Genomic DNA, 114,897 nt, shown 5'->3' with positions numbered 1-114,897 from the left:
CGACAGCTTCGTCGACCTGCACGGCAGCCACCTGGGAGAGGTCGACCTGGTACTGCGTGCAGGCCCCCTGGCCGACACCCGCCTGGTGGCCACACCCCTGGCGTACATGGTGCGCATTGCCTGTGCCAGCCCCGCCTACCTGGCCAGCCGCGGCGTACCGGCCTGCCCCAGCGAACTGCCGGAGCACCACGGCCTGGACTGGGACGGACTGGCTCCCCCCTTCGCCTGGCGCTTCACGGTAGATGGCCAGGCACGCCTGTACCGCCCCGCGCGCATGCGCATGGCAGCCAACAATGCCGAAACCCTGCTGTTCGGCGCCCTGGCCGGGCTCGGCATCGCGCACCTGCCCACGTGGTTGATCAGCGACTACCTGCTGCGGGGTGAACTGGTGCCGTTGTTCTGCGACAACGGCCTGCCGCCAGCAGAAAGCAGCGGCATCTATGCAATGCGCCTGGCACATGAAACGAACTCTCGCAGTCGCTTGCTGCTCGAATTCCTCAAGAGCCGATTCAGCCCGATACCACCATGGGACTTGGCCCTGCGCAGCGAACTGCGCGGGTAGTAAGCGCGCTAACCATCAGCGTGCTAGATTTTCACCTTGAACTCATTGAAGGACCTGCATGAACGCCACCACCAAAGCCCCCTGCGACGAGCTGCTGCTGGACAACCAGGTCTGTTTCGCCCTGCACTCCACCTCGTTGCTGATGACCAAGGTCTACAAGCCCCTGTTGCAAGCCTTGGGCCTGACTTATCCGCAGTACCTGGCCATGCTCGTGCTCTGGGAGCAGGACGGCCTGACCGTGGGCGAGATCAGCCAACGCCTGCTCACCGATCCCGGTTCTCTCACACCCTTGCTCAAACGCCTGGAAAGCGAAGGCCTGCTCAAGCGCACCCGCAGCCGTGAGGATGAACGGGTGGTACTGGTAGAACTGACCGACAAGGGCCGCGCCCTGCAGAACGAGGCCAAGCGCGTACCCCCGTGCATCCTGCAAGCCAGCGGGCGTAGCGTCGAACGTCTGCAACAACTGCAAGCCGACCTGTTGGAGTTGCGCGCCAGCCTGCAAAAAAACCTCTGAGGGCTATGCTGGTAGAGCCGTTCCGATGAGCGGTGGCAAATTTATCTTGCGCGCAAAATAATTGAGCGCTAATTTAAGTCCCGTACCCACCCCAGCGCCATGGCGCACAGCACACAAGCGAGGCTCAAGATGCAAAAGGTCACTCCCCTGTACATCGCTGAAGCAACCTCCACCGGCGGTCGCGATGGTAAATCCCGCTCCAGCGACGGCAAGCTCGAGGTCAAACTGAGCACTCCCAAGGAATTGGGCGGCGCAGGCGGCGAAGGCACCAACCCTGAGCAGATGTTCGCCGCCGGCTACTCGGCCTGCTTCATCGGCGCCTTGAAGTTCGTCGCAGGCCAGGCCAAGAAGCAACTGCCAGCAGACAGCTCGATCACGGCCAAGGTCGGCATCGGCCAGATCCCCGGCGGGTTCGGTCTGGACATCGATCTGCACATCAACCTGCCAGGCCTGGCCCAGGCCGAAGCCGAGGACCTGGTCGAGAAGGCGCACCACGTGTGCCCTTACTCCAACGCCACCCGCAACAATGTGGATGTCAGGCTGCATGTGACCGTCTGAGCCTCTTCGCGAGACACCCGCCCCTACAGGGCCACGGTGTCCTCCTGGGAGCGGGTTCATCCCCGTAAAAGGCACTGCCAGGCATCACATGAAGATTTTGCAGTGGCATAAAAAAACCCGGCCGAGGCCGGGTTTTTTGCGATCGCAAGAAGGATTACTTCTTGGAACGGCCCTTGAAGCTGCCGTCGCGAGTGTCGATGTCGATCCACTCGTCGATCTCGATGAAGTCGGCAACCTGAATTTCGGTGCCGTTGGCCAGTTTGGCCGGCTTCATGACCTTGCCCGAGGTGTCGCCACGGGCGGCGTTCTCGGTGTAGGTGACCTGACGGCTGATAGTGGTCGGCAGTTCGACCGATACGACTTTCTCTTCGTACATGGTCAGGGCGCAGACGTCCTGCATGCCTTCTTCGATGTACGGCAGAACGGCGTCGATGTCTTCGGCGTTCAGTTCGTACATGGTGTAGTCGGTGGTGTCCATGAAGGTGTAGGCATCACCGCTGATGAAGGACAGGGTGACTTCCTTGCGATCGAGGATCACGTCGTCCAGCTTGTCGTCGGCGAAGTAGACGGTTTCAGTCTTGTAGCCGGTCAGCAGGTTCTTGAGCTTGGTCTTCATGATCGCGCTGTTGCGACCGGACTTGGTGAATTCGGCTTTCTGTACCAGCCACGGGTCGTTGTCGATCCGCAGTACGGTACCGGGTTTCAGTTCTTTACCAGTTTTCATTACGAAGTATCCGAATCTGGATGGATTTATAAAAATCGAGGCCGCGTATCATAGCCAATTTCGGTAAAACTGTACCAGCGTCGTGGCAAGGTCCGGCCGAGCGGCCTGTGCGGCGCTCCATTGGCGGGCATGGGCCACGAGCTCCGGCCAGTGCCCAAGCGCCCCGCGCCAGGCGGCGCCCATGTCCTGATCCTTGTTCCAGGCACGCCAAAGATCGACCAGCGCATCCCCTGCTTTTTCTGATAGGCCTTGGCGATAAAGTGCGAGAAACGCCTCGAGTTTTTCCCAATGGGCGTTCTCTTCCTGGACATAGATGTGCCACAGCATGGGCCGGCCGGCCCACTGGGCGCGCACGAACGAATCTTCGCCACGCACGGCATTGAAGTCGCAAGCCCAGAGCAACCGGTCGTAGTCATCCTGGCTGACGAAAGGCAGGATCTGCACGGTCAACGCGCCTCTGCGCCGCACATCGCCAATGCCCAGGGTTGGCGCGTCGAGCCAACGACGCACATCGGCCAGGATGCGTCCCTCTGGCACCAGCAGGTGGCTGGGTTGGGCATCCTCGGCCAGCGCCTCGAGCCAGTTCCCCAGTTGCGCGTTCTCGTAGGCGAACAGCGAGATCAACCGAGTGCCATCCTCCACCTGCACACCCAGGCGCTGGAGAAACGCCCGGCGTGCCGCTGGATCCGCCTCGAAGGCCTCACGCCGAGCCAGCAGCGAGCCCTCGCGCAGCAAGCCGCCGGTCTTGTCGGTGAAGCCTGGGAAGAAAAACACCGTCCGCAGGCCATTGGCCTGTGGCGAAGGCAACCCGTGGCAGCCCTCCACCCAGTCTTCGGCGCTGAGGTATTCGAGGTTCAGCCACAACGCAGGCCGGGGGCGCAGCCGCAGGGCCTCGACGTAGTCCGCAGGCAGCCGGCAACCAAAGGCGCCGATCACCACATCGGCGGGCTCCACCGGCTGCCACGGAGCCGGCCAGTGCCGCACGTCGACACCTGCCTGCCATTGCTGCGAGGCACCGGCATCAGCTTGCGGACACAAGCGCACGAACGCGGTCAAATCATCCACCCACAGGCGTACGGCCAGGCCCTGTTCGGCCACCAGTTGCCGGGCCAGGCGCCAAGTCACGCCGATATCGCCGTAGTTGTCCACGACTGTGCAGAAGATGTCCCAGGTGGCTTTCATGCCCACTCCCCACACCGCGCGGAAAAACCGCGGATTCTGCGGATAAATTGTCGCAGACGAAAGCGCGAAGCTGAAAATATCGACCGCCGCCATGCGACAATGCAGGCCAAGAACTGCCTGCCAGGAGGCCCTCATGCCCCGTCACCGCGAACTGAAGATTACCCTCAAGCCTGCGCAGCTGATCCTCTGCGTGGCCTTTGGCCTATGGCTCGGCGCCGTGGCCATCGCCCTGAGCCTATGGCTGGCCTGGCGGTGGTGGCCGCAGCAGGTGCAACCGGTGGCCCAGACCGTTGCACCGGCCCTCTACCCCGCTGCGCCAGCACCCGCCCAGCCCGCCGATGCCCAGGCCGAGATGTTCGAACGCTACAAGGTGATCCTGCAGGAGCAACAGGCCCGCCAGGCCGCCGATGCCGCACAGGGCAACCCGCGCAACCTGAACAACCCCAAGTGCCAGTTCTGGCTGCAGCAGAACCGCACCGCCCCCACCGACAAGAGCCAGGCCAACGTGCTGGAATTCTGCTACTGACCATGGACAAGACTGCCCTGCTCGCCCGTATCGTCGAGACCCTCGCACGCGATGAGGATGTGCTCCGTCGTGCGGCCCAGACCGCCTACGAAGCGGCTACCGCTGAGGAGAACATCGCCGAGAACAAATACGACACCCTGAGTCTCGAGGCCTCGTACCTCGCCACCGGCCAGGCCCGACGCACAGCCGAGATCCGCCAGTCGCTGCTGGCGTACCAGCAGTTGCTGCTACGCGACTATGATCCGGCGCGCGGTATCCAGATCAGCAACCTTGTCACCCTGGAAGACGAAAGCGGTGAGCAACGTCTGCTGTTCCTAGGTCCCGAGGCCGCCGGGCTCAAGATCGAGGCAGGGGATGGACAGGTAACGGTCATCACCCCGCGCTCGCCCTTGGGGCAGCAGTTGCTGGGCAAGAAGGTCGATGACGAAGTGAGCTTGGTGGTGGCCGGCGTGGCTCAGGTTCAGGTGGTAGTCGAGGTGGTCTGAGCGGGCCCATCCGCGGGGTGAATCCACCCACGCCAAACCCGCAAATCTACAGCGTTTCCAGAGCATTGAACCGCCTCGCCAACCCCTGTTCGGCAAACCGCTGCACCACAAAATCGATGAACGCCCGGGTCTTGCCCGGCAGCAGCTTGTGCTCGGCGTAGTACAAGCTGATATGCCCATCGTCGACGTACCAATCCGGCAGCACTCTACGCAAACGCCCGGCCACCAGATAGGGCACTGCGAACGGCAGGCTGACCAAGGCAATGCCCAATCCCTGCTCGGCCACCACACAGGCGGCGTCCGAATCGCTCATGGTCATCGCCTGGTGCAGTTGCAAAGGCCGCTGTTCCTGCCAGCGGCTGGTCAGCGGCCAGGAACGCACGCGGCCGGTCTGGGGCGAACGGATGAGAATACCGGTATGGCGCGGCAACGCCTCAGGTGCCTCGATCGGCCCGTGGCGTTGCAAGTAGTCAGGTGCAGCCACCAGCACCCGATGCGCAGGCGTCAGTTTGCGCGCCACCACGCCCGGCGGCAGCTCGAAGCCGCCGCCGATGGCTGCATCGAAACCTTGACCTATGAGATCGACCTGGCGGTTGTCGAAGTGCCAATCCGGGATGATCGCCGGGTATCGCTGCAAAAACTCTCCCAGCAATGGCAATACGTACAGGCGCCCGAACACCGTGCCCATGCTCACCCGCAAGGCCCCGGCCGGCTGGCCTTCGGCGCTGGCCAGGTTAGCCATGGCGTACTGGATGGTGCGAAAGCTGTCGCTGACCTCGCCCAGAAACCGCTGCCCTGCTTCGGTCAGGGTGAGCTTGCGCGTGCTGCGCTGAAACAGCCGCACGCCCAATCGTGCTTCCAGTTGGGCGACGTTCTTGCCGACGGCCGCCGGGGTCAGGGACAGGCGTCGGGCCGCCTCGGCGAAACTGCCCACCTCGGCACTGCGAATGAAGCACTCCAGTGTGCTGAACGATTCCATGGCCATGATTATCAACCTAAGGTTTACTCTGCTAATCGTGATTGCCATCTTATCAGCAGGTAATCCAGGGTCGATACTGCGTCCATCCAAGGCATCGGGCCTTGCTTAGAAGCAGGAGATCAGCATGTCCAACACATTCAACCTCAACGGCAAGGTAGCTCTGGTCCAGGGCGGTTCTCGCGGCATCGGCGCGGCGATCGTCCGCCGCCTGGCCAAGGAAGGCGCCAAGGTCGCCTTCACCTATGTCAGCGCTACCGAGACCGCTGCCACGTTGGTTGCCGACATCCACGCCGAAGGCGGCCAGGCACTGGCGCTGCGCGCCGACAGCGCCGATGCCGCCGCCGTGCAGCAGGCCGTGCAGGCGACCGTCGAAGCCTTTGGCCGCCTCGACATCCTGGTGAACAACGCCGGCGTGCTCGCCGTGGCGCCGGTGACCGAGTTCGACCTGGCCGAGTTCGACCGTATGCTGGCCATCAACGTGCGCAGCGTGTTCGTCGCCAGCCAGGCGGCGGCACGTCATATGGGCCAAGGCGGACGGATCATCAACATCGGCAGCACCAACGCCGAGCGCATGCCGTTCGCAGGCGGCGCGCCCTATGCCATGAGCAAATCGGCACTGGTCGGCCTGACCCGGGGTATGGCTCGCGACCTGGGCCCACAGGGCATTACCGTGAACAACGTGCAGCCCGGGCCGGTGGACACCGACATGAACCCGGCGTCGGGCGAGTTCGCCGACAGCCTGATCCCACTGATGGCCATCGGGCGCTACGGGAAAGTCGAAGAGATCGCCAGCTTCGTTGCCTACCTGGCTGGCCCTGAAGCCGGTTATATCACCGGCGCAAGCCTGACGGCCGACGGCGGCTTTGCCGCCTGAGTCGTGTCGCCTCTTCTCGGATTTGCCCGCGAAGAGGCGACATCTCACAGTGGCTGCAGATGCGCCTGGAGCAACTCGAGGAACGCCCGCGCCGCCGGCGTCGGGCTGCTCGACCACACCGCGTACAAGTGACGCACAGGCGCCTCGTCCAGGTACGCCATGGCCACGCCTTGAAAACCCTGGGCGATGCGCTCGGGGACCAAGCCCACGGCCATGCCGCGCTGGACGAATTTTTCCACCAGGCGGATATGACCGATCTCAAACTGCACCCGACGCTGCACACCCGCTGCCAGGAACGCCTCATCGGTCTGCCGGCGCGCACCGGTCCCTTCGGGAAAGTCTACCAACACTTGGTCCGAGAGCGCTGCCAGGGCCAGTTGCCCACGATTTGCCAAAGGATGATCCGGATGCAGTACCGCCACCAAGGCCTCACGGGCCAGCAAACGATGCTGCACGCCCTGCAACGTCTCGCCCTGCCACAGGCCGATGAAGCCGACATCCAGGCGCCGCTCATTGACATCGGCCACCAGCCATTCGCTCTTGGCGGTCAACCAGCGGATGTCCACGTCTGGGTAGCGCTGGTGAAACACCGCCAGCAGATCAACCAGATCGAGCGCCGTGAGCGAACTGATTTCACCGATCGCCAAGCGTCCTCGCACCTGGCCGCAGGCCGCCGCGACGTCCTCTGGAATGCGCAGCGCCGCTTCCACCGCCGGCCGCGCACTGCGCACGAAGGCCTCACCGGCTGGCGTGAGCCGCACCCGCCGCGAACTTCGCTCGAACAGGTTCACCCCCAGTTGCGCCTCCAGCCGGGCCACCTGATGGCTGAGTGCCGACTGCACGACATGGCAGCGCTCGGCCGCGCGGGTGAAACTGCCGGTGTCGGCCACGGCCAAGGCATATTCGAGCTGCTTGAAGTTCATGATTGATCTGTTTTAGAGATAGATAAGTTGAAAACTATACATTGGCGTCATGCCGTGCACTTCCCGATACTTGCCTTCACCTCCGATTGCCCGCAATGAGAGCAACCATGAACACCCCCTCCCTGAGCCGCGCCTTGATCCTGCTGATGGCCACCGCCACCGGCCTGGCCGTGGCCAGCAACTACTACGCCCAACCGCTGCTACACAGCATCGCCGAACAATTTGGCCTGGACACTGCCAGCGCCGGGACCATCGTCATCGCCGCCCAGCTCAGCTACGGGGCTGGCCTGTTGCTGCTGGCGCCGCTCGGCGACCTGTTCGAACAGCGCCGCTTGATCGTGTGCATGGTCGCCATCGCCACCTTGGGCCTGGTGATCAGCGCCTGCGCGCCGAGCCTGCCCTGGCTGTTGCTCGGCACGGCGCTGACCGGACTGTTCTCAGTGGTGGCCCAAGTGCTGGTGCCCATGGCCGCCACCCTTAGCGCCCCAGAGCAACGCGGCCGCGCCGTGGGCACGCTGATGAGCGGGCTACTGCTGGGCATTCTTCTGGCACGTACTGCCGCAGGGTTCATGGCAGAGATCGGCGGCTGGCGCAGCATCTATGTACTGGCCGCGGTATTGATGGCGGTGACCGCCATCGCCCTGTATCGCAGCCTGCCGCAGCACCACTCCCACGCGGGACTCAAGTACCCGGCCCTGATCGGATCGGTGTTCCGCCTGTTCGTCGAAGAACCGGTACTGCGCCTGCGTTCGCTGCTGGGCCTGCTGGCGTTCAGTCTGTTCGCCTTGTTCTGGACCCCTTTGGCCTTCCTCCTGGCCCGTGAGCCTTACCAGTACTCCGATGCCGTGATCGGCCTGTTCGGTCTGGCGGGGGCGGCCGGTGCATTGTCGGCCAATTGGGCCGGACGCCTGGCCGACCGTGGCCAGGGCTCGCTGGGCACTACCGTCGGGCTGGTCGCCCTGCTGCTGTCGTGGGTGCCGCTGGGCTTTGCCCAGAGCTCGCTGATGGCGTTGCTGATCGGAGTGCTGGTACTGGACCTTGCGGTGCAGCTGATACACGTCAGCAACCAGAACGCGGTGATCGCTTTGCGCCCAGAAGCCCGCACACGGCTCAACGCCGGGTACATCACCTGCTACTTCATCGGTGGTGCGCTGGGCTCGTTGCTGGGCACCCAGTTGTTCCAACGCCAGGGCTGGATGGGGATCGTCGTGGCCGGCCTGGTCATCGGCACACTGGCCCTGGTGGTATGGGCGCTGGCCGAACGCAAGCGCAAGCTGGCCATGCAGTCGGCGTGACGGTCTGATCTTTCGCGGGTAAACCCGCTCCCATCGGGCCTACGCAAGCCTTGTGGGGGGTTAACCGCGAAAGAGCCGGCGCAGACGAACATCGTTGTACCTGCCCGTGGGCTACAGCAAAAATCCTGCGGCAGTGCGCCACCAACCCTCCGTCGCCTGCCCGTTGACTTGCCGAGCGCCACAGCGCTCAGTAGGCGCTGGTCAAAGCCCTTTCCCGGACAGGACGACACAATGACAAGACTCACGGTGCAATCCGGCGATTTCTTGCAAGGTGAAGGCGAGTATCGCAATGGATCGCTCACACTCAAGACCCCGCGCAGCCCATCCCCAGGCGAGCGGATTTCCCTCACACGCATCAAGGACCTCAGGCTCGCCAGCCTCGAGCCCAGTCGCAGCCTGGGCAGCGCCATCGGCTGGGGAGTGGCCGGTGCCTTGGTAGCAGGGCCCGTCGGCCTGCTTGCCGGGCTCTGGCTAGGCGGCAAGGATGAAGAGGCTACCTTCCTGGCCACCTTCAAGGACGGCCGCAAACTGATGGCCATTACCGACGGCAAGACCTGGTCGAAGATCGACGACAACTGGCGAAAACATCAGCGCTCCGCCGCTCGCTGATCTTTTTTCTTCACCCAATCGTTTCAGTCCCCAGGTGCCTGCGAAATGCTGGCGCCTGGGGCGTTCGCGCCTGCTACCATGGCGCCCTTTTGCCCGTCCGACGCAACGCCGACGGCGCCCATCCTGTCTGACATCCCGGCATCTGCGCCCCCCCCGCGCCCAGCCTTCAAGGAGCCCTGCATGACCCCGCTTCGCCCTCGTCTGCCCCTCAGCCTGCTTGGCCTGGGCCTTGCCCTGCACAGCGCCCAGGGGCTAGCCGATGACAGCGTGACCTTGGCGCCGCTGCGCGTATCGGAGGTTTACGGCGACGAGGGTTATCAGGCTCGCGAAGCCCAGGTCGGCGGCTTGCAACCAGGCCCGCTGCTCGACACACCAGCCTCGGTCAGCGTGTTCAGTCGCCAGTTGTTGGATGATCGCCAGGTCCGCACGCTCAGCGAAGTGCTGCAAAGCGATGCTTCGGTCGGTGAAAGCTACGCCCCGGTCGGCTATTACGAGAACTTCAATGTGCGGGGTTTCGAGCTCAACGCTGCCAGCAGCTACCGCATCAACGGTCAGACCATCGCTGGCGAGCAGAACGTGGCTCTGGAGAACAAGCAGCAAGTGGAACTGCTCAAGGGGTTGTCGGGCCTGCAGAGCGGTGTGTCGGCGCCTGGCGGCCTTATCAACTACGTGACCAAGCGCCCGGAGGACGTGCGCAGCGTCAGCGTATCGACCAACGAGCAAGGCGAGCGCTACCTGGCCACCGACCTCGGGGGCTGGTTCGGCAGCGAGCGCCAGTTTGGCCTGCGCGCCAACCTGGCCCATGAAGACATCCGCTCCTACGTGGAGCATGCCGACGGCAAGCGCGATTTCGCCTCCCTGGCGTTCGACTGGCAGATCAACCCCGATGCCATCTTGCAACTCGATGCCGAGTACCAACATCGCGAGCAACTGTCGGTTCCAGGGTATCAACTGCTGGGCGGTACCGAAGTGCCCCATGGCGTGGACCCTGACGACCATCTGGCCTATCAGCGTTGGGCCAAGCCTGTGCAGAACGACTCGCTGAACGTGGGTGGGCGGTTCGAGTACCGCTTCAGCGATGCCTGGAGCGGCACCCTGAGCGCCTCGCGCAGCAAGGTAGTGATCGATGATTACAGCGCATTCGCCTGGGGTTGCTACGGCGCAGCCAGTTGTGCAAGTGCCGCGGTACCCAATTATTTCAGCCCCGAAGGCGACTACGACATCTATGACTTCCGAAGCCCGGACGACACCCGTCGCATCGACGAAGCACAGGCCATGCTCAATGGCCGCTTCGACGCCCTGGGCGTGGGTCATGAGCTGACGGTGGGAACCAGTGCACAGCGTCGCACCTTGGATCAACGCCCTTACTACAACATTGGCGTCGGAAGCGGCAACATCAACGAAGATGTACCTGCAGTCCCTCCGGCCACCGCTCCCGTCGGTTCCAGCGAACGCCGCCTGGACAGCCGCCAATACGGTTTATTCATCAACGACACGATCACCTTCAACGAACGGTGGCAAAGCGTCATCGGTGCCCGCGAAGTGCGTCTGGACGAAAAAACCTGGAACGAGAACGGCGATGCCGGTCGCCATACCCAGCAATACCAGCTGCTGCCCAACGCCGCGCTCATCTACAAGCCGCAGCCGGACACCACGCTCTACGCGAGCTACTCGAAAGGCCTGTCCGCCGGCGGTACCGCGCCCTGGTTCGCCAGCAATGCCTCTGAAATCCTCGCCCCCACTCTGTCGCACCAGACGGAGCTGGGCATCAAGCATGACTGGCAGGGCATGAGCTTCAGCGCCGCGCTGTTCCAGATCCGCCAGGCCTATCAATACGCACGCCCGGAAAACGGCGGCTTCACCTATGTGCAGCAAGGCCAGCAGAAGAATACCGGCCTGGAACTGGGTGCCAGCGGCTGGGTGACCTCGCGCCTGCAAATCCAGGCCAGCGCTGCGGCGATTCATGCCCGGGTGCAGAACAGTGGCACCGATGACTACGAAGGGCACCAGGCGATCAACGTCCCGCGTCTGCGCGCCGCACTGCAGGCCGATTACAGCCTGCCGGTCCCAGGCCTGGCCCTGCTCGGCGGCGCCCGCTACAGCGCCAGCAAGTATGCAAGCCAGGCGGGGAACGTGGAGGTGGGTGGCTATACGGTGTTCGATCTCGGCAGCCGCTATCGCACTCGCATCGGCGGCTATGAGACTGTGCTGCGCCTGACGGTGGATAACGTCTTCGACAAACGCTACTGGCGGGATGTGGGGAACTACCTGGGCGACAACTACCTATTCCAGGGCGCACCACGCACAGCGCGACTGTCGGCTTCGGTCAGCTTCTGAGAGATCAGGGGCTGCCTGGCAGCCCCATTGCAGGACAGGACGGGTTGCACAGCAGCCCTGAGCCAAAAGACGAACAAACAAAAAGCCCCCGGCATTTCTGCGCGGGGGCTTCTTGTGGAATGTGGCGGTGAAGAAGGGATTTGAACCCTTGATACGATTTCTCGTATACACACTTTCCAGGCGTGCTCCTTCGACCACTCGGACACTTCACCGGATCTCTTCAAGCAGTTCAGCCTGTCGAGGCGCGCTAATTTAGTAGAAGCCTTTTCCTTTGGCAAGTATTTTTTTCAGAATTTTCATGCGCTTAAGCCAATTGGCCAAAACAACGGGCCTGCCAGGGCAATGCTGCCAATCTGGCCAGTGCTTTTACAGCCCATGTTGCCCCTGCCCCGTCGCGGCAAGGGGCGCGGCCCAGACGCTGACCGACCGGTCAGCCTTATCGCTTTACCTGACCGGCGTCGCTGGGTACCGTCGTCGCCACGTCACCCAAAGGACTCTGTCATGAGCGAGCTGATTACCTACCATGCCGAAGACGGCATCGCCACCCTGACCCTGAACAACGGCAAGGTCAATGCCATCTCGCCGGATCTCATCGCCGCCTTCAATGCCGCCTTGGACCGCGCCGTGCAAGAGCGCGCCGTGGTGATCATCACCGGCCAGCCGGGCATTCTCTCCGGCGGCTACGACCTCAAGGTGATGACCAGCGGCCCGAAGGAAGCCGTCGGCCTGGTCACCTTGGGCTCCACCCTGAGCCGTCGCCTGCTCAGCCACCCCTTCCCGGTGGTGGTCGCCTGCCCGGGCAACGCCGTGGCCAAGGGCGCGTTCCTGTTGTTGTCAGGGGACTACCGTATCGGTGTCGAAGGCCCCTACAAGATCTGCCTGAACGAAGTGCAGATCGGCATGACCATGCACCACGCCGGCATCGAGCTGGCCCGTGACCGTCTACGCCGTTCGGCCTTCCATCGTGCGGTGATCAATGCCGAAGTGTTCGACCCGCATGCCGCGGTGGATGCAGGCTTCCTCGACAAAGTGGTGCCCGCTGAACAACTGCAGGAGGCTGCCCTGGCTGCCGCCCGCGAGTTGAAGAAGATCAACATGCTGGCGCATAAAAACACCAAGCTGAAGGTGCGCAAAGACCTGCTCGAGACGTTGGACAACGCCATATTGCTGGACCAGCAACAAATGGGTTGAGTCGACAGCGCCTTTCACAAACGCGAGCCCGCGCGCCTCTAGCCGCGGGCTTTGCCATGACACAACACCCAAAGGTTTGCCCCAGGCAGTGCACACCCGTACACTGCGCCGCGACTGTCTGGTGTGTGAGTCGTCCCATGCTCTATATGCTCCGCATGCTCCTTCTGGCGCTGCATTTTCTGTTCGTCGGCGTGGCGGGTCTGGTCATCGGCCTGTGCCGGCCGTTCAACCCCGATAACAGCCGCCTGTTCGCCCGCCTCTACAGCCTGCCTGCCGCCTGGCTGATGCGGATCAAGGTCAAGGCCGAGGTCGGCCCGTTGTGGGACCAACCACCCGGCTGCGTCATCGTTGCCAATCATCAGTCCAACTTCGACCTGTTCATCCTCGGCCAAGTGGTACCGCAACGCACCGTGGCCATCGGCAAGAAGAGCCTGGGCTGGATCCCCCTGTTCGGCCAGCTGTTCTGGCTCGGCGGTAACGTGCTGGTGGATCGCAAGAATGCCTACCAGGCGCGCAAGGCCATGCAGGTGACCACCCGCATCTTGCGTAACGACACCTCGATCTGGATCTTCCCCGAGGGCACCCGCAACCCCGGCGAGCACTTGCTGGCCTTCAAGAAAGGCGCGTTCCACATGGCCGTCGAGGCCGGTGTGCCCATCGTGCCGGTATGCGTCAGTCGCTACTCCAAGCGCCTGGGCCTGAACAGCTGGCGCCAGCGCACAGTGATCGTGCGCTCGCTGCCACCGATCGCTACTGCCGGCCTGAGCCAGCAGGATCTGCCGGTACTGATCGAGCAATGCCGCACGCAGATGCAGCAGTGCATCGACCGCATGGAGGGCGAGCTGGCGCAAAGCTGATTCGCTCGGCAATGCGCTCGACGCCCTCAGCGACACAGGCGATGGTTGCTCTATGACGTGACTGAGCCCAAGCTGTATCGGGTGTTCAACCGAAGAAGCGGACAACCATGGGGCGAGTCGTGGCATCGGCGGTGTACAGCGCCGGCAGGAAGGTCACCAATATCAGTATCGACGAGGGCAGCGAGTGGGCCCGCAAGCCAGGGCACTTCGTCTGGATCGGCCTGGAAGAGCCCAATGCCGAAGAGCTGGCCAACCTGCAGCGCCAGTTCGGCCTGCATGAACTGGCCATCGAAGACGCCCTGGAAAAGCACAGCCGCCCCAAGCTCGAGACCTTTGGCGACGCCCTGTTCATCGTCACCTATTCCCCGGTGCGCCATGAAGGCAAGCTGGAGTTCATCGAGACGCACATCTTCGCCGGCAACGGCTACATCATTACCTGCCGCAACGGCCATTCCAAATCCTATGCCTTGGTGCGCCAACGCTGCGAGGCGCGCCCGCTGTTGCTCGAGCATGGCGAAGATTTCGTGCTCTACGCCTTGCTCGACTTCGTCACCGAGAACTACCAGCCGGTCAGCGAGGCCATCCACGGCGAGATCGAGGAGCTGGAACAGAGCGTGCTGAGCAATTCGCTCCAAGAAGAGGACATCCAGCGCCTGCACAGCCTGCGCCGGGACATCCTGCGCCTGCGCCGCTACGTGGCGCCGATGGTCGAGGTCAGCGAGGAGCTGCAGCGCCTGAACTTTCCCTTCATCGACAAGAACATGCGCCCGTACTTTAGGGACGTGCAGATCCACGTCACTCGGCAGATGGAAGATCTAGCCAGTATCCGCGACATCGCCAGTCAGACTATCGAGATCGGCATGCTGCTGGAGTCGTCACGCCAGAGCATCGTGCAGCGAAAGTTCGCTGCCTGGGCGGCGATCCTGGCGTTCCCCACCGCCATTGCAGGCATCTACGGGATGAACTTCCAGAACATGCCGGAGCTTGGCTGGCATTACGGGTACTTTGGGGTTCTAGGCGTGATTGGCGTGGGATGCAGTGCGCTGTACGCAAGCTTCAAGCGCTCGGGCTGGCTGTAGCCGTATGCCGCACGGGCCGATCTTCGAGCTGCTTTGAAGCCTGTGAGAGGCCGCAAAGCGGCCCCCACAGGGCTCTTTATGCCGCGTTTTCCTTGGCCTTGTCCGAATGCCCGATGAACCGCAGCATCCACTTGCCGACCAGATCGCCCTGGTGGTCTTGCTCCAGGCTGGCGATCGCTCGCCGGTAGACCTCTTCGCCCAACACATCCTGGCGCGCGTCGAGCAAGGCGCGTGAGTAGTCATGGACGAACTCCGGATGCCCTTGGAAGCACAGCACCTGGTCGCGGATGTGGTAGGCCGCATTGGGGCAGAAATCGCTGGAGGCGATGACCGTAGCGCCCTCAGGCAGCTCGGTAACCTGGTCTTGGTGACTGATCAGCAGGGTCAGTTCGGACACTTCAGGATCCATCCACGGCGCATGGGCCGCCAAGGAATAACGGTGGATACCCAGGCCCCAGCCCTGATCGGCCCGCGCGGTCTTGCCGCCGAGCACCAGCGCCAGCACCTGATGGCCGAAACACACACCCAGTAGCTTCTCGCCACGCTCGTAGAGCTTGAGCAGGTAGGCCTTGAGCGTCTGGATCCACGGATCGGAGCCGAACGAGTCCGCCTTGCTGCCGGTCACCAGGTACGCATCGAAGGTTTCGCCCTCGGGAGGGTACTCGCCGTTCATCACGTTATAGACGTGAAACTGCGCTGCGATCGGCTGACGCGAGAACAGCTGCTCGAACATCCTTCCGTAGCCCTGATACTGCGCGGTCAACTCCGGTCGCAGGACATCGGTTTCCAGGATGCAGATGCGTAACGACATAGGGATAGTCCTGAACGACGTGTGTGGGATTTTTGCTGTAGAGACTGACGCGAAACCTACCTACAAGCAAGTAGGATGCACTGACGAACGGTCACTAATTTCGCCGGGGCGCTCGTTCATGCCGCACCTGTCTAGCCAGAGGATGCCAGCGTGATAGCCCTTGGCCTCATAAACGAAAGAAATCAACGAATCTGCCAATAGAACAAAGGGTTCTCAAACATGGATAACGCACACCCTACTGTTGGTTGTATATCCAGACACACGAGGCATGCACGACCGGCGTCACCGAGCGCCGTTGCGATCGACCCGAAGCAAGACAAGGAAGCCAAGGGCTATTCAGGAATAACAACAAGAAGGCGGTCCGCCATGTTCAGACAATCGAAAGTACGCCAAGCCGGGCTCATTCTCTTCGCCACGACCTTGCTGCTCATCCTGCCGAACCTGACACGCTTGTTCGGATAAACGCAGCCGTGGCCATTGTTGGCATTGCACAGGTAATCTGCCGACCACTCAAGGTTGGAGATTACCCATGCGCAATTGCTTTGCCCTATTGACCTTGCTGTTCTGTCTGCCGCTATCGGCGGCGCAATTGCATCTGGAATTCGGTCATACCGCGCGCCAGTGGCAAAGCGAGGCATTGCTGGCACACCCACAGGCCCAGGACATCAGTATCGAGCAGGATGTCTCCTACAAGCGCCCCATGCACTACCGCGCTGTGCCATTGAGTGCACTGCTCGAGGGGGTGGGCCCCAACGATCATTTGCAAGCCGTCGCGCTGGATGGCTTCGCCGCCGAAATGCCTGCCGCGCCCTTGCTCCAGGCCGGCCCCGCACGGGCCTGGCTGGCCGTGGAAGACCCGGCCAAACCCTGGCCGGCGCTGGGCAACGGCAAACCGGGTGCCGGGCCGTTCTACCTGGTGTGGACCGACCCTCAAGCCGGGAACATCCGCCCAGAGCAATGGCCGTTCCAGATCACCACGATTCGTCGCCTGGCACCGGTGCAGGAGCGCTTCCCTGCCCTACTGCCCGACCCCACGCTCGCAGCGAACGATCCGGTACGCCACGGCTTTGCCCTCTTCCAGCAGAACTGCCTGGCGTGCCACCGCCTCAATGGCGCAGGCGATGCCCAGTTCGGACCAGACTTGAACGTGCCCCACAACCCCACCGAGTACTTCCAGCCGGGCTTTTTGCGCCGCTACATTCGTGATCCGCAAAGCCTACGGCAGTGGCCCCAGGCGAAAATGCCAGGGTTTGCCGAAAACGTGCTGAGCGAGCAAGAGCTCGACGCATTGATCGCCTACCTGGCGCACATGGCCAAGCGCAAGCCTTGAAAGGTTGTGCCGCCGGCGCAGCCTGCAAAGGGCCGCACAGCGGCCCCAGGCCCAGGGTATTCAGGCGACTGGCCGCTCCTGCTTCACGCCCCATCCCTCGACCTCGCCCCCAAAGGGCGAGACGACCTGCTCGAAGGCCTCCTCGAAGGCCCCGATCCCTCGGTAGGTGGCGTACATGATTTTGCTCAGCTCCAGGTGCCAAGCGCCGTCGTCCAGCTCACGTACCTGGGCATTGAGGGATTCACCGCGGAACTGTCCGGCCGCACGCCGGGCACCAGCCTCGTCAGGGAACACCGCATAGAACTCGATGGGATGGATTCGGGTGAAGTCGAAACCGCCAGCTTTCATCTGGCGAAGGACATTGCTGCTGATATCGTCGTTCTGGCTGCTCATGAAACGTCCTCCTACAAACGCAATGGATAGACTTTCCGTGCACAACGCACCTGCTTTGCACAATCGAGTGCCTGGCAGATCGAGCTAATGAGAGACGCGAATGGAGCCGACGCGGATCCGCAGAAAGATCCGGGCCTCGTCTGAGCGTAGTGCCTGCTGGCTCACAACGCCAGCGCAGCGCGTTCAGGGCCTTTCTTCGATGCGTGTGATGGAGACGCCGCTCTGCTCCTTGAGCCAGCGCACGGTGGGGAATGGACTGCGGTCCTGGAAGTCATTGAGGTCAAGTTCATCGATGACCGGGAACAAATGCGAGCGGATCAGGCGGGCGGCTTGCTCATCGCTTGGGCGTTGATCGCCGTTGTAGAGCAGTGAGCTCTGTACGCCATTCTGGTCGACGAAGGTGACTTCCCACTCTTTCATTGAATTGTCCTCTCAATCAAAGAATACCGGGTATGTGCTGCCAGTATCCTTGACCGTCGACGAGGGCGTTTGTTCAGTTCACCGCAGTGGTGGGAAAGCCCGCCCCACAAGTGAAGGCTTGGCCATCACCTGTGGGAGGGAGCGCGCGAGGGCGTCAGTCCTTGGGCACGCCATGGACGACACCGGCGGTGTTGTCCATCAGGCTCTTGGTCGCCGTCTGGATGTAGGACTCGAGGTTCTTCAGCAGCTCAGGCTGGTCGGGGCTCTCGATCAGCTCGGCCTTGAACTCGCGACCCAGCTGGTAGCGATACAGGCGCGGGGTCATGTCCTTGGACTCGATGAGGATGCGGTCACCCTTGACCAAGCCAACGATCTGCTCGCTGCCCGACGGCTTGATGATGCCCACGCCCGGGTCGCCCTCAGGCAGGTTCAGCAGGTCACGGCCCCAGCACTGGTGGCGGGTCTGGCCACCCAGGCGGCCCATGATGGTCGGCACGATGTCGACCTGGGTACCCACGGTGTGGTTGACCGCACCGAACTTCTCCTGGATCCCCGGGGCGATCAACAGCAACGGCACGTTGAAGCGGCCCAGGTCCAGCTCGGTGACCTGTTGCTGGTTGCCGAAGCCATGGTCGCCGACGATGACGAACAGGGTGTCCTTGAAGTACGGCTCCTTGCGCGCCTTCTCGAAGAACTGGCCAAGTGCCCAGTCGGAATAGCGCATGGCCGTGAGGTGTTCGTCCAGGCGGCCCTGGCCTGTGACCTTCTCGACCGGCAGGTCCTTGGGCAGTGCATACGGGGTGTGGTTGGAGAGCGTCTGCAGCAGCGCGTAGATCGGCTTTTTGCCATCGTGCTTGGCCAATTCCTCGTTGCCCCGGTCGAACATGTCCTGGTCGGACACGCCCCACGTCGGGTCGGAGAACACCGGATCGACGAAATCGTTACGGCCAATGAAAGTGGTCATACCCTGGTTGCCGAAGAAACCGGACTGGTTGTCCCAGGCGAAATCCCCGTTGTAGACGTAGACATCGTCGTAGTCACGAGCGCTCAGCAGCGCTGGCAGGCCAGACAGCTTGTGCCCCCCTTCCGGGGTCTGCATCAGGTATTCGAAACCAGGCAGGTTCGGGAAGCACGCCATGGTGGCGAACATGCCCTGGTGGGTGTGGGTGCCGTTTGAGAAGAAACGGTCGAACAGCAGGCCTTCCTTGGCCAGCTTGTCGAAGTACGGCGTGATGTTATTCGGGCTGCCGAGGGCGCCCACCGAATGACCGGCGAAGCTTTCCATGAGGATCACGACAACGTTCTTGACCGGCAGGGTGCGGTCAGCGGGCGGCTGGAAGTCACGGCGCACAGCCGCTTCGTCGGCATCGACCAAGGTGTCGTGAGGGGTCAGCAACAGATCACGCACGGTTTGCGTGGCCACGTCCTGCTCGACGGTGGGCTTCCAGATATTGGCACGGTCTTCACCGAAACGGCTCTTGGCCGCGTCGATCAGGGTCAAGGTGCCGTTCAGGCCAAGCTGGTTGACGAAGTTCGAGTCGGTGGTGAAGGCATCCCCCCAACGCATCGGCGGGCCCTGGCGCAGGGTGCCACGGGCAGCCACGACGGCTACCAGCAGTACCACCATGAACACTGCCAGGCGGTGGTACCAAGGGGCGATCCGACGTGGAGCCAGGCTCTGGGAGGCTCCGCCACTGCGGGTCAGGCGGTCGATACCCTTGAACAGCAGGCTCAGCAGCCAGGTCCCGAACAGCCAGGCCAGCAGGTAGCGCACGACTGGGAAACCGTACCACAGCATGCTCAGGACGGTCTTGGGGTCTTCCTTGATGTACTGGAACACCAGGCCGTTCAGGCGCTGGTGGAACTCGCGGTAGAAGTCCATTTCCATCAGGCCAAGGAACATCACCACGCTGGACGTCAAGGTCAGCCAAAGGCGGAAGAACCCGCGACGGGCCATCGCCCAAGGGCTGAGCAACGCCAGCAACAGCGGAATGCTCAGGTACACCACCACCCGCAGGTCGAAGCGCAGGCCGTTGAGGAATCCTTCGGCGACGGTGGAAGATGGGGTGTCGCCGATCATGTCGCTGTTGTAGACCAGCAACGCCAGGCGAACCAGGCTCAGCATCAGCATGATCACCAGGCCGCTGAGCAGCGTATAGGCCAGGTGCGATTTGAGGGTCGGCGCGAACGGAGCCGGCACGGCCCGTTGCTTCAAGGCATCCGTGTTAGCCATGAATGAGGGGATCCTAGGATTGCGGGTTTGCGGAAAGGCGAAATCGCCCTGCTACCTGAAGGGCCCGGCCATCAAAGCACGGCTATTGGGCCAACGCAGCATTGTGCGGCGCGGATTTTCGATAATCCAGTGTGAAAATTTCGTCACGAGCCGGCGTTTGCGGTGTCTAGCGGGCCCATTGGCGGATAAACCTGCCAATGGGCCGGATTGGTACCGCTGCCTTCAGAATTTCAGGTTGCCCCTGGGCCCGGCGATGGCCCAAATGATCAGCCCGATCACCGGCAGCAATACGATCAACAAGATCCAGAGCACCTTGATGCCCACCTCGGCGCCGCTCTTGAGCACGTGAAGAATCGCCCAGATGTCCAGGGCGAGAATGATGAGCCCGACAAGGCTGTTGAAGGTGGACCCCATGCGACTGCTCCTGGCAAAAGATTTGCTGCCAAGCATAGCCGGCTATTGCGTCGATAGAATGGAATGCTTGGCCGCTGGAATAGGTCAATGGCTAGACTGCGTTCATACATTGTCACGAGGTCCGCATGCCCCCTGCCCACGCCCCTGAAAGTCCTGCTCCCGCCTCGCTGTTCAACGCCTGGCGGCAACAAGCCGCGACCACCCCATGGCTCAGCGCCGGCCTGGGCCTGAGCCTGTTGGTCGTGCTCGGCCTGCTCGCGGCCAGCCTGTGGAATGCGATCCATGGCGACCATGCCGACAACCTGCACTTGGCGCTGCTGGGTGGGCTGTCAGGGTTCGGCGCCACAGCCCTGGGCGCGGTGCTGGCAGTGGTGCTGCGCGATGTCAGCACGCGCAGCCAGGACGTGATGCTCGGCTTTGCCGCCGGGATGATGCTCGCGGCCAGTTCCTTCTCGTTGATCCTGCCAGGCCTGGACGCTGCCCGGGAAATCACCGGCAATGGCCCGGCAGCGGCCTTCACCGTGGTGCTGGGGATGGGATTGGGTGTGCTGTTGATGCTTGGCCTTGATCGCTTCACCCCGCACGAACATGAAAGCACTGGTCCTTGCGGCCCAGAGGCGGAGCGCATCAACCGGGTGTGGTTGTTCGTGCTGGCGATCACCCTGCATAACCTGCCCGAAGGCATGGCCATTGGCGTGAGCTTCGCCAACGGCGACATGAACATCGGCCTGCCGCTGACCAGCGCGATTGCCATCCAGGACATCCCCGAAGGCCTGGCCGTGGCCCTGGCTCTGCGCGCGACAGGCCTGTCGAACCTCAAGGCGGCGCTGGTGGCGGTCGGCTCCGGCCTGATGGAGCCGCTGGGTGCGGTGATTGGCCTGGGTATCTCTACCGGCTTCGCACTGGCGTATCCGGTGAGCATGGGCTTGGCGGCGGGTGCGATGATCTTCGTGGTGTCCCATGAAGTGATTCCCGAAACCCACCGCAATGGGCACCAAACGTCGGCAACCCTGGGCCTGATGGGCGGATTCGCGGTGATGATGTTCCTCGATACCGCGTTGGGCTGACGCTACCGCCTCATCAGGGGTAAACCCGCTCCCGGCAGGTCCGCATCGATACCTGCGGAAGCGGGACCACCCGCGAACGAGCAGCCCATCAGACGTGAACAGCGACCTTCAATGCTTCCAACGCCGGCTCGACCTTGATCCCCACCTCAGCGCCCAACTCCAGCACTCGGGCCAGGTCGTTCTGCCCCACCATCACCATCTGCAACTCGTCATCGAGCAACTGGCTGAAGTTGACCAGCACATAACCGCCGGCCTCCTTGTTCAGGGCCCCCATCTGGACCTGGATGCGATTGAGCGCGGTCAGCGGCTCGGTGCGCGCCAGCTGCTTGGGCTTGAGGTTGAACGGCACACTCTTGTCGAATGAGTCGGTGATGCGTTCGAACAGCTCTTGGTAGCTATCGGCCTGGAACAGCACGGTGTCCGGCAGGCTGCCGACCACCACCCATTCACCCAGTGGGATGGGGAAGCTGTCGTCGTAGTTGATGTCTGGGTTGGCGGCCAGGAAGGCGGCGGGATCGGCGTAGGCCTGGGCTGCTTCGTCGGCGATGCGCTCGATGTCTTGCTCGCGCATGCAGCCGGCGCCGATGAGGCTGATGAGTTCGGACAACTGGTTTTTCATGGGGGGCCCCTGCGCTGGCGAAAAAGTCGCCAAGGATAGCCGCAAATGCCCCCTGAGGGTTAGCCGGCCAGCGTCTGCAGGCGCGCGGCAGTGTCCGGTGCGCCCATGGTCTGGGCGGCGACCAAGGCAGTGGCGCCACGGGCATCCTGGCGTGCAGGATCGGCACCTTGAGCCAACAAGAACTCGAGTATCTCGCTGCGGTTGAACATCGCCGCGAGCATCAGGGCGGTACGACCGTCCTCGGCGGCGGCATCCACTGGCACGCCATGTTCGATCAGCAAGCGGATCATGGCCAGGTCACCCTTGAATGCGGCTCCCGCGATGGGCAGTTGACCGTTGTCGTTGGCGATCAGCGGGTCGGCGCCATGGGCCAGCAGCACACGCACCGCGTCGATGTGGCCATGGTAGCTGGCCAGCATCAGCAAGGTGTCGCCCTTGTGATTGCGCAAGTTGGCGGGCAGACCGCTCTGCAGCAGGCGCTCGAGCATCGGCGCATCGCCGCGCCGGGCACGCTCGAAGACTTCTTCGGCAAATGCGGCCGTCTCTTCGTCAGTCATGGCGGTGGGCTGTTGGTCGGACATCTGGAACCTCCTGGCAAGAAAAGAGCCCAAGTCTTCGTCAGGCACTGCCAGGCGGTCAAAGGTTCAGATTCTATCGGCTCGAAAGACAAACCTTATGACTCTTGCAAATTGCACTGTGCAAAATGCACGACCATGCGAAATGCACGGTTGCCCAAATTTCATTTATTCATAACTCATTGATTTTAAAGGTATTTTTCAAATCGGCGAGGATGGCACGGTCACTGCAACACTCAACTCACGTCTGCCCATACAACAGTCAGGAGTTGAGATATGGACCTCATCCAGGAAAAGTTCGCCTCGGTATTCTGCGCCTATCAAGTCGAAACCCAGCCTCGCCCCGACGGCGGTATCCAGCTGACCCTGCGGGCAGCCGATGGCAAGGTGACTCGCCGTGCATTGACCTACGCACAGTTGCACAGCGCCGAGCAGTTGTCCTGGGCGATCAGCGCCATCCGCCGCGACTTGGCCGAACAGGCCAGTGAGCTTCCAGTGATCTCGATGTTGCAGAGCCAGCAGCGTTTTGCCCTGCCGACCTATCGCTGATGCGGCGCGACTTTCGCGGGTAAACCCGCTCCCACAGGTGTTCCATCGTTCCAAAGGCGGTGGAGTGGCTGTGGGGGCGGCTTATCCGTGAAAAACGTACCTCAAAGCTCATCCATGCCGGCAAACTGCCGGGCCGTCGAATCGCCGGTGAACTGCGGCTGCATCCCCAATTCGCTGCCAAACAGGCGCAACGCCAGGCAGAACGGGTTGTCCCCCAAGTCCACCCAACGGCGCACGCCGGCGGGAATCACCAACACGTCGCCCTTCTCGCACAACACCGCATACACGTAGTCGCCCAGGCGCAAGCTGACCTGTCCGCGTCCGCCAATCACGGCAAACACTTCAACCGCTTCGTGCACATGCTCATCGCGAAGGTCAGCCTGGCTCGGGTCAAGGCCATCGCGGTTGAGCAGCCCGAACGCGACGCTGCCATGTGTGGTCATCAGCTGGTCCAACAGCCCATGACATTCGGCCAACACTTGCTCATGAGCTGTGCCCGGGCGGATGCGCAGCTCATCGGTACGGCGCTCCAGGCGCACACCCTGCTCGGCGAGGGTGGCGGCGATATCGTCGTGGTGGGTCAGCACCTTGTTCGGCAACTCGGGGGTGTAGAGATGGAAAACGCTGAGAATGCTCATCAGGGGCTGGTCCTGGTCTGTTTCGAACAAAGGGCAATGATAACGGCTGCCGCGAGCGCCGCGACGCTGGCCATACCAAAGGTGAAGGACGGGCCCAGCAGTTTCCAGCTGTAGCCCGAATAGAGTGCGCCCAGGGCACCGCCGGTGCCAGACAAGGCCGCATACAACGCCTGCCCCTGCCCTTGCTGACGCGCGCCGAAGCTACCTTGGACGAAGGCAATGGCTGCGGCATGGAAACAGCCGAAGGTCGCCGCATGCAGCAGCTGGGCAAACACCAGCACCGCTGGAATATCCGCAAGATTCCCCAGCAACAGCCAACGCAGCGCTGCCAGCAGGAAGCTCGCCAATAGCACATGGCGCACTGAAACCCGGGCGAAGATTCGACTCATGGCCATGAATACCAGCACTTCGGCCACCACCCCCAGCGCCCACAGCAAACCAATGGCGCCACGGGTGTAGCCCAGATGTTCCAGGTGCAGGGTGAGGAAGGTGTAGTAAGGGCCGTGGCTGAGCTGCATCAGCGCCACGCACACATAGAACGCCATTACACCCGGCGCCGCCAGTTGCCGCAGGAAGCCCCCTGCCCCCTTGCGCTCGGCATGCTCCACCGGCTGGGCATTGGGCACCCAGAGGCTCGCGATGAAAATCCCGGCCATGATGGTCACCAACGCCACCGGGTAGATATCCAGGCTTAGCCACTCGAACAGCCGTCCCAGGCCGACCACGGTGAGGATGAAACCGATCGAGCCCCACAGGCGCACCTGGCTGTAGCGCGAGGTTTGCCCGTGCAGGTGCGCCAGGGTGATCACCTCGAACTGCGGAAGCACCGCATGCCAGAAGAACGCATGGAGCGCCATCACCAGTGCCAGCCAGGCGTAGCTTTTGTCGATGAAGATCAGCGAGAAGGTGGCCAGAGTCGACAAAGCGCCCAGGCGCACGATCAGCAACCGTTGGCCGCTGCGATCCCCCAGCCAGCCCCACAGGTTGGGTGCGATGCAGCGCATCAGCATGGGAATGGCCACCAGTTCGCCGATGCGTGCCGGCGAAAAGCCCAAATGGTCGAAGTACAACGCCAGGAACGGCGCGGTGGAGCCGAGCAAGGCGAAGTAAAAGAGGTAGAAGCTGGACAGGCGCCAGTAGGGAATCGGGGGCATGGGCGGGGCCTTTGGTTGCCTGTGCCGGCTCCTTCACGGGGGACCGCTCCCACAGGACCTGCGGTAGTCCTCTAGGAGCGGGTTTACTCGCGAAGTGACCCGTGCGGACGAATCAGCGCTGGCCCAGCACCGGGGTATTCACCTTCACATCGGCGTTCTGCGCACGGTGGCGCAGCAGGTGATCCATCAGCACGATAGCCATCATCGCCTCGGCGATCGGCGTGGCACGGATGCCCACGCACGGGTCGTGACGGCCCTTGGTGATGACCTCGACCGGGTTGCCGTCGACATCGATGGAGCGGCCCGGGGTGGTAATGCTCGACGTCGGTTTGAGCGCCAGGTGGGCGACGATCGGCTGCCCGGAAGAGATTCCGCCCAGGATGCCGCCTGCGTTGTTGCTCAGGAAGCCCTCAGGCGTCAGCTCATCGCGGTGCTCGGTGCCACGCTGGGCGACACTGGCGAAACCGGCGCCGATCTCCACGCCCTTGACGGCGTTGATGCTCATCAAAGCATGGGCAAGCTCCGCGTCCAGGCGGTCGAAGATCGGCTCGCCCAGGCCAGGCATCACGCCCTCGGCGACCACGGTGATCTTCGCGCCGACCGAATCCTGGTCACGGCGCAACTGGTCCATGTAGGCCTCCAGCTCCGGCACTTTGTCAGGATCAGGGCTGAAGAAGGCGTTGTGCTCGACCGACTCCCAGGTCTTGAACGGGATTTCGATCGGGCCCAGCTGGCTCATGTAGCCACGCACGCGGATGCCTTGGGTGGCCAGGTACTTCTTGGCGATGGCGCCGGCAGCCACGCGCATGGCGGTCTCGCGGGCCGAACTGCGGCCGCCGCCGCGGTAGTCGCGGATGCCGTATTTATGGTGGTAGGTGTAGTCGGCGTGGGCTGGGCGGAACAGGTCCTTGATCGCCGAATAGTCCTTGGATTTTTGGTCGGTGTTGCGGATCAGCAGACCGATGGAACAGCCGGTGGTACGACCTTCGAACACACCCGAGAGGATTTCGACCTCATCCGGTTCCTGGCGCTGGGTAGTGTGCCGGCTGGTGCCCGGCTTGCGGCGATCCAGGTCGTGCTGCAGATCGGCCAGGGAGATTTCCAGACCCGGAGGGCATCCATCGACAATGGCGACCAACGCCGGGCCGTGGCTTTCGCCTGCGGTGGTGACAGTGAACAGCTTGCCGTAGGTATTGCCGGACATGGACGCTCCGCGAATCTGCCTGAATGTGAGGGAGGCGGGCAGTATACGGAAATTCCCTTTATTCGGGTGGTCGGTTCAGCCCCTTCGATCACGCTCAAACCTAGGGGAGTGGGTTCATCGGCGAAGGGGCATGAGAGAACCTTCGGTCAGCCACCCGGTCCAACCGACATCCCACCAAGTAGTAGCCCTATGATGTTGCGCCTCGCCGCCCTGCTTCTGCTGCTGTGCTCAGGCCTCGCCCAGGCCGCCGCCCCGACCGTACTGCAACGCCCCATCGACCTGGACACCGGCCAGGGCGTGCTCCATGGCAGCCTGCTGCTGCCGCAACAAGCCACCCCGCCGCCGGTAGTGCTGATCATTGCCGGCTCCGGCCCCACCGACCGCGACGGCAACAACCCCGCCAGTGGTCGCCTGGACAACCTCAAGCGTCTGGCCCTGCTGCTGGCCGGCGAGCACATCGCCAGCGTGCGTTTCGACAAGCGCGGCGTTGCCGCAAGCCAACCGGCCACGCCCGATGAGCGGGACCTGAGCGTCGAGCGCTACGTGGCCGACACCGTGGCCTGGGGCCGCAAACTCAGGGCTGACCCACGCTTCGGTCCGCTGATCCTGCTTGGCCACAGCGAAGGCGCGCTGATTGCGACGCTGGCCGCTCAACAGGCCGGCGCCAGCGCGGTGATCACCGTGGCCGGCAGCGGTCGCCCCGTGGCAGAGGTGCTGCGCGAACAATTGGCCCAGCGCCTGCCGCCGGCAGAACTGGCGCGCGGCAATGCGCTGATCGACCGCCTGCAGGCCGGACAGACCTCTCTGGATGTGCCGGCGCCGCTGCGCGATGTGTTTCGCCCGAGCGTGCAGCCTTACCTGATCTCGTTGCTGCGCCAGGACCCGGCAGCAGCGTTCGCTCGTCTGCCGATGCCCGCCTTGATCATCCAGGGCCGCAACGACGTGCAGGTGGACGTCGCCGACGCCGAACGCCTCAAGGCCGCCAAGCCCGACGCGCAGTTGGCCCTGATCGATGGCATGAACCACATGCTGCGTATCACCCCTCGGGACATGAGCCAGCAGCGCGACAGCTACCGCAACCCGGGGCTGCCGCTGGCCCGTGAACTGGGTGAGCGGATCGTGGCGTTCATTCGCCAGCTGCCGCCGGCCTAGATTGTCCTCAGGAAGTCTCCGTTGCTGCCGATAACCGGTTGATCGAGGCAGTGATCGGTGTTTTTGAGGCCGTTTGCGCTCCATTGCGGACAAACCCGCTCCCACTGATTGAATGTAGGAGTGGCATTGCCTCGCGATTGGGCAACGCATCAGCCCCTTTCCACCGTCCTGCCCGCCGTGCATTCGAGGACACTTCCGATGACCGACGCCCCCGCCGCCGTTGAGGCGGACGAAGAGCCACAAGCCCCAGCAAGCGCTCCGCTGCCATGGGAAGACCTGGCCCCTGAACACTTCCAACTGCTGCGCCTGGCAGCCCTGCCCACCGACCGCAACAGCGGCGCCCGTCCGCTGCGTTTCGTCGAGTTCGGCCATGCCGAGCGGCATAGCAAGACGCACAGCCTGCTGCGGCTGGAAATCCGCCTGCCAGGTCAGAAAGTGCGCAAAGAGCAGAACCAGCTGGACATCCGTGTCGATCACGAACAGCGCCAGGTGCGTATCGGCGGTGACGGTGGCTTGCAGCTCGAGCCGGCGAACCGCGGCCTGGGGCGGTTCCTCCTGGGACAGGCGGTGCAGTGGCTGCAACAGCGTTGGTCGAACTACCAAGTCGAAGGCGTAGCCCTGCCCAGCAAGGATGCCCTGAACGAAGACAACCGCCTGCGCCGCGACCATGTACTGCGCAGTGCAGGGCTTGAGGTGGAATACGAAGGCGGACAACTGCTCAAGGGGCGCACCGTGGATACCACGGTAGGCCAGCTCAAGGGCGGCTGGAACAATGAAAAGGTCCAGCGCGTCGACATCCTCGAGGCTGCCGGAATGCTGCAACAGGCCGAGCAACAGCTGCTGGAGAAGCAGGCGCAGTTGCGCGAGCGGGATGAACGGGTCGCCAAGTACCGCCGCGAAGACAGCGGCCTGCGCTTTACCATCACGTGCCTGGTGGCGTTTGCCGTGTTCCAGGCGGGACTGCTGATCTGGATCGCCACGCGCTAGAGACGTGGCGCCCTTTTCGCGGGTTTACCCGCGAAAAGGGCTGCAGCGCAGCCCTCTGTCTTGATCAGACGCGGGAGCGGAACAGCTCCTGGTGCTGACGGCACTGCTCGGCAGTCAGCATGAACACGCCATGCCCACCCCGCTCGAACTCCAGCCAAGCGAAGTCCACCTCTGGATACAGCGCCTGGACATGCACCTGGCTGTTACCCACCTCGACGATCAGCAGCCCTTTTTCATTCAGGTGGTCAGCCGCCTCGGCGAGCATGCGCCGCACCAGGTCCAGGCCATCGTTGCCACAGGCCAGGCCCAGCTCGGGCTCGTGGTGATACTCGGCCGGCATGTCGGCGAAATCTTCGGCGTCGACATACGGCGGGTTGGACAGAATCAGATCGAAGCGCTGCCCGGGCAGGCCGGCGAAGCCATCACCCTGCACGGTGTATACACGCTCTTCCAGGCCATGGCGCTCGATGTTGTGGTTGGCGACTTCCAAGGCATCGAAGGACAGGTCGGCCAGCACCACCTCGGCCTCGGGGAACACGTCGGCGGCGACGATGCCGATGCAGCCGGAGCCGGTGCACAAGTCAAGGATGCGCGCAGGCGGCGTGGCCAGCCAGGGCTCGAAGCGTTTTTCGATCAGTTCGCCGATGGGCGAGCGCGGCACCAACACACGCTCATCGACCACGAACGACATGCCGCAGAACCACGCCTCGCCCAGTAGGTAGGCGGTGGGCACCCGCTCTTCGATTCGGCGCTTGAGCAGGTGCTGCAGGCGCACGCGCTCGTCATCTTCCAGCTGGCAGTCCAGGTAGCTGTCGGCCACCTCCCACGGCAGGTGCACGGCACCCAGCACCAGCAGGCGGGCTTCGTCCCAAGCGTTGTCGGCACCGTGGCCGAAGAACAGGTCGTGCTCATGGAAGCGGCTGACCGCCCAGCGGATATGGTCGCGCAGGGTGCGCAGGCGGGATGTGATCACGGGTGACTCCTTTTAAGACAGGACAAAAGTCTAACAGCCCACCGACACAAATGTTCCCTTCGATTGCCCGGTCGGTAGCCAGAGGCCAGTAACCATGCTGTCTGCAATGTCAACCATTCACATTGGCGCCGAGGCAAGGGAGAATAGGTATACAAAAGCCCTACCCAAGGAGCCCTTGATGTCCGTTCCAACCACGATGTTCCGCCTCAGCGGCCGCGACTATCCGCCGGCCAAGCTGGGCCAAGCCAGCCTGATTGTCATCGATGCGCAAAAGGAGTACCTCAGCGGTCCCCTGGCGCTGTCGGGCATGGACGAGGCCGTGGCCAACATCGCCCGGTTGCTCGACGCCGCGCGCAAGGCCGGCCGTCCGATCATCCATGTACGCCACCTGGGCACCGTCGGTGGCCTGTTCGACCCGCAGGGTAGCCGCGGCGAGTTCATCCCGGGGCTGGAGCCTCGCGAGGGTGAGATCATCATCGAAAAGCGCATGCCCAACGCCTTCAAGAACACCAAGCTGCACGAAACGCTGCAGGAGCTGGGCCATCTGGATCTCATCGTCTGCGGTTTCATGAGCCATTCGAGCGTCAGCACCACCGTTCGCCGCGCCAAGGACTATGGTTATCGTTGCACCTTGGTCGCCGATGCCTCCACCACCCGCGACCTGGCGTTCAAGGACACGGTCATTCCGGCTGCGCAGATTCATCAGTGTGAAATGGCCGTGATGGCCGACAACTTCGCCTGCGTCGCCCCGACCGCCAGCCTGATCTGAGCCACGACCGCCCGGCAGACGGGTGGAACCCCAGGGCCGACCCTAGGTCGAATTCCGGATACCTACAGAGGAAATCGGAATGAAGCTCAAAGGCAGTTTCGACGCCAAACGCCTGCGCCAGCGCGAACCGCGCAACTGGGGTGCGCGCCTGGCCGCCGGCCTGTCCGCCCTGGTGGCCACCCTCGGCGTGCTGCTGGCCATGGCCGGCGTCGCAGGCCTTCTGGGCAACTACAGCGCCCTGGCCGAACTCAATGCCAACCGCCCACTGTCGGTGATCCTGGTGGTGGTCGGTTTGCTATTGCTCTACCTGGGCGTGCGCTTCTGGCGCCGCAGCCGGATTCGCCTGCGCCGCGGGCATGGGTTGAACCTCTCGCCGCACCTGATGAAAAAGCACGATTAGCAGCGTGTGCTGCTAGCCGCTTCCTCCGACATCTGCGTTCACGTTTCAAAGGGTGTCGCTGTACCTGGCGGATCGGTTCGGCGCGAAAAGGCCAACAGGCGACACAACACCGCCCACTCACGTAAAATATGCCCCCTACGTGGAGGCACCATGCAAGACGACGATTTTTCCCTCTTCAGCGCCCAGATGCGCGGCGTGAAGCCGATCAAGCACGACCGCGCCGATGTCGGCAAACCCAAGGCCGACCGCAAGAAGCTGGCCGGCCTGCGCATGGCCGCGACCGTGCACAGCGACCAACCCCTCGTGGTCGATGGCATGTCCGACCAGTTCGTCATCGACGTCGGCGCCGAGGACGAACTGATGTGGCGCCGTGACGGCGTACAGGAAAGCCAGATCCGCAAGCTCAAACTCGGCCAGATCGCCTTCGAAGGCAGCCTGGACCTGCACGGCATGACCGTGGAAAAAGCCCGCGAGACCCTTTGGGATTTCATCGCCGAGGCCACCAAGCTCGAAGTGCGCTGCGTGCGCGTCACCCACGGCAAGGCTGCGCGCCTGGACGGCAAGCGGCCGATGATCAAGAGCCACGTCAACACTTGGCTGCGCCAGCACCCGCAGGTGCTCGGCTTCACCTCCTGCCAGGCCCGCCATGGCGGCACAGGTGCGGTCTATGTGATGCTCAAGCGCACCATGCTCGAAGGACGCGACGAGTGACGCCAGGCTTGCAGCCTCGCCCTCGCCGCCGTACCCTTCGTCTTTGCGATTAATCCCCCACAGGTAGATCCATGTCCCTGGAACAGAACTACACCGCGATCCTCAGCCAGCTCGGCGAGGACGTCTCCCGCGAGGGCCTGCGCGACACGCCCAAGCGGGCCGCGAAGGCCATGAAGTACCTTTGCCGCGGTTATGAACAAACCCTGGAAGAAGTCACCAACGACGCGCTGTTCACCTCCGACAACAGCGAGATGGTGCTGGTCCGGGACATCGAGCTCTACTCGATGTGCGAACACCACATGCTGCCCTTCATTGGCAAGGCCCACGTGGCCTACCTGCCCAAGGGCAAGGTCCTGGGCCTGTCCAAGGTCGCGCGCATCGTCGACATGTTCGCCCGCCGCCTGCAGATCCAGGAAAACCTCAGCCGCCAGATCGCCGAAGCGGTGGAGAAAGTGACCGGCGCCGCTGGCGTGGCCGTGGTCATCGAGGCCAAGCACATGTGCATGATGATGCGCGGCGTCGAGAAGCAGAACTCCACCATGATCACCTCGGTGATGCTTGGCGAGTTCCGCTCCAATGCCGCCACCCGCAGCGAGTTCCTCAGCCTGATCAAGTGATCGGCGTGTGACTGCGAGCCGACCCTTAGGGGTCGGCTTTTTCTTTTGTTCAGGAGTTGTCCATGATCGTCAAAGCCCTGCGGGTCGGCCTCGGCCAGCTTATCGTGTTCGGTGACTGGATCAGCCGCCCGGCCAAGCGCAAGCGTGATGCCGCAGCCCAGGCGCAGGTCGCCAAAGACGCCCAGAACCTGGCGCTGTACCAGTTCCATGCCTGCCCGTTCTGCGTCAAGACCCGCCGTACCTTGCACCGCCTCAACGTGCCGGTGGCCCTGCGCGACGCCAAGAACGACCCGGTACACCGCCAGGCTTTGCTTGAAGGCGGTGGCCGGGTGAAGGTGCCATGCCTGCGGATCGAGGAAGCCGGCGAGGTGACCTGGATGTACGAATCCAAGGCCATCATCGCCTACCTGGACAAACGCTTCGCGGCAGTTTGAAACCCAGGCTGCTCCGGCCTTTTCGCGGGTAAACCCGCTCCCACAGGTACCAAGAACCCTGTCAGAGCGGGTTTACCCGCGAAAGAGCCGGAGCAGCTAGCAAAAAGCCTGGATCAGTCCACCATCGGCACATGCCGCGGATGGCTCGCCACCCGCGCCAACCACGCCCGCACGCCGGGGTAGTCCGTCAGGTCGAAGCCGCCCTGATGCGCCACATGGGTGTAGGCATACAGCGCCACGTCGGCGATCGAATACTGGTCACCAACCAGATACGGCGTCATCTGCAGTTGCCTCTCCATGACCTTGAGCGCTTTGTAGCCGCCTTTGTGCAGCTTGCGGTATTCCTCCACGCGCTCATCAGGCAGCCCCAGGTAGAACTGGATGAACCGCGCGACGGCAATGTACGGCTCATGGCTGTACTGCTCGAAGAACTGCCATTGCAGCACCTGGGTGCGCAGACGTGGCTCGGTGGGCAAAAACCCACTGCCATCGGCCAGGAAGTTCAGGATCGCGTTGGACTCCCACAGGCAGGTGCCATCCTCGAGCTGCAGCACCGGGACCTTGCCGTTGGGGTTCATCGCGAGGAACTCCGGCGTTTCGGTTTCGCCCTTGAGTATGTCCACCGGCTGCCACGTGTAAGGGCGATCCAGCAGGTGCAGCATCAATTTGACCTTGTAGCAGTTGCCGGACTGGTAATCCCCATAAACCTTGTACATCGCCCCTCCCCTCTCGTGCAGTTGCGCAATCGCGCCCAATAGTTGGCGACTGTACGGCTAAATGCAATGGCTGCTGTATCGCATCGATTGCGCCAGGTCACGGTAGTCTGAAAAAACTGCTTACACCTTTACAAGGACTTTTCAATGACCGATGCCACCTCCGCGCGCCTGCGCCCCCTGGCAGACAGTTCTGCGTCGGCGATCGTCGCCGGCTTCATCGCCATGCTCACGGGGTACACCAGCTCATTGGTGCTGATGTTCCAGGCGGGCCAGGCTGCTGGGCTGACCAGCGCGCAGATTTCCTCGTGGATCTGGGCCTTGTCGATCGGCATGGCGGTGTGCAGCATCGGCCTGTCGCTGCGCTACCGCACGCCGATCACCATTGCCTGGTCGACTCCAGGCGCTGCACTGCTGATCACCAGCCTTGGCGGGGTCAGCTATGGCGAGGCCATCGGCGCCTATATCACCTGCGCGGTGCTGGTGCTCATCTGCGGCTTGACCGGCAGCTTCGAGCGCCTGGTGCGGCGCATTCCTGCGTCCCTGGCCTCGGCGCTGCTGGCCGGTATCCTGTTCAAGATCGGCAGCGAAATCTTCGTCGCCGCCCAGCACCGTACCGTGCTGGTGCTGGGCATGTTCTTCAGCTACCTGCTGGTCAAGCGCCTGTCGCCACGCTACTGCGTACTGGCCGCGTTGCTGGTGGGCACCGCCCTGTCGGGCGCCCTGGGCCTGCTGGATTTCAGCGGCTTCAACCTGGAGGTGGCCAAGCCGGTGTGGACCACCCCGAGCTTCTCGCTGGCGGCGACCATCAGCATCGGCATCCCGCTGTTCGTGGTGGCGATGACTTCACAGAACATGCCAGGCGTCGCCGTGCTGCGGGCCGATGGCTATCAGGTGCCGGCCTCGCCGTTGATCTCGGCCACCGGCTTCGCCTCGCTGCTGCTGGCGCCGTTCGGCTCCCACGGGGTGAACCTGGCGGCAATCAGCGCGGCAATTTGCACCGGGCCCCATGCCCATGAAGACCCGAGCAAGCGTTACACCGCAGCGGTGTGGTGCGGGATTTTCTACGGCATCGCCGGGGTGTTCGGCGCCACGCTAGCGGCCCTGTTTGCGGCGCTGCCCAAGGAGCTGGTGCTGTCCATTGCTGCACTGGCGCTGTTCGGCTCGATCATGAATGGCCTGAGCGTGGCCATGGGAGAAGCCCGTGAACGCGAGGCGGCCCTGATCACCTTCATGGTGACGGCCTCGGGGTTCACTTTGTTCTCGATCGGCTCGGCGTTCTGGGGGATCGTGGCGGGGGTGTTGACCTTGCTGATCCTGAGCCCGCGCAAAGGCTGAGGATGTCTTGTTGCCAGTGCCGGCCTGTTCGCGGGTTAACCCGCGAAGGGCCGACACACTCGATCACAATCTGAAATGGCCGACCATGCCCTTGAGATCCGTGCCCAACTGCGCCAGCTCGACGCTCGAGCGGGCGTTGTCCTGCATGGCCAAGGCAGCTTGATCGGCGCTGCCGCGGATCTGCGTGACGCTGCGACTGATCTCCTCGGCCACCGAGCTTTGCTGCTCCGCCGCCGCGGCGATCTGCTGGTTCATCTGCTGGATCAACGACACCGCAGCCGCGATGCTGCCCAGCGCACTTTCGGTGTGCAGCGCATCGGCCACCGCCAGACGCACCAGCTCGGTACTGCCACGAATCTGCGACACCGACTGCTGGGCGTTGCCGCGCAGGCTGGCAACCAGGCGCTCGATCTCTTCGGTGGATTGCCGGGTGCGCCGCGCCAGGGCCCGCACCTCATCGGCCACCACGGCAAAACCGCGTCCCTGTTCGCCGGCCCGGGCAGCCTCGATCGCCGCGTTGAGCGCCAGCAAGTTGGTCTGCTCGGCGACGCTCTTGATCACTTCCAGTACGTCGCCAATGGTATGGATTTCGGCACTCAAGCTGTCGATGCCAGCGCTGGCGGTTTCCGCCGCGGCAGCCAACTGCTCGATGCGCTGCATGCTCTGGCGCACCACCTGCTGGCCTGACTCGACCTTGTCGTCGGCGCTCTGGGCCGCCTGGGCAGCCTCCTCGGCGTTGCGCGCCACATCGTGCACGGTGGCTGTCATCTGCTGCATGGCAGTGGCCACCTGCTCGGTTTCTTCCTTCTGGCTGCCCACCTCACGGTTGGTCTGCTCGGTGACGGCCGACAGCGCCTGAGCGTTGCCGGCTAGTTGCTCGATGCCCTGTTGCAGGCCGCTGACAATGCCGGCAAGCCCGGCGGCCATCTGCTGCATGGCCAAGGTAAGCTGGCCGACCTCATCGCGCCGCGTGGTTTCGGCCTCGACAACCAGATCGCCCGCAGCGATGCGCTGGGCCCGGGCGATCACACGCTTGAGCGGCCCGACCACGGCGCGGGTGATCAACCAGGCGGCGAGCACACCAACCAGCAAGGCCAGCACGGTGGCCAAGGCGATGGCGACCGTGCTGCGGGCAAGTTCGCCCTGCATGACCTGCTCCTGGTTCGCATAGGCCTGGTTGACCCGCTGGGTGACCCGATCGGCCTGGGCCTGCAACTGAGCCTTGATGCCCTGCTCCTTGGCGAGCAGATCGGTGTATTCGTTGAGCTTGTCGGAGAAACTGGCGATGTGCCCTGCCACCTCGCCCAACACGCTCTGATAACCGGTGTCGCTCACCGACGCCTTGAGCTGATCGACCAGGCTCGCCGCTTCCACGGTCTGGGCGATGCGCCCTTCGTTGACCGCCTCCTCCCCCTTGCGCCCCTGCTCCAGGCGCACCCGCGCCTCGTCCATGGCCTGCAGCATCAGACGCGAGACCTGCGCCACCTGGCCGGCCTGCTCGAGGAACTCGCTGCCCTGCTGGCCTTGGGACTGTTTGAGGGTGTAGGTGCCATCGTCGGTAAGACCTGACTGCAGCACATCGAGGTTATTGGAGACACTGGAGACCGACCAGCTGGCCATGTCCAAGGCCAGTTCCTTGGCCTGCACCGCTTCGACGAAGACATCGAAGGCCTGGCCATAGGCGGTCAGGTCGCCTTCGGTGGCAGCCAAGGCCGGGAGCGTGCGGGCACGCTCGATCAGGCTTTGCAGGTCCTTGCGCAAGGTTTCGGCTTCCTTGATGTCCGAGCGCAAAGCAAAACCCTGTTCGTGCTGACGCAACGTGAGCAGGTCGGTGTTGAACTGGCTCATCTGGCGCAGGCCATCGAAGCGCTGGCCCAGGCCCTGCAAGGCGAAGACGCCGATGGCGGCCACCGCCAGGGTCAGCAACAGCACCAGGGCAAAGCCCAGCCCCAGCTTGCGGGCCATGCCCAGGTTGGCCAGAACACCGTGCTTGGTCGCCCGCATCGCCCATTCCCCCTGCCAGTCCATCGCTGTTTTCAGGCTGCACGACAGCCCTTTTTCAGCCAAGAGTGGCAACTGCGCAACCCCACCCACAAGCCCCACCCGTCACAATGGTGTCAAATAGCTATGAGCGTGTCGCTTTCAGCGTGCTGAAGGTCGCCCTGCGTACCGAAAGAACGCCTGAGCCCGTTGGTCCTGCCCATACGCGACATTGATCCGCAGCCAGTCACTCGGCGCGCCCTGATGATCGAACGCACTGCCCGGCGTCAGCAGCACCGCGTTATCCAGGGCTACGCGCTCCAGGGCAGCAAAGTCGCGCCCGGGCGAGCGTACCCAGACGAACATCCCGCCATAGGGTTCGCAGAACACCTCCCAGCCGAACGCCTCCAGTTGCCCCAGCAGCTTGGCCATGTGCTGCCCCAGTCGCACCCGCAGACGCTGCACGCTCTTGCGGTAACTGCCATTGGCAAGCATCTGCCCCACTACCTGTTCGGCAAAGCGCGACGTACCGATGCCAGTGACCATCTTCAGTTCCGCCAAGCGGCCGATCAGCGCCGCATCGGCCACTAGGTAGCCCACCCGCAGCGAACTGCTCAGGGTCTTGGAGAAACTGGCCATGTAGATCACCCGCTGCTCGCTGTCGAGCGTGGCCAGGCGCGTGGCCGGGCCGTCCTGAAAATCTGCGTAGATGTCGTCCTCGACGATGCGCAAGTCGTGCTCGCGGGCCAGCTCCAGCAGGCGATAGGCGACCTTCGGCGTCAGGCTGGTGCCGGTGGGATTGTGATAGAGGCTGTTGGTGAACAGCACGCGCGGGCTGTGTTCGACGAGCAAGCGTTGGAGCTCGTCCAGGTCCGGCCCACTGGCTGTACGCGGCACCGGCAGCATGCGCACTTGGTGCTGGCGTAGCAGGTTGAACAGGTTGTAGTACCCCGGACTTTCCACCAATACCACGTCGCCTGGGCGCAAGAGGGTGCGCACCAGCAGATCGAGGGCATGGCTGGCACCTTGGGTGGTGAGGATGCGTTCGGGGCCAGCGGCGATATCGATGCGCGCCAGGCGCTTGTGCAGTTGCTGGCGCAGGCTGGCCAGGCCCAGGGGCGGGCAATAATCGAACAGATCCTCCACTTTGCCACGGCTGACCAGGCGCACGGCCTGGGCCACCTCGGTGTTGGCACGCCATGCGCTGGGCAGCCAGCCGCAGCCGAGCTTGAGCAGTTCGTCATGGCCTTCACGAAACTGTCGCCAACTGCCATCCACCGCTTCGCCCCAGGCTTGCTCCTCTTCCAGCGGCAGGCCTGGCTTGCGTTCGGCGACGAAAAAGCCCGTACCGTGGCGCGCCTGAAGCCAGCCGCTGGCCACCAGGCGGTCATAGGCTTCGATCACACAGGCCGGGCTGACAGCCAGGTTGCTCGCCTGAGTGCGGATCGACGGCAACCGCGCGCCAGGGCGCAGGCGTTGCTGTTCGATCCAGGCTTGCAACTGCTCGGTCAGTTGCTGGACCAGCGGGGTGGCGCAGTCACGATCCAAAACGATAGGCATGGGAAGTGTTCGCTGATTTTTGCCGAACAGTTAATCACAAATGCGCCGGGAGTGTGCCTTGTTGATGCAAGGGGAGCAGACCACTGTTGGTCGTACTGGCTCATTCGCGGGCAACCCGCGAGCAGCCGCTACGAATGACCCAAGGATGCCCAGATGCCCACCCGCTCAGCCCCGGCCCGCCTGGCCTTCGCCCTGTGCCTGATCACCCTCGCCGTAAACCTGCAGGCGCCCCTGTACATCGCTTACGCCGACCTCTCCGGTCAAGGCGCGGCCGCCACAGCGGTGGCCTTCTCCGGTTATGTGCTGGGCGTGTTGCCCGTGCTGCTGGCGTTGGGCGGCCTGGCGGACCGAGTCGGCCGACGGCCGCTGATTCTCACGGCCCTCGCCTTGTCCATGATCGCCACGGGACTGATGCTGCTCGCCCCGAGCCTGCAGACGCTGGGCCTGGCGCGGCTATTCCTTGGACTGGGCACGGGCCTGGCCTCAGCGACCGCCACCGCCTACATGAGTGAGCTGATGCCTGGCCACGACAGCAGTCGCGCCGCCACCTGGGTGACCGCCAGCACATCCCTGGGCTTTGGCCTGGGCGCTGCACTGACAAGCCTCTTCCTGCTGCGCGGCCCCACCCTGACGCCGGGCAGCTTCCACCTGCAACTGCTGCTCGCCGCCGTCGCGCTGGTGTTGGTCTGGCGCCTGCCCGATCTGCGTCCTGCGCAGCGCGGCGCCATGCTGCGCCTGCCCTTCTACCCCAGTGGCAGCCTGGCCTATGGCTTGGCCATCCTGCTCGCCTGGGCCTGCGTAGGCCTGGTGATAGCCCTGTTGCCGGGGGTCTTGCGTCAACACGGGCTGAGCGCCTGGTCCGGTTTTTCGACCTTCTGCGTGATCAGCTGTGGCCTGTTGTTCCAGCCCATGGCACGTCGCATGTCCAACGTACGTGCAACCTTGCTCGGATTGGCGATTCTTCCGTGTAGCTACGCCCTGCTCGCCTGGGGCGCCGACAGTGGGCGGCTGGCTGCCGTGCTGCTGGGCGCGGTCGCTGCCAGCAGCGCGTGCTACGGGTTCATTTACTTGGGTGGACTGGCGGCAGTGAACCAGTTGGCAGGGCCTGAGAAGACCCGGGCCAGCGCGGGTTTCTTCCTGCTGGCGTACCTGGGGTTCAGCCTGCCGGTGATCTTCACGGGGCTGCTCAGTGACCGTCTTGGCTCACGAACAGCGTTGGTTGTGTTTGGCGCCGTGTTACTCACGGGGTGTGGAGTGGTTGCCTTGACCCTATGGTTGTCAGCACGGGCCCATTTGCGGGTAAACACGCTCCCACAGGGCTCGCGGTAGCGGACTGCCTGCACTTTTCAGCCGTGCAAATACCAGCCCCACAGGCACAGCGATGTTGATGAGAACACCGGAGAACCTGTGGGAGTGGGTTAACCCGCGAAAAGGCCGACGCAGCTTCAATTGGCCTCAAATAGCCGTGGCCCCACCATCGACAGCCAGACTATGACCGGTGGTGAAGGCCGCGCCATCGCTGCACAGATAAAGCACCGCACTGGCGATCTCCTCGACCTTGCCGATGCGTCCTACCGGGTGCATCGCGGCAGCGAACTCCGCTTTGCGCGGGTCGGACTCATAGGCCCGGCGGAACATGTCGGTATCGATTACCGCCGGACACACCGCATTCACCCGAATGCCCTTCTTGGCGTACTCGATCGCCGCCGACTTGGTCAGGCCGATCACCGCGTGCTTGGAGGCGCTGTAGATACTCATCTTCGGCGCCGCCCCCAACCCCGCGACCGACGCAGTGTTGACGATCGCCCCGCCGCCTGCGGCAAGCATCAGCGGTAGTTGGTACTTCATGCATAGCCACACGCCTTTGACATTCACGCCCATGATCGCGTCGAACTGCGCCTCGCTGCCCTCTGCCAGACGGCCCTGCTCGATCTCGATGCCCGCGTTGTTGAAGGCGTAGTCCAGGCGACCGTAGGCTTCGATGATGCGCTCGTGCAAATGGCGCACCTCGGCGTCCTTGGTCACATCACAGGCCACGAACAGCCCCTCACCACCGGCCTGGCGAATCAGCGCCACCGTCGCCTCGCCGCCCTCCACATCCCGGTCGGCCACCACCACCTTCAAACCCTCGACAGCGAACGCCTGTGCCGTCGACCGGCCAATCCCCGCCCCACCACCGGTGACCAGGGCTACCTGGCCGGAAAACGTCATGCTCATTACGGGCTCCTGAACGCTGATTCGTTATGAAGGCTGAGTCTAGTCATGACAGCCGCGCGCTGGGCAGCACGATCATCCAGGTGTATCGAGGTGTATTTGCGCAAGCAGTGAAACTTGATCGCCACCGGCCCTCGGGCTATCAAAGGGGTCTATCTTGAACGTTCAAGCTGCCTACCCCATTCCCAAAGGGAACCGCCATGCCCCAGACCAACCGCCGCTTCCTGCTCAGCAAACGCCCCGTCGGCGCCGTGCGCCGCGACGACTTCACCTACGAGCAGGTCCCCGTCACCGAGCCCGCCGAAGGCCAAGTGCTGGTGAAAAACCTCTACCTGTCCCTGGACCCCGCCATGCGCGGCTGGATGAACGAAGGCAAGTCCTACATTGCCCCCGTCGCTCTCGGCCAGGTGATGCGCGCCCTGGGCGTCGGCGAAGTGATCGCCTCCCAGCACCCTGACTTCAAGCCCGGCGATCACGTCAACGGCCCGCTCGGTGTGCAGGACTACTTCGTTGGCGAGCCCCAAGGCCTGTACAAGATCGACCCACGCCTGGCCCCCCTGCCCCGCTACCTCTCAGCCCTGGGCATGACCGGCATGACCGCCTACTTCGCCCTGCTCGACGTCGGCCAACCCAAGGCCGGTGAAACCGTTGTCCTCTCCGGCGCTGCCGGTGCCGTGGGCAGCATCGCCGGGCAAATCGCCAAACTCAAAGGCTGCCGCGTCGTCGGCATCGCCGGTGGCAAGGAGAAATGCCAGTACCTGAAGGACGAGCTCGGCTTTGACGGCGTCATCGACTACAAAGCCGAAGACGTCCTGGCCGGCCTCAAACGCGAATGCCCCAAAGGTGTGGACGTGTACTTCGACAACGTCGGCGGCGACATCCTCGACGCCGTGCTCAGCCGCCTGAACTTCAAGGCCCGCGTGGTCATCTGCGGCGCCATCAGCCAGTACAACAACAAGGACGCCGTCAAAGGCCCAGCCAACTATCTGTCACTGCTCGTCAACCGCGCGCGGATGGAAGGGTTCGTGGTGATGGATTACGCCAAGGAGTACGGCAAAGCCGCACAGGAGATCGCCGGGTGGTTGGCCAGTGGCCAGGTGAAGAGCAAGGAGGATGTGGTGGAGGGGTTGGAGACGTTCCCGGAGGCGCTGCTCAAGCTGTTCAGTGGAAAAAATTTTGGGAAACTCGTTATAAAAATCTGACAGATCACCGGCCATTATTCGTCGCAACCTTGTCCTAAAAGGCGGGCCGCAAAGCGGCCCGTCGGCCATCGACGATGACACCGCAACGACCAATACCCCCTTGACGTTGTCAGCATGGACATCCGTTGGCGCCCCTAAAATTTCTTTACTTGCGTACCGATGTTAAGATGCGATCAAACCGCTTTAGCCAGCCTGAGCGTGACATCTCACAAACTTGCCATCAGGTTTCAAGATCTAGGGATTTTCTATGGGTGCTGAACGTCACGATGCTGCTGATTCACCTCTGGTGACAGTCATCATCGCGTCCTACAACCATGCACGCTACATTGAAGCGAGCATTGAGAGTGTCATTAACCAAACCTATTCCAATATCGAACTTCTTGTCGTCGATGATGGCTCGAAAGATGACAGCCCTGCACGCCTGAAGCGCCTACAGGAGCAGCATGGTTTCGACCTGAAGTTCCAGGCCAACAAGGGCCTTGCCCGCACTCTCAATGAAGCGATCGCACGCGCGCGAGGTGAGTTCATCGTTCCGTTCGGCTCCGATGACATCATGCTTCCCCATCGTATCGCCCGCCAAGTGGAGTACATGAGGGACAAACCTGAAGTCGGCATCTGCTCGGCCAATATCGAAACCATCGACCAAGATGGCAAGGTCATGGGGGCACGTGAACAGCGTAATCGGAACCTGCCTTTCCGCCGCCTCGATTTCGACGATCTGTTCCTGGATCGCAAACCGGGCCCGATGGCTGCCACGCTGATGCTACGGCGCGAAGCCTTCGAAAAGGTGGGTGGATTCAACCCTGATATTCGATTGGAAGATGTCTACATCGAATTGGCGATCAGCCACGCCGGCTACTTTATCGATGTGCTTGGCGAGGTATTGGCGCAATACCGTGACCACCCTACCAATACGTTCAAGAACGGTCGATTCATGGTGGACAACGTACTGAGAACGTACGAGGTTTACCGTGATCATCCACAATATGAACAAGTGTGCATGAACTACCGCAATTCGATGGTGCTCAAGTATGCAAACCGTGATAAACCGCTTGCCCGGGAAATCCTGGCGGAAATCCCGGTCAAGTATTGGAACAAGAAAACCTTGCGTGGCATTTGGAGGCTGATGACCTCTCAAACGGCTCGTTTGCGTGTCCAATAAATCAGCGATTGTGCATATACCAAGGCCATTGGTATCCAGATCAAATACCAATGTTCCTTAGGGCGTGACATGAAGGCACTGCCTTCGGTCAAGCCCGAAGCGAAGCCGAAAATCAGCCAGGTTGCCGCAAGCGTCACCGCGGGGTGCTTGCGGTATACCCAGCTGAAATACAGCGCCAGGCCGTAGAGGGTCATCCAGAGCGCCAAGCCCACTATGCCGCCAGAATAAAGCACTCCCAGTTCAATGTTGTGTGGGTCGGATAAAGGGTCTATCCCAGGCAAGATCACTGTCATGGGGGTATCAAAACCATGACCAAGCCATGGGCGTTCGCTAATCTGGCGCAGTGCCTCCATCCAGATCGCAGGACGATAGGATGCGCCCCGCTGGGTAATGACTTCGGGATGGGTCAACGCTAAACCAATGAGCACGAGAGCAATTGCCGCAATGGCAATAAGGCCACGCCGACGATCACCAACGATCAGAAGCCATCCCAAGGCGGCGGTAAGCCCAATCAATGAGGTACGCGCCCCCGTCGCCAGGACTGCCCCCCCCAATACTGTCAAGCAAAGGAGCGGCAATGGACTCAAGGCGCTACGAGCTTGAAACCATGATGCCAGCCAAAACGCCGCGAAGGCTCCGAATACGTGCCCAGTGAGCAAAGGGTTATAGAGCGCGCCATAGCCTCTAAAACGGCTGATACCGATGATTTCGGTCGAGGAAAAATAGAAGAGCGAGAGTCCCGCCGTCAATGCCGCGAAAATGGCGGCAAAGTGTGTACCCCGCTTAAGATGCTGCGGGCAACGCGACGCTATGATGCCGGCGGAAAATAGTAACATCGCAATGTACAGAGGTCGTTTTAACAAGCCACCGATAGAGGTTTCCGCCTCGGCCCAGGTAATGGAAAGCAGGATGTACGCACTAAAAACAAGAAAAGCGATAAACAGTGGATTTTTTATTAATGGTGCAACCAAGCGTGGTTGCAGCACCAGTACCAGCAGCGTGGGTACGGCCAGTAAGATATAAAAAAGCTTATGGTACAGCGCGCGATCCCAGGCCCAGAAAATCCCAGTGAGCGTAACCAACCAGCCTATCGGCAATACGTAAGTACTGATCAGACTCCCCAGACGTTGGGCTTTGCTATCTAGCGGCATATCAATTGACATCAAGCGAGTGCTCATCCAGAAAAGGTTCCATTCCATGCGCGGTGCTTATGCTTGAACTGCGCTTGCTCGCGATCACCGCCTACCGACGCAGCGTGAAGGCGCGCAAAGCTATGGCAACGCTTGCCAAAACCCCAAAGTATTGTTCAGGCACCAATCTCGGCGACAACGGCCGCCAATGCCTGCGCAGGATCCACAGCCCGGCTGATCGGCCTTCCGATCACCAGATAATCCGCCCCTGCATCAAGTGCCTGGCGGGGCGTCAGAATTCGACGTTGATCGTCGTGAGCGCTACCAGCAGGACGAATTCCCGGTGTGACCAGTTGAAGCGCTGGATGCGCCAATTTCAACGCGGGGGCCTCCTGCGCCGAGCACACGAGCCCGTCCATGCCCGCCTTTTCAGCCAGCGCAGCCAAGCGTAGCACTTGCTCCTGCGGATCTACATCCAGACCAATCCCGGCTAGATCCTCACGCTCCATACTGGTGAGGACGGTCACACCAATCAGTAACGGCTGAGGCCCGCTGCGCTTGGCTAACTCGTCACGGCATGCCGACATCATGCGCAAGCCTCCGGAACAGTGCACATTGACCATCCAAACACCCATCTCGGCAGCGGCCCTCACCGCCATGGCGGTGGTGTTGGGAATGTCATGGAACTTGAGATCGAGAAACACTTCAAATCCCTTATCGCACAAGGTCTCGACGATTCCCGAGGCGCTACTGGTGAATAGTTCCTTGCCGACTTTCACCCGACATGATGCCGGATCAAGCTGGTCAGCCAGCGTTAAAGCGGCTTCACGGGTGGGGAAATCCAGGGCGACGATCAGGGGCGTCAGGCAGACGGACATGGGCATGTTCTCTTGGCAGGTCGTAAACGGCGCGCATTGTAAACGAAGTGGCGTAGGCTTTGGGCACCATGGGTCATGAGAATTGCCAGGCACCTGGCCACCGCTATAATTGAACCAATGAATGCTGACGTCACTCGAACCTCATGAGGGATCGCCCAGCCCTCCCGGGCTGTGCTATCGCGCAGCAAACAGGATGCGCACGACTTTAGATCTGCACCGACATCGAGCTCTAGAAAAGCATTCGACGACTGATCCGGCTAGGTCAGCCGCCGAATGCTTTGCTATGGTTCCCAATGCGCGGGAAAGAGGCCGTGGACCGCACTGATGTGCAGCTATGCTCCCGAATGAAAGAGTGGCCCAAATGGCATCGGCGTTAGTCCCAGTCGGCACAGCTTGCTGTGACCACATAGAAAAGTGAACACTTCGCCGCCATTGTACCCCGCGCACCTGTTCTTTCTTTTGCAAGAACAGTGGGTTACTTGTTGTTTGATAGAAGTGGTGCCTTCCATCCACGGTCTACAAGGAGAATCTCATGCCCTGGTACGCCTGGTTGATACTCGTCATAGCCCTAGGCTCGATCATAGGTGGGTTGCTGCTGCTGCGCGATACCGCGAAGAAATTGCCGCTGACCGAAGAACAGTTGAAAAAAATCCATGAACGCAATGCCGAAGCGGATGCTAAGGACGCGAATGACCGCTGAGCTTTTATCTGATGGTCGATCCACTCGGACCGACCACCATCTTCCCGTTACTCCGATACCATCAGCCTGTCACGATTACGCTCCAGCAACGCATTGCCGATGCCCTTGATTTCTAGCAACTCGTCCACCGAAGCGAACGGGCCGTTGGCTTCTCGGTAGGCGACGATCGCCTCGGCCTTGGCCCTGCCAATTCCGCTAAGCTCCTGTTGTAGGGTTGTAGCGTCTGCGGTGTTCACATCTATTTGGGCGGGCTGAGACTTCGAAGCTATCGACGCCATCTTGGTAACGGCAAGTTCGACAGGCGGAACAGGTGACGGGCCTGGCGCAGCACTCAAGGAAAAGGACAGTCCAGCGAACAGCGGGAGGAACAGATAAGAAAGGACGATATTACGCATTTGAGAGCACTCCTGTGAGTTTGTGTACGAAGCAGCTTCCTGGCTGCCCAACAAAACTTAGCCCCTCAGAAGGCGATGCGATAGCTCTGGACAAGAGGGAATGGTAACCAGATTTAAACGTCACATTTTATGTCCCACTTTCTGACGAAACGTCGCACAGGAAGCGGGTAAAGGCACTACGTTTTTAGCTCGTAGTGAGCCATAGTTACCCAAACTCCTTTCGCAGTCCCAAAGCACACCAATAGAATCCTCATGGGTCAGCGCTTCACCACAGAGCGGCGTCGCGCACCAAGCCCTTATGCTCAGTCCGAGAAGTCGACACAGCAATAATCGAATGAATTCCTCACCTGACGAGAGCGCATGCTTGCGGGAACCCACTCGCAACGAGTTATGAGGCCTGGGCTATAAAACCCCTTCAAGAACGGCAACAGCCTACCTTTCAGGTCCGCCCCGTAAACATCCTCGGAGACATAGTGAACATGAACAGGGTTGAGATCCTTCTTATAAGCGAAGTAGGTCATATGGTCGACCACGACAAATGAGGCCGATTGCTCCGGAATATGGCATTGCCTGCCCAGTTCGCGAATCGAGTCCAGGTGAGCCTTCGCACCGAACACCGGGATCGACAACGGTTGCCCGGGTATAGAAGCAGAGGCGGACTCTGCATTTCTTAAGACATTCGGGGTAACGAGGAGCATCAAGGCGACGAGGGACGCTACCGACAACACCGAAACCCCAGAGGCAGCCCTGCTTTCGTACTTGCGAAGCAAGGCAGCAATCCAGTCATTCTCGGAACTTTGGAGCAGCAGCGCAAGAATCACCATCGAAATCGGCATGTACTGGATCGCTGCATAGAAGTTCTGCAAGTTGTACAGCACCACGTTGAGCAGGTCACCAGCCGCAAGCAGCGCAGCAAGCAAAAGTGGTACCGAAACACACCGACGCCGCAACGCTGACAGCATCCCGACCCCGGCCAGCACATTAGTAATCGCGATGAACGCACAGACGGCGAACGCTACAGCGAGGTTCAGTACCTCCACAATACCTGGCACATGGGCAATCGGCGGCAGCCAGCCAGACTGAAACTCCGGACGGAAAGTCAGATGCTGTACTACGCGAGGGAAGAAGTGCAGCACATTGCTGCCGGCCTTCAGCATGAATTCCAGAGGGCTTTCAAACAGCAGGCCTGGCCTGAGAATATTCAGTGCAAGCAGCGCCTGAACGCCCGGCGCATCTTGGCAAGCACCGAGCGTGCTGGCATCGCGCAATGCCTGTAGTGCCAGCAAGACTACATAGACGAGCATCCCCGCTCGTACGAACCATGAGCAGTTTCTCGTCGCTGTCCACACCGCAACCAGAACAAATGGTGTAAAGAAGACACTTTTAGGATGCGTAAAGAAGAAAATCGATGCCAATACGGTCAGCAACATAACCGCCACAACGTGCTTTACATATTGCCCTGCGCTTGGCCCATATAACGCAATTATAGTGAGGCCTAACATGGGCAACATCATGAAGTGTTCCGGACGAGACATCACCCAAAGATAGGGCACAACGCCAAGCGCACCGAATGCGACCAACAAGCTGAAGCGGCCTACCCAATGCTGGGGCTCCTGTCGTCGACACCAGAGTGCCAACAGAACGAACCACGCCAAGGCAAGCACTACACCACTGAGACGCATACCCAAGGGCTCTAAGTAGCCATAGACAGCTGAAAGCAATCCTGCTGCTGGATAGAAGACCCAGGCTATGGCATGCCCAAGTGTGGCTGTACACTGAGGAAAATAGGAAACCCTTTGGCCTTCTTCGAGGAAGAATCTGGCCATCTTGAGTTTGGTCATTACCTCATCGGAATAGAGAGGAAGAAAGACGCCACTCAACAACACCAGACTGAACAGCAGCAGCATCAATAGCGAAAGCTTTCTTGTCATTCTGTATCTCAAACGCGGCCGACGGCATGGAAAGCTGCTGATGGTATCAGTCGCCTGACTGATTTCCTAATGCTCCGATGCTCCTTCCAGTGCCAACCGTCAGACGAAAACACTTAATACGCACCCTCCCTCAATTCCTACACACCTACTCACCAAAAGGTAGAGAGTACAGAGTAATCATCGAGAAAGTATTAACCAAGTGCCTTCGACAGGATTTCTATGATCTGATCTTGCTCCGCAGCAGAGAGCCCCAACCACAACGGCAAACGAACCAGACGTTCTGATTGCCGAACGGTCACTTTCAGATCACCGTGCGTTCGACCATAACGCTGACCTGCCGGCGATGAATGAAGAGGAACATAATGGAAAACCGAGAATATGTTATTCTTCTTCAGTTCATTAAGCACTTTTTGCCGATCAATTTCTGGGGCCAGCAAGACATAGTACATATGAGCATTATGCTTACACTCTTCCGGCACAATCGGACGGCGCAACAAGCCTTGGGCTTCGAGCGGCTCGAGCAACGTATTGTAGCGCTGCCAAATCTCCAGGCGGCTCTCGGTAATACGCTCCGCCTCTTCCAACTGCGCCCAAAGAAAAGCCGCAATCAGCTCTCCAGGCAAGAACGACGAACCAACCTCCTGCCACGTATACTTATCTACCTCGCCACGGAAGAAGCAACTACGATCAGTTCCCTTTTCCCGAATGATTTCTGCACGCATTGCCAGCGAAGGGTCATTCACCAACAGCGCTCCCCCCTCCCCTGATATTACATTTTTTGTCTCGTGAAAACTGTAAGCACCAAGATCTCCGATACTCCCGAGAGCACGCCCTTTATAAGTTGCCATGACCCCTTGGGCGGCATCTTCCACAACCCTTAGGCCATACCGCTTAGCAATGGCCATAATGGTGTCCATCTCGCAAGCCACGCCTGCATAATGTACCGGAACAATGGCACGAGTTCGCGGCGTGATGGCAGACTCGATAAGACGCTCATCCAGGTTGAGCGTGTCCTCTCTAATATCAATAAATATCGGCACACCACCACGAAGCACGAAAGCATTGGCCGTTGAAACAAAGGTGTACGATGGCATGATAATTTCGTCTCCTGGCTCAATATCGAGCAACAAGGCAGCCATTTCCAATGCCGCCGTGCAGGAGTGTGTCAGCAACGCTTTTTCACAATGGCTATTTTTTTTTAGCCAGTCATGACAACGCTTGGTGAAGGGCCCATCACCTGCAAGCATATTGCCGAATTTAGCTTCAGCAATATAGTACAATTCTTTACCCGTCATGAACGGTCGGTTAAATGGAACCTTATACATTTACTTTACTCCTTATGCCACCTTGCCCGGTGCTCGCGCAATTTGAGAATGCGAAAGCAGGCGTCGCCAGCCAAACCCATCGTACTCTTAATTTTTCTTAAGGCTCTTTTCGAGCCACGACCAGCCTTGAGCCACCGATTGGGAGATTGAACCCCCATCTAATGAATTGTCGTTCGACACACATGATGGCTTCCAGCCCTCGATTAAGCACAGGGTTGAGCACCGCCACCTCGCTACCACCAGCTCGATTCGAGCGTCGCGCAGCCCAGCGAGAAGCCAACATCAAAGGCAAGAGCAAGGTCACGAAGGACGTGCTACGCAAGATGTTAAAACCCGCAGCTTCCAACTTGGCGTGCAAATCTGCGGCATCGTAACGCCGCTGATGGCAAGCCACCTCATCCACAGGACTCCAAAGCCAATCATGCTGCGGAACCGTGATCAGACAGAGCCCTCCGGGCTTAACCGCACGATAGAAATTCTGCAGGACCAATTCATCTTCGGCGATGTGCTCGATAACATCAAAAGCGGCAACGACGTCAAACTCTTTTTCATAAGGCAGCCGGCGCGCATCCATCTGCAGCAACTCGACGTAGGGCAGGCGCTTTGCAGCGAATGTCAGGCCAGCGGTATAAATTTCACTTCCGGCGATCCGCGCCTCAGGAAACGCCTGCGCAACGCCCGAAAGCACAAACCCGGTCCCGCATCCCACTTCCAGAAGCGAGTGGAAGCCAGGGAAGTATTTGCGCAGAGCCCAAAGCACGAGAGCATTGCGAGACCGAAACCAAAAGTTGCTAGCTTCCACACGAGCCAAGCCTTCAAAGCTCTCCTCGGGAAAACCATCATTTTGCTTCGCGAACTCAGGCGCCCAAGCCAAAAAGCCATCGACACGAGCGGGAGAAAAACCGCACCGGGGGCAGCCGTTTTCGATATGAATGTTCTTTGCATCACAAGACGGGCACAAGATCATAGCGGAGCTCAGAATGATTGGATTCGATTGGAGAATACGAAGTAACGAAACAAAAGAAAAAGAATACCAGCGACGACAAAAATGGCCACAGCCTGAACAATCTGATGAGGGAAGCCGAGAAGATCCGCAAACAGATAGATCATGCCAATATTAGCCGCATAACCAATTGCATGGGCTATGACATAGCGAATCACACCGCGAGAAGAGCTCCCGCTGTAGGCAAACGAATATCTAGCATGGCCGAAGTAGGCCATGGCCGCCCCTATCGGATACATGAAAATCACCGCAACTTTCGGGTCAAGCCATAGCCACGTCAACAGCAAATAGATCAAATATCCACGGAAATTATTAACCACACCAACCAGGGCATATCTGATTATTTGAAACCGAAAAGCCTTTTCCAGCAACTCGACAAAAAAGCCTTTTACACGCCCCATAAAAACTACGTCAAGCACTTGCTCAAATAACCGATGAAATCGTTAATCGAGTTCAAACCATCAATATCCGACTCAGGAATTTCAATCGCATACTTTTCCTGCAAAGCCAGAACCACACTAAACATACCAAGGGAATCAATGCCCTGATCCGTCAAGCTCACATCCGAGCGCAGCGCCTCCGGAGACTCGACCACCTTGGCCTCTCGGATGATTCCAATGATATCGTCACGCGTCACTTGCATTTTTCATTTCCTTACGTTCAATAACCGTACAAGCCCATGAAAGGCCCAACCCAAATCCGCACAGCAGCATACGCGTATGCCCTGGCATTTGCATCAGCTCACGCAACATCAACGGAATGGACGATGATACGGTATTGCCATACGCTTCGGCCAAGAATGGTACCTTTTCCCGCTCCAGGTGCAAGCGATCAGCGATCGTCTCAAAGATGTAGCGACTGCCCTGATGCAAGAGAACCTGTCGATATCCTCCAGCCCGAGCCGGTTGACAGTCACGGACTCTCTGATACTGGCAGGCACCCGCACGGCGGCGAAATTGAACACCGCACACCCATTCATGAAAAGCACGTCGTCATTGCAGGCAATTTTGTCGGCATCAGCACCTTGTGTACCAATGGTAAACCTTCCCAACCGATACTGCGGATCATCATCCAACAGTGTGGCGGTGGCCGCATCGCCAAAAATCATGCGGTAGCCTTGTCCTCCCTATTCACGATACGCGAGTAGGGGTCGGCCGTGACCAGCACACCGCGCTTCATGCCGTTAGCTTGCATGAATGCCGCCAATAAGGACAGGCCATTTACGTACCCGGAACACCCCAATCCCACATCGAAGCAGACACACCCCACCGACAGGCCGACCCTTCCGTGCAGCTCCGCCGACAGGTGCGGAAGGTTGCGATCAGGATTCTGAGTGATGACAACCAGCGCTTCGATGCTGGAAGGTTCAATAGCCGAATCTGCCAGCAGCTGCAAAAAGGCACGTTCCGCCATGTCCAACGCACCCTCACCCTCCTCCAAGCGTGCTAACTACTCAAAACCAATACGCTCATTGACCTGTTCTGGAGTACAGCACGGGCACAGTTGTCCACACGACCGGGTGGTATATATGCAGCGATCCTTTTGATGCCGATCATGATGTACCTTTGGCACTGAAGTAGATCTGCCCCAGCACCTGCCCATCCAACTCCACGTCAGAGCGCGTAAGGCGCGTACCCAGGGTTTGTTTCAAACTCACTGTCACGCCGCTCAAGTCAGCAGGCAGCGGCCACACATGGCCATCCCAGCGACAGAAGACCCAACTGGTATCGTCTGGTTTGTTGAGTACCGCAAGGTGCAGGGCCTTGTTCATCGAGATCAGTATCTCAACAGGACTAAAGCCTGATCCATCACGCACCAATCGAATAGTGCGATCGCCTACATCGACGGCACAATGATCAGTAACTGCCGATTCAACGTAGGGAACCCGTATACTTGGCTGTCCACCAGTAGGTTTAACCCGCGCCTGCAATTGCTGCCCAGAAATAACCACCCTGATAATCGCAACATCATCAGGCTCAGCTAACAAGACTTTCTCTGACACGTGAAGCTGAGCTTCCAAATTACTGCCCGTCATTCGGTGAATGACAAATTCTATGTCACTCACGCTGCCCACAAGAAACTCTGGAACACAGCGCATGACTTGATTAAAAATATCAGGCCCCTGGATATACTTCCGCGCCCCTTTGAAACCGAGCTCAAGCTTATACATCTTCATTAAATAGTGCCTTTGAGATACCGCATCATGCTAACGCGATGATTAACAGCAAAGTTTCCAGATACAACAGCATGAGGCGCTATATCCCCCACCACTACCGAGCCCATTTTGATCTGAGCCCCCTCACCTACAGACAATCCTTGGGCGACCGATGCAGAGGTGCCGACCCATACCCTGTCAGCAATTCGCGCACGCCCGGCAATGACCGAATTTCCCGATATCACGCATTGCTCACCGATGAAGGCGCCATGACCAATATTAGTCATAATGCCAATTTGACTGTGCTGGCCAATATGGGTAAAACGACGGAAAAACGATTTGGCAATGACGGCCCCCGCCAGAATATGACAACCCTGGCCGATCTCGACACCGCCGGCATGACTGACAAATACTAAACTGCCGTCCTGCCGACGCATCGTTAACAATCCTTCTGCACCCACCACTACATGTTGGCCGATTACGACATCATCACCAATACTGCAATAGTCCTCAATGACGGCATGGGCACCTACCGTAACCCGCTTACCCAAGAACGCCTTTGGTGAAATCACCGCACTGGGATGAATCTGACATCCCTCACCAATGCCGAAATCCATCAGTGGCAACAACTTCTCTTCCGCCTTCAACCGAAGATATAAATCAAAAAACTCACGCCGCGGATCATCTGCCGCTATAACTGCCTTTTTTGAATCAGCAACCTCACCCGCCAAGGCGGCTGAGCAAATGATGACGGAAATCTGCGGATTGGCGACTGCCTTTTTCACATAGTGCAGATTCTGGCAATAAACAAGGCTCCCAGGGGTGGTGGTGTCTACTTCGTCAAGCGCGGCAAAATTGCCGTCCCGTATGATCGCAGCCGGAGGAAAAAAATCACCGACACGTAAAGGATGGAGACTATCTTGTGGTTGCATCAAAGCTTCTCTTCAAATATAGAAAATTGCTCAATATTACTGGCCTCCTCGACCAGGCGCCCCAAATACTCGCCCAACACCCCCAGGGCGAGCAAAATATTGCCCGACAAGAAAGACACCAGCACAGCCAACGAGGCCCATCCCGGTAATGAATAGCCATCGATCAGACCATGAACGAGAACCCACAGAGCATAAGCCATGCTTAAAATGCTTACCGTGACCCCCCAACCGATCATAAAGCGCAAGGGCATGTAGGAATGATTGATCACAAGATAAGAAAGAGTTTTTATCAGCTTAGGCAGTGAATAAGAAGATGCCTTCCCGTCTTCACGCTCAGCATGCCGGATCACAACATTGCAAATTAACGAGTGCGGCACAGACTTGAAAATCATCGCCGCGATGTGTGGATGCGCCCCTTTATAGGCAGTTAGCTTTTTGGCGACATCGAGCGTCATGGCCCGAAAACTGGAAAGCGCCAGTGTCTCCGGCTTTCCAATGATACGCCCAGCCAATCGCTGATTTACCCGAGAGCCTATATTTCTCCACCAGTGATGTTGCTTCTCAGACTTTTCGATTTTCCCTATCACCACGCACTTACCAGCCTTTAGCTGGTCAATGAACAGTGGTATATCCTCTGGATAGCATTGCAAATCATCATCAATTGTAATGACATACGTTTTACGGGCGTACCCCAAGCCGCAAAGGGTCGCATGTTGTTGGCCGTGATTTCGTGCAAAACGTACACATTTCACGCGGGCGTCTTTCTCATACAGCACGGACGCGACTCGCCAAGCCCGACCCGGACTGGCATCGTCAACCAAAATCAACTCCCAATCATCGGTGAGCTTATCCAATTGCGTAGATATACGCTCGTAAAGCGTGAGCAAAATGTCTTCGCTACGAAAAACAGGTACAACAACACTGATTCCGAAACCCTCAGAGCGCTCAACAGCACCAATACCCAACATCACCCCTCCCTGCCGACGCAATAGCAGTGAACAATTCAATATGCCGCGTCAACACCTCGAAACATTAGCCAACAGCACGCTGATTATGCTTCCTTAGAAGCTGCCAGCCTACCGAACGAAAAAACAAGCGCGCAGCACTTGAGATATTAAAATATTCCACACCCTCGCCATCGGACCGAACACCATAAGACTGCCGACCAGGCGTAAAACCGCTCCGGCGCAGCGTCAATCTTCTTACGCGCACGCCAGGCGCTCTTTAAATCAGTCAGCAACATAAGAACGATGGGAGCGCAGAGTATTACCCCGCTCTTACAGATCAATATAAAATAGCAGATATGAGTTGGATTATTCATGGCGAGCGCCTTGGATTTCCCTCATGGACAAGGTAGCGGCCGTAACCAGAAACCCATTACGCACAAAAGAACATAAAAACCATATAATATGTTTAACCACATATCCATCCGGCGTAATTTTGTTAAAAACCCTTCCTAGACAGTAAAAATAACGAGGTGAATCCGACTAGGAAATCCGAGGATAAAACTCAAGCACTGCGGCGTAATCATACCCTAGGCATAAGCTCATACGCCATCGATTACCCACCAAGACCATCCTCCAAAACCTGACGACCTCACTATTAGCGCCCCAGCAGGAGTCCCCCTAGCCAGACTCCGAGCCTCAAATTCGTTGCCGCATGGGAAATCATTCAGACCCTGATTTCGATAGTGATATCGCAACAATACGTAAGCGCTCTGTGACCCCCACATTCAAAGCACCCACTGATCTCGGATGCTGTGCTCCCGATTTATTTGTGAAGCTCGCCGACCATGATCCGACCCGACGCCAAAGTCGAAAAAGTGTACCTCTACCCCAAGCCCGTCGATTTTCGAAAATCCATTGATGGCCTAGCCGCGCTGGTCGAACTCGATATCAAGGTGGCGGTGTTCGACCCAGTGCTTTTCGTTTTCCTCAACAAGCCGCGCAACCGCGTGAAGATCTTATATTGAGAACGCAACGGCTTCTGCCTCTGGCTCAAGCGCTTGGAGTCCGAACGTTTCAAAACCTCACCTGATGTCACTGATGAAGTCATTGCCCTGACCGTTCAGGAACTGAACTGCTACTCGACGGCTTCGACCTCTGGCGAAACTGTCCGCATCAGGTTTTGACGCCTTGATACGTCGCCTGATTCGGTAAATCCGCGGCATGATTTCCATGCCCGAAGACCTCCCTGACGATCCTGTTCTGCTCAAGCAACTGCTTGAGCAGAGGATCAACGAGCCCGCGTCCGACAAGGGCAAGATTTTTCATCTCGAAGAGGAAGTTGCGCTGTTGCGCCAGCGTCCGTCCGGGCGCAAGACCGAGCGGACAGGCGATGCGGCGACGCCACAGTTGCCGCTCTTCGACGAAGCGGAAAGCCTCGCCGAACCCTTGGATGAGGCCGGCGACGAAGAAGTCGTTGCACCGACCAGGCGCCGTGGCAAACGCAAAACGCTGCCGGCCGATTTGCCGCGTATCGAAGTTGTCCACGAACTGCCCGAGCATGAACTGACTTGCGCTTGCGACTGCCGCAAATATGCCATCAGTGAAGAAGTTAGCGAACAGCTTAAAATCGTCCCGATGCAGATTCTTGGTCATCAAGCATGTTCGCAAGGTGTACGGTTGCCGCGATTGCGAATTAGCGCCCGCAACGACGGACAAGCCCGCCCAGATGATCGAGAAAAGCATGGCCAGTCCGAGTGTGCTGGCCATGCTGCTGACTACCAAATACGTAGATGGCCTATCGCTTCATCGCTTCGAAAAAGTGCTAGGGGCGCCACGGTATCGATATCTCGCACCCAACGCTGGCATGCTGGGTGATTCAATGCAGCAAGCACTTTCAGCCGCTGCTGAACCTGATGCGCGAAAGCCTGTTGAACAGTCGGATCATCCACTGTGATCAAAGACGTGTGCAGGTGTTGAAAGAGCCTGGTCGTGAGCCCAGCTGCCAATCCTGGATGTGGGTACAAACCGGCGGCTCACCTGATCGCCCGGTGATCCTTTTCGACTACTCCACCAGCCGAACACAGGAGGTGCCGATGCACCTGCTGGATAGCTATCGCGGTTATGTCATGACCGACGACTACGTCGATTACAACGCACTGGCTGCACAGAACGGCCTGGAGCGGGTGGGCTGATGGGCGCATGCGTCGCGCAAGTTCGTCGAAGCATAGAAAATACAGCCCAAGGGCAAAACAGGACGCGCTAACATCGCATTGAACCTGACCAATAAGCTCTATGGCGTCGAACGCGACTTGAAGGACTGGCGACGAAGATCGTAAGGTTGCCCGCATGGAGCACAGCCTGCCATTGCTGATTCAGCTGAAAAACTGGGTAGAGAAAACGCAACCTCAGGTCACGACGCAGAATGCTTTGGGCATGGCCATCGGCTACTTGGCCAGCAACTGGAGCAAATTGGAATGCTACGTCGAGCACGGCTACTTGCCGATCGACAACAACGCAGCCGAGCGTGCGATCCGCCCCGTTTGTCATCGGGAAAAGAACTGATTGTTCAATGACACGCCCAGAGGGGCGACGGCCAGTGCGCAGCTTCCCAGCCGCTTGGTCGAGACGGCCAAAGCTAACGGCAAAGAGCCTTATGCGTGGCTGCGCCACGCATTGGAAGACTACGGACGCGCTGCTGCCGTGGAATTGCATGCCTCAAATATACAGCTAAGTGCGCTGCCCATCGTTGGTTACGTGGGGTTTATGGAGCGCTTACAATGCATCGAAGGAAGCCCACCGCCCCACGCCGGGCTGCAACCCGCCTCGGCCCCTCAGCCATATTGATTAACGTGACGGTTGACTGGCGGCGACGACCAACTATGACCGACAGTGGCCACAACGTGCAGGGCACGCAGAATGGCATCGGACATTGGGCAAATGTCCACCAGCCTGCCGAAGGAGAGGAGGCATCACATTGAAGCTGAACAACAGTTTTATAGGATTTCGAATAATCAATGCATTTTAGCGAAGCGCATCATGCCTAGCCGCAGAAGGCTAATTCCATGATGCAAAGCAATGCCCAACGCAACAGCCCTGACTGTCAAATAGTAAAATCAAACCCCTGGATCAAGGCGTTGCTGCTGATAAATCCAATCCACAATATCACCATCGGGCGAGTACCCGCTTACAGTTTCGCGAAGCAACTGCCTGACACGGGTATAATCATCACTCGAGATGGCATGAAGCAACTCCTGCAACTTGGAACTCAGAACATCCCATGTTAAGAAGTCTTCTTGCGCACTCATAATCATAGGATGACGCGTTGCGAGAACATTATCCCCTATCAGCAGTTCCTCATAGAGTTTCTCGCCGGGACGCAGCCCTGTAAATTCAATAGCCACATCACCATGGGGGTTGCGGTCTGTTCTTACGCTGAGCCCTGAGAGATGAATCATTTTTTCCGCCAGCTCAACAATTTTCACTGGCGCCCCCATGTCCAATACAAACACATCCCCGCCCTGCCCCATGGAGCCTGCCTGAATAACCAACTGCGCCGCTTCTGGAATGGTCATGAAGTAACGGGTGATTTTTGGATGGGTTACCGTTAGCGGCCCTCCGGTTTTGATCTGCTTGTGGAATAAAGGAATAACCGAACCGGAAGAGCCCAGTACATTACCAAAACGAACCATCGTGAAACGTGTCTTGTTCACGTGAGACACATTACTTGAATCACCGAATAGTACGGGAGCGATTTCTCGGCTCAAGGCCTGAAGCGTCATCTCTGCGAGTCGCTTGGTGCTCCCCATCACATTGGTCGGGCGGACTGCCTTGTCAGTGGAAATCAATACGAAGTTAGCCACCCCCGCCTGCAACGCAGCCTGCGCAGTGCTGAGTGTACCGATAACATTATTGAGCACGCCCTCAGCAATATTGTGCTCCACCATCGGGACATGCTTATAAGCCGCAGCATGATAGACAGTATCCACATGCCAAACCTTCATAATTTCAAACAGTTGAGACTGGTTACGCACTGAGCCAAGAATAGGCAATAGCTGGGTGGATAGCCCCTCTCGAATCACACTCTGCTCAAGCTCCGCCATGATGCTGTACAGATTGAACTCACTGTGCTCAAACAACAGTAAGGTTCTAGGTGCAAGACTGAGTATCTGCCGACAAAGCTCGGAACCAATCGATCCTCCAGCCCCCGTAACCAATACCACCTTGCCATGAACGCAACGCTCAAGCAGGTCGGCCTGGGCCGGCACCGGATCACGCCCAAGCAGGTCTGCAATATCGACTTCCTGAATGTCATCTACCTTGACACGACCACTGGCCAAATCCATGAAGCCCGGTACACTGCGCACATGTACCGACAGTCCTTCCAAATAATCGAGTATTTCTCGTCGACGCGAACGCGACGCCGACGGGATTGCCAGAAGTACTTCTTGAGCGCCTGTTTCATTGATCATGCGTTGAATATGCTCCGGCTTATAGACCAATAAGCCAGATATCACCCTGTCGGCGATAGAGTCATCATCATCAATGAATGCAACAGGACGCATTGCCTTACCAATGCGCAAGGCCGCAATCAGCTGATTACCTGCGGCACCGGCACCGTAAATGGCAACCCTAGGCAGACCGTCGTCACGACTGGTGAACGGGACATGCTGAGCAGCAGAAAACCAGTCGCCCAAAAAGTACTGACGCATCGCCAATCGCAATCCGCCGATCATAATCATACTCAACCACCAATAGTTGAAAATGATCGACCGCGGAACGAGATTCTGATGATTGCTATACCAATAGACAAATAAACCCAATATCAAAGAAGATAAGCTGACCGCCTTGATAATGGTCAGCAATGCATCATTCCCGAAATAACGCATCACCGCTCGGTACATCCCAAAACGGATGAACAGCGGAATAGCGACGACAGGGGCCGCAATGAATAACCAACCATGGTCTAGAAGCGGATTAGCCAGATCGTCTATCCCCAGCCGAACCAAAAACGCCAGCCACAGAGCTCCCCAGACCAGAAAGACGTCTGTTATGACCTGAAGCAGGCGTTTCCGACGCCGAGGCAAGTTCAACAACCAAGCGCGCAATCCGTCAATCATCCTTTGAACCCAATGTTCCCACATTCATCTTGAAGCCAGCCCTGACTTAATTGGTCAGCTTCTGACTGCCAGAGCCATGACCTCACGCAGTACTTGGCAAGACTTTTCAATTTCTTCGCTCGTCAAGGTCGGATGCACCAAGAACATGATGCTGGTATCGCCAAGTTCTTTAGCGACAGGAAGACGAGTATCTGGACGCCAGCCGGTGCCATCAAAAGCCTTTTCGAGATAGACCTCAGAGCACGAACCTGAATAACAGGGCACACCACGCGAGACTATTTCGTTGATGATACGATTACGGGACCATTGTGGATCCAGCCTTTCCGGCTCAACGAAGACATAGCACTTGTAGGCTGCATGACCAATTCCCTCTCCGACACGAGGAACACGCAGACCAGGCAGGCCAGCCGCACACTCCCAGATCGCCGCCGCATTCGCAACGCGGGCAGAATGCCATAGAGGCATGCGGCGTAATTGAATCCGCCCTATCGTTCCCTGCATTTCCAGCATGCGCCAATTCGTGCCAAAGCTTTCATGCAGCCACCGAAACCCAGGCGCATGATCACGCTCGTAAACTGCCTCCCAGCTCTTGCCATGATCTTTATAAGCCCACATGGCGGCCCAGAGTTCACGATCGTTGGTCGTTACCATGCCCCCCTCGCCACCAGTAGTCATGATCTTATCCTGACAGAAAGACCAAGCTGCGACATGGCCGATCGAGCCGACTGATACACCCTTGTAGGTAGCACCATGGGCCTGAGCGCAGTCCTCGATGACTTTCAAATCATGTTTGGCTGCCAACTCCATGATCGGATCCATATCGCAGGGCCAGCCGGCCAGATGGACGCAGATGATGCCGCGGGTCCGAGGGGTAAGCACGGCCTGTATGGATTGCGCGGTGATATTCTGCGACTCACGATCAACGTCAGCAAAAACCGGAACAGCTCCAGCATTGACAATACTGGATACCGAGGCCAAGAAGGTCCGCGATGTCACGATCACCTCATCGCCTTCACCGATCTCCAGCGCATGCAGGGCCAAATCCAAAGCAACCGTGCCATTGGCCAAGGCGATAGCATACTCTGTCCCAACCCAGCTCGCGAACTCCTCCTCAAACTTCCGGCACTCCTGGCCCGTCCAGTAATTGACCTTGTTGGAAAGCACGACGCCACGAACAGCCTCGGCCTCCTCGTCGGTGAAGGATGGCCACGAGGAAAAGGGAGTATTCAGCACAACTATCTACCTACTATATGGAAATTGATCGATCAAGGGCCCCCCTGCGTCCATGAACTAGAACAAGGGTCTCGACTATTTGACGAGCTCGCGCGCGGGAACACCTGCGACCGTCATATTATCAGAGATGTCACTGACGACGGCGGCACCGGCACCAACGACTACCTGCGAACCAATCGCCACTAATTGCCTCACGCTGGCGCCCATACCTATCCAGCTCTCGTCACCGACAGTGACCCCCCCGGCAAGCCTGGCGCCAGGGCTGACATGCACGCAAGCTCCCAGGTCGCAATCGTGATCGACACTGCAGCCGGTATTAAGTATCGCCCCTTCGCCAATTCTGCTGAAGGCGTTTACAACCGCGGTAGCGAAAACCACCGAGCCCTCTCCCACCACAGCATGAGGACTAACAACTGCTGAAGGGTGAACAATGGACACCAGTGCAGCCCCCTGATTGCGCAGCCGCTCGAGCTTTTGTCGACGTACGGCGTTGGCGCCTATAGCCACGATCACGCCATCAAATTCACTGACCCGATCCAACAACTGAGCACCACTGCCAATAACAGGCCAAACACCATTGCTGGAACGCTCAGGCCACGCATCATCAAAAAACTCGATGGACGCCCAGCCACCTACCTGCGCAGCATCGGCAACCACTTTGCCATGTCCACTGGCACCCAGGATAGCGAGTCGCCTGTTCATTTGCGTGTCCCGGTAAACTTGGACATAGTCACCTCGCCCTCAGCACTGATACCGTCACGAATCAGGACCTTCCTGATCGTCAGCATGATGATCTTCAGGTCCAGCCAGAATGAACGATTCTCGACATACCAGACATCAAAATTGAATTTTTCTTCCCAAGTCAGTGCGTTGCGGCCGTTGACCTGCGCCCAACCAGTAACACCTGGGCGAACCTCATGACGGCGCCGCTGCTGCGTGTCATACAACGGCAAATACTCCATCAGCAACGGGCGTGGCCCAACTAGGCTCATATCACCTTTGAGTACGTTCCACAGCTCCGGCAGCTCGTCCAAACTGCTGGAGCGCAAGAAACTGCCGAATGAGGTCATCCGCTGGGCGTCAGGCAGCGCCTTGCCATCAGCATCGACCGCATCAAGCATCGTTCGGAACTTGACCATCTCGAATGGCCTGCCCTCGAGACCGGGCCGAACCTGTCGAAACAGAACCGGCCTGCCGAGCCTGAAACTGATCATGAATGCCACGACAGCAATGACGGGCAAAAGAACTAATAGACCGACGCCCGCTGCCAGGATGTCGAAAGAGCGTTTAAGCATCGAAAGCCTCTTTCCTAAGGGAAAACCGTAAGTCAGTCACGACTTATGCCGTCTCGCCCAGCGAGACGACTGAAGTGAGTGCCAAAACGCCGTGTGCCAACCTCAAGCGACAATTGCTCTCTGTAGAACGCCTTCCCTTTCTCGGCCATGGCCTGGCGCTCCTGCAAAGAAACCTGCATCAGCTCGACGACAGCCGTAGCCAGTGCCTCAGGGCACTCCGACTCGCAGACGATTCCACATCCCGCCTCCCGCACAAGGTCGGCGGCGTCTCCATCGACCGCCATCAACAAGGGCTTGCCCGCAGCCATGTAAGCCTGTGTCTTGGAGGGGATGGTAATGGTGAACAGCGGATCCTTTTTCAGATGAACCAATAGTGCGTCCGCATGGTTGAGGTAGGCGCCCACCTGAGCCATGGGCACACCCGGCAGAAACGTCACGTTCTGCAACTTCATCGACGCTGCGAGCGTTTTGAGATGCTGAACTTCAACACCGCCGCCAAGGAACACGAACCTTGCTCGCGCCCCCCTGGCCTGCAACAACTCTGCGGCGACAAGGACGGCCTCAAGCGCCTGAGCTTTACCCATGTTTCCAGCAAACAGAACACAAAACTCCCCGGGTTCCGCCAAGCCTACAGACCTCGGCGTCTCGGGCACGTTGATCATGTCTTCCGCACACCAGTTATAGATCACATCGATCTTGCGCTCAGGCACCCCACGCTGGATCAACAAGCGCTTGAATCCAGGCGATAGCACAACAATCTGATCGACCCGCCGATACACCCAATTACAGGCATGCGCAACAGCCCTCAACGCCCTCGCATTGGAAAACATGCCTGTAGCCTTGAGCGTATCCGGCCACATATCCTGGATATCGTAAACCACGGGCACCCGACGCAGCACTCGAATAAGAGCAGCGGCGATGCCCACTGTCAGGGGGGGATGGTAGGCGTAGATGACATCAGGACGCTTTGCGCCAAAGAGCCCGTACAGCAAGCTGCAGGCAGCAAAGCTGACATAGTTCAGGACTCGTCCTACACCGCTCTGCCCGTGACTGGGATAAAGCGGTACCCGGACGACCCTTACACCGTCGATGACTTCCCGCTGCAGCAGTTTAATCTTGTAACCCGGGTACAATTGACCGCCAGGGTAATTCGGAAACCCTGTGACAACCTCTACATCGAAACCCTGCTCTACCAGTTTCCTGGCAAAAACAAGGCCCTTGAAGGTCGGTTCGGGGTCAAACCATTGGGCCAACAAGAGAACACGGACAGCCATTCGAATCAGTACCTTCTCCAAACGGTACGCATCACATAGTCACGGTAACTATGGATAATCCGGACCACTTTCTCGGCGACATTAGGCATGCTGTAATCCTCGACCAACCGCAGCACACGCTCCTCTCCCCTAGCCTGCGACTCAAGAATACTCAGCCCTTGCAGCACACGCTCCGACTCCAGCCCAACCATCATGACCGCGGCCTCTTCCATGCCCTCGGGGCGCTCATGGGCTTCGCGCAGGTTCAGCGCAGGGAAGTTGAGGATAGACGACTCCTCGTTGATGGTACCGCTGTCGGACAGTACGGCCTTGGCAGAGAGCTGCAGCTTATTATAGTCGGTAAAGCCCAACGGCTTGAGCAATCGCACATTGGCGTGGAACTTGATGCCCAAGGCATCCACACGCTTCTGCGTACGTGGATGGGTGGATACGATTATCGGCAAATCATATTGCTGCGCGACAGTATTGAGTACGTCCACCAGCTTGAGGAAGCTTGTCTCTGTGTCAATATTCTCTTCACGATGCGCACTGACCACGAAGAAGCGTCCTTCTTCGACCCCAAGCCGCTGCAGCACATCCGATGCATCGATAGAGGCGCGGTAGTGATTGAGCACCTCGAACATTGGGCTTCCGGTCTTGATGACCATGTCTGGGGACAGGCCTTCACGCAACAGATAATCGCGAGCGATCGTGCTGTAGGTTAGATTGATGTCAGCTGTATGATCGACGATACGACGATTGATTTCTTCCGGTACACGCATATCGAAGCAACGGTTACCGGCCTCCATGTGGAAAGTCGGAATCTTACGACGCTTTGCCGGAATCACGGCCATGCAACTGTTGGTATCCCCTAGAACCAACAAAGCTTCCGGTTGGACGTCCGCCAATACTTTGTCAACCGCTATAATCACATTACCAATGGTTTCCGCGCCTGTGCTACCCGCAGCGTTAAGGAAATGGTCAGGTTTGCGAATTCCGAGATCCTGAAAAAATATCTCATTCAACTCATAGTCGTAATTCTGACCGGTATGAACCAGAACATTCTCGCAATGCACGTCCAGAGCCGCCATTACTCGAGAAAGACGGATAATTTCCGGACGGGTTCCGACAACGGTAACAATTTTCAGTTTTTTCATTTCAATTCCTTAAAGAGCCGCACTCAAGCGTTCAACGGCATTGCATACGTATCAGGCAGCTCACGATCGAAGATCTCGTTGGCCCAGAGCATGACGACAATCTCTTCATCACCGATGTTGGTAATGTCGTGCGTCCAACCCGGTACCGTTTCAACGATCACAGGCCTCTCGCCGGATGTCTGCAACTCGTAGAATGCACCGGAGATCACGTGGCGGAAACGAAAACTGGCCTTGCCTTTGATCACCAGAAACTTTTCGGTCTTGGTATGGTGATAATGGCCACCACGGGTGACACCGGGGTGCGCCGTGAAAAATGAGAACTGACCACTGTCTCTGGTTTTGAGCATTTCAACGAACACACCGCGCTCATCCCCGTAGCGAGGTACCTCGTACGTAAAGCGCTCCTGCGGCAGATAGCTGACATAGGTCGAATAAAGTGCACGTAAGAAACCTGTGCCTACGGCCTCGGTAATCAGGCTTCCCCGGCTGGCATGGAAGGCATTGAGGTAATCGGCGATTTCCCCAACACTAACGTTATACTGAGGCTCAACCGGTATGAATGTCTCTCCCAATCGCTTGCTCTGCATTACCTGAAGGAAAGAAGTAATGACATCATCGATATAAACCAGATTGACGCGAGCATCCGGATCGTTGATCTGAATGGGTAGATCACGGGCAATATTATGGCAAAACGTGGCCACCGCCGAGTTATAGTTCGGCCGCGCCCATTTACCAAATACATTCGGAAGTCGATAAAGGTAAACCGGCGAACCCGTGGAAGCCGCCAGATCACGCAATACATCCTCTGCACCACGCTTGCTCAAGCCATACACATTATCCATTTCCGCTTGGGTGGAAGACGTATAAAGCAGAGGGACCGGCTTACCACCGGCCTTGATGGCTTCGGCCAAAGCACGTGTGAGATCCAGGTTGCCAGCGACAAATTCCTCAGGATCCTTTGGCCGATTGACACCCGCCAAATGGAACACAAAATCCACCTGCCCCACTTTAGCCGGCAGACTGGACAGATCGTCATCACGCGTGAAGGTAATGACGGCAATATCCTTGCACTCTTTCAGATGAACCAGCAAGTTCTTGCCAATAAAGCCATCAGCGCCCGTGATCAGAACCTTCATCAATTATTCCTCAGGTACCGCGTGCTCGCCACGCTGAATGGCGCGCATAAAATCGAGTTTGAGCAGCAATTGCTGCATACCTGCCACATCCAGGCGCTCAGTATTATGGGAGTTATAGTCTTCTGATCGAGAGATCTTTTCCTCTCCCTGCTCGACAAATTTTGCGTAGTTCAAGTCACGCAGGTCTGGCGGCACGCGGTAGTAATCACCCATATCCTGCGCACACGCCATTTCCTCACGACTCAGCAGAGCTTCGTAAAGCTTCTCTCCGTGACGAGTACCGATTACCTGGATAGGGTGCTCAGGCTTGCCAACCAGTTGAGTCAGGGCCTCAGCGAGCGTTTGTACAGTAGCCGCTGGCGCCTTCTGTACGAACAGGTCCCCGTTGCTCCCATGTTCGAAGGCGAACAGCACTAGGTCGACGGCGTCGGACAATGTCATCATGAACCGAGTCATGCTCGGGTCTGTAAGCGTTAGTGGTTTGCCCGCACGAACTTGCTCGATGAACAACGGAATGACCGAGCCACGGGACGCCATCACATTGCCATAACGAGTGCCACAAATCACCGTGCGGTCACTATCGACACTACGCGACTTGGCGACCATCACTTTTTCCATCATGGCTTTGGAAATACCCATGGCATTGATGGGATACACGGCCTTGTCAGTGCTCAGACAGACCACGCGCTTCACGCCATTCTGAATCGCCGCCTCAAGCACGTTTTCGGTCCCCAAAACATTGGTCTTGACCGCTTCCAGCGGGTGAAACTCGCAAGATGGCACCTGCTTCAAGGCAGCAGCGTGATAAATAAAGTCGACACCACGACTGGCATTGAGGATGCTTTGGTAGTCGCGCACGTCGCCAATATAAAATTTCAGCTTGCTACTCGCATAGCGTTTGCGCATATCGTCTTGCTTTTTTTCATCTCGACTAAATACGCGAATTTCAGCGATATCACTATCAAGGAAACGCTTAAGCACGGCATTTCCAAAAGAGCCGGTCCCTCCAGTAATCAGCAGAACTTTGCCTTTAAACATGAAAACCTCACGAAATCTCGGTTAATATTCTATCTATCACTTGACGCATTTCGCCGCTGTAGCCCCCATGCCAACAGCCAAAAAAGAAATGCAAAATATGAGTCAAGCGTTTGAGTCAACTGGTTATTTGCAGGCATATAAAGTATCGAGAGCGTTAAAAATATAAACACTAACGCCCCAGACTCACTCCTCCATAGCACCGCACTTTTCCATGCACTCGCCCAAAGAAAACCCAGAACAAAAATAAACAACGGCACCGCTGGAAATCCAACATCACTCGCGATCCAGGTAAACATGGTTGACCATTGGGACTTGTCGCTCCAACCGGCCATATCGACCTTGTGCTGGTAGCTATCCATATAAAGATCATCACCGAAGACTTTGGAAATGGTGCTCATTATAAAAGCGGAGTGCCCTGCCCCCATGGTGGAGGTGAAATCCGCATTCAACGCCAAGGATAAACCATAATAGCCTTGGGCCATGTACGCGGTAAGCATTTCTGCTGTAAAGCTGAGTCGACCCGCGCCCGGTTCCACCATGAGTGGACGCTGAGAACACACTACACCCTCTGCGACACAGAATACATCATTCCCCCCCATCCGCGCCTCCTTACGTTCGATGAACAGAGAAAGGGTTGAAAAAACTATGACGGACACAAAGGCCAACGCCACCAGGGCCTTGCCAGTGTTGAGCGGGAAACGACCTAGCCTGGCAAAGGCCTGTGAGGCCAAGATCATCGCGGCAGCCAGCACAGACACCAGCAGATCTCCCGTCTCCCTATCCGTGCCCCGCATCAGGGAAAATACAAGGACGGCACCAATATGCCCTAGCAACAGCAGAACATCCAAGAGTCGCAGAGAACGCCAGTGGAGAATCGCAAAAGGAACCACACAACATACGAAAGGGGCTGCCAGAGCCCTCGCTATGGCAATATAACTACGAATTCCTGACTCATTGGCCTCCAAGGCGGCGAGCATCTCCTCATATGCCACCCCCTGATTTCCTAGCACATTGGCCACGTGCCAAGGCCACTTTCCGGTATACGCGTAGGTGGCAGGGAACAAAAGCGCGATACTCAGTAACGCACCGAGGCGATAGTACAAACGCCAATGGCCAAGCGCGCCTCCCGGAGGACGCATAAAACTTCCAAGCAGATATCCACCACACAACGCGACCATCACGACCAACAGGAAGAATAGTACATCTCCCCGATTATTGACCGGCCAATCGAAAGGCCCAATGAAAAATAGAGCGATGCTAAGCAGCAAATAGACCATCCCCAGCAAGAGAGGAAGGAAACGGAGCTTATCGAAAATAGTGCGCAAGCGGAGCCCCTATCCTTTATCGTTGAGATTGCACAACGAGCAATGCGGCTACACGATCGACGTCAAAGTGAGCCGCCATGCATTGCGGGCCCCTACGCCCCATATCAGCGAGCCGAGAAGAGTCCGCCAAGAGTGCCTCTATACAAGCCAGAAGCACGGCAGGCTGACCCGCCTCCACACTCACCCCTACCCCCTGCTCGACAATGAAGTCGCCGTAATCGGTACTCTTTTCTACCGAGGCAACAATGGGTAATCCAAGACGGAGATAGTCGATAGTCTTTGAAGGGAAGCTCGGGACATCAACATTGCGCACGGTGCAGACCAAGGCCACATCACAAGCCTGAGCGACCTTGAGATAGTCGTTACGAGGCACTCGCGCAATCCAGGTAAGGTTGCCTAGACCTTCCTCCAGATAGGATTGCACCAAGGATTCCAACGTCCCGCTACCCATGATAAGGAAATGTACTCCTCCCCCACTCTTCGCACTCAAGCGCGCCGCAAGAAGCAAATCCTCTAGGCCTCGTCCATGGACCAATTGCCCACCGAAAATCACGATCGACCGGTCTATAGGCAGGCCCGCAGCACTACGAACCTCATCACGATTGATTGACTGCAACGGTATGTGCTTACCCCATATTGGCAGGACATTGACTTTCTGCTGAGTACGTAAATCATAATGAGACTTCAAATAGGCAATATTGGCCAACGACATGCAGCCCACTTGATCAAAACAACGAATAAGCAGATTCTCTATCCACCTGGCCGTTCGAAAGATCAATCCGGAAGGCAGCAAACCAATCTGTTGCTGGTGATAAGGGAAAAAATCCCATAGCACCATATATGAGCGCACGCGGTAAATATAACGCAACCAAAGCAAAGGCAATGCCATGGTTACCGCAGGCGAGAAGCCAATCACCAACTCCGCGTCCTTAACCTGTTTGCGCAGAAGGCTCACGACCCGATAAGAAGAGCCAACCCACTTCACCAAGCGTGATAAGAGCGGCAATCGAGACCGCAATTGTACCGGACCAACAGATATAACCCGCACACCGCTCGGAGTGACCTGGTTAACACGCGCCGTTCCAGCCTTAGCCGCCCAATCAAGATTGAGTACAGATACCGAATGCCCTTGCGCTTGCAGCGCATCCGCCAACTCATTTGTTAACCATGGATCGTTCTGCACAAGCGAAAATTTTGTACAGAGCATAACAATATTCATTAGGCCTTCCTCTTCATCCAGATGAGCAGACCGAGCCCCATCAATACAGATAACACGGCATAAGTGAACACATGAGCATAGACGGGCGCCATCCCTCCAGAGGCTCCAAAAAAATAACTGAATGCGAGGGCGAGAAGAACACCCTGCATCAACTCGAATGCAACTGAAACACCCAACAACCCACGCGACATATAAATATAAGAAATTGAGGCTGCCACAGTGCGCAAAGTATCACCCACCATCTGAGGAAGAAGATATTGCAGCATAGGTAAAAAATCGGCAGAAAAGACTAACTTAACGATATACTGACGCAAGACAAAGATAACAAAAAAACCAATCAACAAAACAACAAGAAGCGCCGAGAGACTCCCCAGCCACTCTTTGAAAACTCGCTGCATATCTGCGGCAGCCGAATATCGAGGCAATACAAAATTAAGCAGCACCACGCCGACAAACTGCATATATACATCTGACAGCTTAACGACAGCCTGCCACAACCCAACCTGATCCCACCCAACAGCACGCGCCATCACATCCCGGATAAACAATTGCGCGAGCGGGACCGACAATGCACCGACCAGGGTCACCAACGAAAACAACATTAAATGTTTAATTCGAGCAAGGTCGAACAAATAACCGCAGGCTGACAGCAACTGCCGACGCCACACTACAACATAGGCCAGAGCAACCACACCAATCATCGCTGGCATAAGCAGCACCGCATAGGCAGCCCCTACCAGACCGCCGTAACACGCCGCCGCAACCACTAACGCAGCCCCCAGAAGAGTGCCCAGCACATTTACCCGGGAATAAGACCGCACATCACCTCGACTACTTACCTCCGCCAACGGCAGATTACCAAGGGCAATAATGATCTGACTGACTGCCAGGATTATGAACAACCCAGCGCCAACACTTGGTAAAAAATAATCCGATAGTGCCCCAGAGAACAGAGAGAGCAATACTGCAAATGCAATGGAAACGATCATTACCATTGTGAAGGCAGAGCCAAACCATGCCCTACCCTCTTGTTCGGTTATCGGTGTTTTAGCCAGAACCTTTATCAGGCCGTTGCTGATACCGCCACCCGCCAGCATCCCCACGATTGCTGCCAAGGTCATCAACTGACCGAGAACACCGAACCCTTCAGGACCAAGCTTCCAAGCCAAAACTTTGATTACTACAAGGCCTGCCAATATCTTTATAAGAATGGTAAAACCAAAATGGAGGCCTGCCCTCAACCTTGACAAATCTTTTGCCTCTTCAATCACTCTTTCCGAGACAGGACGCCCTCCTGAAGGCTTCGCTTGCGCCTCCTGCCCTACCTAGCCCACCGGACTGAAGCCGCGGTATGCTGGGCCAAGATAGTATCACCATTGGCTGGATATCCCCATCTGATTCTTAATCCAACACGAAGGGAGACTCCTCAGACAGACGATAGCCCCTGGCCGTTGCGAGCACTAAAGGCGCCAAGCCATGAAGCCCGAAGACAGCATCCCGATGAAGCCACGGCGCTCTGGAAGCCGCCCAACCAAGAGTCTTCACTGGGGCACCGATGATTCGACCCTGCTCTACAGAAGCGATCACCTGTAGCGACAAACGAACCAGACCCCCCGCTTGCCGAACGGGCACCCACCAAGCGCCATGAGCAATCGAAAAAAATGAAAGAAAAATAATCGAAAACTGAAAAATTATTTCAGCAAAAACCTCCACCTATTAATCCCAGCCCCCAACAAAACATAATGCACAGCAGCAATACACATATGCACCGGAATAATCGGAGACCCCAAAAGCTCCAAACCCATAACAGCTCAAGCACTGCATCCACTACGAACACACTTCGGCAGCGCTCACACGCTTCGCATAAATCAGACCCATCGCGCTCAGCAGCATCCAAAGCTTGTTACCGAGCACCACTCACACCCAACTCTATTATTTACGCCGTTCGAAAAAATCTTTCAGGAATGCAGAAACCAAAGCAACAATCAGTGCTAAAAAAGTGAACCCCGCAAGCAACCTGAAAAGCATGCCACCATAGCGCAACTCTTGGACCCGGATATCTCCCAACACCCTGGTCTCTGACGCACTGGAGGCATTATCAAGCAACCTGAGAATCTCAATCTTATTAGATTCACTCATGCTAATGGCACCCAAAAATTCAGAAAAATTATCTTTCTTCCTTTGGAAGATATTTGCATGCCACTCAATGATTTCCTTCGAAATCTCTTTCAATTGGCCTACAGACAAATCAGGGGAGACCGACACAACTGAAACCTCCACGATTCGCGTGCTTCTTACCGGCGTTACTGCTGCGCGCCCCATATATCGGTACGCCAACTCTTCAGGCGCCTCGATTGGCTTAGGCACAGGAGTGAAATATTGAATCTCCCCCACATTCAAGCTAACCGCCCCTCGGTAAAGGGTTGGCTTCTTGAGCGCGTACCCCCCCCCCACAGCGAAAACAATAGCGAAAACTAAAAGGAAAACCTTACCCTGACGACGAGCAAAGTTGAAAATATCATTCACTGTAATATTATCTTCCACGGCGACTTTATCAACCTCAAATTTTTGTTTGTACAGCTACCTCAGAAATCTTGGAACAGGCATAACTAGAAAAACATCCACTCAAGGTTCCGAGCCCTGAGCAGAACCTCAACGACCAGTGATAATATAATGCCATGATGGACCATTCAAGTGCGATCAACAGGATGAGTAACGACTGAACTAGACAACCAATGCCCACAAGCTCTATCCAGAAACCCATTCAACACCGCCTCCACTCATATAGATGGATAGACGGCATACCACAGCCAAATGCTAGAGCAAAGAACCCGGCAAAAGGCCGCCTTCAGCGAGACAGCCAAAACCTCAACCAATCGTCACGCATCAACCGTGAGGCCCCCTACAGCCCAACTCTAACTCTAGTATAAGCCCCCCCCTACCATGCCTTGCAACCTATCGATGCCACGACAAAGGAAGCGGAGGGCGAAAAGGAGTTTTGCTCCACTCTTTTTGTTTTCGTCTTCCGATTAAACCATAGCCGAACAATGCCCCCTCACCGTACTGTAGCGGTCAACTAATCCCGGACACCGGATTAAGTTTTTCCTCGGCAATCGCCGGCGATAATCCACCGTTGAACTGATGCGGTCGCTCCCAGTTGTAGCGCTGCATCAGAAAACCTGCCGATGCCCTGCTGTGCCTGCGCAGCACTCATGTAGCCCACATTCGGCACCCACTCCGTTTTCAGGCTGCGGAACAAACGCTCCATGGACGCATTGTCCAGGCAATTACCTCTGCGGCCTATGCTCTGCCTGAAACGGTAACGCCACAACCGCTGTCAAAAAACTTGGCTGCCATACTGGCTACCCTAGTCCCTACGAAACAGCACATTCTGCGGCCGCCCACGGTGCTCGTACGCCATGTCCAGCGCTTTGATGGCCAACTCACTGTCCGGTTTAGTTGAAAACGCCTATCCCACCATGCACCGTATAAACAGGTCGATAACTGCCGCCACATAGTGCCACTGACCTTGAGCCCACACGTACGTGATGTCGCCGCACCATACTTGATTCGGTGCCGTGACATCGAATGCGCGCTCCAGCACATTCGGGATGTCAGGGCGCTCCACTGTGGCCTTCTTGTGGCATGTGAACCCGCTTGCTTACTGATCAGCTTCATTTCGCGCATCAACTTGCGCACCTTGAAGCGGCCGATCTGAATGCCTTCTTCCAGCATCATGCACATGATGGTTCGACTACCTGCGGCACTACGGCTCTGTGTAAATAGCTCTTTAACCCGAACGCGCAGTGCCAGTCGCGCAACGTCCGGAGATCGCCGTTTATGGCAATGCGCGTAGTAACACGAGCGAGTGACTTCGAACACCGAGCATAGTAATTCGACAAGCTCCTCGCGGCGGAGCTGATCAATCAACGCGAGCGCTCGTGTACCTCGGCCATCAAGAGCGCGGTAGCCTTTTTTTAAAATCGATTTCTCCCGTTCCAACCGATTGATCCGAGCTTCCAACTTTTGGATCTTCTGCGCTCGAGGGTCAGCGCCTTGCTCGTTGGCGTAGCACCACCACGTTCTGACTGGAGTTGATTCACCCAGCGGCCCAGCGCCGATTCACCAAGTCGAGCGACCGGGCGGCTTCAGTAAGGCTATAGCCCTGGTCGAGCACCACGCTGGCTGCCTCGCGCTTGAATTCGGAGGTGAAAGTACGTCGTTGTCTGCTCATCGAACAGTGTGGCGACCATTTTCGCCTAAAAAGCTGTCCGGGGTTAGTAAACCACTACAACACCACCCTAATCAGCTACCCTCCCCTTCCCCATCGCAAAAGCCACCAACCCCTCCTGATCCGCATGCCCCGAATAGCCAGTCAACGTCATCACCTTGGCCCACACCTCATACATCCGCCAATCCAGATAAATCTGCACAAAACCCTCCACACCTTCGCTGGCCGGAACAACCGCCCCAGGCGTGCCTTTGACCTGGTATCCGACAAACATCACCTCATGCCTTGGATCCCCAATCATCGCCTTGAGATAATTGACGATGCGCCCGGCGGAGCACATGCCATTACCGGCGATCACAATAGCGGGACGTCCCGTACTTTTAAGGTAATTGACCACTTGCTGATGTTTGGCGTGTGTATCCACGCATATCAGTTGTTCAAAGCTCAAGGGGTTGCGGCCTTCATATAAACGTTGCCGGGCTTCGGCGTTCCAGAACTGATGCAGGTCTTGGTACGCGCGGGTAATGCGCTGGGCCAGGGGCGAATCGAGGATGATGGGGAGTTGCGACCAATCTAGGGGATCACTCCCGGTATTCTCGCTGCGGGGCGCGAGCAGGGCTTTGCGGTGCAGGATGTCTTCGAGCTCGTAGAGCAACTCTTGGGTACGCCCGAGGCTGAAGGCGGGGATCATGAGGGTGCCGTGATCGGACAACGCGCGATCGATGGCCGCTTCCAGTCGTTGCTGGCGTTCGCTGCGGTCAGCGTGTAGGCGATCGCCGTAGGTGCTTTCGAGCACCAACACGTCCGCTCGCTCTGGTGGCTGTACGGGCTTGAGCAATGGATTATGCGCAGCACCCAGGTCTCCGGAAAATACGACACGCGTGCTGCTGGGCGGATCCGCTTTACATACATCGCACTCGACATAGGCAGAACCGAGCAGATGCCCGGCGCGCTGCAGCCGGATGCGGCATACGAGTCCTTCTCGATCTACGATGGTGTGCCATTGTTCGAAGAGTACGGGGGTTATCAATTTCTCGAGGAATTCCAGGTATCGCTCGACCTGGGTAGACTCGGCAGTGACGCTGAGCTTATAGGCATCTTCCAGCACCAAGGGTAACAAGCGCGCAGAGGGCTCGCTGCAGATGATCGGGCCCCGGTAGCCGGCGGCGAGCAAGGCGGGAATACGCCCGACGTGGTCCAGGTGCACATGGGTAACGATCAGCGCCTGGATTCCATCGATGGCGAAACCGAGCGAAGCGCTCTCACCTTTCAGAGCGGCATCACCGCCCTGCTCGAGGCCGCAGTCGATCAACAGGCTGGTCGCGCTGTCGAGGTGAAGTTGATGGCATGAGCTGGTCACACCACGGATAGCACCGTGGTGTGAAAGCGTAGGGAATTGCATGCTGCTGAACCTCCAAAGTCTGAATTGAAGCGCGCTATTACTTCATTCATTCAGCTGGAGGATACAGGGCAGGATTCGCCACCCCTGGAAGGAAAAATCCTCAGTTGCCAGAGAGGGCCGCCTGGCGGGCAGAAGCACGGATCTTGCGCTTGCTGCGCAGCACGCCGTAAGCGCCGAGCAGCGGGCCGACAGCCAGGCCAACGACCAATGCGGCGATCACCAGTATCGCTACAGGGACCGCCGGTGCAGTCCAACCGAACAAGACCAAGGAGACGGCTTGCTGATTCTCCAGAACGAAGAACAGGACCACCGCCGCCAGCAGCAGCACGAAGAGTGCCGCCAAGGCACGCTTGAGGTTACGCATCAGGCTGTTCCTTTATCAGTGCGGGACCTGGTCTTCTTCGTTGACGCGATCGCGCAGTTCCTTGCCGGGCTTGAAGTGCGGTACGTACTTGCCTTCAAGATTCACCGACTGGCCGGTCTTGGGGTTACGCCCTACCCGTGGTGAGCGGTAGTGCAAGGAAAAGCTGCCAAAACCACGGATTTCGATGCGATCACCGGTGGCCAGGCATTGTGACATCTGTTCAAGCATGGTCTTGATGGCCAACTCCACGTCCTTGGACGAGAGCAGCCCTTGATGGGTGACAATACGTTCGATCAGCTCCGACTTCGTCATATTTTTCCCTTCGTTATCAAGCAGCTAGATCATTGCTTAACCAGTTTGTAGCACGCCCCGACGGATTTGAACAGGGTGGATCTTGACTTAATAAAAAAATTCAAGATTGCGGGAGACAGGGAAGCGAGATGAGCAGTAGGGAATGGCCGAATAACCAGGCGAGACGCAGTGAATTGATTCAGGGGGAGCTAGCGCCGCTTTGCAGGCTTCGTCAGCGCCTACAGAACTGGCACGCGACGCTAGGGCGGTATCTGCTTGTTTTCAAACAGGCACAAAAAAGGGCGACCGAAGTCGCCCTTTTTTACCGATCAAACAGAACTTAGTTCTGCTTGGCCATCGCCTCGCGCAGCAGCGCAGCCATGGTGGTGTCGGCAGCAGCTTCCGGAGCGGCGTTTTTCAGGCTCTGGATAGCTTCGCGCTCTTCAGCGTCGTCCTTCGACTTGATGGACAGGCTGATAACGCGAGACTTGCGATCGACGCTGATGATCTTGGCTTCGATCTCTTCGCCTTCCTTCAGGACGTTACGCGCGTCTTCAACGCGGTCACGGCTGATTTCGGAAGCTTTCAGAGTAGCTTCGATGTCGTCGGCCAAGGTAACGATGGCGCCTTTGGCGTCAACTTCCTTGACGATACCCTTGACGATTGCACCCTTGTCGTTCAGAGCAACGAAGTTGGAGAACGGATCGTCTTCCAGTTGCTTGATACCCAGGGAGATGCGCTCGCGCTCTGGGTCAACCGACAGGATGACGGTTTCCAGCTCGTCGCCCTTCTTGAAGCGACGTACGGCTTCTTCGCCGGACTCGTTCCAAGAGATGTCGGACAGGTGAACCAGACCGTCGATGCCGCCGTCCAGGCCAATGAAGATACCGAAGTCGGTGATCGACTTGATGGTACCGGTGATCTTGTCACCTTTGTTGAACTGGCTGGAGAAGTCTTCCCATGGGTTGGACTTGCACTGCTTGATGCCCAGGGAGATACGACGACGCTCTTCGTCGATGTCCAGAACCATGACTTCCACTTCGTCGCCAACCTGAACGACTTTCGACGGGTGGATGTTCTTGTTGGTCCAGTCCATTTCGGAAACGTGTACCAGACCTTCAACGCCTTCTTCCAGCTCAGCGAAGCAGCCGTAGTCGGTCAGGTTGGTAACGCGAGCCTGTACGCGAGTACCTTCTGGGTAGCGCGAGGTGATGGCAACCCACGGATCTTCGCCCATTTGCTTCAGACCCAGGGAAACGCGGTTGCGCTCACGGTCGAACTTCAGGACGCGAACGTCGACTTCGTCACCAACGTTGACGATTTCCGACGGGTGCTTGATGCGCTTCCAAGCCATGTCGGTGATGTGCAGCAGGCCGTCGATACCGCCCAGGTCCACGAAGGCGCCGTAGTCGGTGAGGTTCTTGACGATACCCTTGACCTGTTGGCCTTCCTGCAGGGTTTCCAGCAGGGCTTCGCGCTCGGCGCTGTTCTCGGCTTCCAGCACGCTGCGACGGGAAACAACAACGTTGTTGCGCTTCTGGTCCAGCTTGATGACCTTGAATTCCAGCTCTTTGCCTTCCAGGTGGGTGGTGTCGCGCACTGGGCGGACATCAACCAGGGAGCCCGGCAGGAACGCACGGATGCCGTTAACGTCGACAGTGAAGCCGCCCTTAACCTTACCGTTGATAACGCCCTTGACCACTTCTTCGGCGGCGAAAGCTGCTTCCAGAACAATCCAGCACTCGGCGCGCTTGGCTTTTTCACGGGACAGCTTGGTTTCGCCAAAGCCGTCTTCGACCGCGTCCAGCGCAACGTGAACTTCGTCACCGACCTTGATGGTCAGCTCGCCAGCTTCGTTGATGAACTGCTCGAGCGGGATGACGCCCTCGGACTTCAGACCAGCGTGAACGGTAACCCAGTCGCCGTCGATGTCGACAACGATACCGGTGATGATCGCGCCCGGCTGCAGATTGAGGGTTTTCAGGCTTTCTTCAAAGAGTTCTGCAAAGCTTTCGCTCATTTTAATTCCTGTAGATTCGGGCGAAACAGACGCCCATAGCCACATTCCAGACAATGTGGGTTTCGTTCATATAAAGGAAAACCGGCAGGACGTTGACTGGTGCCCCTGCCTGTTCTCCTGGCTATCAGAGCAGATCGCGCTGGGCGAGCTCGCTCCTGATACGTTGCAACACCTGCTCGATGGACAACTCGGTGGAGTCCAGTTGGATGGCATCGGCCGCTGGTTTCAGCGGGGCCACCGCGCGCTGGGTGTCGCGCTCATCGCGCGCACGAATCTCATCTAGCAGACTCGCCAGACTAACATCATCGCCCTTGCCCTTCAACTGCAAATAGCGACGCCGTGCACGCTCCTCCGCGCTGGCGGTGAGGAACACTTTCAAGGGCGCGTCCGGGAAGACCACGGTGCCCATGTCGCGACCGTCAGCGATCAGGCCAGGCGCTTCGCGGAAGGCGCGCTGACGCTGCAGCAACGCTTCGCGCACTGCTGGCAGCGAAGCGACCATGGAGGCGCCGGCGCCGACGGTTTCGGTGCGGATCACGTTGCTAACATCCTCACCCTCGAGGATGATCTGTTGCAGCTTACCCGGTTCCGCAGCGACGAATTGCACATCCAGATGGGCGGCCAAGGCCTTGAGCAACTCTTCGTTGGTCAGGTCGACGCCGTGGTTGACGGCATTGAACGCCAGCAGGCGGTACAGGGCGCCGGAATCAAGCAGCTTCCAGCCCAGCTCGCGGGCCAGAATGCCCGCGACCGTACCCTTGCCCGAACCGCTTGGCCCATCGATGGTGATGACTGGCGCTTGCGAACTCACGATTTGCCCTCTTCTGCGACCCGAATGCCAACCTCGGCGCACAGCGCCAGGAAGTTCGGGAAGGACGTGGCGACGTTGGCGCAGTCATGGATGCGAATCGGCGCGCTAGCACGCAGCGAGGCAACGCTGAAGGCCATGGCGATCCGGTGGTCACCGTGACCGTGCACTTCGCCGCCGCCGATCTGGCCGCCATCAATGATGATGCCATCGGGGGTCGGCTCGCACTTCACGCCCAGGGTCAGCAGGCCGTCAGCCATGACCTGGATGCGATCGGATTCTTTGACGCGCAGTTCCTCGGCGCCGCGCAGCACGGTACGCCCTTCGGCGCAGGCGGCAGCCACGAACAGCACCGGGAATTCATCGATGGCCAGCGGCACGAGGTGCTCGGGGATCTCGATCCCCTTGAGCTTGGCACCGCGCACGCGCAGGTCCGCGACCGGCTCACCGCCAACTTCACGCTGGTTTTCCAGGGTAATGTCGCCGCCCATCAGGCGCAGGATATCGATGACGCCGGTACGGGTCGGGTTGATGCCGACATGCTCGAGCACCAGCTCCGAACCCTCGGCGATCGAAGCCGCGACCAAGAAGAACGCCGCCGAGGAGATATCCGCCGGCACCTCGATGCGGGTTGCACTGAGCTTGCCACCCGACTTGAGCGAAGCGACCGGGCCATTGGTCTCGACCGCATAACCAAAGCCGCGCAGCATGCGCTCGGTATGGTCGCGGGTCGGCGCAGGCTCGGTGACGGTAGTGGTGCCTTCAGCATACAGGCCAGCCAGCAGCAGGCAGGATTTGACCTGGGCACTGGCCATCGGCAGCGTGTAGTTGAGCGCCTTGAGCTTGTGGCCGCCACGGATGGTCAGCGGCGGACGGCCTTCAGGACCGGTCTCGACCACTGCACCCATCTCGCGCAGCGGGTTGGCCACACGGTTCATTGGGCGCTTGGACAGCGAGGCATCGCCGGTCATGGTGACATCGAACGGCTGGCCGGCCAGCAGGCCCGACAGCAGGCGCATCGAGGTACCGGAGTTACCCAGGTAGATCGGGCCAGGTGGCGGTTTGAGGCCGTGCAAGCCGACGCCATGGATGGTCACACGACCATGGTGCGGGCCTTCGATGACCACCCCCATGTCCCGGAAGGCCTGCAAGGTCGCCAAGGCGTCCTCGCCTTCGAGGAAACCTTCGACCTCGGTGGTACCTTCGGCCAGCGAGCCAAGCATGATCGAGCGATGGGAAATCGATTTGTCGCCCGGAACGCGGATCCGTCCGGACAGGCGGCCACCAGGTTGGGCCAGGAAAATCAGATCGTTGGCGTTCATAGCGTCCACATAGGCCCGGCGGGCCAGGATTTTACTGAAATGCTCGCGGGCAGCCCGGGCGCGGGTGAATACACCCAGCAGCTGGTGCCCGTCCCCTGCATCGACCGCGTCGCGCAAGGCGTCGAGATCGCTGCGAAATGTATCCAGGGTGCGCAGGACAGCCTCGCGGTTGGCGAGGAAGATGTCGTGCCACATGATCGGGTCGCTGCCGGCGATTCTCGTGAAATCGCGGAAGCCTCCCGCAGCGTACCGGAAGATCTCCAGGTTTTCATTGCGCTTGGCCAGGGAATCGACCAGACCGAACGCCAGCAAGTGCGGCAGGTGGCTGGTGGCGGCCAGGACTTCGTCATGGCGCTCCACCGGCATGTGCTCCACATCGGCACCCAGCGCGCGCCACAGGCGGTCGACCACGGCCGCGGCGGCCGGATCGGTTTCCGGCAGTGGCGTGAGGATGACCTTGTGGCGGCGGAACAGTGCGGCATTGGAGGCCTCCACGCCGCTCTGCTCGGAGCCTGCGATCGGGTGGCCCGGGACGAAACGCGACAGACGTCCGGCAAAGGCCTCACGTGCGGCACGCACCACATTGCCCTTGGCGCTGCCCACATCGGTGATCACTGCATCGCCCAGGTCCAGGCGCGCGAGATGGGCCAGGACCTTTTCCATCGCCAGGATGGGCACGGCCAACTGGATCACGTCGGCGCCGACGCAGGCCGCGTCGAGGTCTTGCTCGCAGCGATCGACCACGCCGAGCGAAACGGCCAGCTTGCGCGACTGGGCATCCAGATCGACGCCGACCACTTCCCGGCACAGGCCGCTTTCGCGCAGGCCCTTGGCGAATGACCCGCCGATCAGGCCCAGGCCTACGACGACCAGGCGGCCGATGATCGGCGCGGGTTTGGTTGTAACTGCATCTACCACGAGTGCGAACCCTGTTTAGAAACTATGCCAGTCAGTGAGACCGCAGGGGGCTGCCGGGCAGCCCATCGCGACACGAGGCCGCTCCCACAGGTACCGCGCGAAAACCAAAGGTTTTCGATCAAAGCACCGCCTTCGGATAGGACCCCAGCACCTTGAGCGCCACAGCCTCCTGGCTGATCTTCTCCAGCACCGCCTTAATCAGCGGGTCGCGGTGATGGCCGACGAAATCGATGAAGAACACGTAGGTCCATTTGCCGCTGCGCGACGGGCGGGTCTCGATACGGGTCAGGTCGATGCCGTTTTCATGGAAAGGCACCAGCAGCTCGTGCAGGGCACCTGGCTTGTTGCTCATCGAGACGATGATCGAGGTCTTGTCATCGCCGGTCGGCGGCACTTCCTGGTTGCCGATCATGAGGAAGCGCGTGGAGTTATCCGGGCGGTCCTCGATCTTCTCGGCCAGGCGGGTCAGGCCGTACAGATTGGCCGCCATATCGCCGGCGATGGCCGCCGAATTCCACTCGCCCTTGACCCGTTTGGCGGCCTCGGCGTTGCTGGACACCGCCACGCGCTCGACATTCGGGTAGTGCGCGTCCAGCCACTTGCGGCATTGGGCCAGGGACTGAGCGTGGGAATAGATGCGCGTGATGCTGTCGGTCTTGGTGTTCTCGCCCACCAGCAAATGGTGGTGGATACGCAGCTCGACTTCGCCACAGATCACCATGTCATGCTCGAGGAAGCTGTCCAGGGTATGGCTCACCGCGCCTTCGGTGGAGTTTTCCACCGGCACCACACCGAAGTTGACGGCACCTGCCGCCACTTCACGGAACACTTCATCGATGGCAGCCATCGGACGGCTGACCACGGCATGACCGAAGTGCTTCATGGCCGCGGCCTGGGTGAAGGTGCCTTCAGGGCCGAGGTAGGCAACCTTGAGCGGCTCTTCCAGGGCCAGGCAGGAGGACATGATTTCGCGGAACAACCGCGCCATCTCTTCGTTGTCCAGCGGGCCCTTGTTGCGCTCCATGACGCGCTTGAGCACAGCAGCCTCACGCTCGGGCCGGTAGAATACCGGCTTCTCGCCTTCGGCCAGGGAGGCGGTCTTGACCTTCGCCACCTCCTGGGCGCAACGGGCGCGCTCGCTGATCAGCTCGAGGATCTTCTCGTCGAGACTGTCGATGCGTACGCGCAGCGCCTTGAGTTCCTGATCGGACATCAAGCGTGCTCCTTCTCGAACTCGGCCATGTAGGCCACCAAGGCATCGACCGCTTCCAGGCCCAGGGCGTTGTAGATCGAGGCGCGCATGCCGCCGACCGAACGATGGCCCTTGAGGTTGAGCAGACCACGGGCATCGGCGCCGGCCAGGAAGGCCTTGTCCAGGCGCTCGTCGGCCAGGCGGAACGGCACGTTCATCCACGAGCGGGCATTGTGGCTGATCGGGTTGGTGTAGAACTCGCTACCATCGATGAAACCGTACAGGCGGTCCTTCTTGGCGCGGTTGCGCTGCTCCATGGCCTCGACGCCGCCCTGCTCCTTGAGCCATTCGAACACAAGGCCCGAGAGGTACCAGGAATAGGTGGCAGGAGTGTTGTACATCGAGCCGTTGTCGGCCGCGACCTTGTAGTCGAGCATGGTTGGGCAATGGCTACGGGCGCGACCGAGCAGGTCTTCGCGCACGATCACCACCACCAGACCGCTCGGGCCAATGTTCTTCTGCGCACCGGCATAGATCAGGCCGTACTGGGAGACGTCGATCGGGCGCGACAGGATGTCGGACGACATGTCGACCACCAGAGGAACGTCACCGGTCTGCGGAACCCAGTCGAACTGCAGGCCACCAATGGTCTCGTTGGACGCATAATGGACATAGGCAGCGTTCTTGGTCAGGTTCCACTCGTTCTGCCCCGGAATAGCCAAATAATCGTAGGGCTTGGCGCTAGCGGCGACGTTGACATGACCGAAGCGGCGCGCCTCTTCGATGGCCTTCTTCGACCAGATGCCAGTCTCGATGTAGTCGGCCGTAGCGTTTTCCGGCAGCAGGTTCAGCGGGATCTCGGCAAACTGCTGGCTGGCACCACCCTGCAGGAACAGGACTTTGTAGTTGGAGGGGACGGACAGCAGGTCGCGCAGGTCCTGCTCGGCCTTTTCGGCGATGGCCACGTAGTCATCGCTGCGATGGCTCATCTCCATCACGGACAAGCCCTTGCCACGCCAGTCCAGCATTTCGGCCTGGGCACGCTGCAGGACAGCGTCAGGAAGCGCGGCAGGGCCTGCGCAGAAGTTAAAGGCTCGTTTGCTCACATCCACTCTCGCTCTGCCAAATAGTACAAATCTACAATCTTCGATACTGCCGAGCACCCTGGGAAGCGGGTTTACCCGCTTCCACAGGTAGTGCACCGTCCTTGAGGACGCTGCCTGCCGTAATCAGTCAAACGGGGCGACCATGGTCGCCCCGTTCGGGGGTGTTGCGCTGAGTTACTCCTGTGGCGCCTCTTCGGCGACACCACCGTCGTCGTCGACTGCGTCCAGCGCATCGACCTCGACGCCCTCCTCATCCCCGTCGATCAGTTCGTCGGGATCTTCGGACGGCTCCTGAATCCGCTCCAGCCCCACCAGCGTCTCGTCGGTCGCCAGCTTGATGAGGGTCACACCCTGGGTGTTACGGCCCAGGCTGGAGACCTCACCCACACGGGTACGCACCAAGGTGCCCTGGTCAGAGATCAACATGATCTCTTCGCCTTCCTGCACCTGGATCGCACCGATCAACAGACCGTTACGCCCCTTGGTACCCATGGCGATGACGCCCTGGCCGCCACGGCCGCGACGAGGGAACTTGGACAGCGGGGTACGCTTGCCGAAGCCACGCTCGGAAGCCGTGAGGATCTGCGCGCCGGACTCAGGAATCAGCATGGAGATCACCTGCTGCCCTTTGCCCAGTTTCATGCCGCGAACACCACGGGCGGTACGGCCCATTTCGCGCACCACGCTCTCGGCGAAGCGGATCACCTTGCCGGCGTCGGAGAACATCATGACTTCCTTGGCGCCGTCGGTGATGGCCGCGGCAATCAGGGTGTCACCTTCCTTGAGCTTCAGGGCGATCAGACCGCTGGAACGCGGACGGGCGAACTGGGCCAGCGGGGTCTTCTTAACGGTACCGGAGGCGGTCGCCATGAAGATGTACGCGCCGGTCGGCTCTGCCACCCATTCCGGGGTGTCGCCGTCTTCTTCGTCGACTTCCTCGGCCTCGATCACTTCCCCTTCGAGCACGGTGTCGTCGGCATCCTCCAGTTCTTCGTCGCCATCGGCGTTCTGCTGAAGGGCTTCGAGGTCAATCTGCAGCATGGCGGTGATGCGCTCACCTTCTTCCAATGGCAGCAGGTTGACCAGCGGACGGCCACGGGCGGCGCGGGACGCTTCGGGAATCTCGTAGGTCTTGAGCCAGTAAACCTTGCCCTTGCTGGAGAACAGCAGCAGCGTGGCGTGGCTGTTGGCGACCAGCAGGTGTTCGATGTAGTCCTCGTCCTTCACGCCAGTGGCCGACTTGCCTTTGCCGCCACGGCGCTGTGCCTGATAGGCGGACAGCGGCTGGGTCTTGGCATAGCCACCGTGGGAAATGGTCACCACGCGCTCTTCTTCCGGGATCATGTCGCCGTAGCTGAGGTCGTGGGTGGCGTTGAGGATTTCGGTGCGACGGGCATCGCCGTACTCGGCGCGGATCGCTTCGAGTTCTTCGCGGATCACTTCCATCAGGCGCTCAGCGCTGCTCAGGATGCGGATCAGCTCACCGATCTGCTCGAGGATCTCCTGGTACTCGGCCAGCAGCTTCTCGTGCTCAAGGCCAGTCAGGCGGTGCAGGCGCAGGTCGAGGATGGCCTGGGCCTGTTCCGGCGAGAGGTAGTACTTACCATCACGCAGGCCGTACTGCTCCGGCAGGTCTTCCGGACGGCAGGAGTCGGCACCGGCACGCTCGACCATGACCTGTACGGCGCTGGACTCCCAGGCCGTGCTGATCAGGGCTTCCTTCGCCTCGGAAGGGGTCGGCGAGGCCTTGATCAGGGCGATCACCGGGTCGATGTTGGACAGCGCAACGGCCTGGCCTTCAAGAATGTGACCACGCTCGCGCGCCTTGCGCAGCTCGAACACGGTACGGCGGGTCACCACTTCACGACGGTGACGGACGAACGCCTCGAGCAGGTCCTTGAGGTTGAGCAGACGCGGACGGCCGTCGATCAGCGCGACCATGTTGATGCCGAACACGCTCTGCAACTGGGTCTGCGAATAGAGATTGTTGAGCACCACCTCCGGCACCTCGCCGCGACGCAGCTCGATGACGATGCGCATGCCGTCCTTGTCGGACTCATCGCGCAGCTCGGTGATGCCTTCGATCTTCTTCTCTTTGACCAGCTCGGCGATTTTTTCGATCAACCGCGCCTTGTTCAGCTGGTACGGCAGCTCGGTGACGACGATCTGCTGGCGACCGCCGGTCTTGTCCTTGTCGATGTCCTCGATCTCGGAGCGGGCGCGCATGTAGATGCGGCCACGGCCGGTGCGGTAGGCCTCGATGATGCCCTGGCGGCCATTGATCAGGCCGGCAGTGGGGAAGTCGGGACCGGGGATGAACTGCATCAGTTCATCGATCGACACCTCGGGATTGTCGATCAGCGCCAGGCAGCCGTCGATGACCTCGCCCAGGTTGTGCGGCGGGATGTTGGTTGCCATGCCCACGGCGATACCGCTGGAACCATTGACCAGCAGGTTGGGGATCTTGGTCGGCATGACCGCCGGGATTTGCTCGGTGCCGTCATAGTTGGGCACCCAGTCGACGGTTTCCTTGTGCAGGTCGGCCAGCAGCTCGTGGGCCAGCTTGGCCATGCGCACTTCGGTGTATCGCATGGCTGCGGCGTTGTCGCCGTCGACCGAACCGAAGTTGCCCTGGCCATCGACCAGCAGATAACGCAGCGAGAAGGGCTGGGCCATACGCACGATGGTGTCGTAGACCGCAGTGTCGCCGTGGGGGTGGTACTTACCGATGACGTCACCGACCACACGCGCGGACTTCTTGTACGGCTTGTTCCAGTCGTTGCCCAGTTCGCTCATCGCGTAGAGAACGCGGCGATGCACGGGCTTCAAGCCGTCACGCGCATCGGGCAGCGCACGCCCGACAATCACGCTCATCGCGTAGTCGAGGTAAGACTGTCTCAGTTCGTCTTCGATATTGACCGGGAGGATTTCTTTGGCCAGTTCGCCCATGAGAAGCCTGATTCCTTTTTCTGGTGAAACTTCGTCGTTTCCCTCGTAGGACGAACGAAGCTCGCCGCCGCACGCAAAGGGGTGCGACGACTTACGACAAATCAATGAGTTGAGCCATGGATCTGCGCAATGAAGGCCGCTTCAACGAGCGGCCCTGGAAACTGCCGGATGGTATCACAAAGGCGTGGGGCGTGGGAGATATGGCAGGTTGCCGCTGCGCCTGTAAAAACGCCGTTTTTCCTGCCCCACGATGAGGCCATCGTAAAATCCTGAACGATCAGTGCAAACGCTTGCGACAAATCAACTGGGCAATCTTGGCGGTATCAGGCCGCTCTACCACGCCTCGCTCGGTCACGATCACATCGACCAGGTCCGCTGGCGTCACATCGAATACCGGATTGAACACCTCCACCTCGGCTGCCACACGGTTACCCGCCACATCCAGCAGCTCGTCGGCCTCGCGCTCCTCGAGGGGAATGTCCTCGCCGGTAGCCAGGTTCAGGTCGATGGTGGTGCTCGGCGCCACCACCATGAAGCGCACGCCATGGTGCATGGCCGCGACCGCCAGTTGGTAAGTCCCGATCTTGCCAGCCACATCGCCATTGGAGGCGATGCAGTCAGCGCCCACCACCACCCAGGTGATGCCCTTGGTCTTCATCAGGTGGGCCATCGCCGAATCCGCGCACAGGGTCGCCGGGATGCCTTCGTGGGCCAGCTCCCAGGCGGTGATGCGCGAGCCGTGCAGCCAGGGCCGGGTTTCGCCGGCGTAGACCCGCTCCACCATGCCTTCGAGGTAGGCCGCGCGGATCACCCCCAGCGCAGTGCCGAAGCCGCCAGTGGCCAAGGCACCAGCGTTGCCGTAGGTGAGGATGGTCTGCGCGTTGCCCTGCTGGCGGCGAATCAGCTCCAGGCCGTGCTGGGCCATGGTCAGGTTGGCTTCGCGGTCGCTTTCATGGATTGCCACCGCTTCGGCCTCCATGACCGCCAGCACGTCTTCATCCGCACGCAGACGCTGCAGACGCTCGCGCATGCGGTTGAGCGACCAGAACAGGTTGGCCGCCGTAGGCCGGGCTTCGGCAAGGGCGAGGAAATCTTCCTCCAGCGCGTGCTCCCAGTCCTCCCCCTCGGCCAGGCGCTGGCGCAAGGCAAGCACCAGGCCGTAGGCGGCGCTGATGCCAATGGCCGGCGCACCGCGCACCGCCATCTGGCGGATCGCGTCGACCACCGCCGTCACGTCGGTGCAGGCCAACCAATGCTCACGAACAGGCAGCAGGCGCTGGTCGAGCAGATGCAAGGTGCCATTACGCCACTGGATGCCGGTCACCTTCTCCGCCGCCAAAAGTCGCTCGCGCATCGCCTCTCCCCGTCGTTCGCTGATCAAAAGCGGCCGATTATAGCGAGCCTCAGCCCTGGACGCTCGGGTATACTGCGCGCTTGACTCAACCGAACCAGGTGCCCTTCGCATGCCCACAGCCCCCTCCCCCCTCGACCTGCTGCTCGTACCGGGCTGGCTGGTCCCCGTGGAGCCGGCCGGCGTGGTACTCAAGGAGCACGCCCTGGGCATCCGTGACGGGCTGATCGCCTGGCTCGGCCCGCGTGAACGGGCACCGGCTGCACGGGAAGTACGCGAGCTGCCCGACTGTCTGCTGTGCCCCGGCCTGATCAACGCCCATGGCCACGCCGCCATGACCCTGCTGCGCGGGCTGGCCGACGACCTGCCGTTGATGACCTGGCTCAAAGAGCACATCTGGCCGGCCGAAGGCCGCTGGGTGGATGAAGCCTTCGTGCGCGATGGCACGGACCTGGCCATCGCCGAGCAGCTCAAGGGCGGCATCACCTGCTTTGCCGATATGTATTTCTTCCCGCGGGAGGCCTGCGACCGAGTGCACCGCAGCGGTATTCGCGCCCAGATCGCCGTGCCTTTGCTGGATTTCCCCGTCCCTGGCGCCCGCACGCCCGACGAAGGCCTGCACCTGGCCATCGAGCTGTTCGATGACCTGCGCCACCACCCACGCATCAGTGTCGCCTTGGGGCCTCACGCGCCCTATACGGTCAGCGATCAGAGCCTTGAGAAGATCCGCGTGATCGCCGACCAGCTCGACGCCCCGCTGCACATGCATATCCACGAGACCGCCGGCGAAGTCGAACAAGCCCTGGCCGAGAACGGCGAGCGCCCGTTGGCGCGCCTGGCCCGTCTCGGCCTGCTGGGCCCAAGGCTGCAGGCGGTGCACATGACCCAGATCAGCGACGATGACCTCACTCTGTTGGTAGAAAGCGACACCAGCGTTGTCCATTGCCCCGAATCCAACCTCAAGCTGGCCAGTGGCTTCTGCCCGGTGGAACGGCTATGGCAGGCCGGGGTCAACGTGGCGGTCGGCACCGACGGTGCAGCCAGCAACAACGACCTGGATCTGCTCGGCGAAACCCGCACCGCGGCCCTGCTGGCCAAGGCGGTCGCCGGCTCCGCCACAGCCCTGGATGCCCACCGAGCCCTGCGCATGGCCACCTTGAATGGTGCCCGCGCCCTGGGTCTTGAGGCGGTCACCGGCTCGCTGGAGCTGGGCAAGGCCGCTGACCTGGTGGCTTTCGACCTCTCGGGGCTGGCCCAGCAGCCCGTGCACGACCCGGTTTCGCAACTGATTTACGCCACAGGCCGCGACTGCGCACGGCATGTCTGGGTCGCCGGCCACCAACTGCTCGACGACCGACGCCTGACGCAGATGGACGAACAAGCTTTGACGACCACGGCCCGCGCCTGGGGCGCGCGCATCGCAGGCCACGAATGACGGCCGCAAGCCTTGGGTTTGCGCCTGTAACACTTTTATCGAAGATTCAGAGGATTGTTCCATGAGCAACGTCGACCACGCCGAAATCGCCAAGTTCGAAGCCCTGGCTCACCGCTGGTGGGACCGCGAGAGCGAGTTCAAGCCGCTGCACGACATCAACCCGCTGCGGGTCAACTGGATCGACGAGCGCGTGGGCCTGGCCGGTAAGAAGGTGCTGGACGTCGGCTGCGGCGGCGGCATCCTCAGCGAAGCCATGGCCCTGCGTGGCGCCAGCGTCACCGGCATCGACATGGGCGAGGCACCATTGGCCGTGGCCCAACTGCACCAGCTGGAGTCCGGCGTCGAGGTCGAATACCGCCGCATCACCGCCGAAGAGATGGCCGAGGAAATGGCCGGGCAGTTCGACGTGGTCACCTGCCTTGAAATGCTCGAACACGTGCCTGACCCCTCCTCGGTGATTCGCGCCTGCCATCGCCTGGTCAAGCCGGGCGGCCAGGTCTTCTTCTCGACCATCAACCGCAACCCCAAGGCCTACCTGCTGGCGATCATCGGTGCCGAGTACGTGCTCAAGATGCTGCCGCGCGGCACCCACGACTTCAAGAAGTTCATCCGCCCGTCGGAGCTGGGCGCCTGGAGCCGCGTCGCGGGCCTCGAGGTGAAAGACATCATCGGCCTGACCTACAACCCGCTGACCAAGCACTACAAGCTCAGCAGCGACGTCGACGTCAACTACATGATCCAGACCCTGCGCGAGGAATGAGCATGCGTTTGCGAGCAGTACTCTTCGACATGGACGGCACCCTGCTGGACACGGCGCCGGATTTCATTGCCATCTGCCAGGCCATGCTGGCCGACCGTGGCCTGCCGGCCATCGATGACCAGCGCATTCGCGACGTGATTTCCGGCGGCGCCCGGGCCATGGTCGCGGCCACCTTCGCCATGGACCCGGACGCAGAAGGCTTCGAAGCCCTGCGCCTGGAATTCCTCGAGCGCTACCAGCGCGACTGCGCGGTGCACAGCAAGCTGTTCGACGGCATGGCCGAGCTGCTCGAGGACATCGAGAAAGGCAACCTGCTGTGGGGCGTGGTCACCAACAAGCCCGTGCGCTTCGCCGAGCCGATCATGCAGCGCCTGGGCCTGGCCGAGCGCTCGGCCCTGCTCATCTGCCCGGACCACGTGAAAAACAGCAAGCCCGACCCCGAGCCGCTGATTCTCGCCTGCAAGACCCTGAACCTGGACCCGGCCAGTGTCCTGTTCGTCGGCGATGACCTGCGCGACATCGAGTCCGGCCGTGATGCCGGTACCCGCACGGCGGCGGTGCGCTATGGCTATATTCATCCTCAGGACAATCCCAACAACTGGGGAGCAGACGTGGTGGTGGACCACCCCCTGGAACTGCGCAAGGTGATCGACAGCGCGCTGTGCGGCTGCTGACCTGATACAACCGGGTTTGGGGAGGGCATAGCGCTCCCCGTTGATCGCAACTGACTTCAAAGGACCGACCGATGTACGACTACACCGCCCGCCCCGACCTGCTCAAAGGCCGGATCATTCTGGTCACAGGCGCTGGCCGTGGTATCGGTGCTGCCGCCGCCAAGGCCTATGCCGCCCTGGGGGCGACCGTGCTGTTGCTGGGCAAGACCGAGGCCAACCTCAACGAGGTCTACGACCAGATCGAGGCGGCCGGCCATCCGCAACCGGTAGTGATCCCGTTCAACCTCGAGACCGCCCTGCCCCACCAGTACAACGAACTGGCCGTGATGATCGAAGAGCAGTTCGGCCGCCTCGACGGCCTGCTCAACAATGCCTCGATCATCGGCCCGCGCACACCGCTGGAGCAGCTTTCGGGCGAGAACTTCATGCGCGTGATGCACATAAACGTCAATGCCACCTTCATGCTGACCAGCACGCTGTTGCCGCTGCTCAAACTGTCGGAGGACGCGTCGGTGGTGTTCACCTCCAGCAGCGTCGGGCGCAAGGGCCGCGCATACTGGGGCGCCTATGGTGTCTCGAAGTTTGCCACCGAAGGGCTGATGCAGACCCTGGCCGACGAACTGGACGGCGTAGCGCCGGTGCGCGCCAACAGCATCAACCCTGGCGCCACCCGCACCGCGATGCGTGCCCAGGCCTACCCGAGCGAGAACCCGCAGAACAATCCGCTGCCCGAAGAGATCATGCCGCTGTACTTGTATCTGATGGGTCCTGACAGTGCCGGGGTGAACGGGCAGGCGTTCGACGCCCAGTAACTGGGCCGTCCAGCCTGACACGATCAGAGACCAGGCCAGCTCCTACAGGTAACGTGTTGCCCCTGTAAGAGCTGGCGCAGCCTGCGATGGGCAAGCCCCCAGACCTTACCCTATGGCCAGCGCCGGCCGCAGACGCCCTGGCTGACGATGCTCCAGCTGCATGCATCGCTCCAGGAACAGGAACATGCAGTCATAGCTTTTGCAGATCGTCCTGCGCAGCTCGGCCCGCAAGCCCGGAGTCGGGTGCTCGCCAGCCAACGTACAGATGATCTCCAGCGCCTCCCACGGGTGCGCATCATCGTATTGAGCATGCATCTTCAGCCATTTCATCGCGCGCTTGCGGATGTCCTCGGGGAAGCTCAAGGCATAGGTGTCGGTGGAACACACCAGCGCCGCCCACTCACCTGTCGCGCCTTCGATCGCATAGTTGGTCGCGGCCATCGACAGCGCCAGCGACTCGGTGGCACAAACCCGCCAGCACCAGTCATTGAGGCCATTGAGCTCCGGCGGGACCTCCTGGGCCTGCAGGTCAGCCAAGGTGATCCCGTGGGCCTGGCACCAGTGCAGCCAGTAGTCGGCGTGGTTGAGCTCGACGCGGATGTTGCGCATCAGCCAGCGCCTCGCCATGTCTTCGCCTGGGTGCCGGGCAAAGCGGGTCTTGGTCAGGTTGTGGGCCATATAGAGGGAGAACTGCTCGACCACCGGCCAGCCACCGATCAGGTACTGGCGGATGGTGGCCTGCTTGAGCTGGCCGTCGCGCAAGCGCTGGTAGAACTCATGCTCCACCACCCGCCGCTTGCTTTCGCGGCACTCTTCGATCAATTGCTGAGCCCAATCGGGGTAACTGGCGGCATCCATCAATGGGCCGATTCGTACGAAGGTATCAATCACTTTCTGCTCCTTGAATCCATGTGATTTCCGGACGACACCTTCTTCAACGAAAGGTCCCAGGCGCCCGGTGCAACAGGGGCCTTGCGGCTATTCGTTGGCGTTGCAGGCTGTCGCAGGTGAACACCTGCGGCCGCTCGATGAGGTAACCCTGGGCATAATCCACGCCGATCTCCTGCAACGCCTGTTCAATCAACGGCGTTTCGACGAATTCGGCAATGGTCCGTTTGCCCATCACATGCCCGATATGATTGATCACCTCGACCATGGCGCGGTTGATCGGATCGTCGAGCATGTCTTTTACGAAACTTCCGTCGATCTTCAGGAAGTCTACAGGCAAATGTTTTAAATACGCGAATGACGACATACCCGCGCAGAAGTCATCCAACGAGAACTTGCAGCCCAGCCCCTTCAACTCGTTGATAAAACGAATCGCACTGCCCAGGTTGGCGATGGCGCTGGTTTCGGTGATCTCGAAACAGACCAGCCGCGGTGGAATCGAATACTCGCCAAACAATGAGCGCAGGTACTCCAGGAACTTGTCGTCGCCAATGCTCGATCCGGATAAGTTGATCGCGCACATGGCCAGCGGCCCTTCCCTGCCTTCGTCCAGGCATTGGCGAATGACCTGGAACACGTTGCGCACCACCCAGCGATCCAGGGCAGTCATCAAGCCGTAGCGTTCGGCGGCCGGAATAAAGGTGCTGGGCAGGATGGTGCGGCCGCTTTCATCGTGCAGGCGCAGCAGGATCTCCAGATGGCCAGGCCCTTCCATAGACGAAAGCGGCGCGATTTCCTGGGCATAGAGGCAGAAGCGATTCTCCTCCAAGGCTACGTGCAGACGCTGGATCCACGCCATTTCGCCAAAGCGCAGGGACAGTTCAGTGTCATCGGCGTGGTACACCTGGACCCGGTTGCGGCCTTTCTCCTTGGCCATGTAGCAGGCCATGTCGGCCGCGCGCAGCGAGGCTTCCAGGGTGCCGGCCGGTTGGGCGATATGCACAAGGCCCACACTCACGGTGGTGACGAACGGCCGGCCTTTCCACACAAAATGTAGGCTCTGCACGGTCTGGCGCAGTTGCTCGGCAATACGCTCGGCCTGTTCGGGCGGGCAGTTCTCCAGCAGCACGCCGAACTCGTCGCCCCCCAGCCGCGCCAAAGTGTCCCCCTCACGCAGGCCAGCCTGCAATACCGCGCAAATGTGGCGCAACAACTCATCGCCAGCGGCATGGCCGCTGGTGTCGTTGACCAGCTTGAACTGGTCCAGGTCCAGGAACATCAGCGAATGCCGCCCGGGCTGGCGTGCCAGGCTGTTGAGGGCCTGCTCGAGGCGATACTCGAACTCGCGGCGGTTGGCCAGGCCCGTCAAAGCGTCGTGAGTCGCCTGCCAGGAGAGGCTGGCGATGTACTGGCGCTCCTGGGTCATGTCATGCAACGCCAGCACCAGGCCACTGACCTGGCCATCGCTGACGATCGGCGAGCCGACCAGGTTGATCGACACCGTGCTGCCATCAAGCCGCTGTATCAGCCGGGCATGCTCGGAGCCACCCTTGAGACTGCCGCTGAGCACCTGCTCGACCAGGGTGCGGTTGTCGTGCTCGGCATGCTCGTCCACCAGGCTGAACAACGCCGCCAGCGGCATGCCCTGGGCCTGGCTGGCCTGCCAGTGGGTGAGCAGCTCGGCGGCCGGGTTCATGTAGACGATGCAGCCTTCGACGTCAGTGGTAATCACCGCATCGCCAATGGACTGCAAGGTGATCTGCGCCCGCTCCCGTTCGGCCTGCAGGGCCTGGGCAAACGCTTGGCGCTGGGCCAGCAGCTTGCTCGAACGACGCCAGGCGATACTGATGAGAAACAGCGCCGTCGCCAGGTTGGTGATCATCAGCATCCTGAGCAACATCCGCGACCCTTCGCCCAGTGCATCGCTGAAGGCCTTGGCCGCCGGGGTCACACCCTCGTTGATGGAGACGATGCGCGCACGCCAGAGGTCCACGTCGCCGGCAGTGACCTCTCCAGTGACAAACCCCTCGCGCATCTCCCGAGCCACGTCATCGAGCAAGCGCAGATAGTTATCGCCGATGTCCCAATAGGCGATGGCGGTTTCCATATAGCTGACGTGGCGAAAATTGCGGTAGAACCAGATGATCCGGGAGGCATCGTCCGGGTGGTTGCCGCCTTGCAGGACACCTTTGCGCGCCGCCTCAATGTCAGGATCGGGTCGGTCCAGCGCCAGACGCAGCTGGTAGTCACCCTTGGGCACGTCGATTGCCTGCAGGTAACGCTGGTAAGAACGTTCGTCACGGGTATCGGCGTACAGGCTCAGGTAGTAGATGGCGTCCTTCTGGGCCTTGGACCACAGGCTTTCGCCTGCCACATAGGCGCGTACGGCAGACAATGCGTAGAGACTCATGCTGCCCAACAGCATCTGGAAAATCACAACGGCGATGAAGGGCCAGATGATGCCCAGCAGCCTTGGCGCTTCGAGAGTCCGATTTCCCTTCATGTAATCCCTGTCACTGAGCAGAAAGGCGCATGTCGACCCAGACAAGCACAGCGTAGGTCATTTGCCAGCGGGACGACGGGGTTTTTGATGGGAATTGAAGTGGATTACCGCGTTACCGGTAATGGCCTGGATCAAGCGTTGCTGGGCAATGGCACCGGCCGTGGCAGTGCTCGCGACGAGGCGCGCTTTCCCGCAGCGCCCCCAGGCACGTTCAGCTCTGCTGCAAATGCCCATACAGCTTGGCGTACAACCCGCCCTCGGCAATCAACTGCTGGTGACCGCCATCCTCGGCCACATGCCCGCCATCGAACACCAGCACCCGGTCTGCCTGTTTCACCGCCGACAGCCGGTGGGCGATGATCAATGTGGTACGGCCATTGAGAAACCGCGCCATGGCCTGATGCAGGTTGTATTCGGTGGCAGCGTCCAGGGCCGAGGTGGCCTCGTCGAGAATCACCACCTTGGGCTCGGCGAGGATCATTCGGGCAATGGCCAGGCGCTGGCGCTGGCCACCGGACAGACGGACGCCGGAGCGCCCCACCACGCTGTCCAGGCCCTGGGGCAGCGCGGCGATGGTGGCATCGAGCTGGGCGATGCGCAGAGCCTGCCAGCAGGCCTCGTCGGTGCAGTCACGGCCCAGCGTCAGGTTGGCGCGCACGCTATCGTTGAACAGCGATGGGTGCTGTAGCACCACCGCGACATTCTCGCGCAGCGCCTCAAGGCCGATCTCCTGAAGGCTCGCCCCACCGAAGCGGATGGTCCCGGCCTGGGCGCTGTACAGGCCCAGCAGCAGCTGTACCAAGGTGCTCTTGCCGCCACCGCTGGCCCCGACGATAGCCACTTTCTCGCCCGGGGCGATGGAAAGATCCAGATGCTCGAGCACAGGCTCGTCGGCATAGGCAAAGCGCAGGTCGCGCACTTCGATGCCGACCGTGTCGCGCCCGGCGAAGGGGTCGACCGCCGCCGGATACTGCGGCTCGTCGGCCCGCGCCAGCAGCTCATTGAGCCGGCTCAGGGCGCCGCCGGCGGCATAGTAGGCGTATTGCAGATTGAGCAGTTGCTCCACCGGCCCGATCATGAACCACAAGTAGCTGAATACAGCCAGCATCTGGCCAATGGACAGGTCGGAGAACAGCACCGTGAGCATGGCCGCGGCGCGGAAGATATCGATACCGAACTGGAACAACAGCCCGCTGGCACGACCGCTGGCGTCGCTCTTCCACTGCGAGGCCACGGCATAGTCGCGCACTTCCCGGGCACGCAGCCCGAGGCGACCGAGAAAATAACCCTGACGGTTGCCGGCGCGGATCTCCTGAATGGCGTCCAGGGTCTCGGCCAAAGCCTGGGTAAAGCGTGCGGTGCTGTCGTTTTCGAGCTTCTTCAGGTGCTTGACCCGCTTGCCCAGTTGCACGGTGAAGTAGATCACCAGTGGGTTGAACAGCAGGATCAACAGTGCCAGCTGCCAGTGCATCCAGATCAGGATGGCGGCCGTACCGGTCAAGGTCAGGACGGCCACCAGGAAGCGGCTCAAGGTCTCGCCGACGAACTTGTCCAGGGTGTCCAGGTCAGTCACCAGATGCGTGGTCACGGTGCCGCTGCCCAGGCTTTCGTATTCCTTGAGGGAGATCCGCTTGAGCCGTTCGATCAGGCGAATGCGCAGGCGGTAGACGATGTCCTTGGCAAGGCCCGCGAACAACTTGGCCTGCAACACGTTGAAGGCCAGTGCAGCCAGGCGCAGGCCAAGGGTCGCGATCAGCATCAGGCCGATGTAGCCGGCCGCCACCTGCCAGTTGTCCGGCAGGAAGCGGTTCATCCACTTGAGCGCCGCATCGCCATGGCCGAGCAACACTTCGTCCACCAGCAATGGCAGCAGCAAAGGGATCGGCACGCTGCACAAAGCTGCGAGCACGGCCACAAGGTTGGCGGACCACAGGGCCTTCTTGTGATGCAACGCCAGGCGGCGGATCTCCGCCCAGCTCAGACGATCGGCCACGGCGGGGGCCTTCCCCGGCACAGGGTCGGATGACCCTGGCAGGTCAAGCACAGGCGGCCTGCTGCAGCCAGCGGCCGAGCAAGGGTTGCAGCCGGTCCAGCGGCTGGTAGCCGTTGGTCAGCAAGGCCAGCTGGCCGTTGCGCTCGGCCAGCAGCGTCGGAAAGCCGGCAATGCCCAGGTCCTGCACCCAACTGAAATCGGCCGCGGTGGCGGCACGGGTATCGGCCCGGGAAAACGCCTCGGCGAAATGACCTCGGTCAAAACCTGCCTGCTCGGCAAGCTCCACCAGTTGCGGAGCGCGGGTAACGTCCACCCCCTGCTCGTAGAACGCCCGCTGAATCAATCCCAGCAGAGACCAGACCCGCTCGGCGTCCAGCTCGCGCGCTGCCACCAGGGCGCGGCAAGCGGGCTCGGTGTCGTAGACGAAGCCGTCCGGCATGGCACCTTCGAAGCGAAACGCCTGGCCGGTGGCTTCGGCCACCGCCTGCCAATGTTCGAGGATGTAGCGACGGGTCGAGGCATCCAGGGCGCTGCTGCCCGAGCGCAGGCCACCCAGCACTAGGCGCGTCGGCACGCCAGCCTCACGCGCCTGGGCGATCAACGCCTCGGCCACCGGGGCGAAGCCCCAGCACCAGGAACACATCGGGTCCATCACATACAGCAGGCGTGCGGACATGCATCAAGCCTCGGCTTTGTAGTTGTAACCGATCGGGTGGGGCTGGTTGCGCGCCTTGGCCAGTTCGATCTGCTTCTGCCGGTCGATGGCGCTGCGCCGGGTCTTCTCGCTCAGGCTGTCCCAGCAATGCGGGCAGCTCACGCCTGGCGAATAGTGCTCGGACGCACGGTCCTCCACGCTGATCGGGTGGCGGCAGGCATGGCACTGGTCGTATTCGCCCTCGGTCAGGTCATGACGCACCGTGACGCGATTGTCGAAGACGAAGCAGTCGCCATCCCACAGGCTCTGCTCCTGAGGCACTTCCTCGAAGTACTTCAGGATCCCACCCTTAAGATGATAGACCTCCTCGAAGCCTTCACCGAGCATGTAGCTGGAGGCTTTTTCGCAACGGATGCCGCCGGTGCAGAACATCGCAACCTTTTTGTGCTTGCTCGGATCGAAGTTGGCCTTGATGTAGTCGGGAAACTGGCGGAAGGTCTCGGTCTTCGGATCGATGGCGCCCTTGAACGTGCCGATGGCCACTTCGTAGTCGTTGCGGGTGTCGATCAGCAGCACTTCCGGGTCGCTGATCAGGGCGTTCCAGTCCTTGGGCTCGACGTAGGTACCGACCTTGTGGTTCGGGTCCACGCCCGGCACGCCCAGGGTGACGATCTCTTTCTTGAGCTTGACCTTGGTGCGGTAGAACGGCTGCTCGTCGCAGTAGGATTCCTTGTGGTCGATATCGACCAGGCGCGGGTCGTTGCGCAGCCAGGTGAGCAGCCCGTCGATACCTTCACGGGTGCCCGAGACAGTACCGTTGATGCCTTCCAGGGCCAACAGCAAGGTGCCTTTGACGCCGTTGTCGACCATGGTCTGGAGCAGCGGCTCGCGCAGCTCGACGTAGTCTTCCAGAGTGACGAACTTGTACAAGGCCGCCACGACGATAGCTTGGGACATGAAACAACTCTCCAGGTGGTCACCCTCGTAAGGGGCGGACCGGGTTTGACAAAAAGCAGGGGGCCGCTGTAGCGGCCCCCGGATGACGCGGATTGTACCAGAACGACGGAAGGGATTCAGTGCCCCCCGCCGGCACAGACCGGGGAGGCCGGCGCCGCACCGACTTTGGCCCATTCCTCGGATGTATAGGTATGGATCGCCAGGGCGTGGATCTGGCCCATCAGCTCACCCATGGTGGCGTAGACCTTCTGGTGGCGCTTGACGCTATTGAGTCCGGCGAACTGCTCGCTGACGATCACCGCCTTGTAGTGGGTCTCCTGGCCACGGCTATGCATGTGGCTCTCGTTGAGCACCTCAAGGTGCGCCGGGGCCAGGGCGGCCAACTGCTGTTCGATGCGTTGCTGCATGTTCATCGGGGCGTCACTCACTTCTTGGCTGGGGCCTTGCCGGCGTTCGGGTCCAGTTCCTTGGTCATGTCGTCAAGCAGCTTGTTGACCACTGGCACCGCCGGCTCCAGGCTCTGCTGGGTCAGCTGGGCCGACTGCTGGGTCACGCGGGGCATCTCGCGCAGGACCTTCTTGCCCAGCGACGATTCGTAGAATTTGACCAGGTCCTTGAGCTCCTGCTCGGTGAAGGTCTGGGTATACAGGTCGACCATCTTCGGCTTGATCTTCTTCCAGCCGATGGCGTTGTCCAGGGCGGCATTGGCCTTGGCCTGGTAGCTGTCGAGCACGTTTTTCTTGGACTCAGGCGCTTTGGTCTGGGCGAAACGCTGGGCGAACATCTGCTGGACTTGCATGTACACCGGGGTGCCCAGCTTGTCGGCATTGACCAGAGTCAGGAATTTCTCGGCGGCAGCGTTGTGGCTGGCAGTGGCGGCGAGTACCTGGCCGCTGGCGCAAGCCAGGACGACGGCGGCACAGAGGACGCGAAGACGAGTCATTGCATTTCCTTCATGAAAGAAAGGGAGGCGGGTACCTCGGGGAGAGCATTCTGCGCCGTGGCGCCATAGTGCTCAAGTGGCATGACGAGCGACGGAACCGCTCGAGCGAATCAGGGCCTAAACTGCGGTTTCGGACTGACAAAGGAGTGAACGCAGCATGAGCCGTATCGAGACAGACAGCCTGGGCCCGGTCGAAGTTCCAGAGGACGCCTACTGGGGCGCGCAGACCCAGCGTTCGCTGATCAACTTCGCCATCGGCAAGGAGCGCATGCCCCTGGCTGTACTGCACGCCCTGGCGCTGATCAAGAAAGCTGCAGCGCGGGTCAACGACCGCAATGGCGACCTGCCGGCCGACATCGCCCGTCTTATCGAACAGGCCGCCGATGAAGTGCTCCAAGGCGAACATGACGACCAGTTCCCGCTCGTCGTCTGGCAGACCGGCAGCGGCACCCAGAGCAACATGAACGTCAACGAAGTCATCGCCGGGCGCGCCAACGAGCTGGCCGGCAAGGGTCGAGGCGGCAAGGCGCCGGTACACCCCAACGACCACGTCAACCGCTCGCAGAGCTCCAACGACTGCTTCCCCACCGCCATGCACATCGCCGCTGCACAGGCCGTGCACGACAAACTGCTGCCAGCGATCGCCGAACTCTCGGCGGGACTGGCCGAGCTGTCGGCGCGTCACCAGCACCTGGTCAAGACCGGCCGTACCCACATGATGGACGCCACACCCATCACCTTCGGCCAGGAAGTCTCGGCGTTCGTCGCCCAGCTTGACTATGCCCAGCGCGCCATTCGTGCCAGCCTGCCGGCAGTGTGCGAGCTGGCCCAGGGCGGGACTGCGGTCGGTACCGGGCTCAATGCTCCGCACGGCTTCGCCGAAGCCATCGCCGCAGAGCTGGCGGCGCTTTCGGGCCTGCCCTTCGTCACCGCACCGAACAAGTTCGCCGCCCTGGCCGGCCATGAGCCGCTGACCACCCTGGCCGGCGCCCTCAAGACCCTGGCCGTGGCCTTGATGAAAATCGCCAACGACCTGCGCCTGCTCGGCTCCGGCCCACGGGCGGGGCTCGCCGAAGTACGCCTGCCGGCCAACGAACCGGGCAGTTCGATCATGCCCGGCAAGGTCAACCCGACCCAATGCGAGGCCTTGTCGATGCTTGCCTGCCAGGTGCTGGGCAACGACGCGGCGATCGGCTTTGCCGCCAGCCAAGGGCATCTGCAGTTGAACGTGTTCAAGCCGGTGATCATCCACAACCTGCTGCAATCGATCGAGTTGCTGGCCGACGGCTGCCGCAACTTCCAGCAGCACTGCGTGGCCGGGATCGAGCCGGATGCCGAGCAGATGGCCGCGCATCTGGAGCGAGGGCTGATGCTGGTCACCGCGCTCAACCCGCACATCGGTTACGACAAGGCTGCCGAGATCGCCAAGAAGGCCTACAGCGAGGGCAAGACACTGCGTGAGGCGGCGCTTGAGCTCAAGTACCTGACCAACGAGCAGTTCGACCAATGGGTGCGGCCAGAGAACATGCTGGCGCCCGGTGCAAAAGGCTGACCGTCAGTCCATGCAGCCCCGTTTGCGCCAGCTCTTTTACGGGAGCTGGCGCAGCCACGTCTGGTTCACTGAACCTGTGCCAATCGCGCACGCCGCGCACGCCAGCCGGCCATCAATGAAGGTCCCAACGCCACGAGGGCCGACCCCACCACCACCGTCACCGCCCCGACGTATCCCAGGGCGTTGATGTCTTCGGCCTGGACATAATCCGGCCACAGCACGGCCGCCGCGGCCACGGCGAGGAAAGTCACCAAAGGTGTGAGCGCCAAGGTCGCGCTCACTCGCGAGGCCTCCCAATGGGCCAGCGCCTCGGCGAACGCTCCGTACGCCACCAGGGTATTGAGGCAACACGCCAGCAACAGCCAGCCTTGCAGCGGGCTCAACTGCAATGCCTCCAATGGATGCGCCCAGGGCATCAGCAACAGCGCACAGCTCAGGTACATCACCATCATCACCTGCTGTGAATGCCACACCGTGAGCAGTTGCTTCTGGCTCAGGGCATAGAACACCCAGATGCTCGTGGCCAGCAGAATGGTCAACACGCCGGTGGTATAAACGCCCAACGAGGTCAGCAGCTCTTCGAGCCGCTGGTTGAAGAACAGCCCGAATCCAGCCAGCAGCACCAACAACCCAAGCCCCTGTCCCAGGCTGAAGCGCTCCTTGAAGACGAACACGCTGGCCACCAGCAACAACACCGGGCCAATCTGCACCACCAATTGTGCGGTGCCAGGGCTGAGCAGGTTGAGCCCGATTAGGTACAGCACGTAATTGCCCATCAGGCCGAAGACTGCCACGGCGATCAGGCCTGCGCCCTTGCGTCCAAGTTTGCGGACAGCCGGCAAGCGCCGATTGACCGCCAGCCAGGCGAACAGCAGGCAGCCAGAAACCGTGAGGCGATACCAGGTGACGGTGATCGGGTCCATCACCTGCAGGACTTGCTTGAGCTTGATCGGCAGAATGCCCCAGAGAAACGCGGTCAGCAGTGCCAGGAACAGGCCGTAGCCCCAGCGTCCGGAAGAAATGTGCATAGCGTCCTCGAATCAGGCCCTGCGGGTGGGGGTACTGGAAATTCTAAGGGCTTGGAGTACAGGGCTGGGGAAAAGTCGCGGGAAAAGAATTCATCGGGTCATTCCTTGCGGGCATGCCAGGATTTCCCCTGTCGCCTACGCTGGCCTTTTCGCCGGCAAACCCGCTGCCACAAGTGCACCGCTAGGCTGTGGAAGCGGGTTCGCTCGCCAAAATAGGTGACAGCCAAGCACTTACTTGCGGGATTTATGAAATGCTGCTTCCAGCGCCTCGTTGATGGTCTTGAGCACCTTCACCCGTGCCCAACGCTTGTCGTTGGCCTCGACCAAGGTCCAGGGCGCGATCTCGGTACTGGTGCGGTCGACCATGTCCCCCACCGCCTCTACGTACAGGTCCCACTTGTCGCGGTTGCGCCAATCGTCCTCGGTGATCTTGTAGCGCTTGAACGGGATCTGCTCGCGTTCCTCGAAGCGCTCCAGCTGCGTTTGCTGGTCGATCGCCAGCCAGAACTTCACCACCACGACGCCCGCGTTGGTCAGTTGCTCCTCGAAATCGTTGATCTCGCCATAGGCACGCATCCAGTCGGCCGGGGTGCAAAAGCCCTCCACCCGCTCCACCAGCACCCGGCCGTACCAAGAACGGTCGAAGATGGTGAACTTGCCTCGCGCCGGAATATGCCGCCAGAAACGCCACAGGTAAGGCTGGGCCCGCTCCTCCTCGGTGGGCGCGGCGACCGGTACGATGCGGTACTGACGGGGGTCGAGCGCCGCGGCCACCCGGCGGATAGCGCCGCCCTTGCCTGCCGCGTCATTGCCTTCGAACACCGCCACCAATGCATGGCGGCGCATCTGCTTGTTGCGCAGCAGCCCTGCAAGGCGAGCTTGTTCGGTGACCAGTTGCTCTTGGTAATCGTGTTTGTCCAGGCGCCGGCTCAGGTCCAACGCGCCGAGCAGGCTCTTCTGGTCGATGCTGCGCCCCAATGGCGCCACGTTGCCTTTGTGCTTGCTACTCGGATCGTTGGCCAGCGCCGCTTGCAGGCTCTCCAGAAGGATGCGCCCCACCGCCAGGCTACGGTAGTACGGATCGACCCCCTCGATCACATGCCAGGGCGCGTAGTCGCGGCTGGTGCGACGCAACACACGCTCGCCGAAACGCACGAAGCGGTCATAGGTTTGCGATTGCTGCCAGTCTAGCGGGCTAATGCGCCAGCTGTGCAAAGGGTCGTCCTTGAGCGCCTTAAGACGCGCCTTCATCTGTTTCTTGGACAGATGGAACCAGAACTTGATGATCAGCGCGCCCTCGTCGCAAAGCATCTGCTCCAGACGCTCGGCCCCGGTGATGGCCTGGTCGAGCACCGCATCCTTGAACAGACCATGGACCCGTCCCTGCAGCATCTGGCTGTACCAGTTGCCGAAGAACACACCCATGCGCCCTTTGGGCGGCAACGCCCGCCAGTAGCGCCAGGCCGGCGGACGGGCCAGTTCCTCATCGGTCTGCTGGTCGAAGGTGCGTACCTCGATCAGACGCGGGTCCATCCACTCGTTGAGCAGTTTGACCGTCTCGCCCTTGCCGGCGCCCTCGATGCCGTTGATCAACACGATCACCGGAAAGCGCGCCTGCTGCTTGAGTTCGTACTGGGCTTCGAGCAGCGCCTCGCGCAGGGCGGGTACTTCGGCCTCGAAAGCCTCCTTGTCGATGCTGTGACCAATTTCGGCGGATTCGAACATGAGTTGCCTTGGCTCCTTCAATGGATAACCAAGACTAGCGGATTGTGCGCCAGGCTTCAGGTCCAATCGCTGGCCACGTTCGGTTCTGTTCGGTTGGCGCAGCGACAGGTGCGTAAATGGCTTAAAATCGTCCTCCCGCGACATGCTGAGCCAACCATGCCTGACACCTTCTTACAGCACGCCCAGATCGACTGGGACGACCAGGGCCGCCCTCACTCGCGGCAGTACGACGACGTCTACTTTTCCAAGAACGAAGGCATCGAGGAAACCCAGCATGTCTTCCTCGAACAGAACCGCCTGCGTGAACGCTGCACCGCCCTGACGCCCCAGGACTGCCTGGTGATCGGCGAGACCGGCTTCGGCACGGGCATGAATTTCTACTGTGCCTGGCAGTTGTTCGCCGAACACGCCCCGCGGGGTGCGCGCCTGCATTTTGTCAGCGTCGAAAAGTACCCGCTCACCCGCGAAGACCTCGCCCGCGCGGTACAGCTGTGGCCACAACTCGAACCTTACTGGCAGCCGCTGCTGGCACAGTACGTGGCGGTACATGGCGGCTTCCAGCAGTTCAGCTTCGACCATGGGCGGGTGACCCTGACCCTGATGGTGGGCGATGCCCTGACGCAATTGCCTACGCTCGATGCGCAGGTCGATGTGTGGTTCCTCGACGGCTTCGCCCCGGCGAAGAACCCCGACATGTGGACGCCGGAGCTGTTCGCGCAACTGGCCCGGCTGTCCCGGCCCGGCACCACACTGGGCACCTTCACTACCACCGGCTGGGTGCGTCGTGGCCTGATCGCTGCAGGCTTTGCCATGCGCAAGGTGCCGGGTATCGGTAAAAAATGGGAGGTCATGCACGGCCAGTTCCAGGGCTGGCCCGCTGAGCAACCCGCCCCAGCCGAACCCGAACCTTGGTATGCCCGCCCTGCCCCTGTGCAAGGCCCGCGGCATGCCGTGGTCATCGGTGCCGGCCTTGCCGGTAGCGCCACGGCTGCCAGCCTCGCGGCCCGTGGCTGGCAGGTCAGCGTGCTGGAGCGCCACGACGCCCCGGCCCAGGAAGCCTCGGGCAACCCCCAGGGCGTGCTCTACCTGAAACTCTCGGCCCACGGCACGACGCTGTCGCAGATGATCCTCTCGGGCTTCGGCTACACCCGCCGTTGGCTGCAACAGCTGCAACGCGGACAGGACTGGGACGACTGCGGTGTGCTGCAATTGGCCTTCGACGACAAGGAAGCACAGCGCCAGGCCAAGCTGGCCGAGGCCTTCGACAGCACATTGCTGCACGTGCTCGATCAGGCCCAGGCCGAGTCGGTCGCAGGCGTGGCACTGCCTGCCGGTGGGTTGTTCTATCCCGAAGGCGGCTGGGTGCATCCGCCAGCGCTGTGCCAGGCGCAGCTGCAACATCCGCACATCGAGTTGCTGACCCACCAGGAGGTGATCGAACTGCGCAAAGTCGATGGCCGTTGGCAAGCGTGGGACGGTGAGCGCCTGCTGGCGAGCGCGCCAGTGGTGGTGCTCGCCGGTGCCGCCGAGATCCGCCGCTTCGAGGCCTGCGCCGAGCTGCCGCTCAAGCGCATCCGCGGGCAGATCACCCGCCTGCCAGCCACCGAGGCCAGCCGCGCCTTGCGCACCGTGGTGTGTGCCGAAGGCTACGTCGCGCCGCCGCGTGGCGATGAGCACACCTTGGGCGCAAGCTTCGACTTCCATAACGACGACTTGGCACCGACTGTCGCCGAACACCAGGGCAACTTGTCCCTGCTCGATGAAATCTCCACGGACCTGGCCGAGCGGCTCAATACCAGCGTGCTGGACCCCGCCCGGTTGCAAGGCCGAGCGGCGTTCCGCTGCACAAGCCCAGACTACCTGCCGATCGTAGGGCCCGTGGCGGATGCGCAAGCGTTCACCGACGCCTATGCGGTGCTCGCTAAAGACGCTCGACAGGTGCCGGACACGCCCTGTCCTTGGCTCGACGGGTTGTACGTGAACAGCGGCCATGGTTCGCGAGGGTTGATCACCACGCCCTTGAGCGGCGAGCTGGTCGCAGCCTGGGTGTGCGGTGAACCGCTGCCGCTGCCGCGCACGGTGGCGCAGGCGTGTCATCCGAACCGGTTTGCGTTGCGTCGGTTGATTCGCGGCAAATAGAGAGGCCGGGTTCACCGGCAACGGGGCCGCTAACCCATATAACGGATTGATCTAAAACTCTCACAACCCCCATGGGTCAGTTCCTTATGTGCCCCATTTCGGGGCGCATATTCCCCAACGGCAAAACCGGTAAGGACCTATGTGCGGATTAGCAGGAGAGTTACGTTTCACCCCCATCGACCAAGCCCCTCGCCCGGCGGACCTCGCCGCGGTAGAGCGCATCACCCATCACCTGGCGCCTCGCGGCCCCGACGCCTGGGGCTTCCACAGCCAGGGCCCGATCGCCCTCGGCCACCGGCGTCTGAAAATCATGGACCTGTCCGACGCCTCGGCTCAGCCCATGGTCGACAACACTTTGGGCCTGTCGATGGTCTTCAATGGCGCCATCTACAACTATCCCGAACTGCGCGAAGAGCTCAAAGCCCTGGGCTACCGCTTCTTCTCCGACGGCGACACCGAAGTGTTGCTCAAGGGCTATCACGCCTGGGGCGCAGCCTTGCTACCCAAGCTCAACGGCATGTTCGCCCTGGCCATCTGGGAACGCGACGCCCAGCGCCTATTCCTGGCCCGCGACCGTCTCGGCGTCAAACCGTTGTACCTGTCGCGCAACGGTGAGCGTCTGCGCTTCGCCTCCACACTCCCGGCGCTGCTCAAGGGCGGCGATATCGATCCGGTGATCGACCCGGTGGCGCTCAACCACTATCTGAATTTCCACGCCGTAGTGCCCGCGCCTCGTACCCTGCTGGCCAACGTGCAGAAGCTCGAACCCGGGACCTGGATGCGCATCGACCGCCACGGCGAGGTGCAGCGTGAGACTTGGTGGCAGTTGCACTACGGTCCGCGTCCGGATGAACAGCACCTGGACCTGGAAGACTGGACCACACGCGTGCTCGACGCCACCCGCGACGCCGTAGCCATCCGCCAACGGGCGGCGGTGGACGTCGGCGTGCTGCTCTCCGGCGGCGTCGATTCCAGCCTGTTGGTCGGCCTGCTGCGCGAAGTAGGGGTGGACGATCTGTCGACCTTCTCCATCGGTTTCGAAGATGCCGGCGGCGAGCGCGGGGACGAGTTCCAGTATTCGGACCTGATCGCCCGCCACTACGGCACGCGCCACCATCAATTGCGTATCGACGAGCGCGAGATCCTCGAACAGCTGCCGGCGGCGTTCCGCGCCATGAGCGAGCCGATGGTCAGCCATGACTGCATCGCCTTCTACCTGCTTTCGCGGGAAGTGGCCAAGCACTGCAAGGGGGTGCAGAGCGGCCAAGGCGCCGACGAATTGTTCGCCGGCTACCACTGGTACCCGCAGGTGGACGGCGCCGACGATGCCTATGAGGCCTATCGCACCGCGTTCTTCGACCGCGACCATGCCGAGTATCGCGACACGGTCCAGGCCCCGTGGCTGCTGGAAAGCGACGCGGCCGGCGAGTTCGTTCGCGAACACTTCGCCCGCCCTGGCGCCAGCGAGGCTGTGGACAAGGCCCTGCGCCTGGACAGCACCGTGATGCTGGTCGACGACCCGGTCAAACGCGTCGACAACATGACCATGGCCTGGGGCCTGGAAGCCCGCACACCGTTTCTCGATTACCGACTGGCGGAACTGTCGGCGCGCATCCCGGCCCGATTCAAACTGCCCGACGGTGGCAAACACGTGCTCAAGGCCGCGGCGAGACGGGTAATCCCACATGAGGTGATCGACCGCAAGAAGGGCTACTTCCCGGTGCCGGGTCTGAAGCACCTGCAAGGCGCCACGCTGGACTGGGTTCGTGAACTGCTGACCGACCCAAGCCAAGACCGAGGTCTGTTCAAACCGGCCATGCTCGATAGCCTGCTGAGCAACCCTCAGGGTCAACTGACGCCGCTGCGAGGCTCCAAGCTTTGGCAGTTGGCCGCCCTGAACCTCTGGCTCAGCGAACAAGGAATCTGACCGATGAAAGCGCAAACAGCCTATGGCCAGCGCCTGCTCCGCGGACAAGCCCCCTCCTACGAGCGCCTGCAGGCGCAATTGGCCGGTGACGGCAGCGAACCCCACGGCCAACCCCGTGCGGTACATTGCGGCTGGGGTCGGCTGCTGATCGGCCACACCTACCCGGACCCGGCCGTGCTCGCCGAGGCATTGCTCGACGAGCGCCCCGGCGAGCGAGACATCGCTCTGTATGTGGCCGCTCCCCAACAAGTGCTGGCCCAGGCCCCGCAACAGTTGTTCCTCGATCCTTCGGACACCCTGCGCCTGTGGTTCACCGACTACCGCCCTGCGCAACGCGTGTTCCGCGGATTTCGCATCCGCCGGGCCCAGGCCGACGCTGACTGGCATGCCATCAACGCCCTTTACCAAGGACGCGGCATGCTGCCGGTCAACCCAGAGCTGCTCACCCCCCATCACCTGGGCGGGCCGGTGTACTGGCTGGCCGAGGACGAGGACACGGGCGCTGTGATCGGCAGCGTCATGGGGCTGAACCACAGCAAGGCCTTCGATGACCCTGAACACGGCAGCAGCCTGTGGTGCCTGGCCGTCGACCCGCAATGCACCCGCCCAGGCGTAGGCGAAGTGCTGGTGCGTCATTTGATCGAGCACTTCATGAGCCGCGGCCTGGCCTACCTGGACCTGTCGGTGTTGCACGACAACCGCCAAGCCAAGCGCCTGTACAAGAAGCTGGGCTTTCGCAACCTGCCGACCTTTGCAGTCAAGCGCAAGAACGGCATCAACCAGCCACTGTTCCTCGGCCCTGGCCCAGAGGCTTCGCTCAACCCCTACGCCCGTCTAATCGTCGACGAGGCCTACCGGCGCGGCATTGACGTGCAAGTCGACGACGCCAGCGCAGGCCTGTTCACCCTGAGCCTGGGCGGGCGCCGTGTCCGTTGCCGCGAATCCTTGAGCGATCTGACCAGTGCCGTGAGCATGACCTTGTGCCAGGACAAACGTCTCACCCAGCACGTTCTGGACGCCGCCGGTCTGCGCGTGCCGGTTCAACAGTTGGCCGGTAATGCCGATGACAACCTGGCTTTTCTCGAAGAGCACGGCGCAGTGGTGGTCAAGCCGGTGGATGGCGAACAAGGCCAAGGTGTCGCAGTCAACCTGGGCACTCTGGAGGAGATCAACCAGGCCGTCGAGCAGGCTCAACGCTTCGACAGCCGGGTACTGCTCGAAAGCTATCACCCTGGTCTGGACCTGCGCATCGTGGTGATCGGCTTCGAAGTGGTGGCGGCAGCGATCCGTCACCCGGCCCAGGTGATTGGGGACGGCAAACACAGCATTCAGGCCTTGATCGAAGCCCAAAGCAGACGGCGCCAGGCTGCCACCGGAGGCGAAAGCCGTATCCCGCTCGATGAGGAGACCGAACGCACCTTGCGTGCGTCGGGCCTGGACTACGACAGCGTGTTGCCGGCTGGACAACGCCTTGCCGTGCGCCGCACCGCCAACCTGCACACCGGCGGCACGCTCGAAGACGTCACCGAGCGCCTGCATCCGGTGCTGGCAGACGCCGCCGTGCGCGCCGCGCGCGCCCTGGACATTCCTGTGGTGGGCCTGGACCTGATGGTGCGCGATGCCGAGCAGCCGGACTACGTGATCATCGAAGCCAACGAGCGGGTGGGCCTGGCCAACCACGAACCGCAACCGACCGCCGAGCGCTTCGTCGACCTGCTCTTTCCCCACAGCCAAGCACCGACATGAAACCGTGCACAAGGTAAACCGGCTCCCATTGGGCTCGGCGCAGCTCTGTGGGAGCGGGCTTACCCGCGAGAGAACAGCGTTAACCCAAGGAGTACCTGATGTCTAACGGACACCCCGAACCCGATCTCGAGTACCTCAAACGCGTGTTGCTGGAAATGCTCGCCATTCCTAGCCCCACCGGTTTTACCGACACCATCGTACGCTACGTGGCCGAACGCCTGGACGAATTGGGCATCCCCTTCGAACTGACCCGCCGCGGCACCATCCGCGCGACGCTAAAAGGCCGTCAGAACACGCCCGACCGCGCCGTCTCGGCGCATCTGGACACCATCGGCGCCAGCGTGCGCCAACTGCTCGATAACGGCCGTCTGGCCCTGGCCCCGGTGGGCTGCTGGTCCAGTCGATTCGCCGAAGGCAGTCGCGTCAGCGTGTTCACCGACACAGGCGTGTACCGCGGCAGTGTGCTGCCGCTGATGGCGAGCGGGCATGCCTTCAACACGGCCATCGATCAGATGCCGATCAGTTGGGAGCATGTGGAAGTGCGTCTGGACGCTTACTGCGCTACCCGCGCCGACTGCGAGGCACTGGGGATAGCCATCGGCGACTTCGTCGCCTTCGATCCGCTACCGGAGTTCACTGAAAGCGGTCATATCAGCGCGCGCCACCTGGACGACAAGGCTGGCGTGGCAGCACTGCTGGCAGCACTCAAGGCCGTGGTGGAGTGCGGCCAGCAACCGTTGATCGACTGCCACCCGCTGTTCACCATCACCGAAGAAACAGGCTCTGGTGCCGCGGCAGCGCTGCCTTGGGACGTGAGCGAGTTCGTCGGCATCGACATCGCTCCGGTGGCGCCCGGACAGGCCTCAAGCGAACATGCCGTGAGCGTGGCCATGCAGGACTCCTCAGGCCCTTATGATTACCACCTCTCACGGCACCTTCTGAAACTGGCTGGCGACCAGGACCTACCGGTGCGTCGTGACCTCTTCCGCTATTACTTCAGCGATGCCCATTCGGCCGTCACGGCCGGCCACGATATCCGCACCGCGCTGGTGGCGTTTGGTTGCGATGCCACCCACGGGTATGAGCGGACCCATATCGATAGCCTGGCTGCCCTGAGCCGCTTGTTGGCGGCTTATCTGCTCAGTCCACCGGTATTCGCCAGCGATTCGCACCCTGCAAATGCATCGCTCGAGCGCTTCAGCCATCAGCTGGAGCATGATGCCCAGATGGAAAGCGAGACAAGGGTGCCGGCGGTGGACAGCCTGGTTGGCAACAAGCCTTGAGCGCTTGGCGCGAGGAGGCACAGCACCTGAGGCAAGCCCTGCGCGATTGGCGTAGCATGCCCCCATCCCAGCCAAGACTTTGTGACCATGCTGATCCCCTACGACCAACTCGAAGCCGAAACCCTCACCCGTTTGATCGAGGACTTCGTAACCCGCGACGGCACCGATAACGGCGACGACACGCCCTTGGAAACCCGCGTACTGCGGGTCCGCCAGGCACTGGCCAAAGGTCAGGCGTTCATTTTGTTCGATCTTGAAAGTCAGCAATGCCAATTGCTGGCCAAGCACGAAGTGCCCAGGGAGCTATTCGACTGACTGCTTGCCCTGGCGCCGCTGCGCCAGGGCTTGTTTGACGCTGTCGCTGATCTCTTCCCGGTTTACCGTGATATCAGCAGGTGCCTTGATGCCCAGACGCACCTGTTCACTCCCTTGCACGGACAACACCCGAATCGTGATGTCGTCCCGGATCTTGATCGCCTGCCCCACCTGACGCCCTATCACCAACATGTCTGACCCTCCAATCCAACGGAAAACCAGAGACTGCCTGTGGCGCCTTCAACCGCACAACGTTACGCAGGTGAAATAGACGCATCCCACACAAACACGCGATTCCACCTACAGCCTTGTCTGCATCACCCTTGCTGCAACCGCGGCCCGAACACAATGAGGGTTGCACCGGCCACGCAGAGCAGTGCCCCTAGCCAGTCGCTGGCCATCGGCCGAGCCCGCTCCACCAGCGCCAGCCATAGCAATGAGGCAACGATATAGATACCGCCATAGGCGGCATAGGCACGGCCGGCATACGCCGCTTCGACACGGGTGAGAATCAGCCCGAACACCGTCAGGCTGGCCAGCGCAGGCGCTACCCACCAAGCGCTCTTGCCCAGGCGCAGCCAGAGATAAAATGCATAGCAGCCGCCAATCTCGAACAGCGCCGCCAAGAAAAACCATAGGTAATTGATCACACCGGTCATCCAGCCCATTTGAACGACGCATAGCATAACGGAGGCGGAAGCAAAGCATGGAGGGCTCTCAGGGGTTACCGTTCCATCGCAACCGCAGAAGTTCTCAGGCCAGCTCGATTTGTAATTCAGGATTCAATGCAAGCATTGCATGTAATAGTCTGATGTCATCAGTGGCATCAGCGCCTCTATTGTCTGGGGAATACAAGATCCCGGTGACGCCAACTTCTTTCGTCATCGTAAAATGTATTTTGGCGCACGGTCGGGTCACCACAAGGATTTCGTTATAATCCGAAAAAACACCGTGACCTCGGGTATGGTGCAATATCTCGAACGGCGGCTCGATGTGTCTGAAGCCACCCGCCCACATCATGTTTTGCTCGAACCCATTAAGCACTGCATCGGAAAACTCGTATCCATCGGCTGATGCATGGGTAGGAAAAAGTACATCCCGCGAGAACGTGCCGAGGATATTTTCAGGCGGCACATCCAATATAAAACCCACCGAATGACACATGGGTGTCACCTGAGACGAAATCTGCACAAAGCCTGCACGGTTCCTGCGCATGATACTGTGTGCCCACAGACGCCTGCGTATGACCAAAGACGTTGAAATCACATCCCAGGATCTAAAGACATCCTGTGCCCTGCCCGCTGACAGCGCGCCTGCCTGAAATCCATTCAAACAGAGCGTATGAACCAGGCATAGGCCATATTCTGAAAGCCGTCCCCACTCACGTAAATCGCGCTCGACCTGCTCGTCGAAGGAATACAACGGCGATGAACACGACGACCGTGGCTTGAATGCCGCCTTCGCCAAGCCCGCAGAGAGAGACTCTGCGCGCGATCGAAGTCTGAAACATCCCATGCGAAGAGCCTACTAGCAAGATTTTGCGCAAATGGTATGTACACTGACAGATCGAGTATGGCGGTGTATGAAAACAACCAGCGGCGAGGAAAATCGAGGCCGACAACCAGACTCATATGTATTCGACAGCTAAATCCGGATTAACCTGACACAACCTGTCTAGCATAAGCTGATCCCGCCTTTTGTCTCGGATGAAAGCGTTTCCATGCTGCGAGTAAATAATGCCTTGCACCCTAACCTCTTCCGTCGCCGAAAAGTGCACCCTGACATTGGGTCGGGTAACGACCAATATCTCGTTGTACACGGCACTTGGCGTGATGGTTTTCTTCAGGATCTCGGCAGGTGACTCAATCTTGGTAAACAGGTCTTCATTGAAAAGTTTTCCTTTTGCCGTTCGCCTTGCCAGTATTCGAGATGCAAATTCGTAGTGTGCCGCCGGCGCATGAGTCGGAAAGAAAACATCATACTCGTGAGTACCTAATATATTTTGGGGAGGTACTTTTAAAATCAGCCCCAGATTGGCGTACAGACAATTGCAGCTATCGATCTGTCGAAGAATCCGGTTTGGGAGATTGTGTGCTTGGGCCTGTCGCCGGATACGATTACGTGCAATCATGGACGTGGAAATTACGTCCCACCCCCTCAACACATCCTGCGCTCTTCTTTGGAATAACTCGCCCCCAAAAGAGCTAATGCCCAAAGCATGCACCAGACACAGCCCATACTTCGAAATGTCCCCCCACGCCTCCAAATCACTTTCCACTTTTTCGTCGAAAGAGAATCTAGGCGTAAAGGATGCTCGCGTTGAACTGAAAGCCGTCTTGGGCTCTGCAACCGAAAGGCAATTCAGTCTTCGTATAACCTGGGATACTTTCATCCAACCTCTCAAGAATACTATGCAAAGGCATCAAACGTGCCCAAACTTCAAACAAACAATGTTCACACCGGAGTTTCAGGCGGCAGTACGGCGCCCCGCACCATCATTAGCTTTCTTCCGACCTTTAACGCCTCGCCGGCGCATAGGGCCCCCTGAAGTAATTCGCCGTATGAAAACCCAACCACAACTTCCGATTTTCATGGGAAAACTCGGATTGCGTGTCCTTCGAAAGCACCACGATATCTTTGGCGATGACTCTCTGCGTGACAACACCATGTACATGTTGGTTGGGTTTGCCCATGATCAAAACTTCATTATGCTGCCAACGGGTCGATTTCATTAGCGTTTTTGGTGTAACAACGTTGAAGGAGGCATCCGTCTGAGACGTAATATCTGGACCTTCAACACTGAATAATCCATTGTTTGCCAATATGAATTTTTGCTGGTTGATTCGGGTACGAGTCATCATCGGTGCCGCCGCAGCACGTAGGATATTTTGCGGCGGCACGTCGAGCACAATACCAAGTTCCTCCGGCATACCGGAAAATAAATGCCCGTCCCTATTCATTCGCCGATAGCTTTTCCGTTGCTTTTCGATGTCGCTCGGATTGACCAATGACGTGGACAGTACCCAATGACGATCAATCCACTGTTGGATGACTGGCAATGCATAGCCACATAAAGCCGTGATGGAGGTGAAGGGGCACACCAGCATCATGCCTTGGCGGTCGAGATTCTCCCACTGCGATAAAACCTGCTGCATCGCGGTGTGATTGGAATATAGTTTTCGCTCTTTCGCTTTTGAAACCATCGCTCAGATTCACACTGTTCGCCAAGTCAGGCTTACCCTTCCTCGACTGGAAGATCGGGATTCAATTCGCGCAAGCGCTGAAGCACCTCGGCTTCCGACGGACTGAGACCACAACTTCCTTGAGTGTAAATAATACCCTTCACTTCAACGTTCTTCGTTTCCGAAAAGTGCAACCTGACATGAGGGCGGGTCACCACGAGAATCTCGTTATACTTAGTACCCGGCATCTCTTTCCCGGTCCTTTCCATTATCCTGCGCGGCGACTCAATCTGAGTATATGCCCCTCCTAATACCGGACGCGCTGTACTTCTGTCGCCTAAAACTGCACTCGCAAACCTGTAGTCTTTTGCCGGTTCATGCGTTGGGAAGAAGACGTCCGTTGGGAAGGTTCCCAGAATATTTTCTGGCGGTACCTGTAGAATCAACGCGACATTTGCATACATCGTCGGAGGCTTCCTTAGCAGCCGGGCGATCTTTGGATCCCGATTGCGGATCTGCACTTGCGCCCATGGCCGTCTGCGACTGATCAACGACGTTGAAATGACATCCCACCCGCTCAAGACGTGCTGTGCGCGCCCTTGGAACAGCTCACTGTCGTCCAGCGCGTGCTCGCCCACGGCATGCACCAAGCACAGCCCCATCTCGGAAATACGCCCCCATTTTTGCAAATTTTTTTCGACTTTCTTGTCAAAAGAATATGCTGGATAGGCAGTCGCCGGTTTGAAGGTAAAAGCAGCTTTGGAATCCTTTCCCGATAGCGCTTCGAATCTCGAACTGACGCGTATTTTATTCAATCACCCCACATGACACCTCGTATTAGCCCACGCCTTAGACCTGTACAACACCAAGCCCTGGATTCAACTGACGAAGGCGACTTATAAAATCCAACCGTTCGAAACTCGATCGGTCCCGATTATTTTCCGCAACCTCGAATTTAGGCGCATAAAGAATACCGCGCACCCTGATCGGTTGCGTCATCGTGCAATATATATTCACATTAGGTTTGCCGACGACCAGCACTTCATTATGAAACGCCGTTCGCCCAATGATGTCGCTTGGCGGAACGACCTTATTATATTTCTCCACCAGCCTTTGCGAAAATAGCTTGGAGACACCGTTGAGTATTGCATCGGCAAACTTAAAATCCTTACTGGGTAGGTGCGTCGGAAACATGACATCTTCCGGGAAGGTTCCCAGAATATTTTGCGGCGGCACTTCCAGAATGAAACCCAGCTCGCCGAACAGCTGGGTTGGAATGGCTGATCCTGTATTGTTATAGCGGCGTCTGTACCTGAAGACCCGCAGGGATTCCACCAGACTGGTGGAGAAGACATCCCACGACTTGAAAACGTCTTCGGCCCGTCTCTTTGAAAGGTCGCCTCTTTCGAACTTATCCAGGTCGAAAGCATGCACGAGAAATCTGTTCTGCTCCGCCAGTCGCTCCCATTGTCCCAGGGCGTGCTCGACACTTTTATCATAAGAGTATTTGGGGTGCAGCCGCCCCGCGTCGCTCAACCTGCCCATCGATAGTTCAAGTGCCCGTTCGTATATGATGGCACGTCAGCATGTATGAACGCACCGCACCTCTACAATTCCTCAACAAGGTCTTACATGGAATAGACTTCAAGGCCTGGATTCTGCACTCGCAGCAGCCTAATCAAATTAAAATCTTCACGCAGTTTTTCACTATCGTTCCGATTGACAATTACCACACCCTTTACGTTGATTTTGCGCGTCTGGGCAAAATGCACATGCGTGTTGGGCCGACCAATGACCAGTACTTCATTGCCAACATTTTTGTACTTGAGCAGCTCCTCCGGTGTCATAATTTTGCGATACCCGCCTTTGATTATCTTTCCGCTCTGGCTAATACCCGCCTCTATGCTGTGGGCCAACTGATACTTAGAGGTCCGTCCATGAAA

At 59.7% G+C, this 114,897-nt stretch carries 109 protein-coding genes, 1 tRNA gene and 4 pseudogenes (2 of these 114 only partly in view); 39 read left to right on the top strand and 75 right to left on the bottom strand.

Annotated elements, in window-relative coordinates; all coding sequences use genetic code 11:
* The 3 genes from BLS27_RS06395 to BLS27_RS06385 form a co-directional block, all read left to right on the top strand.
* Positions 1-562 carry the 3' portion of a LysR family transcriptional regulator gene (locus BLS27_RS06395; protein WP_043209832.1) on the top strand. The gene continues 392 nt to the left of window position 1, outside the view, so only the last 562 of its 954 coding nucleotides appear in the window; the start codon falls outside the window, past its left edge; the stop codon is at positions 560-562.
* A 58-nt stretch (positions 563-620) separates the two neighbouring features.
* Complete coding sequence (locus BLS27_RS06390) at positions 621-1,076, top strand: MarR family winged helix-turn-helix transcriptional regulator (protein ID WP_043209831.1); 456 nt, start codon at positions 621-623, stop codon at positions 1,074-1,076.
* Between the two features lie 129 nt (positions 1,077-1,205).
* Positions 1,206-1,634, top strand: a complete 429-nt coding sequence (locus tag BLS27_RS06385) for an organic hydroperoxide resistance protein (protein ID WP_043209829.1) — start codon at positions 1,206-1,208, stop codon at positions 1,632-1,634.
* A gap of 154 nt (positions 1,635-1,788) precedes the next feature.
* Here the strand turns inward: BLS27_RS06385 and efp are convergent, their stop codons facing one another.
* On the bottom strand, positions 1,789-2,358 hold the full coding sequence (gene efp / locus BLS27_RS06380) for an elongation factor P (protein WP_043209827.1): 570 nt from the start codon (positions 2,356-2,358) through the stop codon (positions 1,789-1,791).
* A 48-nt stretch (positions 2,359-2,406) separates the two neighbouring features.
* Entirely contained in the window at positions 2,407-3,540 is a 1,134-nt protein-coding gene (earP, locus tag BLS27_RS06375; protein WP_090343759.1) for an elongation factor P maturation arginine rhamnosyltransferase EarP, read from the bottom strand.
* 133 nt (positions 3,541-3,673) lie between these two features.
* Between earP and BLS27_RS06370 the strand changes: the two genes are divergently transcribed.
* Positions 3,674-4,066 carry a hypothetical protein gene (locus BLS27_RS06370; RefSeq protein WP_043209823.1) on the top strand — a complete coding sequence of 131 codons (393 nt, stop codon included), beginning with the start codon at positions 3,674-3,676 and terminating at the stop codon, positions 4,064-4,066.
* A 2-nt stretch (positions 4,067-4,068) separates the two neighbouring features.
* A complete protein-coding gene (locus tag BLS27_RS06365; RefSeq protein ID WP_090343757.1) occupies positions 4,069-4,551 on the top strand; it encodes a GreA/GreB family elongation factor in 483 nt (160 codons plus the stop codon).
* A 46-nt stretch (positions 4,552-4,597) separates the two neighbouring features.
* Here BLS27_RS06365 and BLS27_RS06360 read toward each other — a convergent pair whose 3' ends face one another.
* Positions 4,598-5,536 (bottom strand): LysR family transcriptional regulator, encoded by a 939-nt coding sequence (locus BLS27_RS06360; RefSeq protein WP_090343755.1) that lies wholly within the window; start codon positions 5,534-5,536, stop codon positions 4,598-4,600.
* 118 nt (positions 5,537-5,654) lie between these two features.
* Between BLS27_RS06360 and BLS27_RS06355 the strand changes: the two genes are divergently transcribed.
* Entirely contained in the window at positions 5,655-6,404 is a 750-nt protein-coding gene (locus BLS27_RS06355) for a 3-oxoacyl-ACP reductase family protein (RefSeq protein ID WP_043209818.1), read from the top strand.
* A 44-nt stretch (positions 6,405-6,448) separates the two neighbouring features.
* Here the strand turns inward: BLS27_RS06355 and BLS27_RS06350 are convergent, their stop codons facing one another.
* The gene (locus BLS27_RS06350; RefSeq protein WP_090343753.1) at positions 6,449-7,327 is read right to left on the bottom strand and encodes a LysR family transcriptional regulator; all 879 of its coding nucleotides are present in this window, start codon (positions 7,325-7,327) and stop codon (positions 6,449-6,451) included.
* Between the two features lie 107 nt (positions 7,328-7,434).
* Here BLS27_RS06350 and BLS27_RS06345 point away from each other — a divergent pair, with 107 nt between their 5' ends.
* The 3 genes from BLS27_RS06345 to BLS27_RS06335 all read left to right on the top strand — a co-directional run bounded on the left by BLS27_RS06345 (position 7,435) and on the right by BLS27_RS06335 (position 11,568).
* Complete coding sequence (locus BLS27_RS06345; protein WP_090343751.1) at positions 7,435-8,622, top strand: MFS transporter; 1,188 nt, start codon at positions 7,435-7,437, stop codon at positions 8,620-8,622.
* Positions 8,623-8,853: 231 nt separating this feature from the next.
* Positions 8,854-9,231 (top strand): hypothetical protein, encoded by a 378-nt coding sequence (locus BLS27_RS06340; protein WP_043209812.1) that lies wholly within the window; start codon positions 8,854-8,856, stop codon positions 9,229-9,231.
* 180 nt (positions 9,232-9,411) lie between these two features.
* A complete protein-coding gene (locus tag BLS27_RS06335; protein WP_090343749.1) occupies positions 9,412-11,568 on the top strand; it encodes a TonB-dependent siderophore receptor in 2,157 nt (718 codons plus the stop codon).
* A 122-nt stretch (positions 11,569-11,690) separates the two neighbouring features.
* Here BLS27_RS06335 and BLS27_RS06330 read toward each other — a convergent pair.
* Positions 11,691-11,780, bottom strand: a tRNA-Ser gene (locus BLS27_RS06330).
* Positions 11,781-12,069: 289 nt separating this feature from the next.
* On the opposite strand from BLS27_RS06330, the gene BLS27_RS06325 reads away from it, so the two are divergent.
* The 3 genes from BLS27_RS06325 to BLS27_RS06315 all read left to right on the top strand — a co-directional run bounded on the left by BLS27_RS06325 (position 12,070) and on the right by BLS27_RS06315 (position 14,695).
* On the top strand, positions 12,070-12,759 hold the full coding sequence (locus BLS27_RS06325) for a crotonase/enoyl-CoA hydratase family protein (RefSeq protein ID WP_043209808.1): 690 nt from the start codon (positions 12,070-12,072) through the stop codon (positions 12,757-12,759).
* Between the two features lie 137 nt (positions 12,760-12,896).
* Positions 12,897-13,616 carry a lysophospholipid acyltransferase family protein gene (locus BLS27_RS06320; protein WP_043209806.1) on the top strand — a complete coding sequence of 240 codons (720 nt, stop codon included), beginning with the start codon at positions 12,897-12,899 and terminating at the stop codon, positions 13,614-13,616.
* A gap of 107 nt (positions 13,617-13,723) precedes the next feature.
* On the top strand, positions 13,724-14,695 hold the full coding sequence (locus BLS27_RS06315) for a magnesium and cobalt transport protein CorA (RefSeq protein ID WP_043209804.1): 972 nt from the start codon (positions 13,724-13,726) through the stop codon (positions 14,693-14,695).
* Between the two features lie 76 nt (positions 14,696-14,771).
* On the opposite strand, the gene BLS27_RS06310 is transcribed toward BLS27_RS06315, so the two are convergent.
* Positions 14,772-15,506: an amidotransferase gene (locus tag BLS27_RS06310; protein ID WP_043209801.1), complete on the bottom strand. Its 735-nt coding sequence runs from the start codon at positions 15,504-15,506 to the stop codon at positions 14,772-14,774.
* 529 nt (positions 15,507-16,035) lie between these two features.
* Here BLS27_RS06310 and BLS27_RS06305 point away from each other — a divergent pair.
* Entirely contained in the window at positions 16,036-16,836 is an 801-nt protein-coding gene (locus BLS27_RS06305) for a cytochrome c (RefSeq protein WP_090343747.1), read from the top strand.
* A gap of 60 nt (positions 16,837-16,896) precedes the next feature.
* Here BLS27_RS06305 and BLS27_RS06300 read toward each other — a convergent pair whose 3' ends face one another.
* The 4 genes from BLS27_RS06300 to BLS27_RS06285 form a co-directional block, all read right to left on the bottom strand.
* The gene (locus BLS27_RS06300) at positions 16,897-17,229 is read right to left on the bottom strand and encodes a ribonuclease E inhibitor RraB (RefSeq protein ID WP_043209796.1); all 333 of its coding nucleotides are present in this window, start codon (positions 17,227-17,229) and stop codon (positions 16,897-16,899) included.
* Positions 17,230-17,412: 183 nt separating this feature from the next.
* Positions 17,413-17,649 carry a hypothetical protein gene (locus BLS27_RS06295; protein WP_043209794.1) on the bottom strand — a complete coding sequence of 79 codons (237 nt, stop codon included), beginning with the start codon at positions 17,647-17,649 and terminating at the stop codon, positions 17,413-17,415.
* Between the two features lie 154 nt (positions 17,650-17,803).
* The gene (locus BLS27_RS06290; protein WP_090343745.1) at positions 17,804-19,882 is read right to left on the bottom strand and encodes an LTA synthase family protein; all 2,079 of its coding nucleotides are present in this window, start codon (positions 19,880-19,882) and stop codon (positions 17,804-17,806) included.
* 222 nt (positions 19,883-20,104) lie between these two features.
* A complete protein-coding gene (locus BLS27_RS06285; protein ID WP_070573200.1) occupies positions 20,105-20,296 on the bottom strand; it encodes a PLDc N-terminal domain-containing protein in 192 nt (63 codons plus the stop codon).
* A 125-nt stretch (positions 20,297-20,421) separates the two neighbouring features.
* Here BLS27_RS06285 and BLS27_RS06280 point away from each other — a divergent pair, with 125 nt between their 5' ends.
* Entirely contained in the window at positions 20,422-21,363 is a 942-nt protein-coding gene (locus tag BLS27_RS06280; RefSeq protein ID WP_043209787.1) for a ZIP family metal transporter, read from the top strand.
* A gap of 88 nt (positions 21,364-21,451) precedes the next feature.
* Here BLS27_RS06280 and BLS27_RS06275 read toward each other — a convergent pair whose 3' ends face one another.
* Both BLS27_RS06275 and BLS27_RS06270 read right to left on the bottom strand, forming a co-directional pair.
* Positions 21,452-21,982 (bottom strand): hypothetical protein, encoded by a 531-nt coding sequence (locus BLS27_RS06275; protein ID WP_043209784.1) that lies wholly within the window; start codon positions 21,980-21,982, stop codon positions 21,452-21,454.
* Positions 21,983-22,041: 59 nt separating this feature from the next.
* On the bottom strand, positions 22,042-22,563 hold the full coding sequence (locus BLS27_RS06270) for an ankyrin repeat domain-containing protein (RefSeq protein ID WP_090343742.1): 522 nt from the start codon (positions 22,561-22,563) through the stop codon (positions 22,042-22,044).
* Between the two features lie 270 nt (positions 22,564-22,833).
* Here BLS27_RS06270 and BLS27_RS06265 point away from each other — a divergent pair, with 270 nt between their 5' ends.
* A complete protein-coding gene (locus BLS27_RS06265; RefSeq protein WP_043209779.1) occupies positions 22,834-23,106 on the top strand; it encodes a DUF3509 domain-containing protein in 273 nt (90 codons plus the stop codon).
* A 101-nt stretch (positions 23,107-23,207) separates the two neighbouring features.
* On the opposite strand, the gene BLS27_RS06260 is transcribed toward BLS27_RS06265, so the two are convergent.
* From BLS27_RS06260 to aroC, 3 genes are all read right to left on the bottom strand, one after another.
* Complete coding sequence (locus tag BLS27_RS06260) at positions 23,208-23,744, bottom strand: oxidase (protein ID WP_090343740.1); 537 nt, start codon at positions 23,742-23,744, stop codon at positions 23,208-23,210.
* Positions 23,744-24,898, bottom strand: coding sequence for an MFS transporter (locus BLS27_RS06255; protein WP_043209775.1), 1,155 nt, complete (start codon positions 24,896-24,898; stop codon positions 23,744-23,746). The genes BLS27_RS06260 and BLS27_RS06255 overlap by 1 nt, the downstream gene beginning before the upstream one ends.
* A gap of 112 nt (positions 24,899-25,010) precedes the next feature.
* Positions 25,011-26,102, bottom strand: coding sequence for a chorismate synthase (gene aroC / locus BLS27_RS06250; protein ID WP_043209772.1), 1,092 nt, complete (start codon positions 26,100-26,102; stop codon positions 25,011-25,013).
* 189 nt (positions 26,103-26,291) lie between these two features.
* On the opposite strand from aroC, the gene BLS27_RS06245 reads away from it, so the two are divergent.
* Both BLS27_RS06245 and BLS27_RS06240 read left to right on the top strand, forming a co-directional pair.
* On the top strand, positions 26,292-27,254 hold the full coding sequence (locus tag BLS27_RS06245) for an alpha/beta hydrolase (RefSeq protein WP_090343738.1): 963 nt from the start codon (positions 26,292-26,294) through the stop codon (positions 27,252-27,254).
* 198 nt (positions 27,255-27,452) lie between these two features.
* Positions 27,453-28,241 carry a hypothetical protein gene (locus tag BLS27_RS06240; RefSeq protein ID WP_043209769.1) on the top strand — a complete coding sequence of 263 codons (789 nt, stop codon included), beginning with the start codon at positions 27,453-27,455 and terminating at the stop codon, positions 28,239-28,241.
* A 64-nt stretch (positions 28,242-28,305) separates the two neighbouring features.
* On the opposite strand, the gene prmB is transcribed toward BLS27_RS06240, so the two are convergent.
* Positions 28,306-29,214 carry a 50S ribosomal protein L3 N(5)-glutamine methyltransferase gene (prmB, locus tag BLS27_RS06235; protein WP_090343736.1) on the bottom strand — a complete coding sequence of 303 codons (909 nt, stop codon included), beginning with the start codon at positions 29,212-29,214 and terminating at the stop codon, positions 28,306-28,308.
* Positions 29,215-29,392: 178 nt separating this feature from the next.
* Between prmB and BLS27_RS06230 the strand changes: the two genes are divergently transcribed.
* The 5 genes from BLS27_RS06230 to BLS27_RS06210 all read left to right on the top strand — a co-directional run bounded on the left by BLS27_RS06230 (position 29,393) and on the right by BLS27_RS06210 (position 32,145).
* Positions 29,393-29,983, top strand: a complete 591-nt coding sequence (locus BLS27_RS06230) for a cysteine hydrolase family protein (RefSeq protein ID WP_043209762.1) — start codon at positions 29,393-29,395, stop codon at positions 29,981-29,983.
* 79 nt (positions 29,984-30,062) lie between these two features.
* Positions 30,063-30,383, top strand: coding sequence for a hypothetical protein (locus BLS27_RS06225; protein ID WP_043209760.1), 321 nt, complete (start codon positions 30,063-30,065; stop codon positions 30,381-30,383).
* A 150-nt stretch (positions 30,384-30,533) separates the two neighbouring features.
* On the top strand, positions 30,534-31,094 hold the full coding sequence (locus BLS27_RS06220) for a Smr/MutS family protein (protein WP_043209758.1): 561 nt from the start codon (positions 30,534-30,536) through the stop codon (positions 31,092-31,094).
* A gap of 71 nt (positions 31,095-31,165) precedes the next feature.
* Positions 31,166-31,711: a GTP cyclohydrolase I FolE gene (gene folE / locus BLS27_RS06215; protein WP_043209757.1), complete on the top strand. Its 546-nt coding sequence runs from the start codon at positions 31,166-31,168 to the stop codon at positions 31,709-31,711.
* Between the two features lie 62 nt (positions 31,712-31,773).
* Positions 31,774-32,145: a glutaredoxin family protein gene (locus BLS27_RS06210; protein WP_043209755.1), complete on the top strand. Its 372-nt coding sequence runs from the start codon at positions 31,774-31,776 to the stop codon at positions 32,143-32,145.
* Positions 32,146-32,258: 113 nt separating this feature from the next.
* Here BLS27_RS06210 and BLS27_RS06205 read toward each other — a convergent pair whose 3' ends face one another.
* Positions 32,259-32,861, bottom strand: coding sequence for a glutathione S-transferase family protein (locus tag BLS27_RS06205; protein ID WP_090343734.1), 603 nt, complete (start codon positions 32,859-32,861; stop codon positions 32,259-32,261).
* A gap of 144 nt (positions 32,862-33,005) precedes the next feature.
* Here BLS27_RS06205 and BLS27_RS06200 point away from each other — a divergent pair, with 144 nt between their 5' ends.
* Positions 33,006-34,196 (top strand): benzoate/H(+) symporter BenE family transporter, encoded by a 1,191-nt coding sequence (locus tag BLS27_RS06200; protein ID WP_043209751.1) that lies wholly within the window; start codon positions 33,006-33,008, stop codon positions 34,194-34,196.
* Positions 34,197-34,259: 63 nt separating this feature from the next.
* On the opposite strand, the gene BLS27_RS24170 is transcribed toward BLS27_RS06200, so the two are convergent.
* From BLS27_RS24170 to BLS27_RS06190, 3 genes and pseudogenes are all read right to left on the bottom strand, one after another.
* On the bottom strand, positions 34,260-34,964 hold the full coding sequence (locus BLS27_RS24170) for a methyl-accepting chemotaxis protein (protein WP_371906669.1): 705 nt from the start codon (positions 34,962-34,964) through the stop codon (positions 34,260-34,262).
* Between the two features lie 204 nt (positions 34,965-35,168).
* Positions 35,169-35,345, bottom strand: a pseudogene (locus tag BLS27_RS24165) (methyl-accepting chemotaxis protein); the annotation flags it as partial.
* A 993-nt stretch (positions 35,346-36,338) separates the two neighbouring features.
* Positions 36,339-37,736: an aminotransferase-like domain-containing protein gene (locus BLS27_RS06190; RefSeq protein WP_090343731.1), complete on the bottom strand. Its 1,398-nt coding sequence runs from the start codon at positions 37,734-37,736 to the stop codon at positions 36,339-36,341.
* A 153-nt stretch (positions 37,737-37,889) separates the two neighbouring features.
* Between BLS27_RS06190 and BLS27_RS06185 the strand changes: the two genes are divergently transcribed.
* Entirely contained in the window at positions 37,890-39,065 is a 1,176-nt protein-coding gene (locus BLS27_RS06185) for an MFS transporter (protein WP_090343729.1), read from the top strand.
* A 126-nt stretch (positions 39,066-39,191) separates the two neighbouring features.
* Here the strand turns inward: BLS27_RS06185 and BLS27_RS06180 are convergent, their stop codons facing one another.
* The gene (locus BLS27_RS06180) at positions 39,192-39,953 is read right to left on the bottom strand and encodes an SDR family oxidoreductase (RefSeq protein WP_070573175.1); all 762 of its coding nucleotides are present in this window, start codon (positions 39,951-39,953) and stop codon (positions 39,192-39,194) included.
* Positions 39,954-40,150: 197 nt separating this feature from the next.
* Between BLS27_RS06180 and BLS27_RS06175 the strand changes: the two genes are divergently transcribed.
* Together BLS27_RS06175 and BLS27_RS06170 are read left to right on the top strand one after the other, a co-directional pair.
* A complete protein-coding gene (locus BLS27_RS06175) occupies positions 40,151-41,152 on the top strand; it encodes an NADP-dependent oxidoreductase (protein WP_090343727.1) in 1,002 nt (333 codons plus the stop codon).
* 247 nt (positions 41,153-41,399) lie between these two features.
* Complete coding sequence (locus tag BLS27_RS06170) at positions 41,400-42,314, top strand: glycosyltransferase (RefSeq protein WP_090343725.1); 915 nt, start codon at positions 41,400-41,402, stop codon at positions 42,312-42,314.
* Here BLS27_RS06170 and BLS27_RS06165 read toward each other — a convergent pair.
* Positions 42,287-43,477, bottom strand: a complete 1,191-nt coding sequence (locus tag BLS27_RS06165) for an O-antigen ligase family protein (protein WP_090344026.1) — start codon at positions 43,475-43,477, stop codon at positions 42,287-42,289. The genes BLS27_RS06170 and BLS27_RS06165 overlap by 28 nt on opposite strands.
* A 143-nt stretch (positions 43,478-43,620) precedes the next feature.
* Positions 43,621-44,322, bottom strand: coding sequence for an orotidine-5'-phosphate decarboxylase (gene pyrF / locus BLS27_RS06160; protein WP_090343723.1), 702 nt, complete (start codon positions 44,320-44,322; stop codon positions 43,621-43,623).
* A 532-nt stretch (positions 44,323-44,854) separates the two neighbouring features.
* On the opposite strand from pyrF, the gene BLS27_RS06155 reads away from it, so the two are divergent.
* A complete protein-coding gene (locus BLS27_RS06155) occupies positions 44,855-45,022 on the top strand; it encodes a DUF2897 family protein (protein WP_090343721.1) in 168 nt (55 codons plus the stop codon).
* 47 nt (positions 45,023-45,069) lie between these two features.
* Here BLS27_RS06155 and BLS27_RS06150 read toward each other — a convergent pair whose 3' ends face one another.
* From BLS27_RS06150 to BLS27_RS06100, 12 genes are all read right to left on the bottom strand, one after another.
* Positions 45,070-45,417: a ComEA family DNA-binding protein gene (locus BLS27_RS06150; protein WP_090343719.1), complete on the bottom strand. Its 348-nt coding sequence runs from the start codon at positions 45,415-45,417 to the stop codon at positions 45,070-45,072.
* Between the two features lie 302 nt (positions 45,418-45,719).
* A complete protein-coding gene (locus tag BLS27_RS06145) occupies positions 45,720-47,348 on the bottom strand; it encodes a hypothetical protein (protein WP_244155216.1) in 1,629 nt (542 codons plus the stop codon).
* Positions 47,349-47,539: 191 nt separating this feature from the next.
* Positions 47,540-48,673, bottom strand: coding sequence for a dTDP-4-amino-4,6-dideoxygalactose transaminase (gene rffA, locus BLS27_RS06140; protein WP_090343714.1), 1,134 nt, complete (start codon positions 48,671-48,673; stop codon positions 47,540-47,542).
* 97 nt (positions 48,674-48,770) lie between these two features.
* A complete protein-coding gene (locus tag BLS27_RS06135; protein ID WP_090343712.1) occupies positions 48,771-49,640 on the bottom strand; it encodes a class I SAM-dependent methyltransferase in 870 nt (289 codons plus the stop codon).
* Positions 49,641-49,648: 8 nt separating this feature from the next.
* Positions 49,649-50,095 (bottom strand): GtrA family protein, encoded by a 447-nt coding sequence (locus BLS27_RS06130; protein ID WP_208599405.1) that lies wholly within the window; start codon positions 50,093-50,095, stop codon positions 49,649-49,651.
* The gene (locus BLS27_RS06125) at positions 50,083-50,319 is read right to left on the bottom strand and encodes an acyl carrier protein (RefSeq protein ID WP_090343708.1); all 237 of its coding nucleotides are present in this window, start codon (positions 50,317-50,319) and stop codon (positions 50,083-50,085) included. The genes BLS27_RS06130 and BLS27_RS06125 overlap by 13 nt, the downstream gene beginning before the upstream one ends.
* A complete protein-coding gene (locus tag BLS27_RS24160; RefSeq protein ID WP_425262097.1) occupies positions 50,303-50,503 on the bottom strand; it encodes a 3-oxoacyl-[acyl-carrier-protein] synthase III C-terminal domain-containing protein in 201 nt (66 codons plus the stop codon). Before BLS27_RS24160 ends, BLS27_RS06125 begins: the two co-directional genes overlap by 17 nt.
* Entirely contained in the window at positions 50,428-50,784 is a 357-nt protein-coding gene (locus BLS27_RS23965) for a beta-ketoacyl-[acyl-carrier-protein] synthase family protein (RefSeq protein WP_244155215.1), read from the bottom strand. The genes BLS27_RS24160 and BLS27_RS23965 overlap by 76 nt, the downstream gene beginning before the upstream one ends.
* Positions 50,781-51,089, bottom strand: coding sequence for a beta-ketoacyl-[acyl-carrier-protein] synthase family protein (locus tag BLS27_RS06115; protein WP_139205742.1), 309 nt, complete (start codon positions 51,087-51,089; stop codon positions 50,781-50,783). The genes BLS27_RS23965 and BLS27_RS06115 overlap by 4 nt, the downstream gene beginning before the upstream one ends.
* 139 nt (positions 51,090-51,228) lie before the next feature.
* Positions 51,229-51,852: a hypothetical protein gene (locus BLS27_RS06110; RefSeq protein WP_090343702.1), complete on the bottom strand. Its 624-nt coding sequence runs from the start codon at positions 51,850-51,852 to the stop codon at positions 51,229-51,231.
* Entirely contained in the window at positions 51,852-52,763 is a 912-nt protein-coding gene (locus BLS27_RS06105; protein ID WP_090343700.1) for a DapH/DapD/GlmU-related protein, read from the bottom strand. Before BLS27_RS06105 ends, BLS27_RS06110 begins: the two co-directional genes overlap by 1 nt.
* Positions 52,763-53,731, bottom strand: coding sequence for a glycosyltransferase family 2 protein (locus BLS27_RS06100; RefSeq protein WP_090343698.1), 969 nt, complete (start codon positions 53,729-53,731; stop codon positions 52,763-52,765). The genes BLS27_RS06105 and BLS27_RS06100 overlap by 1 nt, the downstream gene beginning before the upstream one ends.
* 824 nt (positions 53,732-54,555) lie before the next feature.
* Between BLS27_RS06100 and tnpB the strand changes: the two are divergent.
* Positions 54,556-54,894 (top strand): annotated as a pseudogene (gene tnpB / locus BLS27_RS23960) (IS66 family insertion sequence element accessory protein TnpB).
* 37 nt (positions 54,895-54,931) lie between these two features.
* Positions 54,932-56,441: pseudogene (gene tnpC, locus BLS27_RS06090) on the top strand (IS66 family transposase).
* Positions 56,442-56,823: 382 nt separating this feature from the next.
* On the opposite strand, the gene BLS27_RS06085 reads toward tnpC, so the two are convergent.
* From BLS27_RS06085 to mtnA, 23 genes and pseudogenes are all read right to left on the bottom strand, one after another.
* Positions 56,824-58,827 (bottom strand): polysaccharide biosynthesis protein, encoded by a 2,004-nt coding sequence (locus BLS27_RS06085; RefSeq protein WP_090343696.1) that lies wholly within the window; start codon positions 58,825-58,827, stop codon positions 56,824-56,826.
* 54 nt (positions 58,828-58,881) lie between these two features.
* Positions 58,882-60,060: a DegT/DnrJ/EryC1/StrS family aminotransferase gene (locus tag BLS27_RS06080; protein ID WP_090343694.1), complete on the bottom strand. Its 1,179-nt coding sequence runs from the start codon at positions 60,058-60,060 to the stop codon at positions 58,882-58,884.
* Between the two features lie 75 nt (positions 60,061-60,135).
* Complete coding sequence (locus tag BLS27_RS06075) at positions 60,136-60,762, bottom strand: acetyltransferase (RefSeq protein ID WP_090343692.1); 627 nt, start codon at positions 60,760-60,762, stop codon at positions 60,136-60,138.
* A complete protein-coding gene (locus tag BLS27_RS06070; protein ID WP_090343690.1) occupies positions 60,759-61,355 on the bottom strand; it encodes a sugar transferase in 597 nt (198 codons plus the stop codon). Before BLS27_RS06070 ends, BLS27_RS06075 begins: the two co-directional genes overlap by 4 nt.
* 32 nt (positions 61,356-61,387) lie before the next feature.
* A complete protein-coding gene (locus tag BLS27_RS06065) occupies positions 61,388-62,629 on the bottom strand; it encodes a glycosyltransferase family 4 protein (RefSeq protein ID WP_090343689.1) in 1,242 nt (413 codons plus the stop codon).
* Between the two features lie 5 nt (positions 62,630-62,634).
* Positions 62,635-63,765 (bottom strand): non-hydrolyzing UDP-N-acetylglucosamine 2-epimerase, encoded by a 1,131-nt coding sequence (gene wecB / locus BLS27_RS06060; RefSeq protein ID WP_090343688.1) that lies wholly within the window; start codon positions 63,763-63,765, stop codon positions 62,635-62,637.
* 23 nt (positions 63,766-63,788) lie between these two features.
* Positions 63,789-64,901 (bottom strand): UDP-2-acetamido-2,6-beta-L-arabino-hexul-4-ose reductase, encoded by a 1,113-nt coding sequence (gene wbjC, locus BLS27_RS06055; protein WP_090343686.1) that lies wholly within the window; start codon positions 64,899-64,901, stop codon positions 63,789-63,791.
* A 3-nt stretch (positions 64,902-64,904) separates the two neighbouring features.
* Entirely contained in the window at positions 64,905-65,939 is a 1,035-nt protein-coding gene (locus tag BLS27_RS06050; protein WP_090343684.1) for a polysaccharide biosynthesis protein, read from the bottom strand.
* A gap of 29 nt (positions 65,940-65,968) precedes the next feature.
* Complete coding sequence (locus BLS27_RS06045) at positions 65,969-67,264, bottom strand: hypothetical protein (protein WP_090343679.1); 1,296 nt, start codon at positions 67,262-67,264, stop codon at positions 65,969-65,971.
* A 16-nt stretch (positions 67,265-67,280) separates the two neighbouring features.
* On the bottom strand, positions 67,281-68,483 hold the full coding sequence (locus BLS27_RS06040; protein ID WP_090343677.1) for a glycosyltransferase family 4 protein: 1,203 nt from the start codon (positions 68,481-68,483) through the stop codon (positions 67,281-67,283).
* Entirely contained in the window at positions 68,483-69,754 is a 1,272-nt protein-coding gene (locus BLS27_RS06035; RefSeq protein WP_232095192.1) for an O-antigen translocase, read from the bottom strand. Before BLS27_RS06035 ends, BLS27_RS06040 begins: the two co-directional genes overlap by 1 nt.
* 661 nt (positions 69,755-70,415) lie before the next feature.
* Positions 70,416-71,027, bottom strand: a complete 612-nt coding sequence (locus BLS27_RS06030) for a hypothetical protein (RefSeq protein WP_139205740.1) — start codon at positions 71,025-71,027, stop codon at positions 70,416-70,418.
* A 528-nt stretch (positions 71,028-71,555) separates the two neighbouring features.
* A pseudogene (locus BLS27_RS06025) lies at positions 71,556-72,717 on the bottom strand (IS3 family transposase).
* A 67-nt stretch (positions 72,718-72,784) separates the two neighbouring features.
* Positions 72,785-74,116 carry an MBL fold metallo-hydrolase gene (locus tag BLS27_RS06020; RefSeq protein ID WP_090343673.1) on the bottom strand — a complete coding sequence of 444 codons (1,332 nt, stop codon included), beginning with the start codon at positions 74,114-74,116 and terminating at the stop codon, positions 72,785-72,787.
* 100 nt (positions 74,117-74,216) lie between these two features.
* Positions 74,217-74,480, bottom strand: coding sequence for a LapA family protein (locus tag BLS27_RS06015; protein WP_043206587.1), 264 nt, complete (start codon positions 74,478-74,480; stop codon positions 74,217-74,219).
* A gap of 15 nt (positions 74,481-74,495) precedes the next feature.
* A complete protein-coding gene (ihfB, locus tag BLS27_RS06010) occupies positions 74,496-74,792 on the bottom strand; it encodes an integration host factor subunit beta (protein ID WP_043206588.1) in 297 nt (98 codons plus the stop codon).
* Positions 74,793-75,111: 319 nt separating this feature from the next.
* Entirely contained in the window at positions 75,112-76,791 is a 1,680-nt protein-coding gene (gene rpsA, locus BLS27_RS06005; RefSeq protein WP_043206589.1) for a 30S ribosomal protein S1, read from the bottom strand.
* A gap of 124 nt (positions 76,792-76,915) precedes the next feature.
* Positions 76,916-77,602 (bottom strand): (d)CMP kinase, encoded by a 687-nt coding sequence (cmk, locus tag BLS27_RS06000; RefSeq protein ID WP_043206590.1) that lies wholly within the window; start codon positions 77,600-77,602, stop codon positions 76,916-76,918.
* Complete coding sequence (locus BLS27_RS05995) at positions 77,599-79,806, bottom strand: bifunctional prephenate dehydrogenase/3-phosphoshikimate 1-carboxyvinyltransferase (RefSeq protein WP_244155218.1); 2,208 nt, start codon at positions 79,804-79,806, stop codon at positions 77,599-77,601. The genes cmk and BLS27_RS05995 overlap by 4 nt, the downstream gene beginning before the upstream one ends.
* A gap of 151 nt (positions 79,807-79,957) precedes the next feature.
* Positions 79,958-81,052 carry a prephenate dehydratase gene (pheA, locus tag BLS27_RS05990; RefSeq protein ID WP_023379266.1) on the bottom strand — a complete coding sequence of 365 codons (1,095 nt, stop codon included), beginning with the start codon at positions 81,050-81,052 and terminating at the stop codon, positions 79,958-79,960.
* The gene (gene serC, locus BLS27_RS05985) at positions 81,052-82,137 is read right to left on the bottom strand and encodes a 3-phosphoserine/phosphohydroxythreonine transaminase (RefSeq protein ID WP_167358068.1); all 1,086 of its coding nucleotides are present in this window, start codon (positions 82,135-82,137) and stop codon (positions 81,052-81,054) included. Before serC ends, pheA begins: the two co-directional genes overlap by 1 nt.
* A gap of 174 nt (positions 82,138-82,311) precedes the next feature.
* Positions 82,312-85,086, bottom strand: a complete 2,775-nt coding sequence (gene gyrA, locus BLS27_RS05980) for a DNA gyrase subunit A (RefSeq protein ID WP_043206592.1) — start codon at positions 85,084-85,086, stop codon at positions 82,312-82,314.
* Between the two features lie 277 nt (positions 85,087-85,363).
* The gene (gene mtnA, locus BLS27_RS05975; RefSeq protein ID WP_090343669.1) at positions 85,364-86,440 is read right to left on the bottom strand and encodes an S-methyl-5-thioribose-1-phosphate isomerase; all 1,077 of its coding nucleotides are present in this window, start codon (positions 86,438-86,440) and stop codon (positions 85,364-85,366) included.
* A 109-nt stretch (positions 86,441-86,549) separates the two neighbouring features.
* Between mtnA and BLS27_RS05970 the strand changes: the two genes are divergently transcribed.
* The 4 genes from BLS27_RS05970 (at position 86,550) to BLS27_RS05955 (ending at position 90,118) form a co-directional block, all read left to right on the top strand.
* Positions 86,550-87,872 carry a TRZ/ATZ family hydrolase gene (locus BLS27_RS05970; protein ID WP_043206594.1) on the top strand — a complete coding sequence of 441 codons (1,323 nt, stop codon included), beginning with the start codon at positions 86,550-86,552 and terminating at the stop codon, positions 87,870-87,872.
* A gap of 61 nt (positions 87,873-87,933) precedes the next feature.
* Entirely contained in the window at positions 87,934-88,632 is a 699-nt protein-coding gene (gene ubiG, locus BLS27_RS05965; RefSeq protein ID WP_043206595.1) for a bifunctional 2-polyprenyl-6-hydroxyphenol methylase/3-demethylubiquinol 3-O-methyltransferase UbiG, read from the top strand.
* 2 nt (positions 88,633-88,634) lie between these two features.
* Complete coding sequence (gene mupP / locus BLS27_RS05960; RefSeq protein WP_043206596.1) at positions 88,635-89,306, top strand: N-acetylmuramic acid 6-phosphate phosphatase MupP; 672 nt, start codon at positions 88,635-88,637, stop codon at positions 89,304-89,306.
* 71 nt (positions 89,307-89,377) lie between these two features.
* Positions 89,378-90,118 (top strand): YciK family oxidoreductase, encoded by a 741-nt coding sequence (locus tag BLS27_RS05955; protein WP_043206597.1) that lies wholly within the window; start codon positions 89,378-89,380, stop codon positions 90,116-90,118.
* A 105-nt stretch (positions 90,119-90,223) separates the two neighbouring features.
* Here the strand turns inward: BLS27_RS05955 and BLS27_RS05950 are convergent, their stop codons facing one another.
* From BLS27_RS05950 to BLS27_RS05920, 7 genes are all read right to left on the bottom strand, one after another.
* Positions 90,224-91,009 (bottom strand): iron-containing redox enzyme family protein, encoded by a 786-nt coding sequence (locus tag BLS27_RS05950; RefSeq protein ID WP_043206598.1) that lies wholly within the window; start codon positions 91,007-91,009, stop codon positions 90,224-90,226.
* 43 nt (positions 91,010-91,052) lie between these two features.
* Complete coding sequence (locus tag BLS27_RS05945) at positions 91,053-93,509, bottom strand: EAL domain-containing protein (RefSeq protein ID WP_090343667.1); 2,457 nt, start codon at positions 93,507-93,509, stop codon at positions 91,053-91,055.
* Positions 93,510-93,720: 211 nt separating this feature from the next.
* Entirely contained in the window at positions 93,721-95,553 is a 1,833-nt protein-coding gene (locus tag BLS27_RS05940) for an ABC transporter ATP-binding protein (protein WP_043206600.1), read from the bottom strand.
* On the bottom strand, positions 95,546-96,178 hold the full coding sequence (locus tag BLS27_RS05935) for a DsbA family protein (RefSeq protein ID WP_090343665.1): 633 nt from the start codon (positions 96,176-96,178) through the stop codon (positions 95,546-95,548). Before BLS27_RS05935 ends, BLS27_RS05940 begins: the two co-directional genes overlap by 8 nt.
* Positions 96,179-96,181: 3 nt before the next feature.
* The gene (trhO, locus tag BLS27_RS05930) at positions 96,182-97,114 is read right to left on the bottom strand and encodes an oxygen-dependent tRNA uridine(34) hydroxylase TrhO (RefSeq protein ID WP_043206602.1); all 933 of its coding nucleotides are present in this window, start codon (positions 97,112-97,114) and stop codon (positions 96,182-96,184) included.
* A gap of 116 nt (positions 97,115-97,230) precedes the next feature.
* Complete coding sequence (locus tag BLS27_RS05925; RefSeq protein ID WP_043206603.1) at positions 97,231-97,527, bottom strand: BolA family protein; 297 nt, start codon at positions 97,525-97,527, stop codon at positions 97,231-97,233.
* An 11-nt stretch (positions 97,528-97,538) separates the two neighbouring features.
* Entirely contained in the window at positions 97,539-98,057 is a 519-nt protein-coding gene (locus BLS27_RS05920) for a DUF2059 domain-containing protein (RefSeq protein WP_043206604.1), read from the bottom strand.
* A 157-nt stretch (positions 98,058-98,214) separates the two neighbouring features.
* Here BLS27_RS05920 and BLS27_RS05915 point away from each other — a divergent pair, with 157 nt between their 5' ends.
* Positions 98,215-99,609 carry a class II fumarate hydratase gene (locus BLS27_RS05915; RefSeq protein WP_070573107.1) on the top strand — a complete coding sequence of 465 codons (1,395 nt, stop codon included), beginning with the start codon at positions 98,215-98,217 and terminating at the stop codon, positions 99,607-99,609.
* 65 nt (positions 99,610-99,674) lie between these two features.
* On the opposite strand, the gene BLS27_RS05910 is transcribed toward BLS27_RS05915, so the two are convergent.
* Together BLS27_RS05910 and pap are read right to left on the bottom strand one after the other, a co-directional pair.
* Entirely contained in the window at positions 99,675-100,637 is a 963-nt protein-coding gene (locus BLS27_RS05910; RefSeq protein WP_090343663.1) for a DMT family transporter, read from the bottom strand.
* A gap of 231 nt (positions 100,638-100,868) precedes the next feature.
* Positions 100,869-102,362, bottom strand: coding sequence for a polyphosphate:AMP phosphotransferase (gene pap / locus BLS27_RS05905; protein ID WP_043206607.1), 1,494 nt, complete (start codon positions 102,360-102,362; stop codon positions 100,869-100,871).
* Positions 102,363-102,518: 156 nt separating this feature from the next.
* Between pap and mnmC the strand changes: the two genes are divergently transcribed.
* The 5 genes from mnmC (at position 102,519) to BLS27_RS05880 (ending at position 109,772) form a co-directional block, all read left to right on the top strand.
* Positions 102,519-104,501 carry a bifunctional tRNA (5-methylaminomethyl-2-thiouridine)(34)-methyltransferase MnmC2/FAD-dependent 5-carboxymethylaminomethyl-2-thiouridine(34) oxidoreductase MnmC1 gene (gene mnmC / locus BLS27_RS05900; protein ID WP_090343661.1) on the top strand — a complete coding sequence of 661 codons (1,983 nt, stop codon included), beginning with the start codon at positions 102,519-102,521 and terminating at the stop codon, positions 104,499-104,501.
* 139 nt (positions 104,502-104,640) lie between these two features.
* Positions 104,641-106,428: an N-acetylglutaminylglutamine amidotransferase gene (locus BLS27_RS05895; protein WP_090343659.1), complete on the top strand. Its 1,788-nt coding sequence runs from the start codon at positions 104,641-104,643 to the stop codon at positions 106,426-106,428.
* Between the two features lie 3 nt (positions 106,429-106,431).
* The gene (gene ngg, locus BLS27_RS05890) at positions 106,432-108,174 is read left to right on the top strand and encodes an N-acetylglutaminylglutamine synthetase (RefSeq protein WP_090343657.1); all 1,743 of its coding nucleotides are present in this window, start codon (positions 106,432-106,434) and stop codon (positions 108,172-108,174) included.
* Between the two features lie 98 nt (positions 108,175-108,272).
* Positions 108,273-109,457 carry an osmoprotectant NAGGN system M42 family peptidase gene (locus tag BLS27_RS05885; protein ID WP_090343655.1) on the top strand — a complete coding sequence of 395 codons (1,185 nt, stop codon included), beginning with the start codon at positions 108,273-108,275 and terminating at the stop codon, positions 109,455-109,457.
* 87 nt (positions 109,458-109,544) lie between these two features.
* Positions 109,545-109,772: a YheU family protein gene (locus tag BLS27_RS05880; RefSeq protein WP_043206612.1), complete on the top strand. Its 228-nt coding sequence runs from the start codon at positions 109,545-109,547 to the stop codon at positions 109,770-109,772.
* On the opposite strand, the gene BLS27_RS05875 is transcribed toward BLS27_RS05880, so the two are convergent.
* The 8 genes from BLS27_RS05875 to BLS27_RS05840 form a co-directional block, all read right to left on the bottom strand.
* On the bottom strand, positions 109,761-109,964 hold the full coding sequence (locus BLS27_RS05875) for a carbon storage regulator (RefSeq protein ID WP_043206614.1): 204 nt from the start codon (positions 109,962-109,964) through the stop codon (positions 109,761-109,763). The two genes, BLS27_RS05880 and BLS27_RS05875, sit on opposite strands and share 12 nt — an antisense overlap.
* A gap of 125 nt (positions 109,965-110,089) precedes the next feature.
* Entirely contained in the window at positions 110,090-110,422 is a 333-nt protein-coding gene (locus tag BLS27_RS05870) for a YnfA family protein (RefSeq protein WP_090344022.1), read from the bottom strand.
* 103 nt (positions 110,423-110,525) lie between these two features.
* A complete protein-coding gene (locus BLS27_RS05865; protein ID WP_043206616.1) occupies positions 110,526-110,936 on the bottom strand; it encodes a hypothetical protein in 411 nt (136 codons plus the stop codon).
* A 463-nt stretch (positions 110,937-111,399) separates the two neighbouring features.
* A complete protein-coding gene (locus BLS27_RS05860) occupies positions 111,400-112,164 on the bottom strand; it encodes a hypothetical protein (protein WP_139205739.1) in 765 nt (254 codons plus the stop codon).
* Between the two features lie 124 nt (positions 112,165-112,288).
* On the bottom strand, positions 112,289-112,975 hold the full coding sequence (locus BLS27_RS05855) for a hypothetical protein (RefSeq protein ID WP_139205738.1): 687 nt from the start codon (positions 112,973-112,975) through the stop codon (positions 112,289-112,291).
* Positions 112,976-113,007: 32 nt separating this feature from the next.
* The gene (locus tag BLS27_RS05850; RefSeq protein WP_139205737.1) at positions 113,008-113,769 is read right to left on the bottom strand and encodes a hypothetical protein; all 762 of its coding nucleotides are present in this window, start codon (positions 113,767-113,769) and stop codon (positions 113,008-113,010) included.
* 34 nt (positions 113,770-113,803) lie between these two features.
* A complete protein-coding gene (locus tag BLS27_RS05845; RefSeq protein WP_090343646.1) occupies positions 113,804-114,499 on the bottom strand; it encodes a hypothetical protein in 696 nt (231 codons plus the stop codon).
* Positions 114,500-114,582: 83 nt separating this feature from the next.
* Positions 114,583-114,897 carry the 3' portion of a hypothetical protein gene (locus BLS27_RS05840; RefSeq protein WP_052352329.1) on the bottom strand. It continues 387 nt past the right edge of the window, so the window shows 315 of its 702 coding nt (coding positions 388-702); its start codon lies beyond the right edge, outside the window — the gene reads right to left on this strand; the stop codon is at positions 114,583-114,585.

Source organism: Pseudomonas guariconensis (assembly GCF_900102675.1).
Classification (GTDB): Bacteria; Pseudomonadota; Gammaproteobacteria; order Pseudomonadales; family Pseudomonadaceae; genus Aquipseudomonas; species Aquipseudomonas guariconensis.
This window is presented reverse-complemented; position numbering and strand designations above follow the sequence as displayed.

Coding starts and splice junctions, on each gene's coding strand:
- BLS27_RS06390 (WP_043209831.1), top strand. CDS start 621: ATGAACGCCACCACCAAAGCCCCCTGCGACGAGCTGCTGCTGGACAAC.
- BLS27_RS06385 (WP_043209829.1), top strand. CDS start 1,206: ATGCAAAAGGTCACTCCCCTGTACATCGCTGAAGCAACCTCCACCGGC.
- efp (WP_043209827.1), bottom strand. CDS start 2,358: ATGAAAACTGGTAAAGAACTGAAACCCGGTACCGTACTGCGGATCGAC.
- earP (WP_090343759.1), bottom strand. CDS start 3,540: ATGAAAGCCACCTGGGACATCTTCTGCACAGTCGTGGACAACTACGGC.
- BLS27_RS06370 (WP_043209823.1), top strand. CDS start 3,674: ATGCCCCGTCACCGCGAACTGAAGATTACCCTCAAGCCTGCGCAGCTG.
- BLS27_RS06365 (WP_090343757.1), top strand. CDS start 4,069: ATGGACAAGACTGCCCTGCTCGCCCGTATCGTCGAGACCCTCGCACGC.
- BLS27_RS06360 (WP_090343755.1), bottom strand. CDS start 5,536: ATGGCCATGGAATCGTTCAGCACACTGGAGTGCTTCATTCGCAGTGCC.
- BLS27_RS06355 (WP_043209818.1), top strand. CDS start 5,655: ATGTCCAACACATTCAACCTCAACGGCAAGGTAGCTCTGGTCCAGGGC.
- BLS27_RS06350 (WP_090343753.1), bottom strand. CDS start 7,327: ATGAACTTCAAGCAGCTCGAATATGCCTTGGCCGTGGCCGACACCGGC.
- BLS27_RS06345 (WP_090343751.1), top strand. CDS start 7,435: ATGAACACCCCCTCCCTGAGCCGCGCCTTGATCCTGCTGATGGCCACC.
- BLS27_RS06340 (WP_043209812.1), top strand. CDS start 8,854: ATGACAAGACTCACGGTGCAATCCGGCGATTTCTTGCAAGGTGAAGGC.
- BLS27_RS06335 (WP_090343749.1), top strand. CDS start 9,412: ATGACCCCGCTTCGCCCTCGTCTGCCCCTCAGCCTGCTTGGCCTGGGC.
- BLS27_RS06325 (WP_043209808.1), top strand. CDS start 12,070: ATGAGCGAGCTGATTACCTACCATGCCGAAGACGGCATCGCCACCCTG.
- BLS27_RS06320 (WP_043209806.1), top strand. CDS start 12,897: ATGCTCTATATGCTCCGCATGCTCCTTCTGGCGCTGCATTTTCTGTTC.
- BLS27_RS06315 (WP_043209804.1), top strand. CDS start 13,724: ATGGGGCGAGTCGTGGCATCGGCGGTGTACAGCGCCGGCAGGAAGGTC.
- BLS27_RS06310 (WP_043209801.1), bottom strand. CDS start 15,506: ATGTCGTTACGCATCTGCATCCTGGAAACCGATGTCCTGCGACCGGAG.
- BLS27_RS06305 (WP_090343747.1), top strand. CDS start 16,036: ATGCGCAATTGCTTTGCCCTATTGACCTTGCTGTTCTGTCTGCCGCTA.
- BLS27_RS06300 (WP_043209796.1), bottom strand. CDS start 17,229: ATGAGCAGCCAGAACGACGATATCAGCAGCAATGTCCTTCGCCAGATG.
- BLS27_RS06295 (WP_043209794.1), bottom strand. CDS start 17,649: ATGAAAGAGTGGGAAGTCACCTTCGTCGACCAGAATGGCGTACAGAGC.
- BLS27_RS06290 (WP_090343745.1), bottom strand. CDS start 19,882: ATGGCTAACACGGATGCCTTGAAGCAACGGGCCGTGCCGGCTCCGTTC.
- BLS27_RS06285 (WP_070573200.1), bottom strand. CDS start 20,296: ATGGGGTCCACCTTCAACAGCCTTGTCGGGCTCATCATTCTCGCCCTG.
- BLS27_RS06280 (WP_043209787.1), top strand. CDS start 20,422: ATGCCCCCTGCCCACGCCCCTGAAAGTCCTGCTCCCGCCTCGCTGTTC.
- BLS27_RS06275 (WP_043209784.1), bottom strand. CDS start 21,982: ATGAAAAACCAGTTGTCCGAACTCATCAGCCTCATCGGCGCCGGCTGC.
- BLS27_RS06270 (WP_090343742.1), bottom strand. CDS start 22,563: ATGTCCGACCAACAGCCCACCGCCATGACTGACGAAGAGACGGCCGCA.
- BLS27_RS06265 (WP_043209779.1), top strand. CDS start 22,834: ATGGACCTCATCCAGGAAAAGTTCGCCTCGGTATTCTGCGCCTATCAA.
- BLS27_RS06260 (WP_090343740.1), bottom strand. CDS start 23,744: ATGAGCATTCTCAGCGTTTTCCATCTCTACACCCCCGAGTTGCCGAAC.
- BLS27_RS06255 (WP_043209775.1), bottom strand. CDS start 24,898: ATGCCCCCGATTCCCTACTGGCGCCTGTCCAGCTTCTACCTCTTTTAC.
- aroC (WP_043209772.1), bottom strand. CDS start 26,102: ATGTCCGGCAATACCTACGGCAAGCTGTTCACTGTCACCACCGCAGGC.
- BLS27_RS06245 (WP_090343738.1), top strand. CDS start 26,292: ATGATGTTGCGCCTCGCCGCCCTGCTTCTGCTGCTGTGCTCAGGCCTC.
- BLS27_RS06240 (WP_043209769.1), top strand. CDS start 27,453: ATGACCGACGCCCCCGCCGCCGTTGAGGCGGACGAAGAGCCACAAGCC.
- BLS27_RS06230 (WP_043209762.1), top strand. CDS start 29,393: ATGTCCGTTCCAACCACGATGTTCCGCCTCAGCGGCCGCGACTATCCG.
- BLS27_RS06225 (WP_043209760.1), top strand. CDS start 30,063: ATGAAGCTCAAAGGCAGTTTCGACGCCAAACGCCTGCGCCAGCGCGAA.
- BLS27_RS06220 (WP_043209758.1), top strand. CDS start 30,534: ATGCAAGACGACGATTTTTCCCTCTTCAGCGCCCAGATGCGCGGCGTG.
- folE (WP_043209757.1), top strand. CDS start 31,166: ATGTCCCTGGAACAGAACTACACCGCGATCCTCAGCCAGCTCGGCGAG.
- BLS27_RS06210 (WP_043209755.1), top strand. CDS start 31,774: ATGATCGTCAAAGCCCTGCGGGTCGGCCTCGGCCAGCTTATCGTGTTC.
- BLS27_RS06205 (WP_090343734.1), bottom strand. CDS start 32,861: ATGTACAAGGTTTATGGGGATTACCAGTCCGGCAACTGCTACAAGGTC.
- BLS27_RS06200 (WP_043209751.1), top strand. CDS start 33,006: ATGACCGATGCCACCTCCGCGCGCCTGCGCCCCCTGGCAGACAGTTCT.
- BLS27_RS24170 (WP_371906669.1), bottom strand. CDS start 34,964: ATGACAGCCACCGTGCACGATGTGGCGCGCAACGCCGAGGAGGCTGCC.
- BLS27_RS06190 (WP_090343731.1), bottom strand. CDS start 37,736: ATGCCTATCGTTTTGGATCGTGACTGCGCCACCCCGCTGGTCCAGCAA.
- BLS27_RS06185 (WP_090343729.1), top strand. CDS start 37,890: ATGCCCACCCGCTCAGCCCCGGCCCGCCTGGCCTTCGCCCTGTGCCTG.
- BLS27_RS06180 (WP_070573175.1), bottom strand. CDS start 39,953: ATGAGCATGACGTTTTCCGGCCAGGTAGCCCTGGTCACCGGTGGTGGG.
- BLS27_RS06175 (WP_090343727.1), top strand. CDS start 40,151: ATGCCCCAGACCAACCGCCGCTTCCTGCTCAGCAAACGCCCCGTCGGC.
- BLS27_RS06170 (WP_090343725.1), top strand. CDS start 41,400: ATGGGTGCTGAACGTCACGATGCTGCTGATTCACCTCTGGTGACAGTC.
- BLS27_RS06165 (WP_090344026.1), bottom strand. CDS start 43,477: ATGTCAATTGATATGCCGCTAGATAGCAAAGCCCAACGTCTGGGGAGT.
- pyrF (WP_090343723.1), bottom strand. CDS start 44,322: ATGTCCGTCTGCCTGACGCCCCTGATCGTCGCCCTGGATTTCCCCACC.
- BLS27_RS06155 (WP_090343721.1), top strand. CDS start 44,855: ATGCCCTGGTACGCCTGGTTGATACTCGTCATAGCCCTAGGCTCGATC.
- BLS27_RS06150 (WP_090343719.1), bottom strand. CDS start 45,417: ATGCGTAATATCGTCCTTTCTTATCTGTTCCTCCCGCTGTTCGCTGGA.
- BLS27_RS06145 (WP_244155216.1), bottom strand. CDS start 47,348: ATGACAAGAAAGCTTTCGCTATTGATGCTGCTGCTGTTCAGTCTGGTG.
- rffA (WP_090343714.1), bottom strand. CDS start 48,673: ATGTATAAGGTTCCATTTAACCGACCGTTCATGACGGGTAAAGAATTG.
- BLS27_RS06135 (WP_090343712.1), bottom strand. CDS start 49,640: ATGATCTTGTGCCCGTCTTGTGATGCAAAGAACATTCATATCGAAAAC.
- BLS27_RS06125 (WP_090343708.1), bottom strand. CDS start 50,319: ATGCAAGTGACGCGTGACGATATCATTGGAATCATCCGAGAGGCCAAG.
- BLS27_RS23965 (WP_244155215.1), bottom strand. CDS start 50,784: ATGATTTTTGGCGATGCGGCCACCGCCACACTGTTGGATGATGATCCG.
- BLS27_RS06115 (WP_139205742.1), bottom strand. CDS start 51,089: ATGGCGGAACGTGCCTTTTTGCAGCTGCTGGCAGATTCGGCTATTGAA.
- BLS27_RS06110 (WP_090343702.1), bottom strand. CDS start 51,852: ATGAAGATGTATAAGCTTGAGCTCGGTTTCAAAGGGGCGCGGAAGTAT.
- BLS27_RS06105 (WP_090343700.1), bottom strand. CDS start 52,763: ATGCAACCACAAGATAGTCTCCATCCTTTACGTGTCGGTGATTTTTTT.
- BLS27_RS06100 (WP_090343698.1), bottom strand. CDS start 53,731: ATGTTGGGTATTGGTGCTGTTGAGCGCTCTGAGGGTTTCGGAATCAGT.
- BLS27_RS06085 (WP_090343696.1), bottom strand. CDS start 58,827: ATGATTGACGGATTGCGCGCTTGGTTGTTGAACTTGCCTCGGCGTCGG.
- BLS27_RS06075 (WP_090343692.1), bottom strand. CDS start 60,762: ATGAACAGGCGACTCGCTATCCTGGGTGCCAGTGGACATGGCAAAGTG.
- BLS27_RS06070 (WP_090343690.1), bottom strand. CDS start 61,355: ATGCTTAAACGCTCTTTCGACATCCTGGCAGCGGGCGTCGGTCTATTA.
- BLS27_RS06065 (WP_090343689.1), bottom strand. CDS start 62,629: ATGGCTGTCCGTGTTCTCTTGTTGGCCCAATGGTTTGACCCCGAACCG.
- wecB (WP_090343688.1), bottom strand. CDS start 63,765: ATGAAAAAACTGAAAATTGTTACCGTTGTCGGAACCCGTCCGGAAATT.
- wbjC (WP_090343686.1), bottom strand. CDS start 64,901: ATGAAGGTTCTGATCACGGGCGCTGATGGCTTTATTGGCAAGAACTTG.
- BLS27_RS06050 (WP_090343684.1), bottom strand. CDS start 65,939: ATGTTTAAAGGCAAAGTTCTGCTGATTACTGGAGGGACCGGCTCTTTT.
- BLS27_RS06040 (WP_090343677.1), bottom strand. CDS start 68,483: ATGAATATTGTTATGCTCTGTACAAAATTTTCGCTTGTGCAGAACGAT.
- BLS27_RS06020 (WP_090343673.1), bottom strand. CDS start 74,116: ATGCAATTCCCTACGCTTTCACACCACGGTGCTATCCGTGGTGTGACC.
- BLS27_RS06015 (WP_043206587.1), bottom strand. CDS start 74,480: ATGCGTAACCTCAAGCGTGCCTTGGCGGCACTCTTCGTGCTGCTGCTG.
- ihfB (WP_043206588.1), bottom strand. CDS start 74,792: ATGACGAAGTCGGAGCTGATCGAACGTATTGTCACCCATCAAGGGCTG.
- rpsA (WP_043206589.1), bottom strand. CDS start 76,791: ATGAGCGAAAGCTTTGCAGAACTCTTTGAAGAAAGCCTGAAAACCCTC.
- pheA (WP_023379266.1), bottom strand. CDS start 81,052: ATGTCCGATCAGGAACTCAAGGCGCTGCGCGTACGCATCGACAGTCTC.
- gyrA (WP_043206592.1), bottom strand. CDS start 85,086: ATGGGCGAACTGGCCAAAGAAATCCTCCCGGTCAATATCGAAGACGAA.
- mtnA (WP_090343669.1), bottom strand. CDS start 86,440: ATGCGCGAGCGACTTTTGGCGGCGGAGAAGGTGACCGGCATCCAGTGG.
- BLS27_RS05970 (WP_043206594.1), top strand. CDS start 86,550: ATGCCCACAGCCCCCTCCCCCCTCGACCTGCTGCTCGTACCGGGCTGG.
- ubiG (WP_043206595.1), top strand. CDS start 87,934: ATGAGCAACGTCGACCACGCCGAAATCGCCAAGTTCGAAGCCCTGGCT.
- mupP (WP_043206596.1), top strand. CDS start 88,635: ATGCGTTTGCGAGCAGTACTCTTCGACATGGACGGCACCCTGCTGGAC.
- BLS27_RS05955 (WP_043206597.1), top strand. CDS start 89,378: ATGTACGACTACACCGCCCGCCCCGACCTGCTCAAAGGCCGGATCATT.
- BLS27_RS05945 (WP_090343667.1), bottom strand. CDS start 93,509: ATGAAGGGAAATCGGACTCTCGAAGCGCCAAGGCTGCTGGGCATCATC.
- BLS27_RS05935 (WP_090343665.1), bottom strand. CDS start 96,178: ATGTCCGCACGCCTGCTGTATGTGATGGACCCGATGTGTTCCTGGTGC.
- trhO (WP_043206602.1), bottom strand. CDS start 97,114: ATGTCCCAAGCTATCGTCGTGGCGGCCTTGTACAAGTTCGTCACTCTG.
- BLS27_RS05925 (WP_043206603.1), bottom strand. CDS start 97,527: ATGAACATGCAGCAACGCATCGAACAGCAGTTGGCCGCCCTGGCCCCG.
- BLS27_RS05920 (WP_043206604.1), bottom strand. CDS start 98,057: ATGACTCGTCTTCGCGTCCTCTGTGCCGCCGTCGTCCTGGCTTGCGCC.
- BLS27_RS05915 (WP_070573107.1), top strand. CDS start 98,215: ATGAGCCGTATCGAGACAGACAGCCTGGGCCCGGTCGAAGTTCCAGAG.
- BLS27_RS05910 (WP_090343663.1), bottom strand. CDS start 100,637: ATGCACATTTCTTCCGGACGCTGGGGCTACGGCCTGTTCCTGGCACTG.
- pap (WP_043206607.1), bottom strand. CDS start 102,362: ATGTTCGAATCCGCCGAAATTGGTCACAGCATCGACAAGGAGGCTTTC.
- mnmC (WP_090343661.1), top strand. CDS start 102,519: ATGCCTGACACCTTCTTACAGCACGCCCAGATCGACTGGGACGACCAG.
- BLS27_RS05895 (WP_090343659.1), top strand. CDS start 104,641: ATGTGCGGATTAGCAGGAGAGTTACGTTTCACCCCCATCGACCAAGCC.
- ngg (WP_090343657.1), top strand. CDS start 106,432: ATGAAAGCGCAAACAGCCTATGGCCAGCGCCTGCTCCGCGGACAAGCC.
- BLS27_RS05885 (WP_090343655.1), top strand. CDS start 108,273: ATGTCTAACGGACACCCCGAACCCGATCTCGAGTACCTCAAACGCGTG.
- BLS27_RS05880 (WP_043206612.1), top strand. CDS start 109,545: ATGCTGATCCCCTACGACCAACTCGAAGCCGAAACCCTCACCCGTTTG.
- BLS27_RS05875 (WP_043206614.1), bottom strand. CDS start 109,964: ATGTTGGTGATAGGGCGTCAGGTGGGGCAGGCGATCAAGATCCGGGAC.
- BLS27_RS05865 (WP_043206616.1), bottom strand. CDS start 110,936: ATGTGTCATTCGGTGGGTTTTATATTGGATGTGCCGCCTGAAAATATC.
- BLS27_RS05860 (WP_139205739.1), bottom strand. CDS start 112,164: ATGAAAGTATCCCAGGTTATACGAAGACTGAATTGCCTTTCGGTTGCA.
- BLS27_RS05855 (WP_139205738.1), bottom strand. CDS start 112,975: ATGGTTTCAAAAGCGAAAGAGCGAAAACTATATTCCAATCACACCGCG.
- BLS27_RS05845 (WP_090343646.1), bottom strand. CDS start 114,499: ATGGGCAGGTTGAGCGACGCGGGGCGGCTGCACCCCAAATACTCTTAT.